The 114083-nt window shown below is 72.6% G+C and carries 96 protein-coding genes, 1 tRNA gene and 2 pseudogenes (1 of these 99 only partly in view); 46 read left to right on the top strand and 53 right to left on the bottom strand.

The window, feature by feature from the left end:
- Window positions 1-220: 220 nt before the first annotated feature.
- From ACIRPX_RS03035 to ACIRPX_RS03045, 3 genes are read right to left on the bottom strand one after another with little or no spacing between them, the layout of a single operon-like run.
- Window positions 221-682, bottom strand: coding sequence for an NUDIX hydrolase (locus ACIRPX_RS03035; RefSeq protein ID WP_404187540.1), 462 nt, complete (start codon window positions 680-682; stop codon window positions 221-223).
- A 9-nt stretch (window positions 683-691) separates the two neighbouring features.
- Window positions 692-1582, bottom strand: coding sequence for a pyridoxamine 5'-phosphate oxidase family protein (locus ACIRPX_RS03040; RefSeq protein ID WP_404187541.1), 891 nt, complete (start codon window positions 1580-1582; stop codon window positions 692-694).
- Window positions 1582-2025, bottom strand: a complete 444-nt coding sequence (locus ACIRPX_RS03045; RefSeq protein ID WP_404187542.1) for a VOC family protein — start codon at window positions 2023-2025, stop codon at window positions 1582-1584. The genes ACIRPX_RS03040 and ACIRPX_RS03045 overlap by 1 nt, the downstream gene beginning before the upstream one ends.
- Before the next feature lie 108 nt (window positions 2026-2133).
- Here ACIRPX_RS03045 and ACIRPX_RS03050 point away from each other — a divergent pair, with 108 nt between their 5' ends.
- Both ACIRPX_RS03050 and ACIRPX_RS03055 read left to right on the top strand, forming a co-directional pair.
- Complete coding sequence (locus tag ACIRPX_RS03050) at window positions 2134-2676, top strand: CGNR zinc finger domain-containing protein (RefSeq protein ID WP_404187543.1); 543 nt, start codon at window positions 2134-2136, stop codon at window positions 2674-2676.
- 164 nt (window positions 2677-2840) lie between these two features.
- Window positions 2841-6143: a S8 family serine peptidase gene (locus tag ACIRPX_RS03055; RefSeq protein WP_404187544.1), complete on the top strand. Its 3303-nt coding sequence runs from the start codon at window positions 2841-2843 to the stop codon at window positions 6141-6143.
- 50 nt (window positions 6144-6193) lie between these two features.
- Here the strand turns inward: ACIRPX_RS03055 and ACIRPX_RS03060 are convergent, their stop codons facing one another.
- Complete coding sequence (locus ACIRPX_RS03060) at window positions 6194-6907, bottom strand: hypothetical protein (RefSeq protein WP_404187545.1); 714 nt, start codon at window positions 6905-6907, stop codon at window positions 6194-6196.
- 1 nt (window position 6908) lies between these two features.
- The gene (locus ACIRPX_RS03065) at window positions 6909-7430 is read right to left on the bottom strand and encodes a sigma-70 family RNA polymerase sigma factor (protein WP_404187546.1); all 522 of its coding nucleotides are present in this window, start codon (window positions 7428-7430) and stop codon (window positions 6909-6911) included.
- A gap of 233 nt (window positions 7431-7663) precedes the next feature.
- Between ACIRPX_RS03065 and ACIRPX_RS03070 the strand changes: the two genes are divergently transcribed.
- Entirely contained in the window at window positions 7664-8680 is a 1017-nt protein-coding gene (locus ACIRPX_RS03070; RefSeq protein ID WP_404187547.1) for an aspartate-semialdehyde dehydrogenase, read from the top strand.
- Window positions 8681-8688: 8 nt separating this feature from the next.
- Here the strand turns inward: ACIRPX_RS03070 and ACIRPX_RS03075 are convergent, their stop codons facing one another.
- Window positions 8689-9162: a DUF1203 domain-containing protein gene (locus ACIRPX_RS03075; RefSeq protein WP_404187548.1), complete on the bottom strand. Its 474-nt coding sequence runs from the start codon at window positions 9160-9162 to the stop codon at window positions 8689-8691.
- A gap of 147 nt (window positions 9163-9309) precedes the next feature.
- Here ACIRPX_RS03075 and pepN point away from each other — a divergent pair, with 147 nt between their 5' ends.
- The gene (gene pepN / locus ACIRPX_RS03080) at window positions 9310-11880 is read left to right on the top strand and encodes an aminopeptidase N (protein WP_404187549.1); all 2571 of its coding nucleotides are present in this window, start codon (window positions 9310-9312) and stop codon (window positions 11878-11880) included.
- 92 nt (window positions 11881-11972) lie between these two features.
- Here the strand turns inward: pepN and ACIRPX_RS03085 are convergent, their stop codons facing one another.
- The 3 genes from ACIRPX_RS03085 to ACIRPX_RS03095 form a co-directional block, all read right to left on the bottom strand.
- Window positions 11973-12731: an SDR family NAD(P)-dependent oxidoreductase gene (locus ACIRPX_RS03085; RefSeq protein WP_404187550.1), complete on the bottom strand. Its 759-nt coding sequence runs from the start codon at window positions 12729-12731 to the stop codon at window positions 11973-11975.
- Window positions 12732-12809: 78 nt separating this feature from the next.
- Window positions 12810-14120: a sigma-70 family RNA polymerase sigma factor gene (locus ACIRPX_RS03090; protein WP_404187551.1), complete on the bottom strand. Its 1311-nt coding sequence runs from the start codon at window positions 14118-14120 to the stop codon at window positions 12810-12812.
- Window positions 14121-14369: 249 nt separating this feature from the next.
- The gene (locus ACIRPX_RS03095) at window positions 14370-15806 is read right to left on the bottom strand and encodes an FAD-dependent monooxygenase (protein ID WP_404187552.1); all 1437 of its coding nucleotides are present in this window, start codon (window positions 15804-15806) and stop codon (window positions 14370-14372) included.
- 142 nt (window positions 15807-15948) lie between these two features.
- Here ACIRPX_RS03095 and ACIRPX_RS03100 point away from each other — a divergent pair, with 142 nt between their 5' ends.
- Window positions 15949-16545 carry a TetR family transcriptional regulator gene (locus tag ACIRPX_RS03100; RefSeq protein ID WP_404187553.1) on the top strand — a complete coding sequence of 199 codons (597 nt, stop codon included), beginning with the start codon at window positions 15949-15951 and terminating at the stop codon, window positions 16543-16545.
- Between the two features lie 99 nt (window positions 16546-16644).
- On the opposite strand, the gene ACIRPX_RS03105 is transcribed toward ACIRPX_RS03100, so the two are convergent.
- From ACIRPX_RS03105 to ACIRPX_RS03120, 4 genes are all read right to left on the bottom strand, one after another.
- Window positions 16645-16896 (bottom strand): hypothetical protein, encoded by a 252-nt coding sequence (locus ACIRPX_RS03105; protein ID WP_404187554.1) that lies wholly within the window; start codon window positions 16894-16896, stop codon window positions 16645-16647.
- Window positions 16897-16982: 86 nt separating this feature from the next.
- Window positions 16983-19070 carry a 4-alpha-glucanotransferase gene (gene malQ, locus ACIRPX_RS03110; RefSeq protein ID WP_404187555.1) on the bottom strand — a complete coding sequence of 696 codons (2088 nt, stop codon included), beginning with the start codon at window positions 19068-19070 and terminating at the stop codon, window positions 16983-16985.
- The gene (locus ACIRPX_RS03115) at window positions 19071-19304 is read right to left on the bottom strand and encodes a hypothetical protein (protein WP_404187556.1); all 234 of its coding nucleotides are present in this window, start codon (window positions 19302-19304) and stop codon (window positions 19071-19073) included. It lies immediately after the preceding gene.
- A gap of 290 nt (window positions 19305-19594) precedes the next feature.
- A complete protein-coding gene (locus tag ACIRPX_RS03120) occupies window positions 19595-20131 on the bottom strand; it encodes an HNH endonuclease (protein ID WP_404187557.1) in 537 nt (178 codons plus the stop codon).
- Window positions 20132-20421: 290 nt separating this feature from the next.
- On the opposite strand from ACIRPX_RS03120, the gene ACIRPX_RS03125 reads away from it, so the two are divergent.
- The 14 genes from ACIRPX_RS03125 (at window position 20422) to ACIRPX_RS03190 (ending at window position 39287) form a co-directional block, all read left to right on the top strand.
- Window positions 20422-21537 (top strand): mechanosensitive ion channel family protein, encoded by a 1116-nt coding sequence (locus ACIRPX_RS03125; RefSeq protein WP_404188249.1) that lies wholly within the window; start codon window positions 20422-20424, stop codon window positions 21535-21537.
- A 178-nt stretch (window positions 21538-21715) separates the two neighbouring features.
- Window positions 21716-22927, top strand: a complete 1212-nt coding sequence (locus tag ACIRPX_RS03130; protein ID WP_404187558.1) for an ROK family protein — start codon at window positions 21716-21718, stop codon at window positions 22925-22927.
- 89 nt (window positions 22928-23016) lie between these two features.
- On the top strand, window positions 23017-24378 hold the full coding sequence (locus ACIRPX_RS03135; RefSeq protein WP_404187559.1) for an ABC transporter substrate-binding protein: 1362 nt from the start codon (window positions 23017-23019) through the stop codon (window positions 24376-24378).
- Window positions 24378-25319: a carbohydrate ABC transporter permease gene (locus tag ACIRPX_RS03140; RefSeq protein WP_404187560.1), complete on the top strand. Its 942-nt coding sequence runs from the start codon at window positions 24378-24380 to the stop codon at window positions 25317-25319. Before ACIRPX_RS03135 ends, ACIRPX_RS03140 begins: the two co-directional genes overlap by 1 nt.
- A 2-nt stretch (window positions 25320-25321) precedes the next feature.
- A complete protein-coding gene (locus ACIRPX_RS03145) occupies window positions 25322-26215 on the top strand; it encodes a carbohydrate ABC transporter permease (protein ID WP_404187561.1) in 894 nt (297 codons plus the stop codon).
- 6 nt (window positions 26216-26221) lie between these two features.
- On the top strand, window positions 26222-27487 hold the full coding sequence (locus ACIRPX_RS03150) for a 6-phospho-beta-glucosidase (RefSeq protein ID WP_404187562.1): 1266 nt from the start codon (window positions 26222-26224) through the stop codon (window positions 27485-27487).
- Window positions 27478-28449, top strand: coding sequence for an N-acetylglucosamine kinase (locus ACIRPX_RS03155; protein WP_404187563.1), 972 nt, complete (start codon window positions 27478-27480; stop codon window positions 28447-28449). The genes ACIRPX_RS03150 and ACIRPX_RS03155 overlap by 10 nt, the downstream gene beginning before the upstream one ends.
- A gap of 178 nt (window positions 28450-28627) precedes the next feature.
- Window positions 28628-30085: a hypothetical protein gene (locus ACIRPX_RS03160; RefSeq protein WP_404187564.1), complete on the top strand. Its 1458-nt coding sequence runs from the start codon at window positions 28628-28630 to the stop codon at window positions 30083-30085.
- A gap of 14 nt (window positions 30086-30099) precedes the next feature.
- Entirely contained in the window at window positions 30100-31140 is a 1041-nt protein-coding gene (locus tag ACIRPX_RS03165) for a glutamate ABC transporter substrate-binding protein (RefSeq protein ID WP_404187565.1), read from the top strand.
- Between the two features lie 76 nt (window positions 31141-31216).
- Complete coding sequence (locus tag ACIRPX_RS03170; protein ID WP_404187566.1) at window positions 31217-32548, top strand: hypothetical protein; 1332 nt, start codon at window positions 31217-31219, stop codon at window positions 32546-32548.
- Window positions 32549-32573: 25 nt separating this feature from the next.
- On the top strand, window positions 32574-35084 hold the full coding sequence (locus tag ACIRPX_RS03175) for a tetratricopeptide repeat protein (protein WP_404187567.1): 2511 nt from the start codon (window positions 32574-32576) through the stop codon (window positions 35082-35084).
- Between the two features lie 3 nt (window positions 35085-35087).
- Window positions 35088-36428, top strand: coding sequence for a protein phosphatase 2C domain-containing protein (locus ACIRPX_RS03180; RefSeq protein ID WP_404187568.1), 1341 nt, complete (start codon window positions 35088-35090; stop codon window positions 36426-36428).
- A 99-nt stretch (window positions 36429-36527) separates the two neighbouring features.
- Window positions 36528-37874 carry a VWA domain-containing protein gene (locus ACIRPX_RS03185; protein WP_404187569.1) on the top strand — a complete coding sequence of 449 codons (1347 nt, stop codon included), beginning with the start codon at window positions 36528-36530 and terminating at the stop codon, window positions 37872-37874.
- An 81-nt stretch (window positions 37875-37955) separates the two neighbouring features.
- A complete protein-coding gene (locus ACIRPX_RS03190) occupies window positions 37956-39287 on the top strand; it encodes an FHA domain-containing protein (RefSeq protein ID WP_404187570.1) in 1332 nt (443 codons plus the stop codon).
- Between the two features lie 9 nt (window positions 39288-39296).
- Here ACIRPX_RS03190 and ACIRPX_RS03195 read toward each other — a convergent pair whose 3' ends face one another.
- Window positions 39297-40292 (bottom strand): methyltransferase domain-containing protein, encoded by a 996-nt coding sequence (locus tag ACIRPX_RS03195; RefSeq protein ID WP_404187571.1) that lies wholly within the window; start codon window positions 40290-40292, stop codon window positions 39297-39299.
- Window positions 40293-40437: 145 nt separating this feature from the next.
- On the opposite strand from ACIRPX_RS03195, the gene ACIRPX_RS03200 reads away from it, so the two are divergent.
- Window positions 40438-40842, top strand: a complete 405-nt coding sequence (locus tag ACIRPX_RS03200; protein ID WP_404187572.1) for a globin — start codon at window positions 40438-40440, stop codon at window positions 40840-40842.
- Between the two features lie 38 nt (window positions 40843-40880).
- On the opposite strand, the gene ACIRPX_RS03205 is transcribed toward ACIRPX_RS03200, so the two are convergent.
- The 9 genes from ACIRPX_RS03205 to ACIRPX_RS03245 all read right to left on the bottom strand — a co-directional run bounded on the left by ACIRPX_RS03205 (window position 40881) and on the right by ACIRPX_RS03245 (window position 52446).
- Window positions 40881-41549 carry a hypothetical protein gene (locus tag ACIRPX_RS03205; RefSeq protein ID WP_404187573.1) on the bottom strand — a complete coding sequence of 223 codons (669 nt, stop codon included), beginning with the start codon at window positions 41547-41549 and terminating at the stop codon, window positions 40881-40883.
- Window positions 41546-41959 carry an acyl-CoA thioesterase gene (locus tag ACIRPX_RS03210; RefSeq protein WP_404187574.1) on the bottom strand — a complete coding sequence of 138 codons (414 nt, stop codon included), beginning with the start codon at window positions 41957-41959 and terminating at the stop codon, window positions 41546-41548. The genes ACIRPX_RS03205 and ACIRPX_RS03210 overlap by 4 nt, the downstream gene beginning before the upstream one ends.
- 6 nt (window positions 41960-41965) lie before the next feature.
- A complete protein-coding gene (ettA, locus tag ACIRPX_RS03215; RefSeq protein WP_404187575.1) occupies window positions 41966-43630 on the bottom strand; it encodes an energy-dependent translational throttle protein EttA in 1665 nt (554 codons plus the stop codon).
- Window positions 43631-43850: 220 nt separating this feature from the next.
- Window positions 43851-44939 (bottom strand): zinc-binding dehydrogenase, encoded by a 1089-nt coding sequence (locus ACIRPX_RS03220; RefSeq protein WP_404188252.1) that lies wholly within the window; start codon window positions 44937-44939, stop codon window positions 43851-43853.
- A 267-nt stretch (window positions 44940-45206) separates the two neighbouring features.
- Entirely contained in the window at window positions 45207-45581 is a 375-nt protein-coding gene (locus ACIRPX_RS03225; RefSeq protein ID WP_404187576.1) for a hypothetical protein, read from the bottom strand.
- 334 nt (window positions 45582-45915) lie between these two features.
- Window positions 45916-47331 carry a Cys-Gln thioester bond-forming surface protein gene (locus ACIRPX_RS03230; protein ID WP_404187577.1) on the bottom strand — a complete coding sequence of 472 codons (1416 nt, stop codon included), beginning with the start codon at window positions 47329-47331 and terminating at the stop codon, window positions 45916-45918.
- Between the two features lie 259 nt (window positions 47332-47590).
- The gene (locus ACIRPX_RS03235; RefSeq protein ID WP_404187578.1) at window positions 47591-48067 is read right to left on the bottom strand and encodes a single-stranded DNA-binding protein; all 477 of its coding nucleotides are present in this window, start codon (window positions 48065-48067) and stop codon (window positions 47591-47593) included.
- Between the two features lie 425 nt (window positions 48068-48492).
- Window positions 48493-50421, bottom strand: coding sequence for a YfjP family GTPase (locus tag ACIRPX_RS03240; RefSeq protein ID WP_404187579.1), 1929 nt, complete (start codon window positions 50419-50421; stop codon window positions 48493-48495).
- Window positions 50422-50838: 417 nt separating this feature from the next.
- Window positions 50839-52446: a dynamin family protein gene (locus ACIRPX_RS03245; RefSeq protein ID WP_404187580.1), complete on the bottom strand. Its 1608-nt coding sequence runs from the start codon at window positions 52444-52446 to the stop codon at window positions 50839-50841.
- Window positions 52447-52766: 320 nt separating this feature from the next.
- Between ACIRPX_RS03245 and ACIRPX_RS03250 the strand changes: the two genes are divergently transcribed.
- Both ACIRPX_RS03250 and ACIRPX_RS03255 read left to right on the top strand, forming a co-directional pair.
- Window positions 52767-52839: transfer RNA gene (locus ACIRPX_RS03250), tRNA-Arg, on the top strand.
- A 246-nt stretch (window positions 52840-53085) separates the two neighbouring features.
- Window positions 53086-53754 carry a hypothetical protein gene (locus ACIRPX_RS03255; RefSeq protein WP_404187581.1) on the top strand — a complete coding sequence of 223 codons (669 nt, stop codon included), beginning with the start codon at window positions 53086-53088 and terminating at the stop codon, window positions 53752-53754.
- A 242-nt stretch (window positions 53755-53996) separates the two neighbouring features.
- On the opposite strand, the gene ACIRPX_RS03260 is transcribed toward ACIRPX_RS03255, so the two are convergent.
- From ACIRPX_RS03260 to ACIRPX_RS03280, 5 genes are all read right to left on the bottom strand, one after another.
- The gene (locus ACIRPX_RS03260; protein WP_404187582.1) at window positions 53997-55751 is read right to left on the bottom strand and encodes an LCP family protein; all 1755 of its coding nucleotides are present in this window, start codon (window positions 55749-55751) and stop codon (window positions 53997-53999) included.
- Between the two features lie 190 nt (window positions 55752-55941).
- Window positions 55942-56139 carry a Sec-independent protein translocase subunit TatA gene (tatA, locus tag ACIRPX_RS03265; RefSeq protein WP_404187583.1) on the bottom strand — a complete coding sequence of 66 codons (198 nt, stop codon included), beginning with the start codon at window positions 56137-56139 and terminating at the stop codon, window positions 55942-55944.
- Window positions 56140-56220: 81 nt separating this feature from the next.
- Window positions 56221-58977: a magnesium-translocating P-type ATPase gene (gene mgtA, locus ACIRPX_RS03270; RefSeq protein ID WP_404187584.1), complete on the bottom strand. Its 2757-nt coding sequence runs from the start codon at window positions 58975-58977 to the stop codon at window positions 56221-56223.
- Window positions 58970-59332, bottom strand: a complete 363-nt coding sequence (locus ACIRPX_RS03275) for an ArsR/SmtB family transcription factor (protein ID WP_404187585.1) — start codon at window positions 59330-59332, stop codon at window positions 58970-58972. The genes mgtA and ACIRPX_RS03275 overlap by 8 nt, the downstream gene beginning before the upstream one ends.
- 88 nt (window positions 59333-59420) lie before the next feature.
- Window positions 59421-59933: a PadR family transcriptional regulator gene (locus ACIRPX_RS03280; RefSeq protein WP_404187586.1), complete on the bottom strand. Its 513-nt coding sequence runs from the start codon at window positions 59931-59933 to the stop codon at window positions 59421-59423.
- A 107-nt stretch (window positions 59934-60040) separates the two neighbouring features.
- On the opposite strand from ACIRPX_RS03280, the gene ACIRPX_RS03285 reads away from it, so the two are divergent.
- Together ACIRPX_RS03285 and ACIRPX_RS03290 are read left to right on the top strand one after the other, a co-directional pair.
- A complete protein-coding gene (locus tag ACIRPX_RS03285) occupies window positions 60041-60601 on the top strand; it encodes a hypothetical protein (protein ID WP_404187587.1) in 561 nt (186 codons plus the stop codon).
- Window positions 60602-60683: 82 nt separating this feature from the next.
- Window positions 60684-61643, top strand: a complete 960-nt coding sequence (locus tag ACIRPX_RS03290) for a D-2-hydroxyacid dehydrogenase family protein (RefSeq protein WP_404188254.1) — start codon at window positions 60684-60686, stop codon at window positions 61641-61643.
- Window positions 61644-61661: 18 nt separating this feature from the next.
- Here ACIRPX_RS03290 and ACIRPX_RS03295 read toward each other — a convergent pair whose 3' ends face one another.
- The 6 genes and pseudogenes from ACIRPX_RS03295 to ACIRPX_RS03320 form a co-directional block, all read right to left on the bottom strand.
- A complete protein-coding gene (locus tag ACIRPX_RS03295) occupies window positions 61662-62531 on the bottom strand; it encodes a tyrosinase family protein (protein WP_404187588.1) in 870 nt (289 codons plus the stop codon).
- Window positions 62515-63030 (bottom strand): tyrosinase family oxidase copper chaperone, encoded by a 516-nt coding sequence (locus tag ACIRPX_RS03300; RefSeq protein ID WP_404187589.1) that lies wholly within the window; start codon window positions 63028-63030, stop codon window positions 62515-62517. The genes ACIRPX_RS03295 and ACIRPX_RS03300 overlap by 17 nt, the downstream gene beginning before the upstream one ends.
- 108 nt (window positions 63031-63138) lie before the next feature.
- Window positions 63139-63724: pseudogene (locus ACIRPX_RS03305) on the bottom strand (vitamin K epoxide reductase family protein).
- Window positions 63721-64224 (bottom strand): DUF5949 family protein, encoded by a 504-nt coding sequence (locus ACIRPX_RS03310; protein ID WP_404187590.1) that lies wholly within the window; start codon window positions 64222-64224, stop codon window positions 63721-63723. The pseudogene ACIRPX_RS03305 and the gene ACIRPX_RS03310 overlap by 4 nt, the downstream one beginning before the upstream one ends.
- A 255-nt stretch (window positions 64225-64479) precedes the next feature.
- Window positions 64480-65139 carry a hypothetical protein gene (locus ACIRPX_RS03315; RefSeq protein ID WP_404187591.1) on the bottom strand — a complete coding sequence of 220 codons (660 nt, stop codon included), beginning with the start codon at window positions 65137-65139 and terminating at the stop codon, window positions 64480-64482.
- Window positions 65140-65245: 106 nt separating this feature from the next.
- The gene (locus tag ACIRPX_RS03320; protein ID WP_404187592.1) at window positions 65246-66001 is read right to left on the bottom strand and encodes a beta-glucanase; all 756 of its coding nucleotides are present in this window, start codon (window positions 65999-66001) and stop codon (window positions 65246-65248) included.
- 275 nt (window positions 66002-66276) lie between these two features.
- Here ACIRPX_RS03320 and ACIRPX_RS03325 point away from each other — a divergent pair, with 275 nt between their 5' ends.
- The 4 genes from ACIRPX_RS03325 to ACIRPX_RS03340 all read left to right on the top strand — a co-directional run bounded on the left by ACIRPX_RS03325 (window position 66277) and on the right by ACIRPX_RS03340 (window position 68187).
- Window positions 66277-66663: a hypothetical protein gene (locus tag ACIRPX_RS03325; RefSeq protein ID WP_404187593.1), complete on the top strand. Its 387-nt coding sequence runs from the start codon at window positions 66277-66279 to the stop codon at window positions 66661-66663.
- A 443-nt stretch (window positions 66664-67106) separates the two neighbouring features.
- Complete coding sequence (locus ACIRPX_RS03330) at window positions 67107-67427, top strand: hypothetical protein (protein WP_404187594.1); 321 nt, start codon at window positions 67107-67109, stop codon at window positions 67425-67427.
- Window positions 67428-67489: 62 nt separating this feature from the next.
- The gene (locus ACIRPX_RS03335) at window positions 67490-67807 is read left to right on the top strand and encodes a hypothetical protein (protein WP_404187595.1); all 318 of its coding nucleotides are present in this window, start codon (window positions 67490-67492) and stop codon (window positions 67805-67807) included.
- Window positions 67808-67866: 59 nt separating this feature from the next.
- Window positions 67867-68187, top strand: a complete 321-nt coding sequence (locus ACIRPX_RS03340; RefSeq protein WP_404187596.1) for a hypothetical protein — start codon at window positions 67867-67869, stop codon at window positions 68185-68187.
- 450 nt (window positions 68188-68637) lie between these two features.
- Here the strand turns inward: ACIRPX_RS03340 and ACIRPX_RS03345 are convergent, their stop codons facing one another.
- Entirely contained in the window at window positions 68638-68967 is a 330-nt protein-coding gene (locus tag ACIRPX_RS03345; protein ID WP_404187597.1) for a hypothetical protein, read from the bottom strand.
- 359 nt (window positions 68968-69326) lie between these two features.
- Between ACIRPX_RS03345 and ACIRPX_RS03350 the strand changes: the two genes are divergently transcribed.
- From ACIRPX_RS03350 to ACIRPX_RS03385, 8 genes are read left to right on the top strand one after another with little or no spacing between them, the layout of a single operon-like run.
- Window positions 69327-70451 carry a glycosyltransferase gene (locus ACIRPX_RS03350; RefSeq protein ID WP_404187598.1) on the top strand — a complete coding sequence of 375 codons (1125 nt, stop codon included), beginning with the start codon at window positions 69327-69329 and terminating at the stop codon, window positions 70449-70451.
- Window positions 70452-70471: 20 nt separating this feature from the next.
- Window positions 70472-71926: an exopolysaccharide biosynthesis polyprenyl glycosylphosphotransferase gene (locus ACIRPX_RS03355; protein ID WP_404187599.1), complete on the top strand. Its 1455-nt coding sequence runs from the start codon at window positions 70472-70474 to the stop codon at window positions 71924-71926.
- Between the two features lie 6 nt (window positions 71927-71932).
- Entirely contained in the window at window positions 71933-73261 is a 1329-nt protein-coding gene (locus ACIRPX_RS03360) for an O-antigen ligase family protein (RefSeq protein ID WP_404187600.1), read from the top strand.
- Complete coding sequence (murJ, locus tag ACIRPX_RS03365) at window positions 73258-74949, top strand: murein biosynthesis integral membrane protein MurJ (RefSeq protein WP_404187601.1); 1692 nt, start codon at window positions 73258-73260, stop codon at window positions 74947-74949. The genes ACIRPX_RS03360 and murJ overlap by 4 nt, the downstream gene beginning before the upstream one ends.
- Window positions 74939-75730 carry a polysaccharide deacetylase family protein gene (locus ACIRPX_RS03370; protein ID WP_404187602.1) on the top strand — a complete coding sequence of 264 codons (792 nt, stop codon included), beginning with the start codon at window positions 74939-74941 and terminating at the stop codon, window positions 75728-75730. The genes murJ and ACIRPX_RS03370 overlap by 11 nt, the downstream gene beginning before the upstream one ends.
- Complete coding sequence (locus ACIRPX_RS03375) at window positions 75727-76869, top strand: glycosyltransferase (protein WP_404187603.1); 1143 nt, start codon at window positions 75727-75729, stop codon at window positions 76867-76869. Before ACIRPX_RS03370 ends, ACIRPX_RS03375 begins: the two co-directional genes overlap by 4 nt.
- Window positions 76866-77534 (top strand): lipopolysaccharide biosynthesis protein, encoded by a 669-nt coding sequence (locus tag ACIRPX_RS03380; protein WP_404187604.1) that lies wholly within the window; start codon window positions 76866-76868, stop codon window positions 77532-77534. Before ACIRPX_RS03375 ends, ACIRPX_RS03380 begins: the two co-directional genes overlap by 4 nt.
- Window positions 77531-78640, top strand: a complete 1110-nt coding sequence (locus ACIRPX_RS03385; RefSeq protein WP_404187605.1) for a GNAT family N-acetyltransferase — start codon at window positions 77531-77533, stop codon at window positions 78638-78640. The genes ACIRPX_RS03380 and ACIRPX_RS03385 overlap by 4 nt, the downstream gene beginning before the upstream one ends.
- 3 nt (window positions 78641-78643) lie before the next feature.
- Here ACIRPX_RS03385 and ACIRPX_RS03390 read toward each other — a convergent pair whose 3' ends face one another.
- The 6 genes from ACIRPX_RS03390 to ACIRPX_RS03415 all read right to left on the bottom strand — a co-directional run bounded on the left by ACIRPX_RS03390 (window position 78644) and on the right by ACIRPX_RS03415 (window position 88867).
- Window positions 78644-79894: a glycoside hydrolase family 26 protein gene (locus tag ACIRPX_RS03390; protein ID WP_404187606.1), complete on the bottom strand. Its 1251-nt coding sequence runs from the start codon at window positions 79892-79894 to the stop codon at window positions 78644-78646.
- 119 nt (window positions 79895-80013) lie between these two features.
- Entirely contained in the window at window positions 80014-81933 is a 1920-nt protein-coding gene (locus tag ACIRPX_RS03395) for an AMP-dependent synthetase/ligase (protein ID WP_404187607.1), read from the bottom strand.
- Between the two features lie 82 nt (window positions 81934-82015).
- Window positions 82016-83581 carry a von Willebrand factor type A domain-containing protein gene (locus ACIRPX_RS03400; protein WP_404187608.1) on the bottom strand — a complete coding sequence of 522 codons (1566 nt, stop codon included), beginning with the start codon at window positions 83579-83581 and terminating at the stop codon, window positions 82016-82018.
- Window positions 83582-83728: 147 nt separating this feature from the next.
- The gene (locus tag ACIRPX_RS03405) at window positions 83729-84592 is read right to left on the bottom strand and encodes an ABC transporter permease (protein WP_404187609.1); all 864 of its coding nucleotides are present in this window, start codon (window positions 84590-84592) and stop codon (window positions 83729-83731) included.
- Window positions 84589-87261, bottom strand: a complete 2673-nt coding sequence (locus ACIRPX_RS03410) for a CocE/NonD family hydrolase (RefSeq protein ID WP_404187610.1) — start codon at window positions 87259-87261, stop codon at window positions 84589-84591. The genes ACIRPX_RS03405 and ACIRPX_RS03410 overlap by 4 nt, the downstream gene beginning before the upstream one ends.
- A gap of 202 nt (window positions 87262-87463) precedes the next feature.
- Window positions 87464-88867, bottom strand: coding sequence for an APC family permease (locus ACIRPX_RS03415; RefSeq protein ID WP_404187611.1), 1404 nt, complete (start codon window positions 88865-88867; stop codon window positions 87464-87466).
- A 301-nt stretch (window positions 88868-89168) separates the two neighbouring features.
- Between ACIRPX_RS03415 and ACIRPX_RS03420 the strand changes: the two genes are divergently transcribed.
- Window positions 89169-90005, top strand: coding sequence for a hypothetical protein (locus ACIRPX_RS03420; RefSeq protein WP_404187612.1), 837 nt, complete (start codon window positions 89169-89171; stop codon window positions 90003-90005).
- 52 nt (window positions 90006-90057) lie between these two features.
- Here ACIRPX_RS03420 and mmsA read toward each other — a convergent pair whose 3' ends face one another.
- The 5 genes and pseudogenes from mmsA to iolC all read right to left on the bottom strand — a co-directional run bounded on the left by mmsA (window position 90058) and on the right by iolC (window position 95776).
- Entirely contained in the window at window positions 90058-91560 is a 1503-nt protein-coding gene (gene mmsA / locus ACIRPX_RS03425) for a CoA-acylating methylmalonate-semialdehyde dehydrogenase (RefSeq protein WP_404187613.1), read from the bottom strand.
- Between the two features lie 14 nt (window positions 91561-91574).
- Window positions 91575-93467: a 3D-(3,5/4)-trihydroxycyclohexane-1,2-dione acylhydrolase (decyclizing) gene (iolD, locus tag ACIRPX_RS03430; protein WP_404187614.1), complete on the bottom strand. Its 1893-nt coding sequence runs from the start codon at window positions 93465-93467 to the stop codon at window positions 91575-91577.
- Between the two features lie 116 nt (window positions 93468-93583).
- Window positions 93584-93814, bottom strand: a pseudogene (locus ACIRPX_RS03435) (5-deoxy-glucuronate isomerase); the annotation flags it as partial.
- A 40-nt stretch (window positions 93815-93854) separates the two neighbouring features.
- Window positions 93855-94805 carry a deoxyribose-phosphate aldolase gene (locus ACIRPX_RS03440; RefSeq protein WP_404187615.1) on the bottom strand — a complete coding sequence of 317 codons (951 nt, stop codon included), beginning with the start codon at window positions 94803-94805 and terminating at the stop codon, window positions 93855-93857.
- Window positions 94802-95776 carry a 5-dehydro-2-deoxygluconokinase gene (gene iolC / locus ACIRPX_RS03445; protein WP_404187616.1) on the bottom strand — a complete coding sequence of 325 codons (975 nt, stop codon included), beginning with the start codon at window positions 95774-95776 and terminating at the stop codon, window positions 94802-94804. The genes ACIRPX_RS03440 and iolC overlap by 4 nt, the downstream gene beginning before the upstream one ends.
- A 125-nt stretch (window positions 95777-95901) precedes the next feature.
- On the opposite strand from iolC, the gene ACIRPX_RS03450 reads away from it, so the two are divergent.
- The 4 genes from ACIRPX_RS03450 (at window position 95902) to ACIRPX_RS03465 (ending at window position 99308) form a co-directional block, all read left to right on the top strand.
- Window positions 95902-96822 (top strand): sugar phosphate isomerase/epimerase family protein, encoded by a 921-nt coding sequence (locus ACIRPX_RS03450; protein ID WP_404187617.1) that lies wholly within the window; start codon window positions 95902-95904, stop codon window positions 96820-96822.
- Between the two features lie 222 nt (window positions 96823-97044).
- Window positions 97045-97893: a helix-turn-helix domain-containing protein gene (locus tag ACIRPX_RS03455; protein ID WP_404188257.1), complete on the top strand. Its 849-nt coding sequence runs from the start codon at window positions 97045-97047 to the stop codon at window positions 97891-97893.
- Window positions 97894-98459: 566 nt separating this feature from the next.
- Window positions 98460-98669 (top strand): helix-turn-helix transcriptional regulator, encoded by a 210-nt coding sequence (locus ACIRPX_RS03460; protein ID WP_404187618.1) that lies wholly within the window; start codon window positions 98460-98462, stop codon window positions 98667-98669.
- Window positions 98670-98744: 75 nt separating this feature from the next.
- A complete protein-coding gene (locus ACIRPX_RS03465; protein WP_404187619.1) occupies window positions 98745-99308 on the top strand; it encodes a GNAT family N-acetyltransferase in 564 nt (187 codons plus the stop codon).
- On the opposite strand, the gene ACIRPX_RS03470 is transcribed toward ACIRPX_RS03465, so the two are convergent.
- Both ACIRPX_RS03470 and ACIRPX_RS03475 read right to left on the bottom strand, forming a co-directional pair.
- Window positions 99289-100332: a zinc-dependent alcohol dehydrogenase family protein gene (locus ACIRPX_RS03470; protein WP_404187620.1), complete on the bottom strand. Its 1044-nt coding sequence runs from the start codon at window positions 100330-100332 to the stop codon at window positions 99289-99291. The two genes, ACIRPX_RS03465 and ACIRPX_RS03470, sit on opposite strands and share 20 nt — an antisense overlap.
- On the bottom strand, window positions 100292-102574 hold the full coding sequence (locus tag ACIRPX_RS03475; RefSeq protein WP_404187621.1) for an MMPL family transporter: 2283 nt from the start codon (window positions 102572-102574) through the stop codon (window positions 100292-100294). Before ACIRPX_RS03475 ends, ACIRPX_RS03470 begins: the two co-directional genes overlap by 41 nt.
- Before the next feature lie 124 nt (window positions 102575-102698).
- On the opposite strand from ACIRPX_RS03475, the gene ACIRPX_RS03480 reads away from it, so the two are divergent.
- The 3 genes from ACIRPX_RS03480 (at window position 102699) to ACIRPX_RS03490 (ending at window position 106148) form a co-directional block, all read left to right on the top strand.
- On the top strand, window positions 102699-103376 hold the full coding sequence (locus ACIRPX_RS03480; RefSeq protein ID WP_404187622.1) for a TetR family transcriptional regulator: 678 nt from the start codon (window positions 102699-102701) through the stop codon (window positions 103374-103376).
- 211 nt (window positions 103377-103587) lie between these two features.
- Window positions 103588-103827: a heavy-metal-associated domain-containing protein gene (locus ACIRPX_RS03485; protein ID WP_399347936.1), complete on the top strand. Its 240-nt coding sequence runs from the start codon at window positions 103588-103590 to the stop codon at window positions 103825-103827.
- Window positions 103828-103850: 23 nt separating this feature from the next.
- Window positions 103851-106148 (top strand): heavy metal translocating P-type ATPase, encoded by a 2298-nt coding sequence (locus tag ACIRPX_RS03490; protein WP_404187623.1) that lies wholly within the window; start codon window positions 103851-103853, stop codon window positions 106146-106148.
- A 589-nt stretch (window positions 106149-106737) separates the two neighbouring features.
- Here ACIRPX_RS03490 and ACIRPX_RS03495 read toward each other — a convergent pair.
- The 4 genes from ACIRPX_RS03495 to ACIRPX_RS03510 all read right to left on the bottom strand — a co-directional run bounded on the left by ACIRPX_RS03495 (window position 106738) and on the right by ACIRPX_RS03510 (window position 111570).
- Window positions 106738-108027, bottom strand: a complete 1290-nt coding sequence (locus ACIRPX_RS03495; protein WP_404187624.1) for a citrate synthase — start codon at window positions 108025-108027, stop codon at window positions 106738-106740.
- Between the two features lie 251 nt (window positions 108028-108278).
- Window positions 108279-110507, bottom strand: coding sequence for an ATP-dependent RecD-like DNA helicase (locus ACIRPX_RS03500; RefSeq protein WP_404187625.1), 2229 nt, complete (start codon window positions 110505-110507; stop codon window positions 108279-108281).
- A 29-nt stretch (window positions 110508-110536) separates the two neighbouring features.
- On the bottom strand, window positions 110537-110722 hold the full coding sequence (locus ACIRPX_RS03505) for a DUF397 domain-containing protein (RefSeq protein ID WP_404187626.1): 186 nt from the start codon (window positions 110720-110722) through the stop codon (window positions 110537-110539).
- Between the two features lie 8 nt (window positions 110723-110730).
- The gene (locus ACIRPX_RS03510; protein WP_404187627.1) at window positions 110731-111570 is read right to left on the bottom strand and encodes a helix-turn-helix domain-containing protein; all 840 of its coding nucleotides are present in this window, start codon (window positions 111568-111570) and stop codon (window positions 110731-110733) included.
- A 202-nt stretch (window positions 111571-111772) separates the two neighbouring features.
- Between ACIRPX_RS03510 and ACIRPX_RS03515 the strand changes: the two genes are divergently transcribed.
- Window positions 111773-112189 (top strand): ATP-binding protein, encoded by a 417-nt coding sequence (locus ACIRPX_RS03515; RefSeq protein WP_404187629.1) that lies wholly within the window; start codon window positions 111773-111775, stop codon window positions 112187-112189.
- Window positions 112190-112275: 86 nt separating this feature from the next.
- Here the strand turns inward: ACIRPX_RS03515 and ACIRPX_RS03520 are convergent, their stop codons facing one another.
- Window positions 112276-112842 (bottom strand): dihydrofolate reductase family protein, encoded by a 567-nt coding sequence (locus ACIRPX_RS03520; RefSeq protein ID WP_404187631.1) that lies wholly within the window; start codon window positions 112840-112842, stop codon window positions 112276-112278.
- Between the two features lie 427 nt (window positions 112843-113269).
- Between ACIRPX_RS03520 and ACIRPX_RS03525 the strand changes: the two genes are divergently transcribed.
- Window positions 113270-114083, top strand: the 5' portion of a protein-coding gene (locus tag ACIRPX_RS03525) for a LacI family DNA-binding transcriptional regulator (RefSeq protein WP_404187633.1). It continues 215 nt past the right edge of the window; 814 of the gene's 1029 nt are visible here — the first part of the coding sequence; it begins with the start codon at window positions 113270-113272; its stop codon lies off the right edge, out of view.

Here is a 114083-nt window from a genome sequence, read left to right on the forward strand (position 1 = left end):
GGCGATCGCTGTCGCGAACATCCCGCTCGCTCTGGATGCTTGGCACCGGGAATGACCTGCGCGTGAACGAGACGGCAACGCGCAACACCGATCACCGTACGTGGATCTCGGCCCACCCGGCACGCCCCCGACCGCTCGTCGCGCGGCCGGGGGACGGTCACTCCGTGTTCATCTCTCGGGGTACGCACAGCAGTTCAGGGCCGTGCGGGAGCGGTTCCCGTCACTCGTCGGCCGCGGCCGTCACCCGCCCCGTCACCGGCCGCTCCCGCCACAGTCTCAGGCCCACGTCGACCAGGCCGACGCGGTCGAGGGCCGCCACCTCCGCGAGGGGGTGCCAGGCCGCCATGTCCGTGGAGCCGCCGACCTCGGGGCGCAGGGCACCGCCGATCACGCGGGCCTCGTAGACCAGGCGTACGCCGTGGTGGTCGGTCCTGCGGCCGAAGCGCCGGGAGGCGGTGCGGCTGACCGAGTCCACACCGAGCAGCCCGGTGATCTCCACCAGATGTCCGGTCTCCTCCTCCACCTCGCGCAGCACGGTGTCGTAGGGATCCTCCCCGTGCTCCATGCCGCCGCCGGGCAGGGTCCACTCGGGGCGGCCCCGGCCGTCGGTCCAGCGGGCCAGCAGGATCTCCTCGTCACGGACGCACATGGCGTAGGCCGCCACCCTCAAGGTTCGTCGCACAGAGGGACGTTAGTGCGCCCGGGAGGGATTGGCAGGCGAGTATTCCGGCGGCGACCAGCGCAGCGGGACCGCGGACGGCGTCTCCACGGCCTGCGTCACCGTGAACCGCACGCGCGGCTGCCCCTCGCCCTCGAACTCCGTCCGCGCCTCGCCCGTCAGCTGCAGCACCGCGCCCGTCTCCCAGTCCAGGAACAGCAGGCCGGCCCGGGGGTCGGAGGCGATGTTGCCCAGGGTCAGGAACATGGAGTTGCCCGGGTAGTCCCGCCAGCTCAGCTCCTTGGGCGATCCGGCCCGTACGAAGCCGGGGTTGCCGCCCTTGTGGCTCACCTCGACCCGGCCCCCGTGCACGGTCGCGACGAAGAAGGTGTCGGCCGACTCCACGAACGCGCGCTGCCCGAGGGAGAGTTCACCGCTCCGTACGGCCGGGCCCGGGTCGACGTCCGCCAGCACCTCGTACGACTCCCTCCGCTGGATGTACCGGGGGCAGTTCGCGAACACCCGCTCCGCGGTCACGGCGAAGCCTCCCGCCGTCGGGCGGAGGCGGCCGTTGAGGCGCATGCGGCGGCGCGTGCCGGGGTCGAGGACGAGGGTGGCCACCGGGGTGCCCTCGGTGGCGAGTGCCGGGGCGAGGGGGTCCGTGGGGCGGACGCCGCCCGTCACCGACATCCGGTGCGGCCCCGTCGCGCGGACGAAGCCGGGTGCCCCGGCCAGCGGCGACGCCCAGACGGCACCCGTGGACGGGTCGGCGGCGCCCAGCACCAGCAGCGGCTGGAGCTCCAGGAAGGCGGCCGCCACCGGCTTGATCCCCGCGCCGATCGCACGGCCCACGTGGTCGGCGGCCTCCCGCACGCCGGCCCGGTCCTGAAGCGCGCGCGAACCTGCGTGGTAGACGTCCGTCATCAGAAGAACCCGCAGGTCGGAGCGGACTCGTGCGGCGCGGGCGCACCCTCCGCGCCGCTCGGCACCGAGATCTCCAGCCGGATGCCGTCCGGATCGTGGAAGAAGATGCCGCCGGAGGCGGCGCCCTCGCGGTGGGCCACCACGCCCTCGTGGGCGAAGTCGGCGCCGTACGCGCGCAGTGCCTGCTCGTACTCCCTGACCCGTTCGATCGACTCGGCCTCCAGGGCCAGGTGGTGCAGGCCCGCGCGGCCGCCGTCGTACGGCTGTTCCGCCTGCTGCCAGAGGGTGAGGACGAGCCGCTCGCCGTCGCCGAGGAACGCGTGGCGCCGGCCCTCCTCCTTGCCCTCGGCGACGAGGACGAAGCCCAGGACGTCCCGGTAGAAGGCGAGCGAGCGGTCGAGGTCGGTGACGTTCAGGCCGATGTGGCCGGTGTTCAGGGTCATGGGTCTCCCCCAGTCCGGTATAACCTTCGTAACAAAATTTAGCGGTTAGGATCGAAGAATGTCAACCGGTCACGTACTCTTCAGTGGTTAGCCCGGAAAGGAGCCCCCATGCCCGCCACCACCGACCCGCGCCCGCTCACGGGCGAGCCCCTCGCGCTCGACCTGCTCAACACGCGCTGGAACAAGGAGGGGGTCACGCAGGATCTGCTCGACGGCCTCGACGGCCTCACCGTGTGGCTCGCGGCGAACGGCCTCGACGGGCGGTTCGCGGCCGACGCGGCGACCCTGCGGCACACCCTGCAGGCCCGCGACGCGCTCAGGACGGCCGTGGACGGATCACTCGCGGAGGGGGCGGACGCCGTCGACGCCGTCCTCGCGCACGGGCGCATCCGGGCCACGCTCACCGCCGACGGCCCCGGCGAGGTGCCCGAGTTCGGCGACCCGTCCTGGGGCCCGGCCTGGCTCGCCGCCCGCGGCTACCTGGAGCTGCTCTCCGCCGCCCCCGACCGCGTCCGCGCCTGCGCCGGCCACGGATGCGTGCTGCACTTCTACGACACCTCGCGCAACGGCACCCGCCGCTGGTGCTCCATGGCCGCCTGCGGCAACCGGGCCAAGGCGTCCCGGCATTACGCCCGCTCGAAGGAATCCTGAACCACCGCACCATTTGCCGCTATTGGTGACTCACCCGACTAAAGGGCATCGGGGGTTTTCCCCATACCCACCCCTCGTTTCGGTCAACACTTCCCAAACAAGCGTCCCTTGGGTAAAGCTGTGCGCTCGTCCGGCACAGGAATCTTCACCTACGAGGGATGCCGATGACCCACCCCCAGCGCGATCCGATATCCGGCGCGAGACGCGTGGCCCGCATAGCCGTGGCGGCCGGTCTCGTCACCGCGCTCTCCGCGGCCGGCCCGATACCCATGGCCTTCTCCGCCGACGGTCCGTCCGGCACCGCTCCCGCCGGCACCACCGTCAAGTCCGCACAGGACAAGCTCGGTTCCGACGACGCGGACCTGCTCGCCGAGGCTCAGGCCGACGGCGCCAAGAACGTCACGATGATGATCGCCACCGCGCCCGGGCAGACCGAGCAGGTCGCCGGCAAGCTGGACGCGGTCAAGGGCGGCTCGGTGGGCCGGACCTACGACAAGCTCGGCTACGTCCGCGCCACCGTCCCCACCGCGAAGGCGGAGTCGGCCATCGCCGCCGCCGCGAAGCTCTCCTCCGTGCACGGCATCGACCTGCGCAGGGAGATACCGCTGGACGACCCGAGCGTGACCGGTGGATCCGCCAAGTCCGCCTCACGGAGCACGGGTTACTCCGGCCCGGACAAGAACACCCCCGCCGAGAACCCCTACAACCCGTCCTTCGAGACGGGCGCCGTCGACTTCGTGAAGAAGTACCCGAAGGCCGACGGCCGCGGGGTCACCATCGGCATCCTCGACTCCGGCGTCGACCTCGGCCACCCGGCCCTGCAGAGGACCACCACCGGCGAACGGAAGATCGTCGACTGGGTCACGGCGACCGACCCGATCGTCGACGGCGACGCCACCTGGCGGCCGATGGTGACCTCCGTCTCCGGCCCCAGCTTCACCTACGGCGGCCGGACCTGGACCGCGCCCGCCGGGTCGTACCAGGTCAGCACGTTCAGCGAGTCGGTCACCGCGGGCGGCGACGCCAAGGGCGACGCCAACCGCGACGGCGACACCACCGACAAGTGGGGCGTCCTCTACGACCCCGCCGCCGGCACCGTCCGCGTCGACCTCAACAACAACTACGACTTCGGCGACGACGAGCCGATGAAGCCGTACAAGGACGGGTACCAGGTCGGCTACTTCGGCACCGACGACCCCAAGACCGACGTCGTGGAGCGCCAGCCGTTCGTCGTGCAGATCCGCAAGGACGTGCCGATGGACCCCTACGGCGGCGACTGGGTCGGCAAGAAGGCCGACTTCGTCAACATCGGCGTCATCGAGTCCGAGCACGGCACGCACGTCGCCGGCATCACCGCCGCCCACGGCCTGTTCGGCGGGCGGATGAACGGCGCGGCCCCGGGCGCGAAGCTCGTCTCCTCCCGTGCCTGCACCTGGAGCGGCGGCTGCACCAACGTCGCGCTCACCGAGGGCATGATCGACCTCGTCGTCAACCGCGGCGTCGACATCGTCAACATGTCGATCGGCGGCCTGCCGGCCCTCAACGACGGCAACAACGCGCGCGCCGAGCTCTACACGCGCCTCATCGACACCTACGGCGTGCAGCTGGTCATCTCGGCCGGCAACTCCGGCCCCGGTGCCAACACCATCGGCGACCCCGGCCTGGCCGACAAGGTGATCTCGGTCGGCGCGACCGTGTCCCGGCAGACCTGGGCCTCCAACTACGGCTCGGTCGTGCGGAAGAAGTACGCGATGATGCCCTTCTCCTCACGCGGCCCGCGTGAGGACGGCGGCTTCACGCCGACCCTGTCCGCGCCGGGCGCCTCGATCAACTCCACGCAGACCTGGCTGCCGGGCTCCCCGGTCCCGGAGGCGGGCTACGCGCTGCCGGCCGGCTACTCCATGCTGCAGGGCACCTCGATGGCCTCCCCGCAGGCCACGGGCGCGTCCGCGCTGCTGCTGAGCGCCGCCGCGCAGAAGCACATCGACCTCGAACCGGCCGCGCTGCGCACGGCTCTCACCTCGACCGCCCATCACATCAAGGGCGTTCAGGCGTACGAGGAGGGTGCCGGACTCATCGACGTCGTCGACGCCTGGAAGGCGATCCGCCACGGCGCGAGCGCCCACGACTACACGGTCAAGGCCCCGGTCGACACCGCGATCGACTTCGCGCTGAAGACGCCGGGCTTCGGCACCGGGCTCTACGACCGCGAGGGCGGCCTCAAGGCCGGGCAGAAGAAGACGTACGACGTCACCGTCACCCGCACCTCCGGCCCGGACCGGGCGCTGTGGCACACGCTGCACTTCGCGAACAACGCCGGCGGCACCTTCCGCGTCCTCGGCTCCCACGAGGTGCGGCTGCCGCTGAACCAGCCGGTCACCGTCAAGGTGCGGGCGCACCCGCGCTCCGCCGGCCTCAAGAGCGCGATCCTCGAGGTCGACGACCCGAGGACGGAGGGGGTCGACAAGCAGATCCTCACCACCGTGGTGGTCTCGGCGCCGGTGAAGTTCACCCACTCCGTGTCGAACACGGTGCAGCGCAACAGCACGCAGTCGTACTTCCTGACCGTGCCCGAGGGCGCCAAGTCGCTGGAGGTCGCGATCGGCGGGCTGAAGGACAAGAGCCAGACCCGCTTCATCTCGATCCACCCCTACGGCGTCCCGGTCGAGAACACGAGCACCCCGTACTGCTACAGCAACTACCCCAACACCAACGGCTGCCGGCCCGACGTGCGCTCGTACGCGGACCCGCAGCCCGGCGTCTGGGAGATCGAGGTCGAGGCGCGCCGCACCTCGCCGCTGCTGGACAACCCCTACACGCTGGACGCCGCCGTGTACGGCGCGGCCTTCGACCCGGAGACCGTGACGGTCCCCGAGGCCAAGGTCGGCACCCCGGCCGCCGTCTCCTGGAAGGCGACCAACGCCTTCGCCGCCCTCGACGGCCACCTGGTCGGCGGCCCGCTCGGCTCCGCCAAGTCGGCGCGCCCGTCCATCGGGGAGGGTGAGACGCAGACGACCACGGTCGAGGTGCCCGCGGGCGCCGCGTCGCTGGACGTCGTCATCGGCAACGTCTCGGACACGGCCGCCGACCTCGACCTGACGGTCAGGAACGCGGCCGGCACGGTCGTCGGCCAGTCCGCCGACGGCGACTCGGAGGAGGCGGTGTCCATCGCCTCGCCCGCCGCCGGCACGTACACGATCGAGGTCGCGGGCTACGCGGTGCCGTCGGGCTCCACGGCCTACGACTACCGGGACGTCTTCTTCTCCTCGTCGCTCGGCACCGTCACCGTCGACGAGTCGGCGCCGGTCGAGCTGGGCACGGGCGAGTCGGCGACCGTCTCCGGCAGCGTCACCGCCGCGGCGGCCGCCCCGGAGGGCCGTGAGTTCTTCGGCCGGGTCCAGCTGGTGAACGCCCGCGGCACGGTCGCGGGCACCGGCAGCGTGCAGATCGGGAAGGTCACGCCGTAGTCCTGACCACGGCAGCAGGGGCGGGCGTCCGTACGGGCGCCCGCCCTCGGTCATCCGCCGCAGCGCAGGCCGGCGGCTTCGGGCAGCGCGCGGACCAGACCCGCGCGTTCACGGGCGATGTCCCGCGCGCCGACGACCACGCCCGCCGCGACGGCGGAGCGCTCCGGCAGCGTCACCAGAAGGTGGTCGCCCTGGTGCAGGGCCTGCTGCACGAGCCCCTCGTCGAGCACGAACACCACGTCCTCCGGAGCCTTCGCCGGCTTGTACGAGCGGGTCACGTGCAGGGTGATCCGGTCCCGGCCGGCCACCGCGGGCACCGGCTGCACCCGCGTGACGTCACCCTCCGCGACCAGCCGGGCGCAGGCCAGGTAGCCCGGACTGCTCAGGGCGGAGCCCGCGGAGGGGGCCGCCGCCTTGTCGGCGCTCGCGCCGGAGTCCTCGCCCGCGCCGCCGGTCCGCGCCACCAGCCAGCCCGTCCCCGCCAGCACGGTCGCGACGGCGGCCACGGCCAGCGAGGCGAAGGCGAACCTGCGGGCCCGGCGCCGGCCCCGCGGTGCCCGCACCGGTGCGGGCGCGCGCCGCACCGCCGGGTCGCGGGCCAGCGCGTCCCCGATCAGCGCGAGCTGCTCCCGCAGCAGGGCCACGTCGGCCTCGGCCTCGCGGTACCCGGTCATGAAGGCGGCGTCCGCGCGCGCCTCGCCGGACAGGGCCTCGCCGGTGAGCGCGGCCATGAGCGCGTCGGTGCCGTGGTGTTCCGCGGCCATGTCACACCACCTCGTCCTCGTGCAGGCGGGCGCGCAGGGCCCGTACCGCCGTGTGCAGCCGGCTCTTGACGGTGCCCTCCGGAACGCCGAGCTCGGCGGCGATCGAGCGGACCGGCAGATCGGCGTAGAAGCGCAGGACGACGACCTGGCGCTGGGCGTCGGGCAGCTCGTCCAGGCCCTGGGCGACGGCCAGCGAGAGCACGCTGGTGTCCTCGCCCGAGGGGTGCTCCAGCTGCCGCAGCGAGGCCAGCCGCTCACCGATCCGCTCCTGGCGGCGCTTGGCGCGGTGCCAGTCCATGGCCAGGTGGGAGGCGACGACGGCCGCCCACGCGGAGACGTCGCGCGGCGCCTCGTACCCCTTCGCCGCCCGCTCCAGCAGCCGCAGTCGCACCTGCTGCACCCCGTCGGGCAGGTCCGCCTGCGGTACCCCGCCCAGCGCGAGCACCGCCCGCACCCGGCGTTCCTGAGCCGTGTCCAGCGGATCGTCGTCCTCCGGCGCACGACGGGCCCTTCCGCGCAGCACAAGCCACCCCCTACCGCGTTTCCTCTACGACGCCGCGGCGCGTGGAAACGTTCGGCGGACACCGGGAAACGCCTCCGGACTCGTGTCCGGAGGCGGACGTCACACCCCGGACGTTCCACTCCTCGGGCATGGAGTGCAAAGAATTGGACAGGCGGACCCGGGTCGGCCGCATCATGGAAACGCCGCAGACACGCAGAAGCCGCACCAGGCACGAACACGCAGAGGGAGTCACCGTGAGGGTCGGAATCGTCGGAGCCACCGGACAGGTGGGCACGGTCATGCGCAGGATCCTCAAGGAGCGGAACTTCCCGGTCACCGAGCTGCGCCTGTTCGCCTCGGCCCGCTCGGCGGGCACGGAGCTGGACGGCGTGACGGTGGAGGACGCCGCGACCGCCGACTACACCGGCCTGGACATCGTGCTGTTCTCCGCCGGCGGCGCGACCTCGAAGGCGCTGGCGGAGAAGGTCGCCGCGCAGGGCCCGGTCGTGATCGACAACTCCTCCGCCTGGCGCAAGGACCCCGAGGTCCCGCTGGTCGTCTCCGAGGTGAACGCGCACGCGATCGCGCACCGCCCCAAGGGCATCATCGCCAACCCGAACTGCACGACGATGGCCGCGATGCCGGTACTGAAGGCGCTGCACGCCGAGGCGGGCCTGGAGGCGCTGGTCGTCGCCACGTACCAGGCGGTGTCCGGCTCGGGGCTCGCGGGCGTGGCGGAGCTGCACGGCCAGACCCAGAAGGTCGCCGCCGACGCGGACCGGCTGACGCACGACGGCTCGGCGGTCGACTTCCCGGAGCCCGGCGTCTACAAGCGCCCCATCGCCTTCAACGTCCTGCCCTTCGCCGGCAACCTCGTCGACGACGGCCTGAACGAGACCGACGAGGAGCAGAAGCTCCGCAACGAGTCCCGCAAGATCCTGGAGATCCCCGGGCTGAAGGTCTCCGGCACCTGTGTGCGCGTCCCGGTCTTCTCCGGCCACTCCCTCCAGGTCAACGCCCGCTTCGCCCGCCCGATCACCCCGGAGCGCGCGACGGAGCTGCTCAAGGACGCCCCGGGCGTCGAGCTCTCCGACATCCCGACCCCTCTCCAGGCCGCCGGCCAGGACCCCGCCTACGTCGGCCGCATCCGCAAGGACGAGACCGTCGACAACGGCCTCGCCCTGTTCATCAGCAACGACAACCTCCGCAAGGGCGCCGCCCTGAACGCGGTCCAGATCGCGGAACTGGTGGCGGCGGAGCTGAAGGGCTAGGGAGCGCACTACGCCCTTGTGACCTCGTAGAGGAAGCAGCCGTACTCGACGGCCCGGACGTGCACCAGTGCCACGGCCGGGTCGTCGAACGCGTCGCGGAAGGCGTCGTCGTCCGGGGCGGGGACCAGCGCGCCGCCCAGGATGCGGCCGTCGGCGCAGTAGCGGCGGAGCGTGCGGTGGGCGTTCGCGAACGGGTGGCCGGCGCCGCCGTCCGGGCCCGGGCAGTCGTCCGCATGGATGAAGACGGGGCCCTGCTCGTCGTAGGCGCCCGGCCGGGCGCCCGTCGCGGCGGCCCAGCGGCGCAGGGGTGCGTAGGACACGAGGGCGATCCGCTCCCCCGGCTCGCTGCGGCGCAGGCAGCAGCGCAAGGGGGCGCCGCCCTCGTCGTCGGTGAAGGGGGCCGCCGGACGGCCCGCGTCGTCGGCGGTGCGCAGCTCCGCGAGGACGGCCGGGGCGATGGGGCGTGGCGTGTAGGTCGTCATACGTCCCAGGCTGGCGCGGGCGCCGCCGGACGACCGGCGGGAAACGGACGTGACACTTCCCGGGGGATACGAGGGATAGCCCTCGGTTCAAGCGCCCCGCCCCATGGAAGGATGGCGCAACCGACACATTGACGAGGAGATGACCCGGTGCCTGGCACAAACCTGACCCGCGAAGAGGCGCAGCAGCGGGCGAAGCTGCTCTCCGTTGACTCGTACGAGATCGATCTCGACCTCTCCGGCGCGCAGGAGGGCGGCACCTACCGGTCCGTGACCACGGTGCGCTTCGCGGTCGCCGAATCCGGCGCCGAGTCCTTCATCGACCTGGTGGCCCCGACCGTCCACGAGGTGACGCTCAACGGCGACGCGCTCGACCCCGCCGAGGTCTTCGCCGACTCCCGCATCGCCCTTCCGGGGCTGCTCGAGGGGACCAACGTCCTGCGGGTGGTCGCCGACTGCGCGTACACCAACACCGGTGAGGGCCTGCACCGCTTCGTCGACCCGGTCGACGAACAGGCCTACCTCTACACCCAGTTCGAGGTCCCGGACGCCCGCCGCGTCTTCGCCTCCTTCGAGCAGCCGGACCTGAAGGCGACCTTCCGGTTCACCGTGAAGGCGCCGACCGGCTGGACCGTCGTCTCCAACTCCCCGACGCCCGAGCCCAAGGACGACGTCTGGGAGTTCGCGCCGACCCCGCGGATCTCCAGCTACATCACCGCGCTGATCGTCGGCCCGTACCACTCCGTCCACAGCGTGTACGAGAAGGACGGGCAGAGCGTGCCGCTGGGCATCTACTGCCGCCCCTCGCTCGCGGAGTACCTGGACTCGGACGCGATCTTCGAGGTCACCCGGCAGGGCTTCGAGTGGTTCCAGGAGAAGTTCGACTACGCGTACCCGTTCGAGAAGTACGACCAGCTCTTCGTGCCGGAGTTCAACGCCGGGGCGATGGAGAACGCGGGCGCGGTCACCATCCGCGACCAGTACGTCTTCCGCTCCAAGGTGACGGACGCCTCCTACGAGCTGCGCGCCGAGACCATCCTGCACGAGCTGGCCCACATGTGGTTCGGCGACCTGGTCACCATGGAGTGGTGGAACGACCTGTGGCTGAACGAGTCGTTCGCCACCTACACGTCCATCGCGTGCCAGGCGTACCACCCCGCCTCGCGCTGGCCGCACTCGTGGACCACCTTCGCCAACTCCATGAAGACGTGGGCCTACCGGCAGGACCAGCTGCCCTCCACCCACCCGATCATGGCCGAGATCCGCGACCTGGACGACGTGCTCGTCAACTTCGACGGCATCACCTACGCCAAGGGCGCCTCGGTCCTCAAGCAGCTCGTCGCCTACGTCGGCATGGACGAGTTCTTCGCGGGTGTGCAGGCGTACTTCAAGCGCCACGCGTTCGGCAACACGCGCCTGTCCGACCTGCTCGGCGCGCTGGAGGAGACCTCCGGCCGTGACCTGAAGACCTGGTCGAAGAAGTGGCTGCAGACGGCGGGCATCAACGTCCTGCGCCCGGAGATCGAGACGGACGCCGACGGCGTCATCACCTCCTTCGCCATTCGCCAGGAGGCGCCGGCGCTCCCGGCCGGCGCCCAGGGCGAGCCCACGCTGCGTCCGCACCGCATCGCGGTCGGCCTGTACGAGCCCGACGCCGCCGGCGGCAAGCTGGTGCGCGCCGACCGCGTCGAGCTGGACGTCGACGGCGAGCTGACGCAGGTGCCCCAGCTGGCCGGCCGGCGCCGCCCGGCCGTGGTGCTGCTCAACGACGACGACCTGTCGTACGCCAAGGTCCGCCTGGACGAGCAGTCGCTGGCCTTCGTCACCGAGCACCTCGGCGACTTCGAGGCCTCGCTGCCGCGCGCCCTGTGCTGGGCCTCGGCCTGGGACATGACCCGGGACGCGGAGCTCGCCACCCGCGACTACCTCTCCCTGGTCCTCTCGGGCGTCGGCAAGGAGTCCGACATCGGCGTGGTGCAGTCGCTGCACCGCCAGGTCAAGCTCGCGATCGACCTCTACGCCGACCCGTCCGCCCGCGAGGCCCTGCTGACCCGCTGGACCGACGCCACGCTGGCCCATCTGCGCGCGGCCGCGGCGGGCAGCGACCACCAGCTCGCCTGGGCGCGGGCGTTCGCGGCCACGGCCCGTACCCCGGAGCAGCTGGACCTGCTGGAGGCGCTGCTGGACGGTTCGCAGACGATCGAGGGACTCGCGGTCGACACCGAGCTGCGCTGGGCACTCGTGCAGCGGCTCGCGGCGGTCGGCCGCTTCGACGAGCCGGAGATCGCCGGCGAGTACGAGCGGGACCGGACGGCCGCCGGTGAGCGGCACGCCGCCAGCGCCCGCGCCGCCCGCCCGACCGCGGAGGCGAAGGCCGAGGTGTGGGCCTCGGTCGTCGAGTCCGACAAGCTGCCGAACGCCGTCCAGGAGGCCGTCATCGGCGGCTTCGTCCAGACGGACCAGCGTGAGCTGCTCGCGCCGTACGCCGAGAAGTACTTCGAGATCGTCAAGGACGTCTGGGACTCCCGTTCGCACGAGATCGCCCAGCAGATCGCGATCGGCCTCTACCCGGCGGTCCAGGTCTCCCGGGAGACGCTGGAGCGGACGGACGCCTGGCTGGCCTCCGCCGAGCCCGGCGCGGCCCTGCGCCGCCTGGTCTCCGAGTCCCGCTCGGGTGTGGAGCGCGCGCTGAGGGCGCAGGCGGCGGACGCGCGGGCGTAGCCGCCCGGACGGCGGAGGGCGCCCGGTGTCGCACCGGGCGCCCTTTCCGTTTCCCGTTCCCGCGGACGGGGCCGGGGCCGGGACCGCCCGGGTCAGCGCGCGATCATGCCGCCGGTGACGTTGACGAAGGTGCCGGTGATGCCGGCCGCGTGGTCGGAGGCGAGGAACACGGCCGTGGCCGCGACGTCGGCGAGCGTGGGGTTGCGGCGGGTCATGCGCATACCGGCGAGGCCCGCGACGATGCCCTGGACGGCGTTCTCGTCGATCGCCGGGTTGACCGCGGAGAGCTTCTCCACGGTGAACGTCTCGGGCACACCGGCCGCCCACAGGCCGACGGCCCGCACGCCTTGCGGACCGCACTCCACCGCGAGGTTGCGCACCAGCGTGTCGATCGCCCCGTCGGCCGGTCCGGTGCCGCCCATCATCGGGCTGCCGTGCGCGGAGCCGCTGTCGAGGGTGAGGATCACACCCGAGCCGCGCCCGGCCATCCGGCGGGCGGCGCCGCGGGCGGTGATGAAATTGGCGCGGACGCCGTTGATCACGGGCCGCATGAAGTCGTCCACGGACAGGTCGGTGAGCGGGGTGCCCTGCACGTCGCCACGGGTGACGAGGTTGAAGGAGACGTCGACGTCGCCGACCTGGTCCAGGTGCTTCTCCACGGCCGCCTCGTCGAGGGCGTCCACGACGGCCACCTCGGCGTTCCCGAGGCCGGCGGCCGCCGCCTCCAGCGTCTTCCGGGTGCGTCCGACGAGGTGCACCCGGGCGCCCTCGGCGGCGAAGGCGCGGGCGACCGCACCGCCGATGGAGCCGCCGGCGCCGTACACGATCGCGGTCTTTCCGGTGAGCTGCATGATGATCTCCTTCAGACGTGTTCCGTACGAGTTGCTCATACAGACGCACGCCGTCGCGATCGCTCATCGGTCGGCGGTTCACAGCCGCAGCGGCAGCCCGAACGCGGGGAAGAGGTGCGGCTCGAAGGACGTGATCTCCACGACGCGGTCCTCGGCGTCGAAGCGCAGGACGTCCAGGACCTGGGCGCGGTAGACGTTGGTGCCGGGTCTGCGGACGTAGCCTCCGGCCGCGAGCTGGCCGTTGGCGCGGGCGGGCAGGTGGCGCCAGTGGCCGAGGAACATGGGCGACGCCGGGTCGAGCGTGGGCCGCAGGAACTCCAGCAGGGCGTCCCGGCCCGCGAACCAGAACGGGTTGGGCGGCATGGTCAGCCGCACGTCCTCGCTGAGCAGCTCGGTCATGGCGGCGAAGTCGAGTCCCTCGGCGGCCGCCATGTACCGCTGCAGGGCGGCGCGCTGGGCCTCCGTCGGCTCCGCGGCGGTCCAGTCGCCGCGCTGCCGGGGCAGGTGGTCGCGCAGGGTGGGCCGGGCCCGCTGGAGGGCGCTGTTGGCCGAGGCCACGGTCAGCCCGAGGGCCTGCGCGGTCTCGGCGGCGGTCAGGCCGAGCACGTCCCGCAGCACCAGCACGGCCCGCTGGCGGGGCGGCAGGTGCTGGAGGGCGGCGAGGAAGACCAGCTCCAGCGTCTCCCGCGAGACGGCGGCCTCCTCCGGCTGCTCCTCGGCCGAGGGCAGCTGGTCGTCGGGGTAGGGCTGCAGCCAGGTGAGGCGGTCGGGTGCCTCGCCGGTGCCGTGGTTCATGCCGGGGACCGGTGCGTAGCGCTGCGGGCGGCGGGCGGTGCGGCGCTGGAAGTCCAGGCAGGCGTTGGTGGCGATGCGGTACAGCCAGGTGCGGGCGCCGGCCCGCCCCTCGAAGGCGTCCCGGGCGCGCCAGGCCCGCAGGAACGTCTCCTGCACGAGGTCCTCGGCGTCGTCGTAGGAGCCGGTCATGCGGTAGCAGTGGACCTGGATCTCACGGCGGTGGGCCTCGGTGACGGCGGCGAAGTCGGCCTCGGTGAGCGGGGAGGCGGTGCCGGGGTGTTGCGTCACGGGGACCGGCGTGACGGTTTCCTTCGCCGTGTCCCGGGCCAGCCGTGCCACCCGCCTGAGCCGTGCGACGGACGACGACAGGTCGTTCACGCCCGAGTACAGCACGGAGGGCGGCTGCGGCGTCAGGTCCTTCACCTGCCGGGCGATGTCCTCGATCAGGCCGTCCACCCCGGACTCACCGGACAGGTGCCGCCTGCGGTAGGCCTTCTGCCGGCACGCCGGCGAGCAGTACAGGGAGCTGCGTCCGGTGCGGCCGGCTCGCGCGGGCAGCGCCTTGCCGCAGCTGGCACAGAGGTCGGCGACCACGGGCACCTCCGGTATCCGGGACCTGCGTCGGGTCCGGGCGTTGCGTCACGCGGGGACGGTGTGACGCTATCGCGCGCCGGTTGGGGCGGCACCGGAAAACGACCGGGAGGCGACGAAGCCGCCGGACCGCGCGCCGGCGGCGCGTGCGGCAACGGTGATCCCGAGGGCGGCCGCCTTCGGGATCGGGGTGGTGCGGGTCGCTTCGGCCGGTGTGTTCAGCGCTCCTGAAAGGCCGCCGGGCCTGAGGCGTCAGCCGACGTGGGCGGCGACCGCCGCCTCGATCGCGGCACCGTCCGCCGTGTCCGACGCCCAGGCCACGTATCCGTCGGGGCGGACCAGGACGGCCGTACGCCGCTCGCTCGCCCAGCGCCCGACGGCCAGCCGGTCCTCGCCGGCGCCCGCCGCCGCGTACGGCTCCGGGGCGATCAGCACGAACCGTCCGCCGCGCAGGGCCTCGTAGAGCCGGCCGCCCTCCAGGGCGACGTCCGGGACGCGGGTGCCGGTGAGGCGGTGGGCGCCGCGCGGGGCGGGGTAGCGGTGGCCGATGCCGGTGATCCCGCCGACCGCCCTGCGCCGGGCCGGGCCGACGTGGTCGAGGAACGTGGTCAGCGCGGCCCGCAGCGCCAGCGTCCAGGGGCGCTTGGCCATCGCCAGGCGCACGATGCCCCCGCTGCTGCGCAGCACGGCCTTGCCGACGGGGTGCCGTTCGGCCTGGTAGCTGTCGAGCAGCGCCGGGTCCGCGTGCCCCTGGACGACGGCGGCCAGCTTCCAGCTCAGGTTGGCCGAGTCCTGGAGCCCGGTGTTCATGCCCTGGCCGCCGGCCGGGGTGTGCACGTGCGCGGCGTCCCCGGCGAGGAAGACCCGGCCCACGCGGTAGGCGGGGGCCTGGCGTTCGTCGCTGTGGAAGCGGGACATCCAGCGGGCGTCGTGCATCCCGAAGTCGCGGCCGAGGGCGAGCCGGGTGACCTCCTTGACCTCGTCGAGGCCGAGGGGCTCGCTGTCGGGCACGTCGCGGGCGCGATTCCAGGCGATGACGCGGTGGTAGCCGTCGCCGAAGGGCGCGAGGAAGGCGAAGGCGTCGCCGGCGGCGTTGACCGTCAGCAGGTTCTCCGGCTCCTCGGCCAGCCGTACGTCCGCGAGGACGACGGAGCGGATGACGGAGTGGCCGGGGAAGGGCAGCCCGATCGCCTCGCGCACGGAGCTGCGCATGCCGTCGGTCCCGACGACGTACGCGGCGCGCAGGGTCCGCGCCGCCCCGCCGGCCGTGCGGACCTCGACCGTCACGCCGTCGGCGTCCTGCGCGAGCCCGGTCAGCTCGGTCTCGTGGCAAAACTCCACCCCGGCCTCGACGGCCCGCCGCTCCAGGACCTTCTCCACCTCGTACTGCGGGATGACCAGGAGGTGGTTGTAGCGGGAGGGCAGCGTGCCGAGCTCGATGCTCAGGCGGCCGAAGAGGCGGAGGCTGCCGAGGGCGCGGCCGGCCTTCTCCAGGTCGTCGGCGAGGCCGCGGGCGTCGAGCTGCTCAAGGGTGCGGGCGTGCAGGACGAAGGCGCGGGAGAGGTTGCTGATCCGGTGCGGGCGCTTCTCGACGAGGGTGACGGGAACGCCCGCGGCGGCGAGGTCGCCGGCCAGCAGGAGACCGGCGGGGCCCGCGCCCACGACGATCACGGAGTGCTGCTTCTGCATGATGACCTCCAGTTGCCTACGCTTGTTTGCCTACGCTTGTTTGCCTACGACCGTTTGCCAACGTGCGTTGACCACCGTAGAGCGGCACCGGCGAAAGAGTCAACACTTGTAGGCCAACAGATGTTGGCCTAGGCTTGCCGAGGTGAGAGTCAGCGACAGCAGCAGCACAGAGTCCGGTTCCGGGGCCCGCCGGCGCTCCGACGTCACCCGTGACGCGATCCTCGCCGCGGCCCGCGAGCGCTTCGCCGCCGACGGCTACGAGCGCGCCACCATCCGCGCGATCGCCAGGGACGCGGGCATCGACCCGTCGATGGTGATGCGCTACTACGGCAACAAGGAGGGCCTGTTCGCGGCGGCGGTCTCCATCGACCTGTCGATGCCGGACGCGGCCGCGCTGCCCCGGCAGGACGTCGGCCGGGCGCTGGTGGAGCACTTCCTCGGCATGTGGGAGGAGAACGAGGTGCTGACGGCCCTGCTGCGGGTCGGGGCGACCAACCGGGCCGGGGCCGAGCGGATGCAGGGCGTCTTCCGGGACCAGCTGGTCCCGGTCGCCTTCGCGGTGTGCCCCGATCCCGAACAGGCGCCCGCACGGGCCGGGCTCGCCGCCGCGCAGCTGCTGGGACTGGCCCTCACGCGCTACGTGCTGCGCCTCCCGCCCGCCGTGGCGCTCGGCCGCGAGGAGATCGTGGCGTGGCTGGCGCCGACGCTCCAGCGCTATCTCACGGCGCCGAGCCCCTGAGGACGCCGGGGCCCCGGAGACACCACAGGGCCCGCAAACACACCGAGGGCGCCGTCCCCGCCGTCACGGCGCGGGGGTGGCGCCCTCCGAAGTGGGGGGTCAGGCCTTCGCCTTGGCCTTCGGCTCGCGGTCCTTCGACCTGTCCAGGGCGAAGACCAGGCCCGCGATGACCGCGAACAGGCCGAGCGGGATCAGCACGTAGAGGCCGAGCGTCTGGATGACGCTCAGGCCCGTGCCGGGGTCGTCGCCGTCGTCGCGGGTCAGCGCGAGCGCGGGGGACGACATGAGCAGCATCATCAGCGTCGTACCGGAAGCCAGGGCGCCGGCGCGCAGGGCGTTCTTCTTGTCCACGGTCACAAAAGTATCCAACGCCGATCGGCGGCGCTCGTCCGGGGTGCCGTACGGAGCCCCGCGCCCTCCCCCGGCCCCGCCCGCCGCTACTCCCGCGGCGCCGTCCGCAGCACGTCCAGCAGCGCGTGCAGCCGGGGCGAGCGCGCCAGTTCCTCCAGGGTCACCGGGCGGCCCGTCGCGTCCGCCACCGGCAGCCGCCAGTTCGGGTACTGGTCCCAGGTCCCCGGAAGGTTCTGGGGCCGGCGGTCGCCGACCGTGTCGGGCAGCCAGACGCCGACCATGCGCGAGGGGGTGCGCAGCAGGAACCGGTGCACGGCCTGGATCTGCGCCTCCTCCTCCGACGGTGCGTGGCCGCCGCCCGTGCCGTGCAGCAGGCCGAGGCGGCCGAGCAGGGCCAGCCACTCCCCCGCGTCGGCCGCCGCCTCCGCGCGTTCCTCCTCCAGCGGGCGGGTCAGCAGGTCCAGGCGGTGGCGCAGCTCGACGTGCTCGCCGGTGAGGCGCGCCGCGGTGGACGGCAGGTCGTGGGTGGTGGCGGTGGCGAGGCAGTCGGCGCGCCAGCCCTCCGGCGGCAGCGGACGGCCGTCGCCCTCCCAGTCCCGTTCGAACCACAGGACCGAGGTGCCGAGCACCCCGCGCTCGCGCAGCTTCTCGCGCACACCCGGCTCCACCGTGCCGAGGTCCTCCCCGATGACGATCGATCCGGCGCGGGAGGCCTCCAGCACGAGGATCGCGAGCATGGCCTCGGCGTCGTAGCGGACGTAGGTGCCCTCGGTGGGCGGGTGGCCCTGGGGCACCCACCACAGGCGGAACAGGCCCATGACGTGGTCGATGCGCAGGGCGCCCGCGGAGCGGAACAGGGCGCGCAGCAGGCGGCGGTAGGGGGCGTAGCCGGACTCGGCGAGGCGGTCGGGGCGCCAGGGCGGCAGGCCCCAGTCCTGGCCGCGGGCGTTGAAGGCGTCCGGCGGGGCGCCCACCGACATCCCGGCCGCGAAGTACTCCTGCTGCGCCCAGGCGTCGGCGCCCTGCGGGTGCACGCCGACCGCGAGGTCGTGCACGATCCCGATCGGCATCCCGGCCGCGCGCGCGGCCCGCTGGGCCTCGGTGAGCTGGGTGTCGGTGAGCCAGGCGAGACGGCAGTGGAAGTCGACCCGGTCCATCAACGCGCCGCGGGCCCTGGCCGTCTCGGCCGAGCGGGGGTCGCGCAGCCCCTGGGGCCAGCGGCTCCAGTCGGAGCCGTGCACCTCGGCCAGCGCGCACCAGGTGGCGTGGTCCTCCAGGGCCTCGCCCTGTTCGGCGAGGAAGTCGGCGTAGGCGGCGCGCCGCCCGGGCCCGAGCTCCACCTCGCGGATCAGCTCCAGCGCCCGGCGCTTGAGCTCCCACACCGCGTCGCGGTCGATCAGGGCGCCCTTCTCCAGGACGGAGGCGCGCAGTTCGGCCGCGCGCGCCGGCAGCGCCCGCAGCCGCTCGGAGTCCTGCACATAGGCGTACTCGGGGACGTCCTCGACGCGCAGGTGCACCGGGTCGGGGAAGCGGCGGGAGGAGGGGCGGTAGGGCGAGGGGTCGGTGGGGGCGCCGGGCACGGCCGCGTGCAGCGGGTTGACCTGGACGAACCCGGCGCCGAGCGCGCGCCCGGCCCAGGCGCCGAGTTCGGCGAGGTCACCGAGGTCGCCCATGCCCCAGGACCGCTGCGAGAGCAGGGAGTAGAGCTGGACGAGCAGGCCGTACGAGCGCGCGGCGGGCGTGGGCAAACGGGGCGGGGCGACGACCAGGTGCGCCTCGGCCACCCGCCCGTCGGGCGCGGTGGCCGTCAGCCGGTGGACGCCGGGCGGGAGTTCGTCGACCGAGGTGCGGGTCTCGCCCTGTTCGGTCCCGACCTGCACCCGGGTGCCGGCCGGCAGGGCCGCGAGGGCGGGGGACGTGCCGCCGCTCCAGATCACCACGGTCGGGGGCAGCAGCCGCTCGCCCAGCTCCCGCTCGCGGGAGGCGAGTGCGGCGCGGACGGCCTCGGGGGTGGCGGCTTCGACGCCGAGGGCGGCGAGGGCGAGGGTGACGGCGGTGGCGGAGGCCGCGACCGTGCGGTCCGGGGAGGGGCTGTAGGAGGTGGCGACGCCGTGCAGTCCGGCGAGCCGGGTCAGGTCCTCGGAGGGCGGTGCGGCCGACCCCTGTTCTGTCATCTAGGGCCTCGTGGTGTCCGGCTCGAGGCCCACCGCCTCACTGGTCAGGGGCGTGGCGTCGGCGAGCGGCGGTTCGCTGGTCAGGGGCTCGGCGTCCGGGAGAGGCGGTTCGCTGGTCAGCGGGGTGTCGACGCAGGTGCCCTCCGCGCTGAACACGCACAGGTGGGGTTCGTAGCCGGCGGCCTCCTCGCGTTTGGAAAGGGCCGAGAGCAGAAGATGTGCCGATGCGGCCACAGGGGCCTCCTTCGGTCGAGTAGGGCAACGTTCACCGCAGCCCTACCCCGTCCGCGCGAAGGCAGACGTACGGAACGGAACATCGTGCCTCTCATCACATTCTGCGCCGCACATTCTGCGCAGGTGGCGTGCCTCAGGCTCGGATCTTTGTGCGGGCGGCCCTCCGCGCACTCCGGAGGCGGACCGCGCCGGACGGCGCCCGGCCCCGGGGGAGACGGGTCCCCCGGGCGCCGGGCGCCACGTGCCACAGGCCCTGGGCCACGGGCCACGGGTGTGCGAAAGCCCGGACGTCAGGCGGAAATGCCGTCGATCCGGGCCATGGCGTCCTCCGCGCCGTACGGCTGCAAGTAGGGCAGCCAGCGCGGGTCCCTATGGCCTGTGCCGATGATGCGCCAGGCCAGGCCGGTGGGCGGAGCGGGTTTGTGGCGCAGCCGCCAGCCGATCTCGACGAGGTGCCGGTCGGCCTTCACGTGGTTGCAGCGGCGGCAGGACGCCACCACGTTGTCCCATACGTGCTTGCCCCCGCGGCTGCGCGGAATGACATGGTCGACGCTGGTTGCGACGCCACCGCAGTACATGCACCGGCCCCCGTCGCGCGCGAAGAGCGCCCGCCGGGTGAGAGGAACGGGCCCCCGATAGGGAACCCGGACGAATCGCTTGAGCCGGACCACGCTGGGTGCGGGGACTGTGACGGTTGCGCTGTGCAGGAAGGCGCCGGACTCCTCGAGGCAGACTGCCTTGTTCTCGAGGACGAGGACGAGCGCGCGGCGGAGCGGTACGACGCCGAGTGGCTCGTACGACGCGTTGAGGACCAGGACATGCGGCACGGATGCCTCCTTGTGCGTCGGCGGCGCGTGGCTCGCGCCGGGACGATCTGCAGTCAGTCTCTCCTCTGGCCTGGTGGAAGCGCCACCATGTCCCGGTAACGGGCTGGGAGTGTTTTCGACCACATCTCATTCATCCCCAGGACGGCGAACTCTCCATCCCACCTGTACATCCCCGCGTGACCACCGTCTCTCCCCGGAAGATGGCGAGGATCCACACACACGGCACCGCTAATCTGGTGCTCCCGCACCGCCGGTGACCTTTTCGTGACCTTGGCCATCCGCCGGTGGAGCTGCGCCTGGAGGTTCTCGCCGTGTCCCTGCCCGCCGTCCTGTCGGCCGCCGGTGCGTCCCCGTCACCGACCCCCTCGCAGTCGACGACACCGACGGTCCCCACGCTCCAGGACGCCCAGGAGGGCGCGACCAACGCCGCGAGCTGGGTCGAGCAGAACTGGTCCACCTGGCTGGCGATCGGGCTGAGAGTGCTCCTGATCGCGGTGATCGCGGTCGTGCTGCGGGTGATAGTGCAGCGGTCGATCACCAAGCTGATCGACCGCATGACCCGTACCGCCCAGGCCGCGGAGGGCACCGCGCTCGGCGGGCTGCTGGTCAACAACGAGCGCCGCCGCCAGCGCTCGCAGGCGATCGGCTCCGTCCTGCGCTCGGTCGCGTCCTTCCTGATCCTCGGGACCGCGGCGCTGATGATCCTCGGCACCTTCCAGATCAACCTCGCGCCGCTGCTGGCCTCGGCCGGTGTCGCGGGCGTGGCGATCGGCTTCGGTGCCCGCAATCTCGTCACGGACTTCCTCTCCGGCGTCTTCATGATCCTGGAGGACCAGTACGGCGTCGGGGACACGATCGACTCGGGTGTCGCCGTCGGCGAGGTGATCGAGGTCGGCCTGCGCGTCACCAAGCTGCGCGGCCCCAACGGCGCGATCTGGTACGTCCGCAACGGCGAGGTCAAGCGCATCGGCAACCTCTCCCAGGGCTGGGCGACGGCCGGTGTCGACGTGACGCTCAAGGCGGACGAGGACCTGGACCTGGTGAAGGCCACGCTCGACGAGGTCGCCGAGCGGATGGGCCGGGAGGAGCCCTGGAACGAGGTGCTGTGGGGGCCGGTCGAGATCCTCGGCCTGGACAGCGTCCTGCCCGACTCGATGGTCGTCCACGTCGCCGCCAGGACCATGCCCGGCAAGGACCGCACCGTCGAGCGTGAGCTGCGCTGGCGCATCAAGCGCGCCCTGGACGCGGCCGACATCCGCATCGTGGGCGGCGCGACCGCGGCGGTGGACGCGGAGGACGCCGACCCGACGGCGACGATCGCGGCCCCGTCGGTGTTCTCCGACACGGAGTCCCCGCAGGCGGTGGCCGCGACCCCGATCGTCCGGCAGCGGCCGGCGGCACCGTAGGCGCTGCCGGACGGCCCGCATCCCGCCCGCCCCCGAGGTAACGAGTCTGTTGCCTCGGGGGCGGTTTCTCTTGACGCCCCCTTCGTGCTGGGCTTACGTTCCTTTCCAGCCAATAGGAAACTTTCCTAACAGTGATCAATGAGAAGCTTCGGGCAGTCGAAAGGCAGGTGGCGCCCCCATGGCAGGAACGGCCGGTACGCCGGGCACCCCGCGCGTCCTGCGCGCCATGAACGACCGCGCCGCACTCGACCTCCTCCTGGAGCACGGACCGCTGTCCCGCACCCGGATCGGCAAGCTCACCGGCCTGTCCAAACCGACCGCCTCCCAGCTGCTCGCCCGCCTGGAGGCGGCCGGCCTCGTCCTCGCCACCGGCACCACCGAGGGACGGCCCGGCCCCAACGCCCAGCTGTACGAGGTCAACCCGGCCGCCGCGTACGCCGCCGGGCTCGACGTCACCCCCGAGCGCATCCGCGCCGCCGTCGCCGACGTCACCGGCCGCACGGTGGGCTCCTACGAACTGCACACCCCCGGCAGGCGGCCCGCCCAGCCCGTCGTCCGCCAGGTCACCGACGCCCTCGACGGCGCCGTGAAGGCCGCGGGCCTCGCCCGCGACGACGTGGACCGGATCGTCATCGGCACCCCGGGCGCCTTCGACCCGAACACCGGCCGCCTGCGCTACGCCTCCCACCTGCCGGGCTGGCACGCCCCGAGCCTGCTCGACGAGGTCGCCGCCGCCCTGCCGATGCCGGTCGAGTACGAGAACGACGTCAACCTCGCCGCCGTCGCCGAGCAGCGGCTGGGCGCGGCCCGCGGGCACGAGGACTTCGTGCTGCTGTGGAACGAGGGGGGTCTCGGTGCCGCCCTCGTCCTCGGCGGGCGGCTGCACCGCGGCTGGACCGGCGGCGCCGGCGAGGTCGGCTTCCTGCCGGTGCCGGGGGTGCCCCTGGTCCGCCAGGTGACCAAGGCCAACAGCGGCGGCTACCAGGAACTCGCGGGCTCGCAGGCCATCCCGAAGCTGGCCCGCAGCCTGGGCATCGAGGACATCCCGGCCGGGCCGTACGCCGAAGCCGCCGCCGCTCTCGTGGCCCGCGCCGCCGCGTCCGACGACGGCCCGCACCGGGAACTGCTCCAGACGTACGCCACCCGCCTGGCCACCGGTCTCGCCTCGCTCGTCTCCGTCCTCGACCCCGAACTCGTCGTCCTCAGCGGCAGCGCCCTCACCTCGGGCGGCGAGGTGCTGCGCGCCCTCGTCCAGGCCGAGCTGGAGGAGCTGGCCGCCTCCCGGCCCCGGCTCGCGGTCGGCGGCGTACCCGAACATCCCGTGCTGCGGGGCGCGCTGGAGACCGCGCTCGCGGCCACCCGCGACGAGGTCTTCGACACCTCCCGCTGACCCGCTGACCCTCTGCCCCTGCGGTCCCGTCCGCGCCTCCCTCTTCACCCATCCCGTCCCACCCCGTCCCGCCCCTGGGAGACCTTGCCATGCCCGGAAAGTCCTGGAACGTCGCACCCGGAGTGACCCGGAAGGCGGCCGGCGCCCTCGCCGCCTCCGCCGCCCTCGCCCTCCTCGCCACCGCCTGCACCGGTCAGTCCTCCTCCGGTGCCGACGACGACGCCTCGAAGGAGACGACCATCAACTTCTGGCACGCCTGGAGCGCGCCGAACGAGGTGAAGGCCGTCAACGCGCTGATCGCCGGCTTCGAGAAGGCGCACCCCAACATCCATGTGAACGTCGTCGCCAACATGACCGACGACAAGATCAACCAGGCCCTGCGCACCGGCGGCGCCAAGGCCCCGGACGTCATCTCCTCCTTCACCACCAACAACGTCGGCAAGTTCTGCTCGTCGGGCGCGCTGAGCGACCTGGGCCCCTTCTTCAAGAAGGCGGGCATCGACCCGGAGACGACGTTCCCGAAGGCGATGAACGAGTACACCCAGTTCGACGGCGACCGCTGCACCGCACCGCTGCTGGGCGACGCCTACGGGCTCTACTACAACAAGACGGCGTTCGCGAAGGCCGGCATCAAGAACCCGCCCAGGACCTGGAGCGAGTTCGAGACCGACGCCAAGAAGCTCACCATCCCGCAGGGCGGCAGCTACAAGCAGCTCGGCTTCATGCCGGACTACCACGGCTGGGAGACCACCACCGAGCACTACTTCGGGCAGTTCTCGCCGACGTACTTCGACAAGGCCGGCAAGTCCGCACTCGCCACGGACCCCGCCTTCGAGGCCGGGTTCACCCTGCAGAAGAAGCTCGTCGACGAACTCGGCGGCTACAAGAAGCTGGAGACCTACCGCGCCAAGCTCGGCGACGAGTGGGGCCCCAAGCACCCCTTCCACACCGGCCAGGTGGCGATGCAGCTGGACGGCGAGTGGCGCCTGGGCATGGCCCTGGACACCAAGCCCGCGTTCGACATCGGCGTGGCCCCGCTGCCCGTCCCGGACGACCAGGCCGACCAGTACGGCAAGGGCTACATCACCGGCACCATCACCGGCATCGCCGCCAACAGCCACAAGCAGAACGCGGCCTGGGAGCTGGTGAAGTACATGACCACGGACACGGACGCGGTGGTGAACTTCTCCAACGCCATCCACAACGTCCCCTCCACACTGGCCGCCCTGAAGTCCCCGAAGCTGAAGTACGACCCGCGCTTCAAGACGTTCCTGGACATCGCCGCGAACCCGAACTCGACCACGTCCCCCGCCTCCGTCAACGGCGGCGTGTACCTGACGACGATCCAGAACTTCGGCTACGACTACGAGAGCGGCAAGGTCACCGACCTCAAGGCCGGCCTGAAGAAGACGGCCGCGCAGATCGACACGGACATCGCGCAGGCGAAGTAATGTCCACGATCACCCTGGCGTCGAAGCGCCGCAGGTCGGCGCTGCGCACCCTCGCCTTCATGTCGCCCTGGCTGATCGGCTTCGCGGTCTTCTTCGCGTACCCGCTGATCTCCACGGTCTACTTCTCCTTCATGCACTACGACGGCTTCAGGCCGCCGACGTGGACCGGGACGAAGAACTGGACCTACGTCTTCGAGCACTACCCCTTCTTCTGGCCGGCCCTGCGCAACACCCTCTGGCTGGTGCTGGTGATGGTCACGCTGCGGGTCGTGTTCGGCCTCGGCGTCGGCATGCTGATCACCAGGATCAGGACGGGCACGGGTGTCTTCCGCACTCTGTTCTACCTGCCCTACCTGGCCCCGCCGGTGGCCGCCACGATGGCGTTCGCGTTCCTGCTCAACCCCGGTACGGGCCCGGTCAACTCGATCCTGGAGAAGGTCGGCATCCCGGCTCCGGGCTGGTTCAACGACCCCCAGTGGTCCAAGCCGGCCCTCACCCTGCTCGCCCTGTGGGGCATCGGCGACCTGATGGTCATCTTCATGGCCGCGCTGCTCGACGTGCCCACCGAGCAGTACGAGGCCGCGGAGCTGGACGGCGCGTCGGCCTGGCAGCGGTTCCGGTACGTGACGCTGCCGAACATCTCGCCGATCGTCATGTTCGCCGTCGTCACCGGCGTGATCCAGACGATGCAGTACTACACGCAGCCGCTCATCGCGGGAAAGGTCGCCTCCGGCGTGATCCAGGGCGCGGGCACCCAGTTCGAGCCCGGCTACCCGGAGAAGTCGACCCTGACCCTCCCCCAGCTCGTCTACAACCTCGGCTTCCAGCGCTTCGACTACGGCTCCGCGTGCGTCGTCGCCCTGGTCCTGTTCGCCCTGTCCATGGTGTTCACCGCGTTCCTGATGCGGCGCCGGGGCGGTCTCAACCTGGCAGGTGACTGACCATGGCCCAAGTCCTGGACAAGCCGGTGCGGCTGAAGGCACCGGTCTCGCCCGCGGAGCGCACGGCCCGCCGCCGTTCGCTGCTGCAGTGGATCGCGGTCCACTCCCTCGGCGTCGCGGCCGCGCTCTTCTTCGTCCTCCCCTTCGTGTTCGTGTTGCTGACCTCGCTGATGAGCGACACCCAGGCACTGAGCCGCGACCTCATCCCGCACACCTGGGAGTGGTCCAACTACAAGAAGGTCTTCGACACCCCGGGCTTCCTGACCTGGTGGCGGAACACGCTGATCTACGCCGGGCTGGGCACGGTCCTCACCGTCGCCTCCTCGATCCCGGTGGCCTACGCCCTGGCCAAGTTCCGCTTCCCCGGCCGCAATCTGGCGCTCATGCTGGTGATCTCGATGATGATGCTGCCGCCGCAGGTGGTCATCATCCCGATGTACCTGTTCTGGGCGAAGCAGCTGGACCTGGCCGGCACGCTGTGGCCGCTGATCATCCCGATGGCGTTCGGCGACGCGTTCTCCATCTTCCTGCTGCGCCAGTTCCTGATGACCATCCCGAACGAGTACCTGGACGCGGCGAAGGTGGACGGCTGCAGCGAGCTGCGCACCCTGCTGAGGGTCGTCCTGCCGATGGCGAAGCCGGGCATCGCGGCCGTGGCCCTGTTCCAGTTCTTCTACGCCTGGAACGACTACTTCGGCCCGCAGATCTACGCCTCCGAGAACCCCGGCGCCTGGACGCTGTCCTACGGCCTGGAGTCGTTCAAGGGCGCGCACCACACCGACTGGAACCTCACCATGGCCGCGACCGTGCTGGTCATGGCCCCCGTGATCCTCGTGTTCTTCTTCGCCCAGAAGGCGTTCGTCGAAGGTGTCACGCTCACCGGAGTGAAGGGTTAACCACGTATGAAACTCACCGTGGTCGGCGGAGGCTCGACCTACACCCCCGAACTCATCGACGGTTTCGCGCGGCTCAGCGACACCCTGCCCATCGAGGAGCTGGTGCTGGTCGACCCGGCCGCCGAGCGCCTGGAGCTGGTCGGCGGCCTCGCCCGCCGCATCTTCGCCAAGCAGGGCCACCGCGGACGTATCGTCACCACCTCCGACCTGGAGGCGGGCGCCGACGGCGCCGACGCCGTGCTGCTGCAGCTGCGCGTCGGCGGGCAGGCGGCCCGCGAGCAGGACGAGACCTGGCCGCTGGAGTGCGGCTGCGTCGGCCAGGAGACGACCGGCGCGGGCGGCCTGGCCAAGGCGCTGCGCACGGTCCCGGTGGTCCTGGACATCGCCGAACGCGTCCACCGCGCCAACCCGGACGCCTGGATCATCGACTTCACCAACCCGGTCGGCATCGTCACCCGGGCCCTGCTGCAGGCCGGCCACAAGGCGGTCGGCCTGTGCAACGTGGCGATCGGCTTCCAGCGCAAGTTCGCCGGGATGCTGGGCGTCTCCCCCTCCGACGTGCACCTCGACCACGTCGGCCTCAACCACCTCACCTGGGAGACCGGCGTACGCCTGGAGGGCCCCGAGGGCGAGAACGTGCTGCCCAAGCTGCTCGCCGAGCACGGCGAGGCGATCGCCGGCGACCTGCGGCTGCCGCGCACCCTGCTGGACCGCCTCGGCGTGGTCCCCTCGTACTACCTGCGCTACTTCTACGCCCACGACGAGGTCGTGCGGGAGCTGCGCACCAAGCCCTCCCGGGCCGCCGAAGTCGCCGAGATGGAACGGCAGTTGCTGAAGATGTACGGCGACCCGGCCCTGGACGGGAAGCCGGAGCTGCTCGCCAGGCGCGGCGGCGCCTACTACTCGGAGGCGGCGGTGGACCTCGCGGCCGCGCTGCTGGGCGGCGGCGGCAGCCCGTACCAGGTGGTCAACACCTACAACCGGGGCACGCTGCCCTTCCTGCCCGACGACGCGGTCATCGAGGTCCAGGCCGCGGTGGGCGCGAAGGGAGCGCTCCCGCTGGCGGTACCGGCCGTCGACCCGCTGTACGCGGGCCTGATGGCGAACGTGACGGCGTACGAGGACCTGGCCCTGGAGGCGGCGCTGCGCGGCGGCCGCGACCGGGTCTTCCGCGCCCTGCTCGCCCACCCCCTCATCGGGCAGTACGCGTACGCGGACGCCCTGACCGACCAGCTGATCGCACACAACCGGGAGCACCTCGCGTGGGCATGACCGCACGTGTCCTCGCCGTCGACGCGGGCAACAGCAAGACCGACGTCGCGGTCGTGGCGGCCGACGGAACCGTCCTCGCCACCGCCCGCGGCGGCGGGTTCCGGCCGCCGGTGGTGGGCGTGGAGGCGGCCGTGGACGCCCTCGCCGCCGCGGTGGACACCGCGTTCGCCGCGGCGGGTGTCACCGGCGTGGACCAGGTCTCCGCATGCCTGGCCAACGCCGACTTCCCCGTCGAGGAGGAGCAGTTGGCGGCCGCCCTGGAGGCGCGCGCGTGGGGCGGGGCCGTTCAGGTCCGCAACGACACCTTCGCCATCCTGCGCGCGGGCATCACCGAGCCGCGCGGCGTGGCCGTGGTCTGCGGCGCAGGCATCAACTGCGTCGGCATGCGCCCCGACGGCCGCACCGCCCGCTTCCCCGCGATCGGGCGCATCTCCGGCGACTGGGGCGGCGGGTGGGGCCTGGCGGAGGAGGCGCTGTGGTTCGCCGCGCGCGCGGAGGACGGCCGCGGTGACCCCACGGACCTGGCCCGCACGCTCCCGGCCCACTTCGGCCTCCCCACCATGCTCACGCTGATCGAGGCGCTGCACCTGGAACACGTGCCGCACGAGCGCCGTCACGAACTGACGCCGGTGCTCTTCGCGACGGCGGCCAACGGCGACCCGATCGCCCGCGCGATCGTCGACCGGCTCGCCGGCGAGGTGGTGACGATGGCGACGGTGGCCCTGACCCGCCTCGACCTGCTGGAGGAGGAGACCCCGGTGCTGCTCGGCGGCGGGGTCCTGGCCGCCCGGCATCCCCGACTGAACGACGGAATACGCGAGTTGCTGGCGGTGCGGGCTCCGAAGGCGGTGCCCCGGGTGGTGACGGCGAGTCCGGTGCTGGGCGCGGCGCTGCTGGGCCTGGACCGGGTGGACGCGCCGCCGGAGGTGCAGGAAAGGGTGCGCGCCCACTTCGAATCCTGAGCCTCGGCGAGCCATAATCGACCGGGCCGCAGCACGGGTCCGGGGCGGCTGCCCCGGACCGGAACCGAACTGATTCCCCAGGCGTATTCATGGGCAGGGTGATGCGGAACCCTGCCCTGCCGCCGGCAGGACCCGCCAGGGATACTTGCGGCGACGGATGACCATGGGGGAGGTCGAAGTGACACATCCGCCGAAGAGCAGCGCGGCGCCACCGGGGTCCGGCGTGCCCACGATGCCGGCCGTGCCGCCCCAGCAGGGGCAGCCGCCCGCTCCCCCGCCGCCCCCGGGCCCCGCCGCCCCGCCCGCACCCGCCGCGACCCGCCGCACGGCGTTCGCCGAGGGCGTCGACCGGCTGCGTGAGGCGGCGACGACGGAGCCGGGCCGGCTGCGCATCATCGGCGCGCTCGTGGCCCTGCTGGTCGTCGCGTTCGGCGCGGTCACCGCCTGGCAGATGACCGACCGCGCGACGGCCGCCGGCGACGTGCTCACCCGCAGCCAGCCGCTCAGCTCGGACGCGGCCGACATCTACCGCTCGCTGGCCGACGCCAACACGGCGGCGGCCAGCGGCTATCTCGCGGGCCCGCAGGAGAAGCCGGCCATCCGCAAGCGGTACGAGGACGACGTCCGCACGGCCGCGCAGAAGCTGGTCACCGCCGCCTCCAACTCCAAGGCGGGGTCCGGCTCGGCGCAGACCATCGAGGACCTCAACACGCTGCTCCCGCGGTACGAGGGCCTGATCGAGACCGCCCGCGCCAACAACCGCCAGGGCTACCCGGTGGGCAGCGCCTACCTGCGGGCGGCCAACGAGCAGATGCAGCAGCAGATGCTGCCCAAGGCCGAGGACCTGTACCAGAAGGAGAACCAGCGGCTCCAGTCCGACTACGCCGACGCGAAGTCGCTCCCGTGGCCCGCGATCGGCCTCGGCCTCGTCGCGCTGGGCGGTCTGGCCTGGGTCCAGCGCCGCACCTACCTGCGCACCAACCGGGTGCTGAACCACGGCCTGGTCACCGCCTCGGCCGCCTCCGCGGTGGTGCTGCTGTGGCTGGTCGTCGGCCACACCGTCGCCCGCGCCGGGCTGAACGACTCCTACGACCACGGTGTCCGCTCGCTCAACGTCCTGCACGACGCCCGCATCGCGTCCCTGACCGCCCGCAGCGACGAGAACCTCAGCCTGATCCGCCGCGGCGCGGACACCAAGGACGTGAACGGCAGGACCGTGGACGCCTACGCGTTCGGCTACGACGACCAGATCGGCCGGCTGGCCACGTCGCTGACCAAGGCGGGCGGCCTCGCGGACGACTCGGCGGGCAAGAAGCCCGTGCAGGACGCCAACAGCTTCATGAAGGCGTGGAAGGACCGGCACGGCGTCGCCCAGGGCCTGAACGACAAGGGCGAGTACCAGCAGGCCCGTGACAAGGTCATCGGCGTCGGCAAGGATCCGACGAGCGTGTGCTTCGACAACGTGGACAAGGCCCTGCAGACGGCGCTCCTGCACGAGCAGCAGGAGTTCAAGCAGGCCGCGGGCGACGGCAGGGACGCGTTGACCGGACTGCCGTACGGCGCCGCGGTCCTGGCCGTGCTGGGCGCGGCCGGAGCGGTGCTGGGCATCGGGCGCAGGCTGTCGGAGTACCGGTGAGAGGGGGCGTGAAGATGGATGCACACCGTCTGGCCCGACGTCTGCGAGCCGGGCTCCGGGGCTGGGGCGGGGTCGGCGCGATGGCGGCCGTCTGCGTACTGGCCCTCGCCTTCGTACTGCTGCTGCCCCACACCCAGTCGAGCGGTGCCCAGGGCGGCGGCGGGCGGCTCGCCCACGGCACCCAGGCCAGGGCGGACACGAAGTGCGACAACGGCCTGGCCCCGCAGGACCAGAGCCTGTCGCCGTCCGGCGGCGGTGGCGGCGGCGCCGTCGACAGGATCAAGGCCCGCAAGGACCGGCGGCTGATCGTCGGCGTCGACACCAACAGCTACCGCTGGGGCTACCTCAACCCGAACAACACCTCCGGCGCGCTGGAGGGCTTCGACATCGACCTCGTCCATCAGATCGCCAAGGACCTCCTCGGCGACCCGGACGCGGTCTCCTTCAAGGCCATCCCCACCAACCAGCGCATTCCGGCCATCCAGAGCGGCCAGGTCGACATGGTGGTGCGCACCATGACGATCAACTGCGCCCGCCTCAAGGACGTCGCCTTCTCCGCCCCCTACTTCAGGACCGGCCAGCAGGTCCTGGCGCCCAGGACCTCGACGATCAAGGGCTACGACAGCACGCTCGCCCGGAGGAAGGTCTGCTCGGCCGAGGGCTCCACCGCGCTCGACAGCCTGCGGGCGGACAAGGGCGGCAAGATCCCCGCCTCCACCGACATCGGCACCGTCGTCCCCAACCAGCTCGACTGCCTGGTGAAGCTGCAGCTCGGCGAGGTCGACGCGGTGGTCACCGACGGCGCGCTCGCCGCGAGCCAGGCCGCGCAGGACCCGACGGTCGAACTGAAGGGCGGCCTGTTCACCGACGAGTACTACGGCGTGGCGATGAAACGGGGTTCGGACGATCTGGTACGCCAGGTCAACCGGACCCTGCAGAACTACATCAAGAACGGTGGATGGGCCGCCTCGTACGCGAAGTGGCTGCACCCCACCATGGACCAGGGCGACACGAAGTCGACGTCGGCGACCCCTCCCGCCGCCCACTACAGGTGACCGATCATCGGACGGACGGCAGCGGCCGGACGTCGGAGACCACACGACGGCACACGACAGCAGCGAGAGGTGATCGATGGGCGCCACGGACCCCGCCGGGCCGGTGATGGACCGGGACGAGGTGGACCGTGCGCTGGCGCGGCTCGGCGCGGAGCACGAGGCGATCGAGACCTCGCTCCTCGCCCTGCAGGACCACGCGGGCCGCAGACTCCTGGAGGGCGCGGAGCTCACCGGCGTCACCCGGGAGCGCTGGGCCGCCGCGGAGGCGTCGATCACGCTGCTGTGGACCTACTTCGACGCCTACACCGACGCGTTGCGCTCCGCCCGGGACATCCGCTCCCGCCGCCGCTGGTCCAGCCACGAGGACCTGGTGGAGCTGACCGAGCTGCTGCGCGGCGAGGCCGTCGCCGTCGCGGACTCCACCGCGGCCACGGCGAACGCGCCCACGCTGCACGGCGGCTCCGGCAAGCTCAGCCGGCGGTTCTCGCTGGCCGCCCTGGTCGACGTGATGAACGAGCTGTACGCGACGAGCCTGGACATGGTCGTCGCCGCCGACGCGGTCTGGTCGGCGCTGCCCGCGCGGATCGACTTGCTGGCCGCGGAGCTCCAGCGCACCCGCAAGCTCGCCCACTCCGTCGGCGTGCGTCCCGGGGAGCACCCGGCCGGCGACGACCTCGAGCGCATCACGCGCACCCTGACCTCGCTGCGCGAGCAGGTGGTCTCCGACCCGCTCGCGTACTGGCTGCCCGCCCCGGGCAGTTCGGCGCCCGGCGGCGGCCGTCCCGACACCGCCGTCTACGACCGTGAGGCGCGCGCCCTGGAGGACGTGCGCCGGGAGATCGACGCCGTGCTCACCGTCAGGCAGGACGCCGAGCAGCGGCTGGTGCGGCTGCGGGACGTGCTCAGCCGCGCGGACCGCACGCTCGCCGAGGCGCGCACCGCGCGCGGGGAGGTCCTCGCGAAGATCGCCGCCACGGAGGTGCCGGTCGTCAGCGGTCCGCCGACCCAGCTCCAGGAGCAGCTGTCGGCGGCCGCCGAGTACCGCAGGCATGCGCAGTGGCACCGGCTCTCCCCGCTCCTGGAGTCGCTGGAGGAGAAGGCGGAGGACGAACTGCTGCGGGCCCGTGAGTCGCTGACCGCGGTGACCGCGCCGCTGGCGGTCCGCGCGGAGCTGCGCGGCCGCCTCGACGCGTACAAGGCCAAGGTGGCCCGGCACGGGCTCGCCGAGGACCCGTTCCTGATCGAGCGGTACGACGCGGCGCGCCGCATGCTGTGGAGCGCGCCCTGCGACCTGCGCGTCGCCGAACAGGCCGTGCTGCGCTACCAGCACGCGGCCGCCGAAGCGCTGAGCACCCCGCGGGTGCCGGGTCAGAGCGGACCCGCGGACCGCAGGGGGCCGGGAGCGTGAGTGACGAAGGGGGTGCTGTGACGTCATGAGTCAGGCACAGCAGCAGTGCCAGCGGCCGGGATGCGAGGGCGCGTACGAGGACATGGGCGGCGGTGAGCTGTACTGCGACACCTGCGGCCTCGCACCGGTCGTGTCCGCTGGGGGTCCCCCCTCCGGGGGAGGCATGGTGGGCTCGTCGGCCACCGGCATCACGGGCAACGCCAAGGGCTCGCGCGGCAGCGGCAGTTCGCGGTCCAGCGGCCGCGGCAGCGCCCGTACGTCCTCGCAGTCGTCGAAGTCCCGGCGCTCGGTCTCCGGGCGGCTCTCCCGGTCCCTGTCGGGCCGTGTCTCCGGCCGTTCCGTGTCGGTGCGCAGCTCCGGTTCCAGCACCAACACCAGCAGCCGCGGCCGGCTGGGCGTGGGCCTGGTGCAGGTGCCGGACGTGCCGCGGCCCGACCCGCGCGCGATGGTCCTGGAGAACCCGGAGGTGCCCGAGCGCAAGCGGTTCTGCTCGCGCTCCGACTGCGGGGCGCCGGTCGGCCGGGCGCGCGGTGAGCGGCCGGGCCGTACGGAGGGCTTCTGCACCAAGTGCGGCCACCCGTACTCCTTCGTGCCGAAGCTGAAGACCGGTGACGTGGTGCACGGCCAGTACGAGGTCGTGGGCTGTCTGGCGCACGGCGGGCTCGGCTGGGTCTACCTCGCCGTCGACAAGGCGGTCTCCGACCGCTGGGTGGTCCTCAAGGGCCTGCTCGACACCGGCGACCAGGACGCGATGGAGGCGGCGATCTCCGAGCGGCGCTTCCTGGCCGAGATCGAGCACTCCAACATCGTGCGGATCTACAACTTCGTCGAGCACCTCGACCAGCGCACCGGCTCCCTGGACGGCTACATCGTCATGGAGTACGTCGGCGGCAAGTCCCTGAAGGAGATCGCCAACTCACGCCGCACCTCCGCGGGCAAGCGTGATCCGCTGCCGGTCGAGCAGGCGTGCGCGTACGGCATCGAGGCGCTGGAGGCGCTCGGCCATCTGCACAGCCGCAACCTGCTGTACTGCGACTTCAAGGTCGACAACGCCATCCAGACCGAGGACCAGCTCAAGCTGATCGACATGGGCGCGGTGCGCCGGATGGACGACGACGAGTCGGCGATCTACGGCACGGTGGGCTACCAGGCGCCCGAGGTCGCCGAGGCCGGCCCGTCGGTGGCGTCCGACCTCTACACGGTCGCCCGTACGCTCGCGGTGCTGGCCTTCGACTTCCAGGGCTACACGAACGTCTTCGTGGACTCCCTGCCCGACCCGGACAACATCGAGGTCTTCCGCCGGTACGAGTCCTTCTACCGCCTGCTGGTCCGCGCCACCGACCCGGACGCGGCCCGCCGGTTCGCCTCCGCGCAGGAGATGGCGGAGCAGCTGACGGGTGTGCTGCGCGAGGTGGTGTCCCTGCAGTCGGGGCGCGCGCGGCCCGCGCTGTCGACCCTGTTCGGGCCCGAGCTGAGAGTCACCGACACGGAGTTGTTCCCCAGACTGGAGGGGGACGTGTCGGTGCTGGGGACGCGGGCGTTGCAGCGGGCGAAGCGGCAGCCCCGGCTGCCTGCCCCGCCCGACGGCCTGCCGGCGCTCGTCAAGGCCGTCAACTCCCCCGTCGCGGCCCTCGCCCTGCCGGTGCCCCGCGTCGACCCCTCCGACCCGAACGCCGGTTTCCTCGCGGGCCTGATGACGACCGCGCCGGCCGAGCTGCTCGGGGCACTGGCCGCCGCGCCGTCGCCGTCCACCGAGACACGGCTGAGGCAGATCCGCGCCTGGCTGGAGAACGGCGACTCGTACACCGCGCTGGAGGCCCTGCTCCACCTGGAGGAGGAGCGGCCCGACGACTGGCGGGTCGTCTGGTACCGGGGCGTCGCCGCCCTGGTGACGGGCGACCACGAGGGCGCCGCGCTGGCCTTCGACGCGATCTACGACGCCTTCCCGGGCGAGCCCGCGCCCAAGCTGGCGCTCGGCCTGTGCGCCGAGGTGCTGGGCCAGCTGGACAACGCGGCGGAGTACTACCGCCTGGTGTGGGCGACCGACCCGAGCTACGTCAGCGCCGCCTTCGGCCTGGCCCGCGTCCAGCTCGCCACCGGGGACCGGCCGAGCGCCGTGGGGACGCTGGAGTCGGTGCCCGAGTCGTCGATCCACTACACGGCCGCGCGGGTGGCCGCCGTCCGGGCGCGGCTGCGCGGGCGCACGGCGACCGCCGGTGACACGGCGTTCCTGGACGACCTGACCGCCGCCGCGCGGCAGGTCGAGGCGCTGGACGCCTACGGTCTGGACCCGGCGCGCCGGGAGCAGTTGTCGGCCGAGGTCCTCGGCTGCGCGCTGGACTGGATACTCTCCGGAGGCCAGGGTTCCGCGCCCGTCGCCGGGCGGGTGCTGCTCGGCAGCGATCTGGACGAGCGGGGCCTCCGCTTCGGCCTGGAGCGTTCGTACCGCACGCTGGCCCGGCTGGCGCCCGGCGGCGAGGAGAGGATCGACCTGGTGGAACGTGCCAACCGTTACCGCCCCCGGACGTGGGTGTAGTTGATGTCGCAGATGCCCCAGCAGGCCGCCCTGTCGAACTGCCCGAGCTGCGAGTGGCCGCTCGAGTCGGACGACCGTTTCTGCGGCGCGTGCGGATACGACCTGTCCGCCGTCCCCGCGCCGCCGGACGACCACCCGACGATCGCCCTGAACGGCTCGGTGCCGCCCCCGGCCGACGGCGGCGAGGGCGGTGCGGCCTGGCCGCTCGCCGCCGAGCCGGACAGCGCCGGCACCCCGGCGGCGACGCACCACTCGGCGGATCTGCCCGGCACGGACTCGGGCGACTCCCCGCTGCCCCCGGCGCCGCCCACGGGCTCGCCGGTCTCCCCGGCGTCCGGGGTCCGCTTCGACCGGCCTCCGGAGCCCGACGACTACCCGCTCCAGGCACCGGACCCGCGCATCGCCGACCTCTCCGCTCCCGCGGGGCCGGCCAAGCTCTGCGTGGCCTGCCGCGCGGGCCGCGTCGACAGCGACGGCTACTGCGAGAACTGCGGGCACGCCCAGCCCCGCGAACGCGACCACATGGAGCAGGAGTCCGGCCCGGTCGCCGCGGTCAGCGACCGCGGCCTGCGCCACCACCGCAACGAGGACGCGTTCGGCATCGGCCAGGCCACCCTCCCGGACGGCTCCCCCGCGTCCGTGGCCGTGGTCTGCGACGGCGTCTCGTCGGCGACCCGCCCCGACGACGCCTCGCTCGCCGCCGGCCGGGCGGCGACCGAGGCGCTGCTGACCGCCCTGCCGCGCGGCACCCACCCGCAGCAGGCCATGCACGACGCGATCGTGGCCGCCTCGCACGCGGTCAACGCCCTGGCCGAGGAGCCGGCCACCGCCCGTGAGCACGGCCCGCACCAGAACGCGCCCGCGTGCACGATCGTCGGCGCGATCGTGACGCCCGGGCTGCTGGTCGTCGGCTGGGTCGGCGACAGCCGCGTCTACTGGGTTCCGGCGGACCGCTCCTCGTCCCCGGCCCGGCTCACCGAGGACGACTCGTGGGCCGCGCAGATGGTCTCCGCGGGCCTGATGACCGAGGCCGAGGCGTACGCCGACGAGCGGGCCCACGCGATCACCGGCTGGCTCGGCGCGGACGCCTATGAACTGGAGCCGCACACCGCCTCCTTCAAGCCGGACCGGCCGGGTGTGGTGGTGGTGTGCACGGACGGTCTGTGGAACTACGCCGAGGCGGCGGAGGAGATGGCCGAGATCGTCCCGCCGGACGCGGCGGCCCGGCCGCTGCACAGCGCCCGCGTGCTGGTGGGCCATGCCCTGGACGGCGGGGGCCACGACAACGTAACAGTGGCCGTCGTCCCGTTCCCGGCCGTGTCTCAGGGGGCAGGATCGGCCTGAGGCCGCGTACGGGGGCGGTCCCGGCGGGCCGGAGGGGACCGGTCCACTTCCAGGAATCACCTCGCACCCGCGAGGTTCTCGAGGGGGATTTGAGTAGGCATGGCCAATTTCTCGAAGTCCAACGTGCCGCAGTTCTCGATGGACGTGTACCAGAACGAGTACCTGCCGGAGGGCGGTCGCGAGGTCAACGCCATCGTCACGGTGACCGCCACCGGCGGCGGCACGGTCGGCAGCGCCGTGGCCGCACCCCACCTCTACGCGCCGGGACACGGCCCGTCGGCCGCCGTGGCGATCATGGTCGACTGCTCCGGCTCGATGGACTACCCGCCGACGAAGATGCGCAACGCCCGGGACGCGACGGCCGCCGCGGTCGACACCCTGCGCGACGGGGTGCACTTCGCGGTGATCGGCGGCACCCATGTCGCCAAGGAGGTCTACCCGGGCGGCGGCCGCCTCGCCGTCGCCGACGCCAGCACCCGCGCGCAGGCCAAGCAGGCGCTGCGGGCGCTCAGCGCGGGCGGCGGCACGGCCATCGGCACCTGGCTGCGCCTGGCCGACCGGCTGCTCTCCTCCGCCGACGTCGCCATCCGCCACGGCATCCTGCTCACCGACGGCCGCAACGAGCACGAGTCGCCCGAGGACCTCAAGGCCGCCCTGGACTCCAGTGCCGGACGGTTCACCTGTGACGCACGGGGCGTGGGCACCGACTGGGAAGTGAAAGAAGTCACAGGGATCGCCTCCGCGCTGCTCGGCACGGCCGACATCGTCGCCGACCCGGCCGGCCTCGCCGCCGACTTCACGCACATGATGGAGACGGCCATGGGCAAGGAGGTCGCCGACGTGACCCTGCGGCTGTGGACCCCGGTCGGCACCGCCATCAAGTTCGTCAAGCAGGTCGCGCCCACCGTCGAGGAGTTGACCGACCGCCGCACGGAGGCCGGCCCGCGCGCCGGGGACTACCCCACCGGCTCCTGGGGCGACGAGTCCCGCGACTACCACGTGTGCGTCGAGGTGCCGTCGGCGGGCATCGGCCAGGAGATGCTGGCCGCCCGCGTCTCGCTGGTCATCCCGCAGCCCGACGGCAGCGCGCAGAACCTCGGCGCCCAGGGCCTCGTCCGGGCCGTGTGGACCGACGACATGGCCGCCTCCACGTCGATCAACCCGCAGGTCGCCCACTACACCGGGCAGGCCGAACTGGCACAGGCCATCCAGCAGGGGCTCGACCTGCGCAAAGCGGGAGATTTCGACGGAGCAACGGCCAAACTGGGCCGGGCCGTTCAACTCGCCAGCACCTCCGGAAACGCGGATACTGCGAAACTGCTTGCGAAGGTGGTGGACGTGGTCGACGCCGCGACCGGTACTGTGCGACTGAAGGCAAAGGTCGAGGAGGCCGACGAGATGACGCTCGAAACTCGGTCGACAAAGACTGTTCGTGTAAAGAAGTGACGTAGCAACGAGCGAGCCCGACCCCCCGGGGTTGGAGAACCCGGCCCCCACGGCCGGAAATGGAGAGGGGGAAGCGCCGACATGCCGACCTGCCCGAACGGACACCAGTCGGGTTCCGACGACTGGTGCGAGGTCTGCGGTCACCGCATGGCCGGTGCCGTGCCTCCGCCCCCTCCGCCGCCCCCGCCCGGTGGCGGCTACGGCTTCCCGCCGCCCGGCCAGGGCCCGCAGCCCGGCGGCCGCGGACACCTGTCCGCCGTGCCGGACCCCGAGCCGGAGCTCTGCCCGCAGTGCCGTACGCCCCGTGAGGGCGGTGCGCCGTTCTGCGAGGAGTGCCGGTGGAACTTCCTGACCAACACGGCGACCTCCTACACCCCCGCCGCCCCGCGCCCGCCGGCGCCCGGCCCCGCGGTGCGCTTCCAGCAGCCGCCCGGCCCCGGAGGACCCGGTGGCCCCGGAGGACCCGGTCCGTCGTACGGCGGTGCCGGTGACTCGTACGAGTACCAGGGCTCGCGCCCGTCGCAGATGAACCGTCCCGCCGAGCCGCTCCCGCCGAGCCCGCCCTACGGCTCGGACCCCGCGGGTCCCGCGCGCCCGGGCGGCCCCTTCGGCGACCCGTCCGGCTTCGGCCAGGACCCCGCCCGCCCGGTCCCGCCGCCGCCCGGCCCGACACCGCCCGCCGGTCCCGGCGGACAGGGCGGTCCCGGCGGCCCGGGGGCTCCCGGCGGCCCCGGTGGGGCCCCGCAGGCGTTCCACCAGCCCGGTCCGCCGGCCCCGCCCGGCTTCCCGCAGGAGACGGGGCGGCCGCCGCAGCCCGGCGGCCCGTCCTTCGGCGGCGGTGACGACGACTGGGTGATCTCCCCGCCGACCGGCGGCCCGGGAGGCCCCGGCGGGCAGGGCGGCCCCGGCGGCCCCGGCCAGGGCGGCGGCTACGGCTACCCGCAGCCGCCGGGCCCGGCCCAGACCCCGCCGCCCGGCCAGGGCTACGGGCAGCCGTCCGCCGGTCCGGCCACCTGGATGGCGACGATCGGTCCGGACCGCGAGTACTTCATGGCGATGATGCAGCGCTCCGGCCCCGAGGCCGCGGGCCTGAACCTGCCCGCGTACTCGCCCGAGCAACAGCGCACGCTCAGCGGCAACCAGATCACCATCGGGCGCCGGCGCCACTCCACCGGCGACACCCCGGACATCGACCTGGCGGTGCCGCCGGAGGACCCGGGCGTCTCGCACCAGCACGCGGTGCTGGTCCAGCAGCCGGACGGCAGCTGGGCGGTCGTCGACCAGAACTCGACGAACGGCACGACGGTGAACAACTCCGAGGAGCCCATCCAGCCGTTCGTGCCGGTGCCGCTCCAGGACGGCGACCGGGTGCACGTGGGCGCCTGGACGACGATCACCATCCGCCGGGGCTGAGCCGGGCACTCAGGCCGGGAGGGGCCAGACGTACGGCCCCTCCGGATCGTCCAGCCAGGCCCGCTGCCGACCGTCGCCGACCGTGATGCCGTAGCGCTCGCGCGGCGGCTGCCGCTCGCGTTCCCACAGGGCCAGGGCCTCCTGCGGGCCGAGACTGCCCCGGGTCAGGGAGAGCAGGAACCGGAACCCCTCGTGCTGTGTGGCCCGGCGCGGAACGCCGGCGAGATCGGCCGGTTCCCGCTCGGGGCGGCCCGCGCCGCGCAGGGGCACGAAGTAGGCGGGCGTGGCCAGGAAGCGCCCCTCCGCACGGCCGGCGTCCCGGACCGTCAGGGCGAGCAGTCCGGTGCCGAACGGCGCCAGGATGCGGGCGCCGGGACGGCACTGGGCGAGCCAGGCGCACGGCACCGAGCTCAGCGCGCACGTCACGATGATCCGGTCGTAGGGGGCGCGTTCGGGGACTCCCCGTGCGCCGTCGCCGGTGACGACGGCCGGGTGGTACCCGGCGGCCTCCAGGTGCCGCCTGGCGGACTCGGTGATCTCCGGCTCCAGGTCGACGGTGGTGACCAGGTCGTCGTCACCGAGCCGGTGCGCCAGCAGGGCCGCGTTGTAGCCGGTGCCGGCGCCGATCTCCAGGACCCGGTCGCCGTCCCCGACCCGCAGCTCCGCCAGCATCATCGCCATCAGCGACGGCTGGCTGCTGGAGGAGAGCAGCTCGCCGTCGCGCAGCCGGGTGGCCAGCGGGGCGTCCGCGTAGGCGCCGCGCACCCACGTCTCCCTACTCCGCGGATCGGGGCTCTCGCCCCAGCGCCGCTCGTAGCCGCCGCCGACGGCGACGTAGTAGTACGGCACGAAGAGATGGCGCGGGACCGCCTCGAACGCCTCCCGCCACACCGGGTCCCGCGCCCAGGCCCCGCACGCCTCGATCACCCGCACGAGCCCGGCCCGTGCCGAGGCCGCGAGGCCGGCGAGGTCCTTGTCGCTCTCGTCGGGAGCATGCGCGCCCATACGTCCACTGTCCTGCGGCCCGGGCCACGAGGCGAGCACCGGACCGGCCGGACCCGGAATCCGGCCTCTCCACCGGGGACCTGGATCCTTCACAACTGGTCCTAGGCCTCAGGTCCTGGGTCCCGCCGTCTGAGAGCATGGACGGGTGAATGAGATTCGGCGCGGCACGGTGCAGGAGCAGACCTTCTACGAGCAGGTCGGCGGGGAGGAGACCTTCCGCCGCCTGGTCCACCGCTTCTACGAGGGCGTGGCGGAGGACCCGGTCCTGCGGCCCATGTATCCCGAGGAGGACCTCGGCCCGGCCGAGGAGCGCCTGACCCTGTTCCTGATCCAGTACTGGGGCGGCCCGACGACGTACAGCGACCACCGCGGCCACCCCCGGCTGCGCATGCGGCACGTCCCCTTCACCGTGAACCGCGAGGCGCACGACGCCTGGCTGCGGCACATGCGCGACGCGGTCGACGAGCTGGGCCTGTCCGAGGAGCACGAGCGGCAGCTGTGGAACTACCTGACGTACGCCGCCGCGTCGATGGTCAACACCCCCGACTGACGTTCACGGCGGCCGAGCAGGGTCCGGCCGCCGGCCGCTCAGCGGACGCTGACGTCCAGCGCCCCGAGCCCCGCCCGCCGCACGGCGACCGACCCGAAGGGCGTACGCAGCCGCAGCCACGCGCCGGACGAGAACAGGTCGGCGGGCACACCGGCCCGCAGGAACCCCAGCGACTGCGCCGCGTGCGCGGCCCGTACCGGAAGACGGGTGTCGCCGACCGTCCGGGACCAGATCTCCCGTCCGATCCGGTCGAGTTCGGCGCGTGTGCGCCGCTCGTCCGCCAACTCCTGCGTACGGGAACGGAATTCGGCGACCGCCGCCCCGACCGCCGCGCGCAGCGCATCCGGCGCCGGCAGCCCGGACTCGGCACGCCAGCCGCCCCGCGGCGGCAGCACCCCGGCCCACGGCGGCCCCGTCACCGCACCCGGCACCGACGCCGTGGCCGCCGACTCGTCGACGGACTCCAGGAGCTCACCGGCGGAGACGGTCACGTCCAGCGTGACGTCGAGGCCGTTCTCGTACGGCTTCGCGAGCCGCACCGCGCGGACCGCCAGCACCTCGAAGGAGGGCGGCCGCCCGAAGACCGCGAGCGCGGTCCCGGCGGCCTGCAGCCGTACCGCCGCCGAACGGTCGTAGTGGATCAGCCGGGAGAGGAAGGCCGCGAGGTCCGCCGCCTCCCCCTCGTCGGCGAGATGGAGCACCGTCATGCGGCGACGGCCTCCTCCTTGTCGTCGTCCCGGTACTCCTCGAGGAAGTCCCGTTCCTCCGCGGTGATCCGGCGCGGTCGCTGGGCCTCGAAGTCGAACGGCACGATCACCGTCGACGCCCGGACGTAGACCTCGTCGCCGTCCTTCACCTCGTAGGCGATGGTGAAGGACGCCGCCCTGATCTGCGTGACCCACAGCTCGATGTCCACGGGCGCGTGCCGGTGGACGAGCTGCCGCTTGTAGTCGATCTCATGGCGCGCCACCACGGACCCCTGCTGGAAATCCTTGTCCGGGCGGAACAGGAAGTCGATACGGGCTTCCTCCAGGTAGCGGAGGAAGACCACGTTGTTGACGTGGCCGTACGCGTCCATGTCCGCCCAGCGCAGCGGGCAGCGGTAGATGTGCCGCAAGATCGATCAGCCCCGGGTCAGCTTCTTGTAGGTGGCACGGTGCGGACGCGCCGCGTCCGGGCCGAGCCGCTCGATCTTGTTCTTCTCGTAGGACTCGAAGTTGCCCTCGAACCAGAACCACTTGGAGTCACCCTCGTAGGCGAGGATGTGCGTCGCGACCCGGTCCAGGAACCACCGGTCGTGGGAGACGACCACGGCGCAGCCGGGGAACTCCAGCAGCGCGTTCTCCAGGCTGCTGAGGGTCTCGACGTCCAGGTCGTTGGTCGGCTCGTCGAGGAGCAGCAGGTTGCCGCCCTGCTTGAGGGTGAGCGCGAGGTTGAGGCGGTTGCGCTCACCGCCGGAGAGCACGCCGGCCGGCTTCTGCTGGTCGGGGCCCTTGAAGCCGAAGGCGGAGACGTACGCGCGCGAGGGCATCTCGACCTGGCCGACGTTGATGTAGTCGAGCTCGTCGGAGACGACCGCCCACAGCGTCTTCTTCGGGTCGATGTTCTCGCGGCTCTGGTCGACGTACGAGATCTTGACGGTCTCGCCGACCTTGATGTTGCCGGAGTCGGGGGTCTCCAGACCCTGGATCATCTTGAAGAGGGTGGTCTTTCCGGCGCCGTTCGGGCCGATGACGCCGACGATGCCGTTGCGCGGCAGCGTGAAGCTGAGGTCCTCGATGAGGACCTTGTCGCCGAAGGCCTTATTGAGGTTGTCGACCTCGACGACGATGCTGCCGAGCCGCGGGCCCGGCGGGATCTGGATCTCCTCGAAGTCCAGCTTCCGCATCTTCTCGGCCTCGGCGGCCATCTCCTCGTACCGGGCCAGCCGCGCCTTGGACTTGGCCTGCCGGCCCTTGGCGTTGGAGCGCACCCAGTCGAGCTCCTCCTTGAGCCGCTTGGCGCGCTTGGCGTCCTTCTGGCCCTCGACCTTGAGACGGGTCTGCTTGGTCTCCAGGTACGTGGAGTAGTTGCCCTCGTACGGGTACGCGCGACCGCGGTCGAGCTCGAGAATCCACTCGGCCACGTTGTCGAGGAAGTACCGGTCGTGGGTGATGGCCACGACGGTGCCCTCGTACTTGGCGAGGTGCTGCTCCAGCCAGTTCACCGACTCGGCGTCGAGGTGGTTGGTGGGCTCGTCGAGGAGCAGCAGGTCAGGGGCTTCGAGGAGCAGCTTGCAGAGCGCGACGCGACGCTTCTCACCACCGGAGAGGGTGGTGACGGGCCAGTCGCCGGGCGGGCAGCCGAGCGCGTCCATGGCCTGTTCGAGCTGGGCGTCGAGGTCCCAGGCGTTGGCGTGGTCGAGGTCCTCCTGGAGCTTGCCCATCTCCTCGAGCAGCGCGTCGGAGTAGTCGGTGGCCATCAGCTCGGCGATCTCGTTGAACCGGTCGAGCTTGCCCTTGACCTCGGCGACACCCTCCTGGACGTTCTCCAGGACGGTCTTCTCCTCGGTCAGCGTGGGTTCCTGCATCAGGATGCCGACGCTGTAACCGGGCGAGATGAAGGCGTCGCCGTTGGACGGCTGCTCCAGCCCCGCCATGATCTTCAGCACGGTCGACTTACCGGCACCGTTCGGACCGACGACGCCGATCTTGGCACCCGGGAGGAAGTTCAGGGTGACGTCGTCGAGAATCACCTTGTCGCCGTGCGCCTTGCGCGCCTTGCGCATGGTGTAAATGAACTCAGCCAAGAGAAACCGTCCGGCAGCTTGAAATCTGGCAGTGGGCAGATACACCCCATCTTGCCTGACGGCCACCCTGCGGGGGAAACCCGTATGGCGGTAGGCCGATGAGCTGGGGCTTCGCGAGCGGCGGCCGTAGCTCTTCGGCTCGCCTCTCGCTTGCGGTAGGCGTCGGGCGGCTTCGGGGATGTCGGACGGCCTTGCGGACGGCCTCGGGACCGCCCGGGAGTCAGGTGGTGGTCCGGCCGGCACTCGTTTCCGCGGCGGCGTCGCTGGGTTCGGTCATGCGGATGACGATCTTCCCGGCACCGCGGGTCCTGGCGAAGGCCTCCTGCGCATCGTGCAGCCTGGTCAGCGGGTAGCGCGCGGCGATGCGAGGTGCCAGAACTCCTGCCCGGGCGGCGTCGGCCAGAGCGGCGAAGTGCGCCCGCGTGTGCATGGAGGACCCGATGAGCGTGATGTTGTGCAGGTAGAGCCGGCGAAGGTCGAACTCCACGACTCGGCCGGCCACAGCCCCCGCGATCACCCAGCGGCCGTCGTCCCGTACGGCGGGCATCAGTGCGCCGATGAGTGGCCCGCCGACGACATCGGCCACCGCGTCCAGGCCGTCCGGGGCGAGGACTCGCACCTGCGCGGGCAGATCCTCCGCGTCCCGCAGGAGGACGTGCGCGGCTCCTGATTCCCGTACCGCCTCAGCGTTGGCCGCACTCGTGACGGCCACCACCTCGGCGCCTCGTGCGGACGCCAGCTGGACGAGAGCCAGTCCCACGCCTCCGGAGGCGCCGGTGACCAGCAGCCGTTCCCCGGAGCGCACTCCGGCGCGGTCCAGCATCCCGATGGCGGTGCCGTAGGCGACGGGCAGGCACGCCAACTCCTCGTCCGTCAGGGGACTGCCGGTCATGTCGTGCGCGTGATCGGCGTCGACGACGGCGAACTCGGCGAAGCCGCCGTCCGCCTCGCTGCCCAGGAATCCCACGGGCGGCTTGTCGGCACCGCTGTCGCGGTAGAGCCCGGGATCGACCAGGACCCGCCGTCCCAGCATGTCCGGCGGGACCCCCGGGCCGAGGGCGCTGACCACACCCGCGATGTCGCCGCCCTGGATCCGGGGGCAGTCGATCGGCCCCAGCCACCCGGACACGGCGTTCGGATCATCGGGGCTGCCGTAGGCCCCTTCCCGCGTCCAGATGTCCGTGTTGTTCACCGCCGCGGCCGTGACCCTCACCTGCACCTGATGCGGCCCGGGAACGGGCACCGGCCAGTCGCGGCGGATCTCCAGCTTGTCGGGGCCTCCGTGGCCGGTGAGCACAGCGGCCGTCATCAGATCGTTCACGCGAGGAATCCTAAGCCGGGCGGTACGGTTCCCTGCCGTCCCGACGGTCCCGCGTGCCCGCAGTCGGATTCGGCAGGCGGCCGGAATGCCGCCGGCGCCTTGCCGCACCGGCGGTGACCCGAGCGGCCGCTCTGCGGTCGTGTCACGAGGACTTCGCCCTCGCACTCTCCGCGCGGCCACTTCGTGCGCGGCAGCGTCCCGTGACCCTGAGCTCGGCCTCGGTGGACGTCGGCACCGGTGACGGTGGCCCGTCCGTCACGGACGGTCGCCGGTGGCGCCCTTCGAGACGCGCTGGGCCAGCAGCAGAGCGGTCACGGCCGCCGCCCCGACCAGCCCGACCGACCGGAAGGCGCGCGAGGAACGCCAGGACAGTACCGACCACTCCGACTGCGCCGACAGCACCGATCCCTTGCTCAGCCAGGAGCCGGCCGAGATCAGCGAGAGCGCCGAGCCGACCGAGCCGGCGGAGAGGACGCTGCCGACCGAGCCGACCGACAGGGTCGAGCCGACCGACCCGACCGAGAGCACCGACCCCACCGACCCGATCGACAGGACCGAGTCCTTCGACCACAGGGATAGCATGGAGCCCGAGGCGTCGTGGGGCGTCGGCGGCACGGGGCGATTCGTCATGGGGCCATCCTGCCCGCCGGACGGCCCGGGCGCCGCCCCGACGGCCGGAACCACCGGAATCGCCGGAACGGTTGGAACGGCCGGAACGGCCGGAACGGTTGGAACGGTTGGAACGGCCAAGGACCGGTGCCGCCGGAAAGGGTCGGGAACCCGTACCGGCGGGGACGGCCAGAAACCTGTGCCGCCGGGGAGGGCCAGGCATCCGCGCCGCCGGGAACGGCCGGGAACCGTACCGCCCGGGACGGCAGGGAACCGTGCCGCCGGGGACGGCCCGGAACCCGTAGCGTCGTATACGAGCGATGACCCGCGCCGGAGACGGGGGCCCGGTGCTCGTTCAGTCCTGGGTCGGGGCGTTCTTCCTGCCCAGGAGCACCAGGGCCGCGCCGCCGATCAGCACGAAGGCGATGGCGACACCCGCGATCAGCGGGGTGGTGCTGGAGCCGCCGGTCGCGGCGAGGTTGGTGTCGTCCGTGGTGCCGCCCACGGTCGCGGGGCTCGGTGCGCTGAGGATCTGGGTCGTGTCGCCGCTCTCGGTGCCCTGCGTCTGGCAGTCGAGGACGCCGACGAACCGCTGCCCGAGGTCGCCGGGCCCCTTGATCGTGAAGTCGTACGCCTGGTCCTCACGCAGCGGGATCGTCACCGTGCGGGACTGCCCGGCCGGGGTGGTGTACGTGGCCCCCATCAGCTCGAAGGTGAACGCCGCGTCGCCCGTGTTGGCGGCGGTGACGTCCAGGCCGCCCTTGGTGCAGTCCTTCACCGCGGACAGTGCCGGTATCGCCCCCTTCTGCGCCCAGGTCGCGCTCGCGGGCGCCGAGACCGTCGACTCGCTGGAGCCGGCCAGGATCTGCGTCTGGCTATGGGTCTCGGAGGTGAAGGCACGGCCCACCGGCACGGTGGTGGAGGCCTGCAGGGTGATGTCGGCCGATCCCGCGGGGGCGTCCTCGGGCACGTCGAAGAAGAGCTGGCTGCCGTTCACCGCGGAGGTGATCGGCTTGCCGTCCTTGCCGACGATCCGCACCCCGCTGGTCGCCGCGCCCGCCGGCGGCGTCACGGTCACGCCGTCCGCGTTGGTGTGCACGGTCACCGGGCCGAGGCGCTCGCCAGGGTGACCGGAGACCGCGGGCGGGCTGAGCGTCAGCGAGGCCTTGGGCTCCGGCAGGGAGACGGCGCTCTTCCGGAGGTAGTCCGCGAGCCGCTCGGCCTGCGGGTCGACGGCGTCGACGTCGGCCCCGTCCGAGTAGCGCCAGATCGCCACCTGGGTGCCCGCCGCCGCGTCCTGCTCGGTGAGGCCCCCCTTGACGCCGGCCTTCGCCGCCAGCGCCGCCAGGTCGTTGACCTGCGGGTAGGAGTTCTGCAGGATCCAACGGATCTTGGCGGCCTGGTTGTTGGTCCCCAGCGAGGTGCCGCTCCAGGCGGTCTCGTGGTACTTGGCGTCCCGCTGGGTGGGGTTGTGGATGTCGACGCAGTACGTCTGCAGGGTGCCGCCGCCGTCGACGGACATCTCGAACAGGCCCGCCGAGACCTGCTGGTCCCCGCCGGCGTCGTGGATCACGGCGGCGCCGTACGTCTTGAGCGCGCCTATGGTGGCGGTCGCCCCGCCCTGGCTCCGTGTCGTCGGCTGCGTGTCCGCCGCGGCCGCACCGGCACCGGCGAACACACCGACGGCCACGAGACCGGACGCCAGAGCCGCGGCGCCGAGACGCGCAGCCCCTCGCCTGCGCACGAACCGCGCGGAGAAAGAAGAAAGCACCACATTCCCCTTCGAGCAGGACCGTTGACGTGGGGGATGTGGTCCCGCCAGCAGAGTCAGAAGCCCAGAGAGCTATGCCCGGCATCCTAAGGACGCGGCGCACCACGCCTGCCGGTCATACGGTCGGACAAGAGATCCGAATCGGAATCGTTATCGCCAACACGGCCCCCGAGCAGGGCTTATCGATAAATCCACCGGATCGTTCGGAACGCATTCGCCGATAAGCCGCAGTACGGTCAGCTCGGGACGGGACCTGACATCACGTCACTGCCGCCGGTTCCGCCATCTGTTGGGCCGGCACCGCCTCCGGGTCCCCCGGCGGGGTTGCCCAGTCGGGCTCCGGCTGCTGCCGGGCCGTGGTGGCCGCGCCCGCCTCCGGCCTGCCCGTGCGCCGGAACGCGGAGGTCCCGCGGGTGAGATCGTGGCCGATGGCCACCGCCTCCAGGTCCGCCGAGGTCCAGTTCTGCCCGTCGCGCACCTCCGAGCGCACCTTGAGCCGGCCCTGCACGATGACGGGGTCGCCGACGGTGAGCGACCCCGACACGTTGGCGGCCAGCTGCCGCTTCGCCCACACCGTGAAGAAGTTGGTGTGACCGTCGGTCCACTCGTTCTTCTCCCGGTCCAGATAGCGCGAGGTCACCGCCAGCCGGAACCGCGCGGAGGACCCCGTCGCCAGCTCCCGGAACACCGGCTGCGTCGCCACGTTCCCCACCGCGCAGATGATCGTCTCGTTCATCACGACCCCTCCCTCGCCCGGCCGCCGGGGCCGGGCGGACATGCCTACGGGCCCGTCCCGTACGGCTGCGTCTGCCGTGGCGACCCTGTGTGCCGTGATCGCCGCAGAGCCAGACTGCCTCCGCCGGGCCGAGCCCGCTGAGCCCTGTGGACCGTCCACCGCCTGTGGACAACTTCGTCACCCGGACGAGCGTCCGAACGTCACGACCGCCCGCATCGTCACGACCGCCCGCATCGTCACGACCGCGCGCAGAGACACCCATCCGGACACACCCCGCCCAGCACCGTCCACCCATCCGGACGCACCCCGCCCGACACCGCCACGCCCATCCGGACACACCCCACCGACCTCGCGGCGGGCACCCGCGCATCGCCGAGGGCCGCAGGATGACCCTGACGAGTGATCACGCGGTGAGCGGCCGGCCGTCACACTCCTGCCGCTCCGGCCCCCGTCACCCGCCCGTACTGCTCCCGCACCTCCCGGTAGCGCAGCAGTTCGGCCGCCACCGGATCCAGCACCCGGGCTCTCCCGCACCCGGCGGCGGCCTCCCTCAACCGCCTCTCCGCCTCGGTGCCGTAACGGCGCGCGGGGCCGCGTGCCGCCATGCGGCAGCTCCACTCCACGATCGGCCCCCCGACGATCCCGGCCAGCATCAGCAGCACCGGCACCCCGAGGTTCGGTGCCATGAATCCGATGATCTGGCCCAACAGCCACAGTCCGCCGACGACTTGAAGCAGTGTCATCGACGCCTGGACCACTACGGCCGCCGGCCACCAGCCGGGCCGCGGCGGCCGGCCCGGCGGCAGACCCGTCCGTGTCGCCAGCGAGTCCAGCGCCTCGGACAACCCCTGGGAGCCGCGCACGGCCGCCTCGCGCACGGCCTGCGCCCAGGGTGCGGGCAGTCCGGTCGAGGCACGGTCGGACAGCGTCCGTACCGCCTGCTCGACCCGCTGCCGTGCCGTGGCCTCCTCGTCCGTCCGGGAGCGCAGCGGCAGCCGTCCCGTGGCCGGTTCGGACCGGTCCTGGTACCACCGCCACAGACGCAGCCACGGTGTTCCGCAGGCACGGTTGGCGTTGCGCAGCCAGGCGCGTTCGGCCGCCTCGCCCGCGGCGGAGGCCCCCACGGCGTCGGCGAGCCGGGCGGCGAACTCGTCCCGTGCCTCCTCGCTCAGGCCGGTCCGCCGCCGCGTGGCGTAGAGCGGCCTCAGCCCGGCCGCGGCGGTGTCGAGGTCGGCCGAGATCCGGCGTGCGGGCGCTCCGCGCTCCGCCACGAACTGGCCGAGCGCCTCCCGCAGTTCGCCTACGCCCTCACCGGTGAGCGCGGACAGCCCGAGCACCGTCGCTCCGGGTTCGCCGTACTCGCCCAGCGCGATCCCGTCCTCGTCGAGCAGCCGCCGCAGGTCGTCCAGGACCTGTTCGGTGGCCTCCCCGGGCAGCCGGTCGGTCTGGTTGAGGACGACGAACATGACCTCGGCGTGGCCCGCCATGGGCCGCAGATAGCGCTCGTGGAGCATCGCGTCCGCGTACTTCTCGGGGTCGACGACCCAGATGACCGCGTCGACGAGGGCCAGGACGCGGTCCACCTGCTCGCGGTGCTGCAGGGCCGCCGAGTCGTGGTCCGGCAGGTCGACCAGCACCAGACCGCGCAACTGCGCCTCGTTCTCGGGGTTCTGCAGCGGGCGCCGGCGCAGCCGGGGCGGGATGCCGAGCCGCTCGATGAGGCTCGCCCCGCCGTCGCTCCAGCTGCAGGCGATCGGCGTCGCCGTGGTGGGCCGCCGTACGCCGGTCTCCGAAATGGGCACCCCGGCCAGCGCGTTGAAGAGCTGCGACTTGCCGCTGCCCGTCGCGCCCGCGATGGCGACGACGGTGTGCTGTCCGGACAGCCGGCGTCGCGCCGCCGCCTCGTCCAGCACCCGGCCGGCCTCGGCGAGGGTCCGGCTGTCGAGCCGGGTGCGGGAGAGCCCCACGAGTTCCCGCATCGCCTCGAGCCGCGACCGCAGGGGGGCGTCGTACGCGAGCGGTCCCGCGACCTGGGCGCCGTATCCCCGGGTCTCCACGGGGAGGACCTGCTGGGCCCCGGCGGCGTCCTCGCTCACGCGGCGCGCGATCAGCCCGTCGTCCCAGGCCCCGCCGGAATCCGCGGTGTCCGTACGGGCGGAGTCGGTGCGCGGGGGATCCGCAGCACGGGCGGAGTCCCCGCGACCGGCGGTGTCTCCGCCCTCCACGCGTGCGTGGCCGTCGTTCTCGCGCACGCCGCCCCTCTCCTGGCCCCTGCGGTCGGACCGGCGGCCGCCTGAGTCGCCCACCGAGGCTTGCGTCTCCCCGGCGCGCCCTCTTCCGACCTTCCCGAACATGCGCCTACCGGTGCTGCTCCTTCCGGACGGGCTCGCCTCGGAGGGATCCCGTCCGAGGGAACTGCCTCCGGTGGGGCCGCCTCCGGAAGTGCCCTTCCTGGAGCCGCCCTTGCCGGAATCACCCGCATCCCCGGAGGCTTCGGGATTCCCGGAGACACCGGAATTCCTGGAGACACCGGCATTCCCGGAGACACCGGCATTCCCGGAGGCCCTGGAATCGCCGTCTGCGGAGGGGTGCTGCCGGGACGTGCCCTGACCGGAGTCGCCGGTGTCGGAAGTGTCCTGCTCCGGGGGCCGCTTCCCGGCCGTGGTCTCCTCGGAGACGCGCTCATCGGGCCGTTCGTCCCCGCCGGCGGCCTTGTCGCCTGCCTGATCGGCGTGATCCGTGTGGTCCTGGTCAGTGACGGCAGTCACCGGTCACCTCTCCTTCTGCAGTACGGACAGCGCGGCGATGAGTTCGGCCTGGGGCTCGGGGTGGACGTCGAGGGCGTCGAGCGGCGCGAGGCGGCGCTCGCGTTCGGTGTGCATGACCCGGTCGAGGTACTCGGTGAGCAGCCGCCCGCCCCGGTCGCGCAGCCGCAGCGCGCCGTGCGCGCCGATCCGCTCGGCGAGCCCCTCACCGGCCGAGCGCGCCCGCCGGCCGCCCAGCAGCACGGTGGCGACGAGTACGGCGATGAGCTCGGGGTCCGGCGCGACGGTGCGGTCGAGCTCGCGCACCTCCTCCTCGGCGTACTCCTCCAGTTCGCGCCGCCACCGCCGTACGGCGAGCCCGATGCGGTGCTCGGCGCTCTCCAGGGACGGGTCACGGTCGGTCAGCTCCGGGGCGCGCGCGGCGGGTTCACGCCGCCAGGCGTCCTCGACGCGCTCGTCGGCGGCGGCGACGGAGCACAGCAGCAGGGCCGCCAGGCTCTCCACGAGCGCGTCGAGGAGCTCACTGGCGGAGCAGTCCAGCGGGAACGCGCGCCACCGCTTCAGCGCGTCGCCCGCGAGCACCGCGCCCGCCTGCAACCGCCCCCGCACGCGCGCGTGCTCGCTGTCGTACGCCGTGTCGACGGCGGAGGTGAGCCGCAGCGCGGCCGCGTACTGGGCGGCCGCGGCACTGGCGAGTTCGGGCATCCGCGCCTTCAGCGAGTTGAGCACGCCTTGCGCGGTACGGGCCATGACGTGCTGACGGGCGGCCGGGTCCTGCGCCAGGTGCACCAGCCAGGTCCGCAGCGAGGCCACGGCCGTGGCCGGCAGCAGCCCGCTCCCCCAGGCGGACTCGGGCAGTTCGGGCACCGTGAAGCGCGGCACGTCGCCGAGGCCGGCCTTGGTGAGCAGCGCGCCGTACTGCCGGGACACCTCGGAGACGACCTGGTGCGGGACGCGGTCGAGCACGGTCACCAAGGTGGCGTCGTACTCCTTGGCGGTACGCAGCAGATGCCAGGGGACGGCGTCGGCGTACCGGGCCGCCGTGGTGACCATGATCCAGATGTCGGCCGCGCAGACCAGTTCGGCGGCCAGGACGCGGTTGTCGGCGACGAGCGAGTCGATGTCGGGGGCGTCGAGGAGCGCGATACCGCGCGGCATCGAGTCGGCGGTCTCGACGCGCAGTACGCGCGCGGGGTCCTCCCCCGGGAGCAACAGCTCGTCCCCGGCGTCCTGATGGGGCACCCATACGCGCGTGAGGTCGGGCAGCACTCTCATCCCGCTGAACCAGTGATGGTCCTCCGGATGGCACACGAGCACCGGTGTCCGCGTGGTCGGCCGCAGCACGCCCGCCTCGCTGACGCGCCGTCCCACGAGCGAGTTGACGAGGGTCGACTTGCCGGCCCCGGTGGAACCGCCCACCACGGCCAGCAAAGGCGCTTCGGGCTCCTTCAACCGGGGCACCAAGTAGTCGTCGAGCTGTGCGAGCAGTTCGTCGCGGTTGGCACGCGCGCGTGGAGCCCCCGCCAGGGGCAGCGGGAAGCGAGCGGCGGCGACACGGTCGCGCAGGGCGGAGAGTGCGTCGAGCAGCTGAGGCCGTACGTCCAAGGTCACCACATGCGAAGAATGCCCAATTTTAGGGGAATTCTGAAGCATATGAGCATGTCTGCGCGCCGACAGGACACAAGGGACGGAAGGGATGACTGGGACGCGGGCACAGTCCAGGCATAACGAGTGCACAACACCCGGTGCGCGAGGGCCCAAAAGCGATGCACGATTCGTACCTGCCTGCGATTATCAGGACCGCTTCACTGAACCTCCACATTGAGCCACGGAGGCGAAGCGACAGGGACACGGATGCGGGAGCCCTATCCTTGTCCCCGGCAACGTCACGGATCAGCCCACACCCGGGCACCACGACAGAGGCCACACACCCGGCCCCCGTAGCTCAGTGGATAGAGCAGGCGCCTTCTAAGCGCTTGGCCGCAGGTTCGAGTCCTGCCGGGGGCGCACCGTCTCCGCCCTCCTTCGGGAGGGCGTTTTTGCTGTGCGGAGCGGGTTCCACCCGGCGTGATTCTGGCCGAAGATCGAGTGTCCGGTGCGCGCGGAGGGGCAGACCTGCGCGCAGCACGGGTGCCGCGCTGCCTCCTCCACCCGGGTGTGCGTACGACGCACCGTCGCTTCGCTGAGCATCATTGGCCTGATGGCCGCTGCATTGTGAGGCGACGGCGGGCCTGTGTGGGCATACTTCCATACATGGAGACGGATCGGCCGGATGCGGAACACGCTTCGGCCGACGCTGGCACCGACACTCGGGACCGGCTGGCCGAGGAACGCGAGCGGCTGGCCGACGAACGCGAGCAGACCGCCGACCAACGCGAACGGCTGGCCGACCAGCGCGAGCAGACCGCCGACCAACGCGAACGGCTGGCCGACCAGCGCGAACGGCAGCTCGCTGGGTGGGAGGCCCGGCTGGACAGGCGGGCGCGGGCGGGCGGGCAGCAGGTCCCCACCCTGCGGCAGCGGTCGCACGAGGAGATCGAGCGGGCCCGGGGTCTGCTGGACGCCAGCCAGGAGCGGCTGGACCGCAGCCAGGCGGCACTGAACCGTGCGGACGCGCGCGACGACAGGGAGCAGCGCAGCGTCGAGAGGGAGACGGCCGCCTCCCGGAAGCGGCAGGCCGGCGGTGGTGCCCCGACGCGGGATGTCCTGGAAGCCAGGGTGCGCCGCCTGCACAAACAGTTCTCGGAGATCGAGCTCGCGCTGGGCGCCGCCTATCGGGAGCTCGCCGACGAGTACGAACGGCTCGCCGTGGGGCAGTCCGAGCAGGCCGGCGCCGAGTACCGGCGTCGCGCCGAGCGAGCTCGCCGGGCGGCGGCAGGCCTCCGGGCCGCCGAGCCGGCCGGGGACGACGACCGCAGCTGACCCTCGCGGCGAGCACGGCCGCAGGGGGGAGCGGTCCGCTCCACGGCGCCGCCGCGGCCGCCCCGCGAGATGGCACCGCGGCACGTGCGCGTGCGCCGCGGCTGACGCGGCGGCCCGGTACGGCTTCGGGGATGCCTCCGCGCGGCGGACGCGGCGGCTGCCGTCCTCATCAAGCGGGTCGCCGCCGGCGCGGCCGAGCGGCGCCCGCCCTCCGGGCGGACGACGGGAACTGTCAGACACCCCTAGGGCGCCGAGTCCTTCTTCGTGGTGGCAGCCGCGTACGCCTGTGCCGGTGTCATCGGGACGCCGTTGATCTGCACCGTCTTGTAAGTGCTGACCTTGGCGCAGCTCTTGGCCTTGTCGGCGGTCTGGGCGTGGGCGTCGGCGATCGCCGCGTGGGTGTCCGCGGGGCCGGAGGACGAGTCGCCCGAGGAGGTGTAGGCCGTGCCGCTCGTCCAGTCGCTGCCGATGACGAGGACCACGCCCGCGGTGCCGCCCTGGGTGAGGTGCGAGGCGGGCACACCGAGCGCCGCGGCGGCCGTCTGGGCCTGGGCCTTCTGGCCGGGGCCGTAGGTGATCGTCGTCTTCGAGGACTGCTCGGGGGCGTTGCCGGTGGTCGTGTTCCGGCTGAAGCCCTTGGCCGTCAGTGCCTGGGCGATCGCCGAGGCGCGTCCGGGGGTGGTGGTGCCGTTCTCGACCTCCACGGCGACCTCGGAGGCCGGCACGGTGGCCACGGGCGACGGGGACGCGGACGTGGCGGCCTTCTTCTTGCCGCTGCTCGACGTCAGGGACTGGTCGTTGGCGATGGTCGCGAACAGCGTCTTCGCGGCGGCCGCGGGCACGACGCGGTCGGGGTTGGTCGGGTCGGCCCCCGTCTGCATCGTGGTGAACGTCATCCGCTTCGACGGCACCTTGTTCAGGTCGGTCGCCAGGCCGACGAGCTTGCTCACGCTGCCGAGGCCGGTGTCCACGGTCAGCGCCTTGGTGGCGGCGTCGGCCAGCGAGTAGACCTTGGCCGGGTTGGCCAGCGTGCCCGCGCTCTTGAACTTGCGGATCATGGCGCCCAGGAAGAGGTGCTGGGAGACCGTACGGCCCAGGTCGCTGCCGTCGCCGAAGCCGTGCCGGGAACGGACGAACTCCAGGGCCGCCTTGCCCTTGAGGGTGTGCGAGCCCTTGGAGAGCTTCAGGTGCGAGTAGGTGTCGTAGACGTTGTCGCTGACGCACACCGACACTCCGCCCACGGCGTCGGACATCTTCACCACGCCGGCGAAGTCGAGCATCACGAAGTGGTCGATGGTGATGCCGGTGAGCTGGTGGACGGTGTCGACCTGGCAGGCCGCGCCGTACTGCAGCGCGCTGTTGATCTGCCCGTGGAAGCCGGACGTCGACTGACCGGTGTCCGGGTCCTTGCAGGCGGGGACCTCGGTCATGGTGTCGCGCGGGATGCTCATCACCGTGGCGTTGGAGCGGTCGGCGGAGACGTGCACCACCATCTCCACGTCCGCGTTGTGCCCGGCGGTCGAACTCGCCGAACCGCAGCCGCCGCCCAGCTTGCAGTCGGCGGCGTTGTTCCGGCCGTCGGAGCCGATCACCAGGAGGTTGATCGGGGTCCGGCCGAAGGCGTCCGCCTTCTCCTGGCCGCCCTTGCCGTCCAGCGAGACGCTGTTGATGTTGCCGTTCAGGTGCTCGTACAGCCACGCGCCCGCACCGGCGGTGACCAGGATCAGCGCCGACACCGTGAACAGGGCTATGCGGGCGATCCTTCGCCTGCGCCGGGCGGCGGGCCTGGCCCGCCGGTTCGCGCGGCGTCCCCGGGAGTGCGCCGCCTGCCGGGTGGCCGCCCGGCCGCCGTGCGAGGCACGACGCGGTCCGCCGTCGTCCGCGTGACGCTGGTGCGGCACGGACGACGAGCGGTCGCGTACGCCCGACCGATCGCGTGCGGCCGAGCGGGCACGTGTGGCGGCACGGCCGCGGGCTTCACCCCAGGGGTCGCTCACGTCCCACTCCCTCTGCTCTGGCCGACGCCAACCGCCGGCGCGACGGCCGGGAACAGGACACCGCCCCGCACGTCAGGGCGCACCCCACGGATTGGATGATTGCGCAATATAGCAACTGTGCCCGCGCGCGAAAGTGGTTTACACCACACGCACACGCTGCAACGACGCGGTTACGGAAGGCTCCTGCCGGTCAGTGGGTCGTGCCGTCCCCGGAGACGGGGTGGACCGCACCCTCGTCGTCCTTCATCGCCTTCGCCTCGCTCTTGAGGATGCGCATCGACTTGCCGAGACCGCGAGCGGCCTCGGGCAGCTTCTTCGATCCGAACAGCAGGATGATGACGATGGCCAGGACCAGCAGGTGCCACGGTTCCAGTCCGTTGCGGAGCATCCCGCCCACCCCTCTCCACGTTGATGGTTGCTATCTTGCGCAACTGTACAACCAACAGCTCCGCGTCCCGCCCGGCCGGTCCTACGAACTCCGACCCCGCGAACTCCGGCCCTGCGAACTCCGCCCCAGCGCACTCCGGCCCTGCGCCGTCCGCTCCGCCGTCCCCCGCTCCCGCGTCTCCCCTTGCGCCGTCTCCCGCCCCTGCCACGACCGGACCGCCACCAACCCCACGGCATACAGCGTGAGTACGGCCGCCAGCAGGAGGTAGTACAGAAGCGGCAGCGGCGCCAGCCCGAGCAGCGCGCCCAGCGGGGACACCGGCACCAGCAGCCCCACGGCGGCCAGCGCGCCCGCCGCCCAGCCGACCGGCCCCGGGCCTCCGCGGGTCGCACGGTGCCGCCCGGCGCGCAGCAGCACCATCACCAGCGCCTGGGTCAGCAGGTTCTCGGTGAACCAGCCGGAGTGGAACGCCGAGGCGTCCCCCAGCCCCTCGAACCCGCTCAGGGCGAACGCCAGCACCCCGAAGGTGGCGAGGTCGGCGACCGCGTTGAGGAGGCCGAAGCCGGTGATGAAGCGCAGCAGTTGGCGTGGGCGCAGCACGGTCGGGCGGCGCAGCACCGAGGGATGCGGCCGGTCGTGGGCGAAGGCGAGCTGGGCCGCGTCGAAGCAGAGGTTCTGCGCCAGCACCTGTGCCGGCAGCATCGGCAGGAAGGGCAGCAGGAGACCGGCCGCGAGCATCGCGATGACGTTGCCGAGGTTCGAGGACAGGGTGATCCGCAGATAGGTGGCGATGTTGCCGCCCGCGTACCGTCCGGCCGCGATGCCGTGACCGACGGCCGTGAGGTCCTTCTCGGCGAGGACCAGGTCCGCGCCCTCCCGTGCGACGTCCACGGCGTCGCGCGGTGCGATGCCGACGTCGGCGGCGCGCAGCGCGGGCAGGTCGTTGACCCCGTCGCCGAGATGGCCGACGGTGTGCCCGCTCGCGCGCAGCGCGGTGGCGACCCGGGCCTTGTGCTCGGGGCCGCAGCGGGCGAAGACGACGGTCCGGGCGGCGGCCTCGGCCAGTTCGGCATCGGTCAGGCCGTCGACGCGCCCACCGGTCAGGACCCCGCCCGGCGGCACGTCGAGGCCCAGGTCCCGGCAGACACGCACCGCGGTGCCGGGGTGGTCGCCGGTGACGACCGTGACGCGCACGCCCCGTCCCGCGAGGACCCGCAGCGCCGCGGCGGCGGTCGGGGCGAGCGCGTCCTCGAAGGTGACGAAACCCCGGAATCGCAGGCCCCGTTCGTCGGCCGGCGTGCAGTCACGCAGGCGTGCGGAGCGGTCCGCGGTGGCGACCGCGAGGACCCTCAGCCCCTCGTCCGCGTGCCGCGCGGCGAGCGCGAGCAGTTCCGCGCGCTCCTCGTCCGCCAGGACGCAGCGCTCCAGCACGGTTTCCGCGGCCCCCTTGACGACCAGGGTGTGCACGCCCGGCCGGCCCGGCGTGCGCACCACGGCGGTGGCAAGGCGCCGCAGCGGGTCGAAGGGAAGGGCCGCCACACCGTCGTAGGCCGCCACGCCGTCGTACGCCATGACGTTGTCGGAGGCCAGGACGCCGTCCTCGCCGGCGGCGTCGAGCACCGCGTCGTCGAGGGCGTCCGGTGCGGGCAGGTCGGCGAGCTGGAGGGTCCACCAGGCGTTCACCGCGGCCCAGCGCAGCACCTCCGGGTCGTCCCGTCCGCCGGGGCCGAGGGCACGGTGGAGGACCGGCCGGTCCTGGGTGAGCGTGCCGGTCTTGTCGAGGCACAGCACGTCGACGGCGCCCAGGTCGTGCAGCGCGGGCAGCCGCTTGACGATCACGCCGTGCCGTCGTGCGAGCAGCGAGGCCCCGCGCGCCAGGCACAGGGTGACGATGACCGGCAGCATCTCCGGCGTCAGCCCGACGGCGACCGCGACGGCGAACGGCAGCGTCTCCGGGCCGCGGTCGCGCAGGGCGGCGCCCGCCATCAGGACCAGCGGCGGGGTCAGCAGCATGAACCGGATGAGGATCCAGGAGATCCCGTGCACCGACCGGTCGAAGGCGCTGGCCTCCCGCCGCTCGCCGGCGCCGCCGTGCGCGGCGGCGAACCGGGTGCGCGCGCCGGTCGCCACGACCACCGCGGTGGCGTTCCCGGAGGCCACGCTGCTGCCCTGGAAGCACAGCTGCGGCCGGTCGAATCCGCCGCCGGCCGCGGCCGCCGCGTCGTCGGCGTCCTTGGCCACGGGTGCCGACTCGCCCGTGAGCGGCGCCTGGTGCACGGTCAGTCCCTGCGCGCGCACCAGCCGTACGTCGGCCGGGACCAGGTCGCCCGGGCCGAGCCGGATCACGTCCCCGGGCACCAGCTCGTCCACGGGGATCTCCCGCGCCTGCGGCGCCAGATCCTCGCCGTCCCGGCGCAGGACGGTGGCGGTGGTGGCGACCAGGCGGCGCAGTCCGGCCATGGACCGGTCGGCCCGGTGCTCCCCGGAGGCCCGCAGCGCGCAGCTCACCGCGACGAGCAGGAGGATCACGCAGGCGGTGCCCCAGGAGGCGACGGCCGCCGAGACCAGGCCGAGGCAGAGCAGTACGGCGGTGAACGGGTCGCGCACACTCCGCCCCAGCGCCGTCGGCCAGGAGGACTCCCGGCGCCCCGGGAGCGTGTTCGGGCCGACGCGGGCCTGCCGCCGCGCCGCCTCGGCCTCGGTCAGGCCGCGCGGGCCGCTGTCCAGGTGCCGCAGCGTCTGCAGGAGGGTCGCCGCGCCCGGCTCCCGCACCGACGCGAAGACCCGCCCGGCGGATGCGCCGTCGGCGGGCTCCGGGGGCGCCGCGCTGTCAGCCACCGGTCCCGCGCAGCCTGTGCACGGACGCGGACGCCCCCTCGGACCGCGCCGACAGCTGGCCCAGCATCACCCGGACCACGGTCACGACGTCGGGGTCGTCCACGAAGTAGATCTGGCGCCGGCCCTCGCGGCGGGAGCGCACCAGCCCGGCGAGTTTCAGCTTCGCCAGATGCTGGCTGACCGCGGGCAGCGCGCCGCCGACCCGGTCCGCTAGATGGGTGACGTCGCTCTCGCCCTGCGCCAGCGCCCACACGATGTGCAGCCGGGCCGAGGACGCCAGCAGCCCGAAGGCCGCGGCCGCCTCCGTGAGCACCTCGGCGGAGGGATCCTCGAAGCCACCGGTGTCTGCCGCCACTGCCCTGCTCCCGTCCCGCCTGTTCCGCACCGCGCCGGTTCAGTCTAGAGGCCGCCACGAGCACGTCCGGGCCCCTGTGGACGCAGGCTCACCCGATCTGCGAGGCCGCCCACCGGGCCCACTCCCGGCGCATGGCGTTGAACCGCAGCCCGTACTCCAGCGCGATCCTGCCGTGGACCGAGAGCTGGTCGTCTCCCCAGTCCACCGACTCCGACAGCTGCCGCAGTTCCTCGCCCTCCGCCGCGGACATCTCCTCCAGCTCGATGAGGTACCCCCGGGCCTGTTCGGGCGTCAGTACGCCGAGGAAGAAGACGCGCAGCAGGACGTCGCTGCGGATGGTCCGCTGGGGCCGGGTCCCGGTCAGCCAGTGCCGGAGTTCGGCCATGCCCGCGTCGGTGATGGCGTACTCCTTGCGGCCGCGGGGGCCCTCCGCCGCGACCGTGATCAGACCGGAGCCGGCGAGCTTGGTCAGCTCCGTGTAGATCTGGCTCTGCGTGGCCGGCCAGACGTTGGCCAGCGACGTGTCGAACAGTTTCAGCAGGTCGTACCCGCTGGCGGTGCGCTCGGCCAGCAGTCCGAGCAGGGCGTGTCGAAGGCTCATGCGGCCACCCTACCTCCGACATTCCAGTATTGACATGTCGTGAGCACACCTTCTAGTTTTGACATGTCAGAACTGAAACCTTTGAACGGAACCCGGACGGAGCCCCCATGTCCTACCTGCGCACGTTCCTCCCCTGGATCGTCTTCGCCGCGGTGCCCTCGGGCAGCTGGCAGTGGGGCGCCCTCGCCGCCCTCGTGGCCGCGATCGGGGTGGTCGGCCGGCAGGTGCGGGCGGGCACCGGGCTCGACGCCCTGATCATCGAACTGGGCTCGGCCGCCTTCTTCGCCGTCCTGGCCGTGGTCGCCTTCGCCGACCCGCGCTCGGGCGTGCACGACTACTCCGCGGCCCTCTCCTCCGGCACCCTGGCCGTCATCGCCGGGGGCTCGCTGGCCGTCGGCAGGCCGTTCACGCTGGGCATCGCCAAGCGCGGCACCCCGCCGGAGGTCTGGGGACTCAAGCCGTTCGTCCGCGTCAACGTCGTCATCACCGCCGTGTGGACCGCGGCCTTCGCCGTGACCGCCGCACTGCTCGCCCTGGAGGCGCACACCGGCAACGGCCACTCGACGCCCGCCACCCTCATCCAGGTCGCCGGCTTCGCCGTCCCGATGGTCTTCACCCTCCGCTACGCCGCCCACGTCCAGGCCAGGGCCCGGCAGCAGGCCGGCTGACCGGGCCCCCTGACCGCCCGGCCCGCCCTCCTCCTGCGGGACCATGACCCCCTGCACCGAGACACCGACGAAGGGACCCGCCGTGCGGCTGCGCTGCGCTGTACTCGACGACTACCAGCAGGTCGCGACCGGGATCGCCGACTGGTCACCCGTGGCGGACCGGGTGGAGATCGTCAGCTTCCCCGAACATGTCGCCGACGAGGACGAACTGGCCGCCGTCCTCGCCGACTTCGACATCGTGGTGACCCTGCGCGAGCGGGTCGCCTTCCCGGCCTCGCTGTTCGCCCGCCTGCCCCGGCTCAGGCTCCTGGTCGCCTCCGGCATGCGCAACAGCGTCATCGACCTCGCCGCCGCCGAGGCCCACGGCGTCACCGTGTGCGGCACGGCCAGCACCCCGACCCCGCCCGTCGAACTGACCTGGGCCCTGCTGCTGGGCCTGGCCCGCGGGATCGTCGAGGAGGCCAACTCCCTGCGCTCCGGCGGCCCCTGGCAGCAGACGGTCGGCGCCGACCTGCACGGCCGCCGGCTCGGCCTGCTCGGCCTCGGCAAGATCGGCAGCCGGGTCGCACACGTGGGCCTCGCCTTCGGCATGCACGTCAGCGCCTGGAGCCGGCACCTCACCAAGGAGTACGCCGACGAGGTGGGCGTCCACCTCGCCGCCTCCAAGGAGGAGTTGCTGGCCGACAGCGACTACGTCTCCGTCCACCTGGCCCTGAGCGACCGCACCCGCGGCCTGCTCGGCCCAGCCGAACTCGCCCTGCTCAAGCCCACGGCCTACCTGGTCAACACCTCCCGTGCCGCGATCGTCGACCAGGACGCCCTGCTCGCCGCCCTGCACGAGGGCCGTATCGCCGGTGCGGGCGTCGACGTGTTCGACGTCGAGCCCCTGCCCGCCGGCCACCCCATGCGCACGGCCCCCCGCCTGCTCGCCACTCCGCACCTCGGCTACGTCTCGCGGTCGAACTACGAGACGTACTACCGCGAGGCGGTGGACGACATCCGCGCGTTCCTCGACGGCGAACCGGTACGGCGCCTGGGCTGAACGACCCGGCCCGGCCCATCAGGCGTAGCGGTAGATCCCGCTCACGTCCTCCACCTCGCGCGGCGTCACGTCCCACGGCGGCATGCGCTCGTCCCGGGCCACGATCCGGCCGCGCTGGTCGTCGCCGGGTCCGGGCGGGGCGGCCGGGAGATAGCGCGCGCTCTTGCGGTGCCGCTGCTGCCAGCGGGTCCACTGCAGGTCGACGAAGGCGTGGTGCAGCCAGAACACGGGGTCGTTGACGGAGGCCCCGCCGAGCATGGCGCCGCCGACCCAGCGGTGGACGAGGTTGTGGTTGCGCCAGGCGACGTGGTCCCTGCCGGTGCCCCAGCCCTCCAGCTTGTTGCGGAAGCCCTCCGTGCAGGTGGAGTCCCAGGGCGGGGTGTCGTAGACGTCGTCGGCGAGCGCCGCGTCCAGGTCCTTCTTCGTGGGCAGCTCGATGGGGTGCCGGGGACGCCCGAAGTCCCTGGTGAGGAAGACGCCGTCGGTGACTCCCTCCCGGATCGGCCAGTAGCCCTGCGTGTAGGCGAAGGGCCCGCTGACGACCTGGCGGTCGGGGCTGCGCCCGTTCCCGCCGAGCAGGTCGTCGGTCCAGGGCGTGGCCGTCGTCGACCGGTCCCGCGTCCAGTCCCAGTACGGCACCGTCACCGACGGGTCGACCCGCTGCAGCGCCCTCTCCAGGTCCAGCAGGAAGCGCCGGTGCCAGGGCAGGAAGGAGGGGGCCATGTGTGCCGCGCGCAGGCCGCGGTCGCCGTCGGCCGTGTAGAACGCGATGTGCAGCCGTACGAACTCGTCGTACTCGCCGCGCCATTTGATCTCGAGCAGCGCGTTGACGAACCGTCGCCGCTCGTCGGGCGTCAGCTTGCCGGCGTTCTTACGCACGTACGCCATGGTGTCCTCCCCTGCGCGCCTCCCGTGCGCCGAACGGACCCGGCGCCAGATCGCGCAGCCGCCGCCCGGGCCCGAGTTCGTCCACGGCCGCCCGGGCCGCCTCCAGCGAGGTCCCGTACGAGCTGTAGTGGTCGACCATGGTCAGCCAGGTGCCGTCGGCACGGCGCATCAGATGCAGCGGGTGGCCGTCCACGGTGACCTCCCACGCGCACCCCTGCGTCCCGCCCGCCCCGGCGGGCAGCGGCGTGCCCCTGATGCGACGGCCGCGGTACACCTCGTCGAAGGCCCGCTCCTCCGTGTCCCGGTGACCCGCGTGACCGGCGCCGGTCCGCGCGGCGCGCGAGGCGCCGACGAGCGGGGCGAGCGCGAGGGCCGCGGCACAGGCGAACAGCCCACGTCTCAGCACCCCCCGTGTCCGCCGCCCGGGCCCGCCGCGCGCCTCCTCGCCGGTCTCGGGCTCCGCGCCCTTCGGCACCCCGTCGTCGGCACTGACCGTCATGGCTCACTCCTCCGGACAGATCCTCATGTCCGCAGCGGTTAACCACAGGACGGGCCGTACCGTCACCACCGATACGGCCAAACGGCCCTGCCCCGGCACTCCGGAGAGTCAGCTCGTCCGGAAGTCCGCCCCGCGCGTCAGGATCGGCATGCCGTCGACACCGATGTGCCGGACGGGCAGGACCCAGGTGAGCTCCGCGAGGAAACGCCGCACCGGGCCCGGTGCGGGCAGGAAGCCGGCCCGCACCACGAAGGCCGTGACGTACCGGAACAGCGGGATCGTCGCGGCCCAGGCCAGACAGCACCACAGGCACAGCGCGTTGATCCGGTACAGCGACGCGAACTGCAGCCAGGCCACGAACCCGATCCCGGACAGACAGCCCGCCCCGAAGGTCGGCCAGTACCAGCCGGGGAACTCCGCGCCGGCCGGCTGACTCATGCCCAGGCAGATCACGGCGGCGTAGCCCACCAGGCCCGGCATCGGGTTGGGGAACCCGAAGGCCGAGGCCTGGGCGCTCTTCATCACGCTGCCCCTGGACACCACCGGGTTCAGGCTGCACCCCGGGGACGAAGGCCGGGTTCTTCCGCAGCCTGAACTCGTCGACGGTGATGACCCAGGAGGCCGGCAGCCCCGCCGCGCCCGTGAGCACCGGCAGCACGGCGAGCGCGGGGCCGCTCCCGGCCCGTCGCGTCAGGCGCGCGGGCCCTGCGCCGGCAGAACGACGTGCGCGGCGGCCCGCAGGGTCTGCTCGGCGGTGACGAAGGAGGTCAGCACCTCCGCCTCGATCGGCTGACCCGGTCGGCCCTCGGGCCAGGGGCGGGTGGTGAACACGAGGTAGGCGTAACCGCGTTCGGCGACGGCCGTCAGCCAGGCGGGCGGAGCGGCGCACCGGGCCCCCAGCTGCGGCATGTCGACGACGGCCTCGCCGCCCTCGACGCGCAGCGTGATGGTGAGACCGGTGCCGGCCGCCGTGCCGTCGAAGAGGGCGCCGCCGGCCGTCAGCCCGTTGCTCGCCAGCAGCCCTTCGACCGCGGGGGCCGTCGTCTCCGGACCGCCCTCCGCGTCCCCCAGGGAGTAGGCCAGCAGATAGGGCATGTCGGCGCCGTCGGCGGCCCCGCTGCTCCAGGGCAGCAGGACGAGCGTGCCCAGCTGGGCGAGGTCGAAGGGCCGCGTCTCGCTCGGGGTGGAGGTCATCGCGCGTCTTCCTTCAGGAGCGTCATCGTGTTCCTTTCGCGGCGTCCGACGCCACCTCGGCAGAAGCTGACGCCCCGCTCAACGAGCCCCGTCCGGGCCGGAAACCCCGCACCCGGAAGACATATGAGATCCCCGCGGGAACACACCCCCTGAAACCCCACCGCCGGACCGTCACGAACGACGGCCCGGCGGCGGAGTGCACGAACTCACTTCACTTCATTTGATCACTGGATCGTCGAACCCGCACCCGGAGCGTCACCCCAGCGGCAGCGGCAGGGACGGCAGCGCGGGCAGACCCGGCAGGTTCGGGGCGGGCAGGCCGCCGTTGAGCAGCGTCGCGGCGAGGAAGTTGACCACGGCGGTCAGCACGCCGGTCACCGCCGGGACGACCTTGCTCGCGTCGCCGGAGGTCACCGCCGCGAGCAGGGTGTCGAGCGCCTTCTGCAGACCGGCGAGGGCATCGGCCTTGAGGTCCTTGGGCGCCGGGGTCTTCCCGGGGGCGCCCTGCTGCGGCAGAGACGTCAGGCCGACCGGCGAGGCCACCGAGGAGTCCGCGGGCGCCACCGGCGCGGTCGCGGCACCGGGGACGGCCGCGGCCGGTGCGGTGATCTTGGTGATGGCGTCCTTCACCGCGGTGACGAGCTTCTGCGCCTCGTCGGCGGAGAGTTGGCCGTTGTCGGCCTTCAGGACGGCGTTGAGCAGGGCGGAGACCGGGCTGAGCACGCTGCCCAGATCGCCGAGGCTCTTGACCTGGGCGAGCAGCGCGTCCGCGCCGGGGACGGGCGCCCCCCGGGAGGCGGCATGGGTGCTTTCCCGGGCCGAGCCGGCCGCGACGGCGGCCGGACCGGTGATGCCGACCAGAAGGGTGGCGCTGAGGGCGGTGGCCGCGATACGCCGTGCGGACAGACCACGCATGGGAGTTCCTTTCGAATACGTCGGATCCTGAGCCCACCGTGAAATCGCCCGTCGCTGCCTGCAACCGCTGACACCCCGTTGGAGGGACGGCCCGCGCGCCGGTCCCTCAGCGGTACACGCGCAGATGGTCCACGGCGAAGGTGACCGCCCTCCTGCCGGAGGGAGCCGGGTGGTACTCGCCCGCGCACAGCGAGAGGTTCAGGATCAGGTACGCCGACCAGCCGTGGCCGACGCCCGTGCCGTCCCGGAAGACCCGCTCGCCGTCCACGTACCAGTCGACGCAACGCTCGCCGTAGTGGCTGCCGAGGGTCACCCACCCGTCGGGGACGATGGTGTCGGCGTCGGTGTAGTACGTGCAGGCGTCGTGGACGTGGTTGGACAGTTCGAGCAGATGCGGGTTGTCCGGGTGGTACTCGAAGGTGTCGACCTCGTTCCCGCCGTCCTTCCAGGTCCACAGCGCGGGCCAGGCGCCCTCCCGGTGCGGCAGCCTGACGCGGACCTCCGCGTAGTCGCCGGTCCGCACCCGGAAGCCCTCGTCGGAGTACTCGGTGGTGAGCAGTCCGGTGCGCCAGGCGCGGCGGCCGTTCTCGAGGGTGTGGTGCGCCGGGGTGGCGGTGAAGGTGGCCACGCTGCCCGACACGGTCACACAGCCCGGGTCGAGCCAGTCGAGCTTGTTGTCGTCCGGGTTGTGGTTCACGTAGCGGTAGGCACTGGTCCGGTCGCCGACCCACCGCTGCCCCCAGGCGATCGGGACGTCGAACTCCTCCGACCAGACGAGCGACTTCCCGAGGGCCGATCCGGTGAGCCCGGCGGCCCCGGCGGAGGGTGTGGCCGGCGTGTGTTTGCTGCTGTCGGCGGTCATGGCCGCGAGGGTAGGGCCGTTGCCCGGCCGGCTCCGCCGAAGTACGGAAGACCCCCGGGAATTCTCCCCCGCACTACCCGAGCGGCCGACATCCGGCGCACCATACGATCAATTGATTCACCGACGATCCGAATCCCTCGGCAACGCGTCGGCGGAGAATATTCTTCACCCCTCCGAATTTCATGCGTATGGAGTAACGCGTCGAAGTGCACAGTGCATCGACTGCTATGTTCTCCAGCCGTCGGATCAGAGGTAACTTTCAACAGAGGTGAATCATGAAGAAGGCAGTTTTCACCACTGCTGCATTGGCCATCGGCGCGGGACTCGTGGGCGGCTCGGCGGCCGCGGCCTCCGCCGCGTCCGCGCCCGCCCCCTCGGCCGGTCTGCTCGGTGTCATGTCGCCGACCAAGGTCACGCCGGCGGTCGTTCCGGCCGCGGACGTCGTCACGCGCGTCGCCCGTGACGGCAAGATCACCAACGGCAGCGCGTTCGACGAGAAGCCCTCGGGCGGCGCCTCCGGCGTCTACCTGGACGGCATGGACCCGAACGCCGCCAAGCAGCCCACCCTCCCGGTGCACAACCCGGCCGGCCGCGGCGCCGTCCAGGTCCACCCGCTGCAGGCACCGACGGCCGCCGGCCTCGGCAGCCTGCTCGGCAAGTGACACCCCGCAGACCCTAGGGCGCATCTCGAAAGTGCCGCCCACCCGGCGCTCCCGCGGCCGTGAACCAAGACCGACACCGCGCCCAGGACCCGGCGGACCGAAACCGCCCGGACCCGCACAGCATCCCTCCGGCCCACCGGCCCTCTCCCTTCCGGTGGGCCGGAGACGCGTCGGCCCCCGGTCCGTACGGCCCCCGCGGCCGCTCACGACCCGGAGCGCTCCCGCTTTTCTCCCCCGGAGGCCTGCGCTTGCCTTTCGGATTGTCGTTCGTATGGGCCGCAGGGATTCCCCCTGTATTCCCCGTTGACTCCGCAGGGGCACCTGGCATTGCGCCATCCGATGGAATCAGACCTGTTTAGCCGCTCTTCCCGTGACTTATGCGCGCATATCAAGGTTTCCTGGTATGCAAGCGTGCGCAACCGTGAATTGAGGAAGGAACTGAGTTGCCCAGGAAGTTCGCGGTCATCACTGCCCTCACCCTCGGCGCTGTGGTCAGCAGCGTCGGCGTTGCTTCGGCTCACGACAACAACACCGAAATCAAGGGTGGTGGCGGTTTCTCGTCGTCCCCGGTCGTCGTGAACGCCCCGCAGCAGGGTGTCCTCGTCGTCAACGGCACGGTCGTCGACGGCCGTTGCATCGCGCCGTGGTCCAACGGAGCGGTTCTCGCGGGCGTTCTCGCCCCGAACTCGCACTACGCCGCGTGCAACACGGACCAGATCGACCAGTCGCAGAACGCCCCGTACGTGGGTGGCCTGCTCCTCTGACCCCTGCCCGAGCACATCGGCTCAGGTGCAACACCCACATTCAGCCCTGAAAGGCGCAACTCATGCGTAACAAGGTTACGGCCATTTCCGCCCTCGCCGCGGGCGTCGTCCTCGCGGCGGCAGGCACCGCTGCGGCCGACAACTGCACCACCGTCAAGGGTGGTGACGGCTACTCGTCGTCCCCGGTCGTCGTGAACGCCCCCCAGCAGGGCGTCGCCGTCGTCAACGGCACGGTTGCCGACCTGCGTTGCGTAGCGCCGTGGTCCAACGGAGCCGTCCTCGCCGGCGTCCTCGCCACGAACTCGCACTACGCCGCCTGCAACACGGCGGACATCGACCAGTCGCAGAACGCCGTCTACAAGGGCGGCCTGCTCCTCTGACCTGTTCCGAGCTCTTCGGAACACGGAAATCCCCAACTGCCCACCGAAAGGCGCATCTTATGCGTAACAAGGTTACGGCCATTTCGGCCCTCGCCGCCGGCATCGTCCTCGCGACCGGTGGGGCTGCCGCTGCCAGCGACAACAACACCGACGTCACCGGTGGCAACGGCTTCTCGTCGTCGCCCGTCGTCGTGAACGCCCCCCAGCAGGGCGTCGCCGTCGTCAACGGCACGGTCGTCGACGGTCGCTGCATCGCTCCGTGGTCCAACGGTGCCGTTCTGGGTGTCATCCTGGCCCCGAACTCGCACTACGCCGCGTGCAACACCGACAAGGTCGACCAGTCGCAGAACGCCCCGTACGTGGGTGGCCTGCTTCTCTGATCTGTCTATCGCCCGATGGCGGTCCGCCGGAACCTTCCGGCGGGCCGCCATCGGCTTTTCCATGCCGGGCCGGATGCTCCGTGCCGAGGTCCCACGCATGGAAAAAGGCCGTGGGGCCCGTCCGCGTCTGCTGCTGACGACGCTGACGGGCCCCACGGTCAGGAGGCGGGCGTGAAAGTCCGGCAGGTGCGCCGCTCGGAGGGGGCGGCCAACAAGGAGGAAAGGCGCCCGTCCGCCACGACATTCCCGCCGGCGCTCCGCAATACGGTCCACGCCGGGCTGTTCCAACGGGAACAACGGCACCGCGCGGCCGGCGGTCACTCCTTGTCCTTCGTTCGGCCCAGCGCACGGCGATTGCGCTCCCCGGCACATACCGAAAGGGCCGGCTCCTGGAAATGGAGCCGGCCCTGATCGTCGAATCCGCGGCCGGCAAGTGCCGTCCGCGGTCGGCTACTTGCCGAGCGGAAGTCCGCCGAGCAGCTGCCCGTCGACGGAACCCGGCAACGCGGGCTGCGGCAGGGCGCCGCCGACGACGGGGGTCTTCACACCGGCGCCCTTCACGCTGCCCTTGACGCCTTCCTTCACGTTCTGCGCCACCTGCTCGACGTCCTTGCCCACGTAGTTCGTCGACACCTTGGCTGCCGTGGGGACGCCGCTCGCGACGCTCTTGCCGCTGTCCACCAGGCCCTGCGCCGGCATGTCCAGCGCGACAGCCGGCACGGCGACGCCGGCGACGGCCAGGGAGCCTGCGACGACGGCGGCAGCCTTCAGAGTCTTCATCGTGTGCCTTTCTTTTGTACGCCTCACTTCCCCCCGCCTAACGAGGGGCGGACGCCCTGGAAACCCCGTCGCCTGCAGTTCGAGGAACTCATACGAACGGACCCACGACGGCCACTGCTCCAAACGGGTGGCCGAGGATGACAAATAGCCCATGGAAACGCCACCATTCCGACACAGTTGGCGGGTTCGCGGATAAATAGGGATGAGCGGCTAGAGTGGCTCACCTCGTGATTTCAGCGATGCCGGTTGAACAACGGAACGCACGCTCTCGAACGGGTGCGGGATTTTATATCGAGAACACGAGCCGCACGTCTTGGCCCCCGGCTCGGACTCTTTTGTTCGGAAGGGCAGCGTCGCTCATGAGTAATTCCCCACGCGTCCCTCACGTCCTGCATGTCGCCCAGCCCGTCGAGGGCGGAGTCGCGCGGGTCGTCACGGACCTGGTGACGGCTCAGCTCGCCGCGGGGCTGCGGGTGACCGTCGCCTGCCCGGCGGGCGGCACGCTGCCCGACGCGCTGCGCGCACCGGGCTGCACGGTGCTGCGCTGGGACGCGACCCGCTCGCCGGGGCACCGGCTGCCCGGTGAGGTACGGCGGTTGGCGGGGATCCTGCGCGCCGTGCGGCCGCACCTGGTGCACGCGCACAGCGCCAAGGCGGGGCTCGCGGCCCGGCTCGCCGTACGCGGCCGTATCCCCACCGTCTTCCAGCCGCACGCCTGGTCGTTCGAGGCCACCGACGGTGTCGTCGCGCGGCTGGCGCTGGGCTGGGAGCGGTGGGGCGCGCGCTGGGCGACGCGTGTGCTGTGTGTGAGCGAGGCGGAGCGGCGCACCGGGGAGCGGAACGGAATCGGGGCCGCCTGGGAGGTGGTCCCCAACGGGGTCGACACCCTCAGGTTCCGTCCGGAGGGGGACCGCGCCGGGGCCGGGGCGGGGCCGCTCGTCGCGTGCGTGGGCCGGCTGTGCCGCCAGAAGGGGCAGGACGTCCTGCTCCGGGCCTGGCCCGAGGTGGTGCGGCGGCTGCCCGGCGCACGGTTGGTGCTGGTCGGCGACGGTCCCGACGCGGACCGGCTGCGCGCCGCCGCGCCCGGTTCGGTGACGTTCGCCGGTCCGGCGGCCGACGCCGCCCCCTGGTACCGCGCCGCCGACGTCGTGGTGCTGCCGTCCCGCTGGGAGGGCATGGCCCTCGCGCCGCTGGAGGCCATGGCCTGCGCCCGGCCGGTCCTCGTCACGGACGTCGGCGGAGCCCGCGAGAGCCTTCCGCGGGAGTTCCTGCCGCACTGCCTGGTGCCGCCGGAGGACCCCGGCGCGCTGGCGCGGGCGACGACGGCGCTGCTGCGGGACGAACCGCTGCGCGCGGCGCTGGGCGCCCAGGGACGCCGGCACGTGCTCGCCGCCCACGATCTACGACACGCGACGGACGCAGTGATCGACGTGTACCGCGCCTTGCCCGGCGTCGTCGTCACGCCGGCCGTCGTATCCAACTAGAGCAGGAAGTGCATCACCTGATGACTGCGGAAAGTACCGTTCCCCCTCCTGCGGGGCAGCAGCCGCGGACGGCGGAGCGCGCTGTCTCCGTCCTCCCGCCGCGCGGCCCCGTGGCCGGACGCCGACCGCCCGCCGGACGCAGCAGCCGTACGCGGCGCGCCTCCCGGATGTCCTTGCCCCTCGTCGACTGCGCCGCCGCACTGCTGGGGGCGCTCGTCGTACCCGGCGCCCTCGCGTACCCCTTGGTCATCGCCCTGCTGGCGCTCGGCGTGATGTCGCTGAACCGGCGCGCCCGTCTCTACGACACCGCCCTCGTGCGCGGTGTGCTCGACGAACTGCCCGCCGTCTGCGGGCGGATCGCCGTCGGCTGGACGGCGGTGGCGGCGCTGTCCCCGCTGCGGCCGCTGCCGCTGACCGTGCTGGCCGGCGCGTTCGCCGTGCACTGCGCGGCGGCCTGCGCGGGCCGCGCGGCGCACGGGCGCCGGGCCGCGCGGCGCCCGCCCGAGCCCGCCCTGGTCGTCGGACCGGTCGCGGCGGCCCGGCCGGTGGCGGCGGCGCTCCTGCGCCAGCCGGGCTGCGGTGTTCGGCCGGTGGGCCTGGTCACCGACCCGCTGGACGTCCTCGGCTCGGCCGAGGGTCCCAAGCTGCCGGTGCTCACCACGGACCAGGAGACGCACCGCGCGGTCATCCAGAACGGTGTGGAGACGGTGCTGGTCGTGGGGGCCGCCACCCGGGTGGAACGGACCGCCCTGCTGCGGGATCTGGCCGCGTACGGCTGCGGGCTGTGGGAGCTGGACGCCGGTTCGCCGTCGTACGGCTTCGGCGGGCGGCGGGAGAGCGCCGGGCAGCTGGCGGGCTTCTCGCGGCGGCTGCTGTGGCCGGCCGGCGGTCCCCAGCGCGGCGGTCTGGGCAAGCGGGTGCTGGACCTGGTGCTGTCGGGCACGCTGCTGCTGCTCGTCTGCCCGGTGCTGCTGGTGTGCGCGGTCGTGCTGCGGGTGATGGACGGGCCCGGCGTGGTGTTCCGGCAGGAACGGATCGGCAGGGACGGGCGGCCCTTCACCCTGCTGAAGTTCCGCACCCACCGGCCCGCCAGCGCGCACGAGGCGGCGACCCGCTGGAGTGTCGCGAACGAGCAGGAGATGAGCCGCTTCTGCCAGTTCCTGCGCCGTACCTCGCTGGACGAGCTGCCGCAGCTGTGGAACGTGTGCCGCGGCGACATGAGCCTGGTCGGGCCGAGACCCGAACGCCCCTACTTCGTCGCCGTGTTCAGCCAGAACCACCCGGGTTACCGGGAACGGCACCGGATGCGGACCGGGATCACTGGGCTCGCCCAGATCCACGGGCTGCGCGGGGACACCTCCATCGAGGACCGGTGCCGCTTCGACAACGCCTACATCGACAACTGGTCGCTGTGGCAGGACATCTGCATCCTCGTGCGCACGGCGACGCTCTTCGTGCGGCCGACGGGGAGCTGAGCGCGGGTGAGCTCTCCCTCGGCGGCCTTTCTGCCGTTCGTGCCGTCGCCCGCGGCGCTCGGCCGGGCCGCTCCCGTGCTGCCCGTGGTGGCGGTGATCGCCCTGATGGGGCTGCCGTCCGCGTCGGACAGCGGCGCCTCGCCCGCGGACGCGGCCTGCGGACTGGCCGTGCTCTGGGCCGTGGTGCGCACCGTACGGGAGGCTCGGCGCCCGCTGACGCGGACCGCCGCGGTGGTGCTCGGGCTGCCCGTGGTGGGCGTCGCGGCCGCCGCGACCGGGGCGATGACGCCCGGCGACGGGATCACGGGGCTGGCCCGCTATCTCCAGGTGTTCGTGCTCGTCCCGCTCGCGGTCGTGCTGCTGGTGCGCGACCGGCGTGACGCGCGGCTGGTGCTGTGGTCGCTGGCCGGGCTCGCGCTGTGGCAGGGGGCGGTCGGGGTGCATCAGTTCCTCACCGGGACCGGCGCCTCGTACCAGGGCGCCGACATCCGGGCGGTGGGCACCTTCGGGCCGTCCGACGTGATGGGGATGGCGAGTGTCGTGGCCTGCGGGGTGGTGGCGCTGACCGCTCTCGCGCTCGGCACGCCGGCGCGGCGGCAGCGGATCGTGGCGGCGGGCTGCGCGCTGGCGCTGCTCGTCCCGCTCGCGCTGTCCTTCAGCCGGGGCGCCTGGATCGCCACGGCCGTGGCCTGCGGGACCCAGCTGCTGCTGGCCGGGGTGCGGCGGGCGCTGGCCCTGCTCGCGGCGGCGGCCGCGGCCGCGGTGGTGCTCGTGGGCGGGTTCGGCCTGGGCGCCGCGGCGCTCCAGGAGCGGCTGACCAGCATCACCCAGGTCACCGACGCGCCGGACCAGTCGGTCGTCGACCGGTACACGATGTGGGCGGCGGCCACCGACATGTGGCGCGAGCACCCGGTGACCGGCGTGGGCCTGAAGGCCTTCCCCGCCTACCGGGACGCCCACGCCTCGCTCGCGCTGTCCTCGGGCAGCGACACCGAGGGCGCGGGCCAGGCCTACAAGCGCCAGCCCCTGCTCTCCCCGCACAACATGTACATGCTGCTGCTGAGCGAGCAGGGGCTGCTGGGCCTGCTCACCGTGGCCGGCAGCTGGCTGGCCCTCCTGGTCCGCTCGCTGCTGCGGCTGCGGGGCGCGGGACGTGCCCGTGACTGCGGCCTCGCGGCCTCGGGCCTGCTGCTGTGGCAGCTCGTCAACTTCCTCTACGCCGACATCGGCGGACCCTCCACCACGATGACGGCCGTCTGCTTCGGCTTCGTCGCCTGGTGGGCGCTGGCCGGCCCGCCGGCGGCGGATCCGGCCGCGGAATCGGGCGCCCCGTGAGGCCCGCGGCCGCGAGGACGGCGGATGCGCCCGGCCCGACCACCCGTGCGGACGGCCCGCTCACGGCGGGCGGCGGCCCCGGCCCGGCCGCCGCCCGTCCGGCGCACGGCGCGCCCTCGCGCCGCTTCCTGGCCCGGGCGACGCTGCTGAGCGCGGCACTCTCCATCGCCGGGGCGGTCCTCGGGCTCGGCCGGGACCAGGCGCTCGCGCATCTCTTCGGCGCCGGCGCGGAGACCGACGCGTTCCTGGTCGCCTGGACGGTGCCCGAACTCGCGGCGACCCTGCTGATCGAGGACGGCCTGGCGTTCGTGCTGGTGCCCGCGTTCAGTGCGGCGCTGGCGCTGCGGGCGAGCGGGAAGGGCACGCCCGACCCGGTGCGCGCCCTGGTCGCCGCCTCGCTGCCGAAGCTGTGCCTGGCCTTCGCCGCCACGGCCGCCGCGCTCGTGGCCGGGGCGCCGCTGGTGGTGTCCGTCCTCGCGCCGGGCCTGCGCGACGTCTCGCTCGCGGTCGCCTGCACGCGGCTGACCGCGACCTGCGTGCTGAGCTTCGGTCTGGCCGGGTACTGCAGCGCGGCGCTGCGCGCCCACCGCGCGTATCTCGCGCCGGGCGCGATCTACATCGCCTACAACCTCGCGATCATCACCTCGATGTTCGTCCTCGGCGCGCACTGGGGCGTGCGGGCCGCCGCGCTCGGTGTCGCCCTCGGCGGGTGCCTCATGGTCGCCGTGCAGGCGCCGTCCCTGGCCCGGCGGCTCGCCGGCCGGCCCGGCCGCCGGGCCGTCGCCTACGACGGGGACGGCGGCGTGCCGCTCGCGCCCGGCCTGGTCTGCGCGGTGCTGCTGTTCGCGCTGTGCCGCCAGTCGCAGGTGCTGATCGAGCGCTACCTCGCCTCCGGACTGCCCGCGGGCGCCATCTCGCACCTCAACTACGCCCAGAAGGTCGCCCAGTTGCCGATGTCGCTGGCGTCGATGGTGTGCGTCGTCACCTTCCCGGTGGTGGCGCAGGCGATCGCCGAGGGCGACACCCGGCGGGCCCGGGACCGTGTCGAGCGGGACCTGGTGCTGATGGGCTGTCTGGTGCTGCTCGGCGCCGCGGTGGTGGTGGCCTGCGCGCCGCAGATCGTCCAGCTGCTGTTCCAGCGGGGTGCGTTCACAGCGCAGGACACCGCCGCGACCGCCTCGGTGATGCGGGTCTACGCGACCGGACTGCTCGGTCAGACGCTGGTGGGGGCGCTCGTGCGCTCCTACTTCGCGGCCGGCCGCACCACCTGGTTCCCGCTGGGCGCGATGGGCGTGGGCGCCCTGACCACCGTCGCCGTCGGCACCTGGGCCGTGGGGCCCTGGGGCGCGCGCGGCATCGCCGCGGCCAACGCGGCCGGCATCACCGTCACCGCGCTGCTCCTGCTGCACGGCCTGGGTCCGGGCAGCGTGCCCGTGCGCGTGCGCCGGCTGCTCGCCGAGCTGGCCCGGCCGCTGTGCGCGGCGGTGTGCGCCACCGCGGCGGGCCTGTTCTGCGCCGGGCTGTTCGCCTCCCCCGCGGCCGCCGTCGCCGCCTGCTGCCTCTGCGTGACCACCGTCTTCCTGGCGCTGGCCTGGCTACTCGACGCCGCCTGCGCCCGGTCCCTCCTGCTTCCTGCCGCGCAGTACCTCCGTAACTCCGTCACACGAAAGGCGGGCCATGGTCGCTGACGTCTCCACTGCATCGCCCACGGCTGGACCGAACCCACGACCGCCGGCGCGCACCACCGCCCGGCGGGGACCGGCCGCCTGGGTGGCCATGTACCACTCCGTCTCGGACTGCCCGGACGACCCGTACAACGTCACCGTCACCCCCGAGCGCCTCGGCCGCCAGCTCGCCTGGCTGACCGGCCGCGGGCTGCGCGGCGTGAGCATGCGGGAGCTGCTCACGGCACGCGCCCGCGGCGCGGAGCGCGGCCTGGTCGGGCTCACCTTCGACGACGGGTTCGCCGACTTCGCGAGCACCGCGCTGCCGGTGCTGCACCGCTGGGGCTGTACGGCGACCGTGTTCGTGCTGCCCGGACGGCTCGGCGGCGACAACGGCTGGGAGCCGCACGGGCCGCGCAAGCCGCTGCTCGACACGGCCGGCATCCGCCGGGTCGCGGCGGCGGGGATGGAGGTGGCCTCGCACGGCCTCACCCACCTCGACCTGACCGAGGCCACCGACGAGACGCTGCGCTCGGAGGTGGGCGACAGCCGCCGGCTGCTCGCCGGGATCACCGGCCGGGACGTGGAGGGCTTCTGCTACCCCTACGGCTACATGGACGAGCGCGTCGCCGCGGCCGTGCGCCGGGCCGGTTACCGCTACGCCTGCGCGATCTCCCCCGGCCCCGCGGGCTGCGGCGACTTCGCCCTGCCCCGTATCCACCTCGGCCGGGCCGACACCGCGCCCCGGCTGGAGCTGAAGCGGCGTCTGGCGCGGCGCTTCGGCCGCGCCGTGGGGTCCGTGTGAGGGCGCTGCACGTCATCACCGGTCTCGGTGTGGGGGGCGCGGAGCAGCAACTGCGGCTGCTGCTGCGGCATCTTCCCGCACGGTGCGACGTGGTGACCCTGACCAACCCCGGCCCGGTCGCCGCGGGCCTGGCGGCCGACGGGGTCCGCGTCACCCATCTCGGGATGGGCGGCAACCGCGACCTCGGCGCACTGCCCCGCCTCACCCGGCTGATCCGCGGCGGCGGCTACGACGTCGTCCACACCCACCTGTACCGGGCCTGTCTCTACGGCCGGATCGCCGCCCGCCTCGCGGGGGTCCGGGCCGTCGTCGCCACCGAGCACTCCATCGGCGACACCCGGCTGGAGGGCCGTCCGCTGACCGCGGGCGTACGGGCGCTGTACCTGGCCGGTGAGCGGCTCGGCCGGGCCACGGTCGCGGTCTCCCCGGCGGTGGCCGGGCGGCTGCGGCAGTGGGGTGTGCCGGCCTCGCGCATCCACGTCATCCCGAACGGCATCGAGGCGTCCCGGTTCGCCTTCGACGAGGTCCGGCGCAAGGAGGCGCGGGCGTTCCACGGGCTGCCCGAGGACGCGTACGTCGTCGGCGGGGTGGGGCGGCTCGCCCCGGGCAAACGCTTCGACCTGCTCGTGCGCGCGCTGGCCCGGCTGCCGTCGGACGTACGGCTGCTGCTGGTCGGCGGCGGTCCCGAGGAGGCGGCGCTGCGGCGCCTGGCCCGGGGGCTCGGGGTCGCGGACCGGCTGGTGCTGGCCGGTGAGCGGCCGTATCTGCCGGGCTCCGGCGACGAGGCGCCCGGCGTCATGGCGCTGCTGTCCGCGGTGGACGTGCTCGTCTCCCCGTCGGCCGAGGAGGCCTTCGGGCTCGCCGTGGTGGAGGCGCTGGCGGCCGGGCTGCCGGTGCTGTACGCGAGCTGCCCCGCCGTGGAGGACCTGCCGCCGGACGCGGCGCCCGGCGCCCGGCAAATCACCGGCGGCGCCGGCGCGTACGCGCGGGAACTGCTGCGGCTGCGCGCGGCGGGCCCCGGCGGGCGCACCACGCCGGATGCCGTGCGCCGCTTCGACATCGCGTGCAGCGCCCGGCAGTTGATGGATGTGTACACGGCCGCTCTGTCCGGCTCGACCCTGGAAGCGAGTTCCTCATGACCGACAAACCCGTTCAGCCCGCCCGGCTCTCGCGCCGTGCGCGCGCCCGCGCGAGGCGGCTGCCCCCGTGGTGGCTGCTGCCGGCCGGCGTGCTGCTCGGCGCCGCGGCCGGTGGCGCGTACGGGCTGGCGCAGCCGCCGCAGTACACGGCGACGAGTTCCGTGGTCGCGGTCGCGGCGGGCCGGTCGGACGTCGACTGCGCCGACGCGCTCGGCTTCGCGCAGGCGTACGGCAGGGTGGCACCGCAGTTGGCGGTGCTCGGGGACGCCCAGCGGGCGGCGGGCGTGCCGGCCGCGGCGCTGCGCGAGAACGTGCAGGTCGCGACGTCACCGGACGCGCCGATGGTCTCGGTGTCGGCGACCGGGGCGAGCCCCGCCCAGGCCGCCGGCCTCGCCAACGCGGTCTCCGGCACGCTCGTCACGGAGGCGAACCGCACCAAGAAGGCCACGGGCATCCGCCTGGAGCGGATCTCCCCCGCCCTGAAGCCCACCGAGCCCTCGTCGCCCTCCTGGACGCTGACCGGGCTGGTGGGCGCGAGCGCCGGAGGTCTGCTCGGCGGCCTCGCGCTGCTGGTGAGGCCGCGGCGGGCGGCGCGGGAGGGCCCGGGGCAGGCGACGGTGCCCGCCCCGACGCACGCCGTGGACGCCCACGGGAAGCTCGGGTGACCGCGGCCGGCCGCGCGCTGTCGGTCGAACTGTGCACGGACGGGGCGGCGTTCGCCGCGCTGGCCGGGGAGTGGGAAGGGCTGCACGCCGCCTGTCCGTCGGCGACGCCGTTCCAGACGCACGCCTGGCTGCACTCCTGGTGGCTGTCGTACGGCGCACCCGGCGGGCTGCGGCTCTTCCTGGTGCGGCGGGGCGGGCGGCTCGTGGGCGCCGCGCCGCTGATGAGGGTGCGGCGTCCGGTGCCCCGGCTGGTGCCGGTGGGCGGCGCCATCTCCGACTTCCGCGACGTGCTGCTCGACGGGGCGGCCGCCGAGGAGGGCGGCCGGGCGCTGGCGGACGCCCTGTCCCGCGCGGCGCGCACCGCGCTGGTCGACTTCCGCGACGTCCGGCCGGGCAGCGCGGTGGAGCAGGTCTACCGGCACTGGCGCGGTCCGCGCTGCCGCCTGCGCGACTCGACGTGCCTGGAGCTGCCCGCGCTGCCCATGGGCGAGCTGATCAAGCGGCTGCCGACGACGCGCGCCCAGCGCATCCGCAACAAGGTGAACCGGCTCGGCCGGCTCGGTGTCGAGTGGCGTGTGGTGGGTCACGACGAGACGGAGAGCGCGGTGCGGCGGCTGGTCGAACTGCACCGGCTGCAGTGGGAGGGCAAGAAGGTCACGCCGGAGCACACCCGGCCGCGGTTCGTGGAGCACCTGACCCGCTCGGTGGTGCCGATGGCCCGGTCCGGTCAGGCCGCGGTGACCGAGTTCCTGCTGGAGGGGGCGGTGGTGGCCGTCAACCTCCATCTCATGTCGGGGGGCCTGACCGGCGAGTACCTGTACGGCTTCCATCCGCGGCTGCGGGACAGCAAGCTGGACGTGGCGACGATGCTGCTGCGCGCGTCGAGCGAGCTCGCCTGCGGCGGCGAGGGCCAGGTGCTGAGCATGCTGCGCGGTGACGAGCCGTACAAGTACCGCTGGTGTCCCGAGACGGTCCACAACGAGCGCCTGCTGATGGCCGGTCCGCTCACCGCGCCGCTGCTGGCGGCCTCCGTGGCGCACGCCACGGCCCGGCGTGCGGCCAAGAAGGTCCTGCGCCGCGGGCCCGGCCCGCAGGCGCACGCGTAGCGCTCACCCGGGGGGCCGCCCGGCGGGCGGACGCGGTGGCGTCGGAGAGGGCGTCGGCACGGGGGCCGGTCTCGGCACCGGTGCCGGCGCCTGCGGCGTCACGGCGGGGGGCGGGGGCCGCGTGGGGGCCGGGGGGACGGGCCGCGCGGGCCGGGCGGGGACCGACGGCCCCGGTGTCGGCCGCGGCACGGGAGCGCTGGACAGGACCGCGCGGTACAGGGCGGAGGCCCGGGGGTTGCCGCCGCACTGCCACACTCCGTGCGGGCAGTAGTCGGTGAGGGTGTTGTACAGCGGCCTGTGCTCGTCCATCCAGGCCAGCATCCGCAGCATGTACACGCGGTCGTCGCCGTTGCGGAACAGGCCCCACTCCGGGTACGAGAACGGCTTGTGGTGCTCCCGGGCGAAGTCCACGTGGAACTGGAGGCCGTAGGGCTCGGACACCTGCTCGTCGAAGGACATCCCGTGGGGCTGGTCGTAGGAGTCCATGCCGACGATGTCGACGACGTCGTCACCGGGGTAGCACTCGGGCCAGGGGATCGCGTCCCTGCCGCGGCTGGGGGCGAAGTCGAACCTGAACTTCTGGCCCGGCACCGAGCGCATGACGGTGACGATGCGCCGCCAGTACTCCTTCCAGTGCTCCGGGTCGGGGCCGCAGCGGTGCGTGTACGTCGTGCCGTTCATCTCCCAGCCGAGGACCAGGATCGTGTCCGTCGCGCCCAGGTCGACCAGCCGCTGTGCCAGGATCCGGAAGTGGTCGTCGTAGGCACCGGCCGCGGCGCGCCGCAGCAGCCGTCTGACGGCCGTGTCGGAGACCTGGGCCTCGTTGTGCTCCATCAGGGGGACGTTGAGCACGAGCATCCGGTCGGCCTCGGCCCGCCGCCACCGGGCCCAGCTGTCGAGGAAGTCGTTGCCGCCCTCGATGTTGCTCCACACGTCACCCGGCAGATACGTGTGCCCGACGCGCAGTTCGGTGCCGCCCAGCCAGCGGCTGAACTTCCGCATCCGCGCGAGCCCCACGGCCTCGGAGTCGAGAAAGGCTCCGAAGGCGGGCCGTTCGCTGTCCGCGCCCGCGGGGAAGGGCGCCTGGGGCGGCGCCGGGGTGGGGCCCGGCACGGTGGGCACCACCGGCGGCGGGTCGGGGTTGCGGCCGTCGTCGGGCGAGGACACCGGCCCCCACAGGAGTGAGGCCAGCGTGAGCACTCCGGCGGTGACGAGTGCCAGCCGTACGAGGGCGGACCGGCGGCGAGGGATCATTCGTCCTCCTTCGCCGCAGATCCTACGTTCAGTGACACTTAGTCATATATCACTTAATTGCACCACTTGGGGTGGTCGGCTCGGCAGGGATCACCCGCCCGAGTGACCCCGACGGAACGTCAGCCGGCGTACAAGGCCGCTATTTCCTCGGCGTACGCCTGCGTGACCGCGTGGCGCCTGATCTTCAGGGACGGCGTGAGCAGACCGTTGTCCTCCGTGAATTCACCCTCCACCAGAGTGAACGCGCGGATCGACTCGGCCCGGGAGACGGCCTCGTTGGCGTAGTCCACGGCCCTCTGGACCTCGGCGCGCATCCGCGGATCCCGCACCACCTCGGACATCGGGGTGTTCGCCGGCAGCTTACGCACCGTCAGCCAGTGCTCCACCGCCTCCGGTTCGAGGGTGATGACGGCGGCCACGAAGGGACGGTTGTCGCCCACGACGATGCACTGGCCGACCGGCGTGCGGCTGCGCAGCCGGTCCTCCAGGACGGCCGGGGAGACGTTCTTGCCGCCGGAGGTGACGAGGATGTCCTTCTTGCGGCCGGTGATGGTGAGATAGCCGTCCTCGTCGAGGGCGCCCAGGTCGCCGGTGGCGAACCAGTCGTCCTGGAGCACGGCGTCGGTGGCGGCCGGGTCGTTCCAGTACGCACCGAAGACGACGCCGCCCTTGACGAGCACCTCCCCGTCCTCGGCGATCCGCACCGCGGTGCCGGGGACCGGGACGCCGACCGTGCCGGGACGGGGCTTCAGGGGCGGCACGATGGTGGCGGCGGCGCTGGTCTCGGTCAGGCCGTAGCCCTCGTAGACGATGATTCCGGCGGCACAGAAGAACAGGTTGAGGTTGCGGTCGAGGGGGGAGCCGCCGCTGATGGCGTAGCGCATGCGGCCGCCCAGCTCCTTGCGGACGCGGCGGTAGACCAGCAGGTCGTACAGGGCCCAGGCGGCGTACAGGCCGGGGCCGGGGCCCTTGCCCGTCTGAAGGAACTTGTTCAGGTACGCCTGCCCGAAGCGGACGCCGACGCGGTCCGCGCGGTCGAAGGAGGCGCCGCGGCCGATCTTCTCGGCGGTCGCGCGGCCGGTGTCGTGGATCTTTTCGAAGAGGTACGGGACGCCCACGAGGAAGGTCGGGCGGAACTCCTTGAGCGCGGGCCGGAGTTCGTCGGGTTTGATGCTCGGGCAGTGGCCGATCTCGATACGCGCCATCAGGCAGGCGATCTGAAGGGTGCGGCCGAGGATGTGGGCGAGCGGGAGGAAGAGCAGGGTCGAGGCGACCTGGCCCGTGACCTCCTTGAAGAGGGGGTGCAGCATCTCGACCGTGTTGGCGGCCTCGGCGTGCAGGTTGGCGTGGGTGAGGACGCAGCCCTTGGGCTGCCCGGTGGTGCCGGAGGTGTAGCAGATCGTCGCGGTCGTGTCGGGGGTGAGGGCCGTACGGCGCTTGGTGACCTCCTCGTCGGGCAGGTCGCGGCCGAGCGCCGCCAGGGCCGTGAGGGCGTCCTCGTCCAACCGCCAGACGCGGGGCGGGGGTGCGTGGCGCGCCGTGGCCGCCGCCACCGTGGCCGCGTTCTCGGCGGTCTCCGCCACGACGAGGCGGGCCCCGGAGTCGCGGACGATCCACTCCACCTGGTCGGCCGAGGACGTGGCGTAGACGGGGACGGTCCGGCCGCCCGCCGCCCAGATCGCGAAGTCCAGGACCGTCCACTCGTAGCGGGTGCGGGACATCACCGCGACCCGGCCGCCCGGTTCGAGGCCCGCCGCGATCAGCCCCTTGGCCACGGCGGTGACCTCGCGGGCGAAGGCCGCCGCGGTCACCGGCCGCCAGCCGTCGTCGTCCCTGCGGCGCAGGACCACCGCGTCGGGGTCCTCGGCCGCGTTGGTGTAGGGGAGGTCGGCGGTGCTGCCGGAGGTGAGGCGCGCGGCGAGGGCGGGGGTGCGGGCCTCGCGCACCACGCCGTCCTCGTCCCTGGTGACCTCGACCCTGGTGCGGGCCGCGAGGTCGGTGCGCCGTCTGGCCCTTCTCAGATCCCTGCGTACACCCATGGCGGCTCCCGGTCGGCTCTGACTGGAGGGTCAACTTACTCGCAAGTAAGAAACAGTCAATGGGGCCTTGCGGGGAACCGGTTCACCGGAGCCCGGCCCGGTCGGCCTCCCCGATCGCGTCCGCGAGGCGGCGTACGTCGCGGTCCTCGGTCCGCTTCGCCAACTCCTCGGCACGATCCTTCAGTTCGCCGAGTCCGGGGTCGCCGGGAAGGGCGGACCAGCGGTCGTCGCCCAGGCGCAGGGCGTCGGCGAAGTAGGCGGCCACGGCGGTCACCTGGAAACGGGGGCTCGCCTCCCAGACGGAGTCGCGCAGCGCGGTGGTCTCCATCTCCCCGGACCGCTCGTGCGGCGCGCGCGTGTCGGGGTCGAGCCAGCGGACGGTCGCCGTGGCGAGGTGGCCTTCGGCGCCCGGCCGGGTGCGGACGGCGTAGAGGGCGGTGACGGTGTGGCCGGGGCCGACCTCGCCGCCGTCGACGCGGTCGTCGCGGAAGTCGTCGTCGGCGACCCGGCGGTCGTCGTAGCCGACCAGGCGGAAGTCGGTGACCGTCTCGGGGTCGAAGGCGACCTGGGCCTTGGCGTCGCGGGCGGTCAGGTCGATGTTCTGCGGGAGCTGGTCGCAGAAGACCTTGCGGGCGTCGTCCTCCGCCGACACGTACGCGGTGTGGCCGTCGCCCTTGTCGGCGAGGCGCTCCATGAGGGCGTCGCCGTAGTCGCTGCCGACGCCCACGCCGAAGAGGGTGATGCCGTATGCGCGGCGGGCCGTGGAGATGCGCTCCAGGATGGAGTCCGGGTCGGTGTCGCCGTCGTTGGCGAGGGCGTCGGAGATCAGCACGACGCGGTTGGTGGCGTGCGGGCGGCGGCCCTCGACGGCCGTGGCGTAGCCGGTCTCGACGCCGGCGCCGAGGTTGGTGGAGTACGCCGGCTCCAGGCTGTCGACGGCGGCGTGGATCTCGCCGCGGTGGCCGCCGAGCCGGGTCATCGGCAGCACGGTCTCGGCCCGCTCGCTGAAGGTGACCAGGGCGACCGAGTCGTCGTCGCGCAGCCGGTTCGTCATCGTGTCGAGGGACTTCTGGGCGAGGTCGAGCCGGCCGGGCTCGGCCATGGAACCCGAGATGTCGACGACGAAGGTGAGGGCGGCGGGCGGGCGTTCGCCGGCCGCGGCGGCGGGGCGGGTGGCGAGGCCGACGCGGACGAGGGACCAGTTCTTCCGGTCGGTGCGGGCGCCGTCGACGGTGACCGTGAAGCCGTTGCCGTCGGGGCGTTCGTAGTCCTGGCGGAAGCTGTTGACGAACTCCTCGGGGCGGATGGTGGCGGGGTCCGGGCGCCCTCCCCCGGCGAGCGTGCGGCGGGCGTACTCGTAGGAGGCGGTGTCGACGTCGAGGGCGAAGGTGGAGAGGTGGTCGCGGGACGGGGAGGCACTGGCGTACCCGTCCTCGCCGCTCCGGTCACCGGAGGTCGGGGCGGCGGGCGGCGGTGCCGGGAAGCCGTTGTGGTGCGAGCCGCCCGTGGCCCTGCCGCCGTCGGAGCCGCCCGCGGAGCAGGCCGTGAGCAGCAGGCCGCCCGCCGCCGCGAGCGCGAGGACGGCGGTGCGCAGCCGGCGGGCGCGGCGGCGCGGCAGGTCCGGGCGGGGTGTTCGGTACCACTGCATCGTCCTTGCCCCCTTGGTGAGTTGACGCCGATGTCTGCGACTGTGACGGCTCAGGGGTGCGGAACGTGCGGCACGGGGCGTTGCGGAAGGATCTCAAGACGGCCACGATCATGGCCCGCCGAGACCGGTGGGTGATCCTCCGTTGACCTACGACACGATGTCCTTGCGGGCGAAACCCCGGAAGGCCAGGGCGAACAGGACGAGCGCGTACGTTACCGAAATCGCCGTGCCCTGGATCATGCCGGACCACTCGGGATGCGGCTGGACGGCGTCCGCCCAGGCGAACTGCCAGTGCGCGGGCAGGAAGTCGCGCCAGTGGCCGAGGGCCGTGACGGCGTCCAGGACGTTGCCCACGATCGTCAGGCCGACCGCGCCGCCGACCGCGCCGAGCGGCGCGTCCGTCTTCGTCGAGAGCCAGAACGCGAGTGCAGCGGTGACCAGTTGGGAGACGAAGATGTACGCGACCACCACCAGCAGGCGCTGCGCCGCCGTGCCCGTGTCCAGGGCGCCGCCGGTGGGGATCTGCAGCGGTCCCCAGCCGTACGCGGCCGTGCCGACGGCGAGCGCCACCACCGGCAGCAGGATCATCGCGGCCAGGCTGAGGCCCAGGGCGACGAGGAGTTTGGACCACAGCAGGCGGGCCCGCGGCACGGGTGCGGCCAGCAGATAGCGCAGCGAGGACCAGCCGGCCTCCGAGGCGACCGTGTCCCCGCAGAACAGGGCGACGGGGATGACGAGCAGGAAGCCGGCGGAGACGAAGAGGTTGACGGCGGCGAAGTTGGCGCCCGACGCGGTGGCCGTGTCCATCAGCGTCACCCGGTCGTTGCGGCCGCCCGGGTCGCCGCCGATGGTGAACGCGATCAGCAGCACGAACGGCAGCAGCGCGAGGATCGCGCCCATGATCAGCGTCCGGCGCCGCTTGAGCTGGCGGACCAGCTCGACCCGCAGGGGCAGCGTGCGGCCCGCCCGGTACCCGGAGGCGGTCTCGGTGCGTTCGACGAGCGTGCTCATGCGGAGCCTCCGATCAGGGTGAGGAAGGCGTCCTCGAGCCGGCGGTGGGGGCCGAGCGAGGAGACGGGGACCTCCAGGCGTACGAGCTCCACGAGGAGTTGGGGGGCGCCGGCGCCGGGGGGCCCGCCGGTGCCGGGTGCCAGCCGGACCAGCAGGCCGCCGTCCGTCCGTACCGCCGACTCCACACCCGGCAGCGCCGCCACCTTCTCGACCAGCGGATCGGGGATGCCGGCCGCCAGTCCCACGAGCAGGGTGTCGCCGGAGCCGATGATCTCGGAGACCGGACCCGCCTGGACGAGACGGCCGCGGTCCATGACGACCAGATGGGTGCAGGACTGCTCGACCTCGGCCAGCAGGTGGCTGGAGACGATCACCGTGCGGCCGGCCGCCGCGTACCGGATGAGCACCTCGCGCATCTCGCGGATCTGCGGCGGGTCGAGGCCGTTGGTCGGTTCGTCGAGGATGAGCAGGTCCGGGAGTCCGAGCATGGCCTGGGCGATGGCCAGGCGCTGGCGCATGCCCTGGGAGTAGGTGCGCACCGCGCGGGCGAGCGCGTCGCCGAGGCCGGCGATCTCCAGGGCCTCGTCCAGATGGGCGTCCTCGGGCGGGCGGCCCGTCGCCCGCCAGTACAGCTCCAGGTTCTCGCGGCCGGACAGGTGCGGCAGGAAGCCCGAGCCCTCCACGAACGCGCCGACCCGGGACAGGACCGGGGCGCCGGGACGGATCGCGTGGCCGAAGACCCGGATCTCCCCGGCGTCCGGCGTGATCAGGCCCATCAGCATGCGCAGGGTGGTGGTCTTGCCCGCGCCGTTCGGCCCGAGGAGGCCGAGGACCTGGCCCTTGTCCACGCGGAAGGACAGGTCCTGCACCGCGTAGCGGTCCGCCGACCTGGCGTACCGCTTGCTCAGGTCGGTGATCCGGAGCGGGACGTCGGCCGACGCCGGGTCCGCGGGCGGCGTCGTCGTCGTACGGCGGCGGCCCGTCACCAGCAGGGCCAGGGCGATCGCCGCCGCGGCCACCGGGAGCCACCACACCCAGGACGGCAGCGGGGCGGCCGCGGTGCTCACGCCGGGTGCCGTGGGCACCTTCAGCTCGCTCCTCAGGGAGACGGTGTACGTCGCCGGGCGCACCGGGGAGGCGTAGCCCAGGTCGGTGGAGGCGAGGACCAGGCGCAGCCGGTGGCCCTGCTCGACCTGGTGGTCGACGGCCGGGAGCGTGATCGTGACGTCCTTGCCCGCCCTGGCGCCCTCGACGCGGACGGGCGTCACCAGCTGCGCGGGCAACTGGGGCGTGCCGCCGCCGGGCGGGACGTCGTACACCTTCGCGAAGAGCACGGCGTCGTCGCTCGTCGACCTCACGTGGACGGTGACCGTGGGCGATCCGGTGATCCGCAGGCCGCCGGCGAGCGGCGCCGACTCGAACTGCGCGTACTGGCCGGGGAAGTCCAGCGACACCCCGACGCCGAGCGAGGAGAGCTGGGCGAGTCCGCCGGAGCCGCCGAGGCCGGGCAGGGCGGAGACGGCGGGCGGGCCGGCGCCGGCCGGGTTGGCGAAGCTCTGTTCGGTGCCGCGCAGCCGCAGCGGGCGCTGCCCGCTCTCCAGGCCGGGGTAGGCGTCGGCGCTCGCGCCCCGCAGCACCGCAGCGCCGCTCGTGGAGTCGACGCCGCCGCCGCGGCTGACGCGGAAGGCCGGGCCGGTGCCGGTGCCCTTGTCGTGCTTGAGGTAGCGGTCGAACCACGTACGCACGCGTGCCTGGACGCGGCTCGTCTCCAGGTCGCCGCCATCGTGCCCGCCGGCGATCCAGTCGACGTCGACCGGGGCGCCGTTCGCGCGGATGGCCTTCGCGGCCGCGTCGGCCTGGCCCAGCGGGAAGAGGGAGTCCGTCTGGCCCTGCACCAGGAGCGTCGGCACCCGGATGCGGCCGGCGACGGCGGACGGGGAGCGGGCTTCCAGCAGTTCGCGCGCCTGCGCGTCGGGCCGGCCCGACTCCGCGACCCGCTCGTACATGCGGCACAGCCGGGGCTCGAACTTGGCACATCCGCCGCCGGAGTTGACGAAGATCCCGGCCCACAGCTTCTTGAACACGCCGTCCGGGAACAGGGCGTCAGCCAGGTTCCAGTACGTGATCGCCGGGGCGATGGCGTCCACGCGGGGGTCGTATCCCGCGGCCAGCAGCGAGATCGCGCCGCCGTACGAGGCGCCGGCGACGCCCACGCGGGGGTCGCCGGGCTTGTCGAGCTGGACCTGGGGCTGCCGGGCGAGCCAGTCGATGAGCCGGGAGACGTCGGCGACCTCGCCCTTCGGGTCGTTCAGCCCGATCCTGCCGGTGGACCTGCCGAAGCCGCGCGCGGACCAGGTCAGGACCGCGTAGCCGTCCCTGGCGAGGTCCTCCGCCTGCCCGCGCACGTCCTGTTTGCTGCCGCCGAAGCCGTGGGCGAGCAGGACCGCGGGGTGGCGTCCACCGGTTTCACCGGGGGTGAAGTACGAGGTGTCGATCCTCACCCCGTCCATCGACATGACGCGGTCGGTGCGGTGCACGGGCGGCTTCCCGTCCGAGGCGACGGCCGTCCAGGTGCCCGCGCCCGCGAGCACCACGACGGCGGCACCGGCGGCGAGCGCCCTCCGGGGTGTGCGCAGCAGCCCTCGCAGGCGGGACGGTCGAAGATCCATGCTCCAACGGTACGGGGGGCCTCCGGCGGTGGGAGCAGCCCGGAGGGTGAGCATGGGCACCTCCTCCGGGCGTACGGAGCCGTTTCGGCGTACCGCCGTTGCGGTACGTCCACGAACTCGGGCGCTCCTGCCGTCGGACGGCTGCGGGTTCGCCGTGGTCGGTCGCGCCGTTCGCCGCGCCCCTGCACGGCCCGCGGCCTCTTCAGGCCCGGGCGTCCTCCGGGACGGAGACGAGCCAGCGGGTCTCCTTGCGGGGCCGGAGGTACAGCGCCCAGTAGAGGGTGGCCACGGCCGTGATGCCGCCCGTCCACAGGAGGTAGCTCGTCTCCTGCCGGCTGAGGATGTAGGCGAGGACCGCGATCAGCAGGACCGGCATCGCGGGCCACAGGGGCATGCGCCAGGCGGGCGTGTGCCGGTGGGAGCCGCGGCGGGCCAGGAGGGCGGCGACGGCGACGAGGAGGTACATGCCGGTCACCGAGACGCCCGTGACGCCGTAGAGGGTGTCCAGGTTCACGAAGCACAGGAGGGCGCCGGGGACGCCGACGGCGAGGGTCGCGACCCAGGGGGAGCCGAAGCGGCCGAGCCTGGCGAAGACCGTGTTGACCGGACCGGGCCAGGCCTTGTCGCGGGCCGAGGCGAACAGGACGCGGGAGTTCTGGATGACCATGACGATGCCCGCGTTGATGATCGCGAGGGCCACGCAGAGGCTGACGAAGGTGCCGACCGCGGAGTCGGACCAGGCGGTGACCATGCCGCTGATGTCGCCGCCGGTCAGCTGGGAGATGTCGGAGGCGCCCATGGTGATCGCCGCCACCGGCACCAGGATGATCACCGTCGAGATGGCGAGGGTGGCCAGGACCGTGCGGGCGACGTTGCGGCGCGGGTGCTCCAGTTCCTCGGAGAGGTAGACCGCGGTCGAGAAGCCCTGGGTGACGAAGAGGGCGATCGCGAGGCCGGAGACCACCAGCATCGCCGTCACCGTGTCCGTGTGGCCGTGGGGGCCGGCCACCTTCATCGACACCAGGCTGCCGGCGCCCCGCTCGCTGTGCGCGAAGCCGAGGAGGGCGACCACGGCCGCCGCGATGACCTCCAGGACCAGGAAGACGCCGGTGATCCAGGCGTTGGCGCGCAGGTCGAGCAGGCCGGCCAGGGTGGCGAGGAGCATCACGCCGGCACCGGCGACCGCCGGGTCGAGGTGCACGATCGGCGTCAGGTAGTCCGCCGTGCCCATCGCGATCACCGGCGGCACGATCATGACCACCAGCAGGGAGAGGACGAACACCAGCCAGCCCGCGAGCCGTCCGGCCGTCGTCGAGACCATCGCGTACTCGCCGCCCGCGCTGGGGACGAGGGTGCCCAGCTCCGAGTAGCAGAACGCCACGGCCACGCACAGCACGGAGCCGATGGCGATCGTCAGGGCGGTGGCGGTGCCGAGCGAGCCGAACAGGTCCGGCACGACCACGAACAGTGTGGAGGCGGGCGTCACGCACGAGAGCGTGAGCAGGGTGCCGCCGACGACTCCGATGGAGCGTTTGAGCGTGGCGGGGGCGGCGGTGGCCGCCGCCCCGGGGACGGCGGTGTCGACGGGGCGGAGCGTGTCGGTCATGCAGCGGTTCCGATCGACTGGTGCGGATGCCTCCGGCGGCCGGGGCGGGATGCATGGAATCCCGACGAAAACCGAGGCGTCAATAGGCATCTGGCTACGAAATCAGTAGCAAGAAGGCCCTTTGGGGCACGCAAACAGCATTTCCCTGCAGACTGTTCCGGGCCCTTGAGCCGTACGGGAACCGCAGGGCGGGCGGCGAAAAAAGGCGTACGGACGTCCGGTATCCGGACCTGTCGGTCTGTCCCGCTAGAGTCGGCGGCCACAGAAGACACAACCGAATCACAGCAATGGGTGGGGACTCATGAAGGTGAAGCACACCGCTGCCTGGGTGGGGATCACGGCGGCGGCGACCCTCACGGTGTCCGCGTGCGGCGCGGACGGCGCGAAGACCGCGGCCAAGGCCGTGGACAACGCGGACAAGATCATGGCCGTCCTGTCACGGGCGACCGACCGCACCGAGCAGCTCGGCTCGGCCGAGGTCAAGGTGAGCACCGACCTGGGCACGGGCACCCCGATCGCCATGGACGGCACCTACTCCTGGGGCGACGGGCTGGCGTTCGACGCCGAGATGGACACGGCGGCCGCCCGCCTGCAGCAGCTGCAGGACAGCCCGAAGACCCGGGTGCTGTTCGTGGACGGCGCCTACTACTACGACATCGACCCGCAGCCCGCCGGCCCGCTCAAGGGCAAGGAGTGGATGAGGATCGACTCCTCGGCGATCTTCGGCGACAAGGGTTCGCAGGCCTTCAGCGGCGGCGGGGGCGGCAACCCGGCGGCCGCGATGCGCGGGCTGAAGTACGCCGACAACGTCAAGGACCTCGGCAGGGAGACCGTCGACGGGCAGGGCACGACCCACTACCGGGCCGTGGTCGACAAGGCGCACATGGGCAAGTTCAAGGACGCCTACGGCGGTGACAACCTGATGAGCTCGGTGACGGGCGGCGCCGACTCGATGACCATGGACATCTGGGTCGGGTCCAAGGACCTCCCGGTCCGCCTGAAGCAGGTGATCGGCACGGTCAAGGTCACCATGGACTTCCGGAAGTTCGGCGCCACGTCCCCGGTGAAGGCACCCCCCGCCGCGCAGACCGGCGACCTCACCGAACAGGTCAAGAAGGCCCAGGAGCAGCAGGGCTGAGCCCGGACACGGCGGTGCCCCCGCTCCCCGGGAGCGGGGGCACCGCAGGACCTCAGTGGTTGCGGGGGAAGCCGAGGTCGACGCCCGCCGGGGCGTCGGCGGGGTCCGGCCAGCGGGTGGTGACGACCTTGCCGCGGGTGTAGAAGTGCGTGCCGTCGTTGCCGTAGATGTGGTGGTCGCCGAAGAGCGAGTCCTTCCAGCCGCCGAAGCTGTGGTAGCCGACCGGGACCGGGATCGGGACGTTCACGCCGACCATGCCGGCCTCGATCTCCAGCTGGAAGCGGCGGGCCGCGCCGCCGTCCCGGGTGAAGATCGCGGTGCCGTTGCCGAAGGGCGAGGCGTTGATCAGCGCGACCCCCTCCTCGTAGGTGTCCACGCGCAGCACGCACAGCACCGGGCCGAAGATCTCGTCCCGGTACGCCGCCGCCGACGTGGGCACCTTGTCGAGCAGGGACAGGCCGATCCAGTGGCCGTCCTCGTAGCCCTCCACGGTGTGGCCGGTGCCGTCCAGGACGACCTCGCAGCCCTCGGCCGCCGCCCCGGTGACGTAGGAGGCGACCTTGTCGCGGTGCGCCCTGGTGATCAGCGGGCCCATCTCGGAGGCCGGGTCGTCGCCCGGACCGATCTTGATCTTCTCGGCGCGCTCGCGGATCTTCTCCACCAGCGTGTCACCGACCGCGCCGACGGCGACGACGGCGGAGATGGCCATGCAGCGCTCGCCCGCGGAGCCGTAGGCGGCGGACACCGCCGCGTCGGCGGCCGCGTCCAGATCGGCGTCCGGCAGGACCAGCATGTGGTTCTTGGCGCCGCCCAGCGCCTGCACGCGCTTGCCGTGGGCGGCGGCGGTGGTGTGGATGTAGCGGGCGATAGGGGTGGAGCCGACGAAGGAGACGGCCTTGACGTCGGGGTGCTCCAGGAGGCGGTCGACGGCCACCTTGTCGCCGTGCACGACGTTGAAGACACCGTCCGGCAGGCCCGCCTCGGCCAGCAGCTCCGCGATCTTGAGGGCGGCGGAGGGGTCCTTCTCGGACGGCTTGAGGACGAAGGTGTTGCCGGTCGCGATGGCGATCGGGAACATCCACATCGGCACCATGGCCGGGAAGTTGAACGGCGTGATGCCGGCGACCACGCCCAGCGGCTGGCGGATCGAGGCCACGTCGACGCGGCTGGCGACCTGTGTGGACAGCTCGCCCTTGAGCTGGACGTTGATGCCGCAGGCGAGGTCCACGATCTCCAGGCCGCGGGCCACCTCGCCGAGCGCGTCGGAGTGGACCTTGCCGTGCTCGGCGGTGATCAGCTCGGCGATCGCGTCCCGGTTGGCGTCCAGCAGCGCGCGGAACCTGAAGAGGATCTCGGTGCGCCGGGCCAGGGAGGACTGGCCCCAGGTGACGAAGGCGTCCTTCGCCGCGGCCACCGCGGCGTCCACCTCGTCGACCGTCGCGAACGCGACCTTGGTGGTGACCGCGCCGGTCGCCGGGTCGGTGACCGGCCCGTACGTACCCGACGCGCCGTCGACGGTCTTGCCGCCGATCCAGTGGTTGACGATCTTCGTCATGACCGGTTTCTCCTTCACAGATGGCGGCGTCGGGTGGAGACGTGCCGTTCGTACAGCTCTCGTGCCTTGACCGCCGACGGTCGGGTCGCGGTCTCGGCCACGGGTACATCCCACCAGGCCTGGGCGGGCGGCGGGCCCGACACAGTGTCGGCCGTTTCGGTCTCGACGTAGACACATGTGGGAGTGTCGGCGGCGCGGGCCTCGGCGAGCGCCTCGTGCAGTTCGCCGACGGTCTTGGCACGCAGCACGCGCAGGCCCAGGCTGGCCGCGTTGGCGGCGAGATCCACGGGCAGCGGCGCCCCCGTGTACGTGCCGTCGCCCGACGGGAACCGGTACGCGGTGCCGAACCGCTCGCCGCCCACCGACTCCGACAGACCGCCGATGGAGGCGTACCCGTGGTTCTGGACCAGCAGCACCTTGATCGCGACGCCCTCCTGCACGGCGGTCACGATCTCCGTCGGCATCATCAGATACGTGCCGTCGCCGACCAGCGCCCACACCGGCCGGCCGGGCGCGGCCAGCTTCACGCCGATCGCGGCCGGGATCTCGTAGCCCATGCAGGAGTAGCCGTACTCCAGGTGGTACTGGTCCCGTGAGCGCGCCCGCCACAGCTTGTGCAGGTCGCCCGGGAGGGAGCCGGCCGCGTTGACGATCACGTCCGTCCCGTCGACCACCGCGTCGAGCGCGCCCAGGACCTGCGGCTGCGTCGGCCGTACGTCCGGCTCGTCGGCCTCGTAGCAGGCGTCGACGCGCTGCTCCCAGCGCTCCTTGTCCTCGGTGTACTCGGTGACGTAGGAGTCCGCGGCCCGGTACGCGTGCGTGTCCAGGCCCGCGGTCAGCTCCTGGAGGCCGCTGCGGGCGTCCGCGACCAGGGGCAGCCCGGCGAGCTTGTGGCCGTCGTAGGGGGCGATGTTGAGGTTGAGGAAGCGGACGCCCACCCCGGCGAAGAGGGTCCCGGAGGCGGTGGTGAAGTCGGTCCAGCGGGTGCCGACGCCGATCACCAGGTCGGCGGTGCGGGCGAGTTCGTCGGCCGTCGCGGTGCCGGTGTGGCCGATGCCGCCGACGTCCTGGGGGTGGTCCCAGCACAGCGAGCCCTTGCCGGCCTGGGTGGAGGCGACCGGTATGCCGGTGGCCGCCGCGAACTCGGCGAGGGCCTCCTCGGCGCGGCTGTGGTGGACGCCGCCGCCCGCGACGACCAGCGGCCGGCGCGCGGCCCTGACCGCCCGCACGGCCTCGGCCAGTTCGGTCGGGTCGGCGCCCGGACGGCGGATCACCCAGGTCCGCTCGGCGAAGAACTCCTCGGGCCAGTCGTACGCCTCCGCCTGGACGTCCTGCGGGAGGGCGAGGGTCACGGCACCGGTCTCCACGGGGTCGGTGAGCACCCGCATGGCCTGCAGGGCCGCCGGGACGAGCTGTTCGGGGCGGGTGACGCGGTCGAAGTAGCGGGAGACCGGGCGCAGGCTGTCGTTGACCGACACGTCGCCCGCGTAGGGAACCTCGAGCTGCTGCAGGACCGGGTCGGCGGGGCGGGCGGCGAAGACGTCGCCCGGCAGGAGCAGGACCGGGAGGTGGTTGACGGTGGCGAGGGCCGCGCCGGTCACGAGGTTGGTCGCGCCCGGTCCGATCGACGTCGTCACGGCGTGCGTGGACAGGCGGCCCGACTGCCGGGCGTAGCCGACCGCCGCGTGCACCATGGCCTGTTCGTTGCGGCCCTGGTGGTACGGCATGTCGTCGGCGTACTCGAGCAGCGCCTGGCCGATCCCCGCCACGTTGCCGTGACCGAAGATGCCCCAGGTCGCGCCGATCAGCCGCTGCCGTACGCCGTCCCGCTCGGTGTACTGGACGGACAGGAAGCGCACCAGCGCCTGTGCGACCGTCAGCCGCGCCGTCGAGGTGGTCGGAGTCATCGCAAACCCCCAGTGCCAGTTGCGTGGGCCGGTTGGAGGCGGATCCGCCGCACCCGTCCCCGGACGCCGGATCCGCCCTCACGGGAGGGAGATACGCGCGTGCGGCCGAAACCGTTCGGGACCTCCGGCGCGGGGCCGTAGCGGGCGGGGAGTCGTCGCTCGCACTTCGCTCCTGCCAGGGCGAAGCGGCCTCCCGCGCCGGAGGCGATCTGGGTCCGGGCGTCAGGGGGAACGTACGCGAGGCCGAAGACCGTCGCGAAAATGCTTACCCCGCCCGGGAGTTGAAACTCTTCGTCCGTCATGTCACCGGCCGGCCGTACCGTACATCCGCCCGGTGGCGGAAGCACGGTGCTCCCGGTGTACAGCTCGGCCGCGGCCATCAGCTCCTCACAGCAGTCCTACGGCGGTGTCGACGGCGGCGGCCACGTCGCCGTCCGGTGGATACAGCAGCGAGCGGCCGACCACCAGGCCGCGCACGGTGGGCAGCTGGAGGGCGCCGCGCCACTTCTCGTACGCCCCGTCCTGGTCGTCGCCGACCTCGCCGCCCAGCAGCACGGCGGGCAGCGTCGAGGTCCCCATGACCGCGGCCATGTCGTCCGGGTTCTCGGTGACGGGGAGCTTGAGCCAGGTGTACGCCGAGGTGCCGCCGAGGCCCGAGGCGATGGCGATGGACTTGGTGACGGCCTCGGCGGACAGGTCGTTCCTCAGCTTCCCCTCGCCCGTGCGGTGGCTGAGGAAGGGCTCGACGAAGACGGGGAGGCGGCGTGCGGCCATGTCGTCGATGGCGCGGGCCGTGGACTCCAGCGTGGTCAGGGATCCCGGGTCGGCGTAGTCGATGCGCAGCAGCAGCTTGCCCGCGTCGAAGCCGAGCCGCTCGATGTCCTCGGCGCGGTGGCCGGTGAAGCGGTCGTCGAGCTCGAAGCCGGCGCCCTGGAGGCCCCCGCGGTTCATCGAGCCCATGACGACCTTGTTCTCCAGCGCGCCGAGCAGGAGCAGGTCGTCGAGGATGTCGGCGGTCGCGAGGACGCCGTCGACCCCGGGGCGGGAGAGCGCGAGGCAGAGGCGTTCGAGCAGGTCGGCGCGGTTGGCCATGGCGAATCTGCGGTCGCCGACGCCGAGCGCGCCGCGGGCCGGGTGGTCGGCGGCCACGATCATCAGCCGGCCGGAGTCGCCCATGAGCGGTCTGCGGGCGCGGCGGGCGGCGGCCTCCGCCACGGCTTCGGGGTGGTGCGCGCGCAGGCGGACGAGTTCGGAGACGTCCACGCGTGCGTGCGCCACGCCGGCGCCGCCGCCGTGGGTGGCCTCGTGGTGGGTGCCCGCGACCCGGCCCGCCCTCACAGCACCGCTCCGGCTTCGAGGGCGGCCGCGATCTCACCGGCGGTCGGCATGGCGGAGGAGCACTCCAGGCGGGAGGCGACGATCGCGCCGGCCGCGTTGGCCCGCCGCATGATCGTCTCCAGGTCCAGGCCCGCCAGCAGGCCGTCGCACAGGGCGCCGCCGAAGGCGTCGCCGGCACCGAGGCCGTTGAGGACGCTGACCGGCAGCGGCGGCACCTCGGCCGACTCGCCCTTGCTGCTGACCGCGAGCACGCCCTTGGGGCCCTGTTTGACGACGGCGAGTTCGCAGCCCGCGTCCAGCAGCGCCTGGGCGGCGGCCCGTGGTTCGCGCTCCCCGGTGGCGACCTCCACCTCGTCGAGGTTGCCGACGGCGACGGTGGTGTGGCGCAGGGCCTCCGCGTAGAAGGGCCGGGCCGAGGCGGGCCCGGGGCGGGAGCCGCCGATGTCGCTGTTCCAGAACATCGGGCGCCAGTCGAGGTCGAAGACCGTGATGCCGTCCCTGGCGCGGTGGGCGAGGGCCGCCAGCGTCGCCGTACGGCTGGGCTCCTCGCTCAGCCCGGTGCCGGTGACCCAGAAGATGCGGGCGTCGCGGACGGCGTCGAGGTCGAGTTCGTGGGCGTCGATCTCCAGGTCGGGTGCCTTGGGCTGCCGGTAGAAGTACAGCGGGAAGTCGTCCGGCGGGAAGATCTCGCAGAAGGTGACCGGGGTGGGCAGACCCGGGACCGGGGTGACCCAGCGGTCGTCGACGCCGAAGCCGCGCAGGGCCTCGTGCAGATAGGTGCCGAAGGGGTCGTCGCCGGTGCGGGTGATCACCGCGGTGCGGTGCCCGAGACGGGCCGCGGCCACCGCGACGTTGCTCGCCGAGCCGCCGAGGAACTTGCCGAAGCTCGTCACCTGCGGCAGCGGAACGCCGGTCTGGAGCGGATAGAGGTCCACCCCGATCCGCCCCATGGTGATCAGGTCGTACGCCATCGGCTTCCCTTCGTTGCGACTCCTCCCCCGGTTTCTAGCCGGGCGCACGGAGCCCTGTCAATGTTTTGTCCAGACATTCGGACCAGACCTTGACACCCCCTGCCGGGACCCGCACGCTGGCGGCCATGACGTCGCTGTCACCTCAATCTTCCGGTCTTTCCCGTATCCGCGTCGGTTCGGCGCCCGACTCCTGGGGCGTCTGGTTCCCGGACGATCCCCGCCAAGTGCCCTGGCGGCGCTTCCTCGACGAGGTCGCGGACTCGGGCTACGAGTGGATCGAGCTGGGGCCGTACGGGTACCTGCCGACCGATCCGGCCGTCCTCACCGAGGAGACGGCCCGCCGTGGCCTGAAGGTGTCGGCCGGCACGGTGTTCACGGGCCTGCACCACGGCGAGGCCGTGTGGGAGAAGACCTGGGCGCACGTCGCGGACAACGCGGCCCTCGCGCAGGCGATGGGAGCGTCCCATCTGGTGGTCATCCCGTCCTTCTGGCGGGACGACAAGACCGGCGAGGTGCTGGAGCCGGACACCCTGACACCGGGGCAGTGGCGCAACCTGAACTCGCTGACGGAACGGCTGGGGCGCCGGGTGCGGGAGGAGTACGGGTTGCGGATCGTGGTGCACCCGCACGCCGACACGCACATCGACAGCGAGGAGAACGTCGTACGGTTCCTCGACGGCACCGACTCCGGCGTGGTCTCGCTCTGCCTGGACACGGGGCACTACGCCTACTGCGGCGGCGACAGCGTCAAGCTGATCGAGACCTACGGCGAGCGGATCGGGTACCTGCACCTCAAGCAGGTGGACCCGGAGATCCTGGCGGACGTGCGGGCGAAGGGGACGCCGTTCGGGCCGGCCGTCGCGCAGGGGGTCATGTGCGAGCCGCCCGCCGGTGTGCCCGAGCTGGGGCCGGTGCTCGATGCCGCGCAGGCCCTGGGGGTGGAGTTGTTCGCGATCGTCGAGCAGGACATGTATCCGTGTGAGCCGGACGCTCCGTTGCCGATCGCCCGGCGGACCCGGGCGTTCTTGCGGTCCTGCGGGGCGTAGCCCTCCGGGGCGGCGGGCGTGCGGGCCAGGCGCGCCGGGCAGGCGGGCCTTTCGCGACACTCCCTAGGCAGGGTGCGGTGGGCGTAGGACCATGTGCGGGTGGCTGCTGGGGGGCTGGTGCGGGCCGGGCATGGACCCTGGGGGTCCTGGGAGACCGTGCTGGCCCGGCCGCATCCGCGGCTGCGGCCCGGGGTGATCAGTTATCGCGGGGTGCGGCTGGCGCTGGACCGGCCGCGGCGGCGGCTGGAGGCGCCCATCGGGGCGGCGACGCTGCTGCTCGGCTTCGAGGAACCGGTGCGCATCACGCGCGCGGGGCGGCCCGCGGCGACGCTCGTCTCGGTGTTCTCCGGCCCGACGACCACACCGGCCGTCGGCGAGCACGGCGGGCGGCTGTCCGGGGTCGAGGTGCTGCTCATGCCGTGGGCGGCGTTCACTCTCTTCGGCACCCCGCAGTACGAGCTCACCGACCGCACGGTCGACCCGGACGACCTGCCGCACGTCCTCGGCGCCCGCAAGGACGCCGGTCACCTGCGCAGCATCGGTGAACTGTCCGCCGCGCTGGCCGCGCTGCCCAGCTGGGAGGACCGTTTCGGGCTGCTGGACGACGCGTTGACGCGCTGGTCGCAGGCCGGGACGCCGAGCAACGCGCGGGTCGTACGGGCCTGGTCCCAGCTGGTGCGGACCTGGGGCGCGGTGCCGGTACGGCGGCTGGCGGACGAGGTCGGCTGGAGCGTACGGCATCTGGAGAACCGTTTCCGGGAGCAGATCGGGCTCGCACCGAAGGTCGCCGCCCGGGTGCTGCGGCTGCAACGCGCACGGCGGCTGCTCGCGCGGGGACACGGCCAGGCGGAGACCGCGGCGATCTGCGGTTTCTACGACCAGGCCCATCTCAGCGGGGAGTTCAGGGCGATGACGGGGTGCACGCCCCGCGAGTTCACCATGGCGCGGGTGATCCCGCCCGTGGCGCGGCCCGTGGTCCCGGCCGCCGACCGGATGGCCGGCGAGGCGACGAGCCTGTTGCTCACATCCGCGCGGAGTGCGGATTTCTCCAAGACCGGCAGGCTCCGCTGAATGCACGCTGATCTTCCGGCCGGTGATCCCGGGGGGAGGTCACCGACCGCACGTCCCCGGGGACGACGGCACGTCCCCGGGAACGGAAACCGGGGGAGCCGGTGGGCCGGGCCGGGCGCAGCGGGTCCGGCCCACCTCCCCACCGTCGCGCGGCCCGGCGCACGCCACGTCCCGGAGCCGACGGTCCGTCCCTGATCCCTGATCCCCGGTCTGCGGTCTGCGGTCTGCGGTCTGCGGTCGCGGTCGCGGTCGCGGTCGCGGTCGCGGTCGCGGTCGCGGTCGCGGTCGCGGTCGCGTCAACGGACCATTGCCAGGCCCCCGTCGTCAATGCGCCGCGCCTGCGAGCCCGCGTACGCCTTTGCAGCACTCGTGTCACAAACACCCCTCCCGTGTCACACATGTCCCGTGTACGCGGGTCCTGTGTCACACCCACCGCACAGGCCCTGCCCTCCCTCCGGGCCTCTCGTTGACGGGGGCACAGGCTGTGTGATCGCCAGCGCAGCGCCCGGCTCCCCCGACGGCCGCCCCCCGGCCGACCCCGCGGCGCGCGCAGGGAGGTGCTGCCCATGACCGACCGAAGGCTCTGGTCGTACAAGGAGATCGCTGCGCACATCAAGGTGCAGCCGGACACCGTGCGGTCCTACCGCAAGCACGGGCTGCTGCCCCCGCCCGACCATGTCGAGAGCGGCAAGCCCTTCTGGTTCGCCGACACGGTCCGTGCCTGGGTCGCCTCCAGGCCCGGCAACCGCGGCCGCAGAGAGCACGGCAGCTCCTGACCGGCCGCTCCCGGCCCCTCCGGCCCGCTGGAAAAGCACCTGTGCCCCACCCTGCGCGTGGGGCACGGTTGTTCCATGAGCTTCTCCGTCAAACCCGTCCTGACCGGCGCCAGGACCGTGCTGCGCCCCTTCACCGAGGCCGACGCCGACACCATGTGGGAGATCATCGAGGACCCCGAGGTGGTCCGCTTCACCGGCGAACCCGCCCGCGAGCTCACCCGGGAGCACGTACGGTCCTGGTACGGCTCCCGGGCCACTCGGCCCGACCGCCTCGACCTCGCCGTCACCGACCGCGCCACCGGCGAACTCGTCGGCGAGGTCGTCCTGTACGAGTGGGACCCGCAGGCGCGCAGCTGCACCTTCCGCACGCTGCTCGGCCCGCGGGGCCGGGACCGCGGACTCGGCACGGAGGCCACCCGGCTCGTCCTCGGCCACGCCTTCGGGCCACTCGGCCTGCACCGCATCCAGCTGGAGGCGTACGGCCACAACCACCGGGCCCTGCGGGTGTACGAGAAGGCCGGATTCACGGTCGAAGGGGTGCGGCGGGAGGCCGCGTTGCGGGACGGCGCGTGGGTGGACGAGGTGATCATGGGCATCCTCGACCGTGAGTGGGCCGCCCTCAGCTCCACGGTTCGATGACCGTCACCCCCGCTCCCGGTGCCGTCCCCATCGCCGCCAGCGCGGCGGGCGTCGCGTCCAGGGTGATGGCCGAGGTCACCAGCAGATCGGGACGCAGCACACCCGACCTCACCAGCTCCAGCATCGGCGGGTAGGCGTGCGCCGCCATCCCGTGGCTGCCGAGCAGTTCCAGCTCCAGGGCGATCGCGCGGGCCATCGGGACCGGGGTCGTGCCGGCCGGGGACGGGAGCAGGCCCACCTGGACGTGGCGGCCCCGCCGGCGCAGGCCGTTCACGGACGCGGCACAGGTCACCGGCGAGCCCAGGGCGTCGAGTGACAACTGGGCTCCGCCGCCGGTCAGTTCACGGACCGCCGCGGCCGTGTCCGGCGTCACCGACCCGTCCACGCACTGGGCCGCGCCGCACGCGCGCGCCAGCTCCAGGGCCTGCGGCGACACGTCCACCGCGACCACCCGCGCCCCCGACGCCGCCGCGATCATCACCGCGGACAGGCCCACTCCGCCGCACCCGTGCACCGCGACCCACTCCCCCGCCGCCACCCTGCCCTGCTGCACCACCGCCCGGAACGCCGTGGCGAACCGGCAGCCCAGCGCCGCCGCCGTGGCGAAGGACAGTCCCTCCGGGACCGCCACCAGGTTGACGTCGGCACGGTCCAGGGCCACGTACTGCGCGAACGAGCCCCAGTGGGTGAACCCCGGCTGGGTCTGCCGCTCGCACACCTGCTGCTCCCCGGCCGCGCACGCCGCGCAGGTCCCGCAGGCGCACACGAAGGGAACGGTGACGCGGTCGCCGGGGCGCCAGCCGCTGACCCGGGCGCCGACCGCCTCCACCACACCGGCGAGTTCGTGGCCGGGTACGTGCGGGAGCGTGATGTCGGGGTCGTGGCCCTGCCAGCCGTGCCAGTCGCTCCGGCACAGGCCGGTGGCTTCCACGCGTACGACCACTCCGTGTTCGGCGGGGTGAGGGCCGTCGACCTCACGTACCTCAGCGGGTTCGCCGTATTGTTCGAAGACCACTGCTCGCATCTGCCGTCCCCTCGTCGTTCGTGTCCGAGGGAACGCCCTCGCTGGTCGCGCGGTTCCCCGCGCCCCCGGAGGGGCGGTCGCCGGCGCCCTCGCTCAGACCGAACCGTCCGTGCAGTCTCCGCAAGGGGGCCGGGGCCCACCAGGTCGCCCGGCCGGTCAGCCGCATCACCGCCGGGACCAGCAGGCTCCGGACGATCATCGCGTCCATCAGGACCGCCAGGGCGATGCCCAGCCCCAGCATCTTGGTGTTGGTCACCCGCGAGGTGCCGATCGCGACCATCACCACGGCCAGGATGACCGCCGCCGCCGTGATCAGCCCGCCCGTGCGCTGGAGGCCGTAGCGGACCGAGGTGGTGTGGTCGCCCGTTCTGTCGTACTCCTCCTTGATGCGGGAGAGCAGGAAGACGCCGTAGTCCATGGAGAGGCCGAAGGCCACGCAGAACATCAGGACCGGCAGCGTGGTCTCGATGGAGCCGGGGCTGGTGAAGCCGAGCAGGCCGGAGAGATGGCCGTCCTGGAAGACCCAGACCACCGCGCCGAACATGGCGCTCAGACTGAGCGCGTTGAGCACCACGGCCTGGATCGGTATCAGCACGCTGCCCGTCAGCAGGAACACCAGGAGCAGGGTGACGACGGCGATGAAGACGGCCGCCCAGGGCAGGCGCTCGGCTATCGCGTGCTTGGAGTCGACCAGGACGGCGGCCGTGCCGGTCACCTTGGTGTCGAAGGGGGCGTCGGCGGTGCGCAGTTCACCCACCAGGCGCTGCGCCGTGCCGTCGACGGCCTCGCCCTTCGGCTGCACGGTGAAGTACGCCGACCGGCCCTTCACCAGCGGGCCGTCGACCCGCAGCGCACCGGGCAGGGCCGCGACGCGCTCCTTGTACGCCGCGTACTGCGCGGGGGTCGCCCGGCCCTCCGCCAGCACCTCCAGACCGCCGCCGGGGCTGCCCGGGAAGCCGTCGCGAAGGTGCTGCTGCACGACGTGCGACTCGGCGCCCGAGGGCAGCTGGCGGTCGTCCGCGGTGCCGAACTTCACTCCCAGGAAGGGCAGTCCGAGCACGATCAGGACGGTGGTGGTCGCCACGGCGAAGAACGGGGCCCGGCGCATGACCAGCGTCGCCGCCCGCGCCCAGGCCGTGCCCTCCTCGCCCGAGGTCCGCGCCGGGCGCCCGCGCCGCAGCAGGCGCCGCAGGTCCAGCGAGTCGACCCGGTGTCCCAGCAGGACCAGGGCCGCCGGGAGCAGGATCAGGGCGGCGGCGGCCGCCAGCAGCACCACGGCGATGCCGGCGTAGGCGAACGACCGCAGGAAGTACTGCGGGAACAGGAGCATGGCGGCCAGGGAGACGGCCACCGTGAGCGCCGAGAACAGGACGGTGCGCCCCGCGGTGCGCAGGGTGGTCGCGACGGCGGGCAGCGGTGCGGCGCCGGCGGACAGCTCCTCGCGGAAGCGCCGGACGATGAACAGGGCGTAGTCGATGGCGAGTCCGAGGCCGAGAGCCGTGGTGAGGTTCAGCGCGAAGACGGAGACGTCGGTGAACTCCGTGAGGGCGCGCAGCACCGCGTTCGTCCCCAGGATGGCGACGATGCCGATGCCCAGCGGCAGCAGCGCGGCGACGGCGCTGCCGAAGACCATCACCAGCAGCACGAGCGTCACCGGCAGGGCGATCAGCTCGGCGCGGGTCAGGTCCTCCTTGATGGTGGTCTGCATCTCGTGGCGCACCGCGACGATGCCGCCGACCTTGACCTCCACCGGGCCATGGGCGCCGCGGAAGGAGGGCGCGATGCGGTCCAGGGTCCTCGCCATCGCGTTCTCGTCGCCCGTGATGCGGGCGGCGATCAGCGCCTCGTGGCCGTCCTCGGCGCGCAGGGACGGTGCCGCCGAGGCCCCGGCCTGCCAGTAGGAGCCGACGCCTGTGACGCCCTTCTCCCGCGCCAGGCGCTCGGTGAGGCGCCGGGCCTCGGCGGCCACGGCCGGATCGTCCACCGAGGCGCGGCCGGAGTCGACGAGCAGCAGGAAGTTGGGCTGGGAGGCGGGGAACTCCCGCTCCAGCGCCTTGGTGGCGTACGTCGACTGGGCGTCCGGGTCCTCCCAGCCGCCGCTGCCCAGGCGGTCGGCGACGCCGCTTCCGGCCAGCACGGCGAGGGCGGTGATCACCAGGGCGAGGAGCAGCGACAACCGCGGGCGGGCGGTGACGAAACGGGTCCAGCCGCCCAGGCGTGGTGGCTTGTTGACTTCGGTCATCGTGCGGTGTCCCCTTCACCGAGGAAAACCATAGACTGGAAACACGAGAGATCGCTCGTGTTTCTCCAGAATGCGAGCGACCGCTCGCGTTTGTCAACGGCGTACGGAGATCTGGGGATAACGCGTGTCCGACAACCCGCAGAAGGACAGCCCGCAGAAGGAACAGCCGCGCCGTCGCCAGGCCCGGGGCGAGCGCCGGATCGCCCAGCTGCTCGAAGCCGCGGCCTCGGTCTTCTGCACCACGGGCTACACGGCCGCGAGCACCAACGCGATCGCCCGCGAGGCCGGCGTCTCACCCGGCACGCTCTACCAGTTCTTCCCGAACAAGGAAGCGATCGCGATCGAGCTGGGCGACCGGCTGATGCACGAGATGCGGGAGACGTACGGCGAGGCGCTCGCCCCGGTCGACCCGGCGACCCCGCTGGAGCAGGCGGTCGGCGCAGCCGTCGACCGGTTCATCGCCTTCAACTGCGACCACCCGGTGTTCTTCGCGCTGATGCACGGCCCCGACATCCCGGGCCGGATCGCCGAGGAGCACGACGCCCTGCACGCGACGCTGATCTCCCGGGTGGAGGGGCTGCTCCTCTCCCTGCTGCCGGACGCCCGGCCGGCCGAGGTCACGCGGACCGCGCACGTCTGCCTGGGGATGTACAAGGCGGGCCTGGAGCTGATCCTCGCCCACGAGGGTGCCGAGCGCGACGCGTACATCGAGGAGATCAAGAAGGTTCTGATCGGCTACCTCGGCCCGCTGGTCGGCGACCGGCTCGGCCCCGCCCAGGCGACGACGACCCGGTCCGCCTGAGCCGCCCCGGCACGCCACCCGACCCGCCATGCCACCCGACCCGCCACGCCACGCCACCGGGCCCGGCGCACCGCCGACCCACCGCACCGGTCGCCCCGACGCACGGGCGGGACGATGGAAAAGTACCCCCTAGGGGTATAGTCTGGGAGTGGTGGACCCCCCGTGGGCCCCATACGTTCCGCACGCCACACGCCTCGACGAGGAGAACGACATGACCGCGCAGACCGACACCCCGGGTACCGTCACCGCCGTCTACAAGGTGAGCGGGATGAGCTGCGGCCACTGCGAGGGCGCCGTCTCCGGCGAGATCTCCGAACTCCCCGGTGTCGCCTCCGTGACCGCCGTCGCCGCGTCCGGCGAGGTCACCGTGGTCTCCGCGGCCCCGCTCGACGAGGCCGCCGTCCGCGCGGCGGTCGACGAGGCCGGCTTCGAGCTCGTCGGCCAGGTCTGACCACAGGAGGTCGGGTACCCCGGATGACCAGCGCCCGCACAGAGACACCGGTACCGATACGCACGGCCGCGGACGCCTCCGAGGTCGAGCTGCTCATCGGCGGGATGACCTGCGCCTCCTGCGCGGCTCGCGTCGAGAAGAAGCTCAACCGCATGGACGGCGTCACGGCCACGGTGAACTACGCCACGGAGAAGGCACGGATCACCTGCCCCGCGGGCACCCAGGTCACGGATCTGATCGCCACGGTGGTGAAGACGGGGTACACGGCCGAGGAGCCGCCCCCGCCGCGGCCCGAGCCCGTCGCGCAGGAGACCCAGCAGGACCCGGAAACCGCCTCCTGGCGCAGGCGGTTCACGGTCTCCGCCCTGCTCGCGCTCCCGGTGGTGCTGCTGTCGATGGTTCCCGCCCTCCAGTTCGACGACTGGCAGTGGCTGGCGCTCACCCTCGCCGCGCCCGTCGTCGTCTGGGGCGGGCTGCCCTTCCACCGGGCGGCCTGGACGAACGCCCGGCACGGCGCGGCCACCATGGACACGCTGGTCTCCGTCGGCACGCTGGCGGCGTTCGGCTGGTCGCTGTGGGCGCTGTTCCTCGGCGACGCGGGCGCGCCCGGCATGCGCGAGGAGTTCCGCCTCACCGTCTCCCGCACGGACGGGGCCTCCACGATCTATCTCGAGGTCGCCGCCGGGGTCGTCGCCTTCATCCTGCTCGGCCGCTACCTGGAGGCCCGCTCCAAGCGGCGGGCCGGAGCGGCGCTGCGCGCGCTGATGGAGCTGGGCGCCAAGGACGTGTCCGTGCTGCGCGACGGCCGCGAGATCCGTGTCCCCGTGTCCCGGCTGGCGGTCGGGGACCGTTTCGTCGTGCGGCCCGGGGAGAAGATCGCGACCGACGGCACCGTCGTCGAGGGCGCGTCCGCCGTGGACGCCTCGATGCTGACGGGCGAGTCGGTTCCCGTGGACGTGACCACGGGCGACCCCGTCACCGGGGCCACGGTGAACGCCGGGGGCCGGCTCGTCGTCGAAGCCACGCGCGTGGGTTCCGGCACGCAGCTCGCGCGGATGGCGAAGCTGGTGGAGGACGCGCAGAGCGGCAAGGCCGAGGTGCAGCGGCTCGCCGACCGGATCTCGGCGGTCTTCGTGCCGGTGGTCATACTGGCCGCCGTCGCGACGTTCGGCGTCCGGCTCGCCGTGACCGGCGACGCGGTCGCCTCCTTCACCTCCGCCGTGGCGGTCCTGATCATCGCCTGCCCGTGCGCGCTGGGCCTGGCCACGCCCACCGCGCTGATGGTGGGCACCGGGCGCGGCGCCCAGCTCGGCATCCTCATCAAGGGCCCCGAGGTCCTGGAGTCCACGCGCCGGGTCGACACCGTCGTCCTCGACAAGACCGGCACGGTCACCACCGGCCGGATGACCCTCCACGAGGTGTACGCGGCCGCCGGCACCGACGAGACGGAGGTGCTGCGGCTGGCGGGCGCCGTCGAGCACGCCTCCGAGCATCCCGTCGCCCGGGCGATCGCCGTGGGCGCCGCCGAGCGGAGCGGGCCGGGGGTCCCCCCGGCCGAGGGCCGGGAGAAGGCCGGACGGCTCCCCGAGGTCGAGGAGTTCGAGAACGTGCCCGGCCGGGGCGTACGCGGCCGCGTGGAGGGCCGTGAGGTGTCCGTGGGGCGGCTCGCCGAGTACGCCACGGAACTGCCGGAGGAGCTGGCCCGCGCGAAGGACGAGGCCGAGCGCGGCGGACGTACGGCCGTGGTGGTCGGCTGGGACGGGGTGGCACGCGGTGTCGTCACCGTCGCCGACGCGGTCAAGGAGACCAGTGCCGAGGCGGTGCGCGAACTGCGCGCACTGGGGCTCACGCCGGTGCTGCTGACCGGGGACAACCGGGCGGTGGCCGAGGCGGTGGCGCAGGCGGTCGGCATCGGGCAGGTGATCGCGGAGGTGCTGCCCGAGGAGAAGGTCGAGGCCGTACGGCGGCTGCAGGCCGAGGGACGGTGCGTCGCGATGGTCGGCGACGGCGTCAACGACGCGGCCGCGCTGGCCACCGCCGACCTCGGGCTGGCGATGGGCACCGGCACGGACGCGGCGATCGAGGCCGGCGATCTGACGCTGGTGCGCGGGGACCTGCGGGTGGCCGCGGACGCGATCCGGCTCTCCCGCAGGACACTGTCCACGATCCGGGGCAATCTCGCGTGGGCCTTCGGCTACAACGTCGCGGCGCTGCCGCTGGCCGCCGCCGGGCTGCTCAACCCGATGATCGCGGGGGCGGCCATGGCGTTCTCGTCGGTGTTCGTGGTGACGAACAGCCTGCGGCTGCGGACGTTCAACTGAACCGCCGCAAAGTTACCGGCGGTTAGGCCAACTCGGGTAAGAGCACCCCTGGAGTCCGGCGCCAGGCTCACATAAGCTCTTCACAAGGCTCGCGCATCATCCTTACGCTTGGGTCCCGGTCGGCGATCGGGGCTCTTGCGCTCTAACGGACATATGCAAGAGACGCAGATCACAGTGATGTGAACGTAACCATTGAAGGGGTACGAAGGTCTAAGTTGACGATGTCAGGCGGCGTCTTGGGGGGCGTTTCCTGGCATCTGGGGATGTCTTGGGGGACTTCCCCAGAGGTGTGTTGCCGGGGCACGTACACCGGGGAGCTTTGAGCGGCCCTCCCGAGCGTGCGTTGTCCCGGCAGACCGCACAACAGCGATTCAGGCGCTGTCCTCACAGACGCCCGGCCGGATCCCGTGGGGGGAATCCGTACCGGGACATGGGAAGGCGCCCTGGACGTCGGCCCGTGGGGGGACCGGCGCCAGGGCGCCTTCTGTTTGCCTCTTCTTGCCTCGTCGCCACCACCGGGCGGCACTGCGGAGGGATCGCTGCGGCGGCGACGGGGCACCGGCGGACCGGCGCCCCACGACGGCAGGTGTCAGCGCTCCTCGACCGGGATGAAGTCGCGCTCGACGACGCCGGTGTAGATCTGGCGCGGGCGGCCGATGCGGGAGCCGGGCTCCTTGATCATCTCGTGCCACTGGGCGATCCAGCCGGGCAGCCGGCCGAGGGCGAACAGGACCGTGAACATCTCGGTCGGGAAGCCCATCGCGCGGTAGATCAGGCCGGTGTAGAAGTCGACGTTCGGGTAGAGGCTGCGCGAGACGAAGTAGTCGTCGGAGAGCGCGTGCTCCTCCAGCTTCAGCGCGATGTCCAGCAGTTCGTCGGACTTGCCGAGCGCGGACAGGACGTCGTGCGCCGCCGCCTTGATGATCTTCGCGCGGGGGTCGAAGTTCTTGTAGACCCGGTGGCCGAAGCCCATCAGCCGGACGCCGTCCTCCTTGTTCTTCACCTTGCGGATGAAGGAGTCGACGTCGCCGCCGCTGGTCTGGATACCCTCGAGCATCTCCAGCACGGACTGGTTGGCACCGCCGTGCAACGGGCCCCACAGAGCGTTGATGCCGGCGGAGATGGAGGCGAACATGTTCGCCTGCGACGAGCCGACCAGACGGACCGTGGACGTCGAACAGTTCTGCTCGTGGTCCGCGTGCAGGATCAGCAGCTTGTCGAGCGCGGAGACGACGACCGGGTCGGGCACGTACTCCTGCGCCGGGACCGAGAAGGTCATGCGCAGGAAGTTCTCGACGTAGCCGAGGTCGTTGCGCGGGTAGACGAACGGGTGGCCGATCGACTTCTTGTACGCGTACGCCGCGATCGTCGGGAGCTTGGCGAGCAGGCGGATCGTGGAGAGGTTGCGCTGCCGCTCGTCGAAGGGGTTGTGGCTGTCCTGGTAGAACGTCGACAGCGCCGAGACCACCGAGGACAGCATGGCCATCGGGTGGGCGTCGCGCGGGAAGCCCCTGTAGAAGTTCTTGACGTCCTCGTGCAGCAGGGTGTGCTGCGTGATCTCGTTCTGGAACGAGGTGAGCTCGTCCACGGTCGGGAGCTCACCGTTGATCAGCAGGTAGGCGACCTCCAGGAAGGTGGAGCGCTCCGCCAGCTGCTCGATCGGGTAGCCGCGGTACCGGAGAATGCCCGCCTCGCCGTCGAGGTAGGTGATCGCGGATTTATAGGCGGCGGTGTTGCCGTAACCGCTGTCCAGCGTCACCAGACCGGTCTGGGCGCGGAGCTTCCCGATGTCGAAGCCCATGTCGCCGACGGTGCTGTCGATCACCGGGTAGGTGTACTCGCCGTCGCCGTACCGCAGTACTACAGAGTTGTCGCTCACGTCTTCCCTCACCGACGTAGTGCCTCATCTTCGAGGTTGCCCTGACTGTCTCTACCATCCCCCAATTGGCTCAGGAGAGTGCACTCGGGGTCGACCATCGGGCCTATTGACGGCACTGAGTGCCGCCAACTTGCCCATCCTGCCCCCTTGCTTCCCCATCCGGAAGTGCTCTGTGACCTTCGCGACTCATTTGATCGATCATTTTTTGTGATGCCTGCCCCGTGGAGGCGCCGCGGCGGCCGCAAGCGCTCTCACCGGGGTCTGGGCGAAAGCCGGAAGTCGAGCGCCGTGCAGCGCCGTCCCGCGGACACCGTACGCACCGCCTGACCGATCGCCTTGCGTGAGCCGACGAGGACGACCAGCTTCTTGGCCCGGGTGACCGCCGTGTAGAGCAGGTTGCGCTGAAGCATCATCCAGGCACCCGTGGTGACCGGGATCACCACCGCCGGATATTCACTCCCCTGCGAGCGGTGAATGGTCACCGCGTACGCGTGAGCCAGCTCGTCCAGTTCGTCGAAATCGTACGGAACCTCCTCGTCCTCGTCGGTCAGCACCGTCAGGCGCTGGTCGACCGGATCGAGCGAAGTGACAACGCCGACGGTGCCGTTGAAGACACCGTTCTTGCCCTTCTCGTAATTGTTGCGAATCTGGGTGACCTTGTCGCCGACGCGGAAGACCCGGCCGCCGAACCGCTTCTCCTGGAGGTCGGGCCGCCCCGGGGTGATCGCCTGCTGGAGCAGGCCGTTGAGCGTGCCGGCGCCGGCGGGGCCACGGTGCATGGGCGCGAGGACCTGGACGTCCCGGCGCGGGTCCAGGCCGAACCTCGCCGGAATCCGGCGGGCGGCCACGTCCACGGTGAGCCGCCCGGCCTCCTCGGTGTCGTCCTCGACGAAGAGGAAGAAGTCCTTCATACCGTCGGTGACCGGGTGGTGGCCGGAGTTGATCCGGTGCGCGTTGGTCACCACGCCGGACTGCTGGGCCTGGCGGAACACGCGCGTGAGGCGCACGGCGGGGATCGGGCTGCCGTCGGCGAGCAGGTCGCGCAGGACCTCGCCGGCACCCACGCTGGGCAGCTGGTCCACGTCCCCCACGAAGAGCAGGTGGGCACCCGGCGGGACCGCCTTGACCAGCTTGTTCGCGAGCAGCAGGTCCAGCATGGAGGCCTCGTCGACGACCACCAGGTCGGCCTGGAGCGGATGGTCCCTGTCGTACGCCGCGTCGCCGCCGGGCTTCAGCTCCAGCAGGCGGTGGACGGTGGACGCCTCGGCCCCGGTGAGCTCGGACAGGCGCTTTGCGGCGCGGCCGGTGGGGGCGGCGAGGACGACCCTGGCCTTCTTGGCCCGGGCCAGCTCCACGACCGAGCGGACGGTGAAGGACTTGCCGCAGCCGGGACCGCCGGTCAGCACGGCGACCTTCGTGGTCAGCGCCAGCCTGACGGCGGCCTCCTGCTCCGGGGCGAGGTCGGCGCCCGTACGGTCCTTCAGCCAGCCCAGCGCCTTGTCCCAGGCCACGTCCTGGAAGCCGGGCATCCGGTCCTCCTCCGTGCGCAGGAGACGCAACAGCTGGGCGGAGAGGGAGAGTTCGGCACGGTGGAAGGGCACGAGATAGACGGCCGTCACCGGGTCGCCGCCGTCCGGGCCGGGCACCTTCTCCCGTACGACGCCGGGGTCCTCGCCCTCCTCGGGCTCCCGGGCGAGTTCGGCGAGGCACTCGATGACCAGGCCGGTGTCGACCTGGAGCAGCTTCACCGCGTCGGCGATCAACCGCTCCTCGGGGAGATAGCAGTTGCCCTGGTCGGTGGCCTGCGACAGCGCGTACTGCAGGCCCGCCTTCACGCGCTCGGGGCTGTCGTGCGGGATGCCGACGGACTGGGCGATCTTGTCGGCGGTCAGGAAGCCGATGCCCCAGACGTCGGCCGCGAGGCGGTAGGGCTGGTTCTTGACCACGGAGATCGAGGCGTCGCCGTACTTCTTGTAGATGCGCACGGCGATCGAGGTGGAGACCTCGACGGTCTGCAGGAAGAGCATGACCTCCTTGATCGCCTTCTGTTCCTCCCAGGCGTCGGCGATCTTCCTGGTCCGCTTGGGGCCGAGCCCGGGGACCTCGATCAGGCGCTTCGGCTCCTCCTCGATGATCCGCAGGGTCTCCAGGCCGAAGTGCTGGGTGATGCGGTCGGCGAAGACCGGGCCGATGCCCTTGACCAGGCCGGAGCCGAGATAGCGCCGGATGCCCTGCACGGTGGCCGGGAGCAGGGTCGTGTAGTTCTCGACGGTGAACTGCTTGCCGTACTGGGGGTGCGAGCCCCAGCGGCCCTCCATGCGCAGCGACTCCCCCACCTGGGCGCCGAGCAGCGCGCCGACGACCGTGAGCAGGTCACCGGCGCCGCGGCCGGTGTCGACGCGGGCGACCGTGTAGCCGTTCTCCTCGTTGGCGTACGTGATGCGCTCGAGAACGCCTTCGACCACCGCCTGGTTGGACATGATCCGACGGTACCGGTGCGGGCTGACAGTCAGCGCAGCCGAGCGGTTTTCACGGCTTCGAGGAAGGCGGTGAAGGTGGGGGCGGGGAAGGTGAGGGTGGCTCGGGTGGGGGTCTTCGAGTCGCGTATGCCGACGCGGGTGGGGGTGGCGGCGAGTTCCACGCAGTTGTCGCCGTCGCCTTCGCCGGAGTAGGACGACTTCCGCCAGGTGCCCATCGGATGCCTCACAGCTCTTTCGTCAACCTGTGGATGAAGTCACGCGACCGCCCGGGATCGAGTGACAGAGCCTCAATCCTACGGAAGCGTGTTCGATAGACGTCGAGCTGAGCCTCGGAGTCGATGAAGAGCGAGCCATGGGGCGCGTCGCGCACCACCGTGTCCAGCTTGGCCACCGGGCCGCCCGCGTATGCCATGGTGCTGGAAGCCGTGGCGAAGCCGTCCAGGTCGAAGGGCACCACGCGCAAGGTGATGCGCTCCGCCTCCGAGAGCTGGAGCAGCCAGGCGAGTTGAGCCCGGGCGCCGGCACGGTCGCCGACCCTGATGCGCAGAGCCGCCTCGTGGATCACGACCTGGTGGGGGAAGGCGGCCTTGCCCTGGCGCGCCATCCGGTGCCGGACACGCCACTCGAGCTCGTCAGCGGTGAGCTCGGGAATCCTGGAGGAGAAGACCTCACGGGCGTATCCCTCCGTCTGCAGCAGGCCCGGCACGTACACAATCGCCACCTCGCGCAGGAACGTGGCGTTGTGGTCCAGTTCGGCCAGGTCCAGGAACGCATGGGGCAGCACTCCGCGGAACTCCTCCCACCAGCCCCGTGTCCGATCAGTGGCCATGGTGACCAGCGCGTCGACGAACGGTCCGTCGGCACAGGCGTAGTGGGAGGCGAGCCGACGCAGGCGCTCCTCGCTCACACCGGAGATGCCGGACTCGATCTGGCTGATCTGCACGGAGTTCACGCCCAGCAGCGCCGCCGCCTGCCGAGCGCTGAGCCCTGCCGCATCCCGCAGCCTGCGCAGTTCGGTCGCCAGCCGCAGTTGCCGCGCCGTTGGTTCGCGCCTGGTCCCCATCGACTGCTCCTTGTTTCAACGCGCCGGTCGGAGCGCCTCGTTCGGGGCCAGATTACGGGATGGACTTGCCGCGCCTTAAATAAAAGGTTTACCGTCGGTGACGCTTTCATCGCTCCGCGGAAGCGCACCGCTCCGTCCTGCCTGACCTGACGGCCGCGGCGAAGCCACCGCCGACCCCCCTCCACCGAACCGGAGTTGCCGCATGCCCGGAAACGCCTCCGAGCCCTGGGAGTACTGCCTCTCCCTCCCCAACGACCTCCGTGCCGTCACCGTCAGTCGCCGAACCCTCCGGCTGATCCTCACCGCCCACGGACTGGTCGGCCTCGTCGACGTCGCCGAACTGCTCGCCACCGAACTGGTCACCAACGCCGTCCGCCACACCAAGGGCCCCGCCGCCCTGCGGGTCCGCTGGGCGCCGCCCGGCACCCTGCGCATCGGGGCGTGGGACGCGGACCCCGAACCTCCCGAACCGCCGGTGCCGTTGGCGCGGCCGGGCGAGGCGGAGGAAGGGCGGGGACTGCTGCTGGTGCGCGCCTGCTCGCAGGTGTGGGGCTGGCACCCCCTGTCGAGACACGGCAACCGCGGCAAGTACGTGTGGTGCGAACTTGCGGCGGCGTAGGCCGTCGATCAGCGCCAACGGGAGGCGGACGGGCGCAGGCGGGGCAGCCGGTCGTACCACCTCTCCCGGCGCGTGGGTGCTGCCGCTCAGCGCCTCGTCTCGTACCGGGTCAGGACCACGCCGCCGGGGAACGTCCGCGTCTCCACCAGGTTCAGTCTCACCCAGCCGTCCAGCGCGGTGAAGAACGGCGTGCCGCTGCCCACCAGGACCGGATGGGCGGCGATCGCGTACTCGTCGATCAGCCCGGCGCGCATGGCCGCCGCCGCGAGCGTCGCGCCGCCGATGGTCATCGGGCCGCCCTCCTCGGCCTTGAGCCGGGTGATCTCGGCGATCGCGTCGCCGGTGACCAGGCGGGTGTTCCAGTCGACCTTGTCGATCGTCGAGGAGAACACCACCTTCGGCGTGTCCCGCCAGACGCGCGCGAACTCGATCTCCGCCGGGGTGGCGCCCGGCTGCTGGTCGCCGGTCGGCCAGTAGGAGCTCATCGTCTCCCACAGCTTGCGCCCGTACAGCGACAGGCCACTCGCCTGCTCGAGGTCGAGCCACCACTGGAACAGCTCGTCGCTCGGCGGTCCGCTCCAGCCGATGTCGTCACCGGGCGCGGCGATATAGCCGTCCAGGGTCAGGTTCATGCCGTAGATCAGTTTCCGCATGGCGCAGCCTTCCCTCGGTGGGTGTCCGGCGTATGGACCGGTGCGGCGCGGGAAACTCATCGGTGCGCGATCCGGGCTCGCCGGTGGCCCTCGTTCTCGGTGCTCAGCGTGGTGCACTCGGCCGACTCGGACAAGCCGCCTGATCTCGCCCCGCCGCCGCGTCGACCGTGTCGCAGGCCGGTGGCCTCGTAGGCAGGTGGCCTCGGGGACCGGTGACATCGAGGACCGGTGACATCGAGGTGGCCGACGGCGTCACCCCGTACTCGTTGGCCGAACCGGCCGCCCCCTGTGACGAGATGCCCCCGCCGGCTGCCCGCCGCCGCTTCATCACGATCCGGTATCGGGGTCTTGCGTTGCGGCCGTGTAATCGATTCCAATCGCCGGTACGCAGTCGATGTAATCGATTCCACGAGGAGGTGGAACGGCGATGGCGAGCATCAAGGACGTCGCCGCCGCGGCGGGTGTCTCCGTCGCGACGGTCTCGCGCGTCCTCAACGAGCATCCGTCCGTCAGTGCCGACGCACGCACGCGCGTGCTGGCCGCCGTCGAGGCACTGGGCTACCGCCCGAACGCCGTCGCCCGTTCGCTGCGCACCGACCAGACCCACACCCTGGGCCTGGTCATCAGCGACGTGCTGAACCCCTACTTCACCGAACTGGCCCGCTCCGTCGAGGAGGAGGCCCGCGCGCTCGGCTACAGCGTCATCATCGGCAACGCCGACGAGCGGCCCGACCTGCAGGACCACCACGTACGGAACCTGCTGGACCGCCGTATCGACGGTCTGCTCGTCTCCCCCACCGACGGCGGCTCGCCGCTCATGCTGGACGCCGTGCGCGCGGGGACGCCGATGGTCTTCGTCGACCGGTGGATCCCGGGCGTCGACGTGCCGGTGGTGCGGTCGGACGGACGGGCCGCCGTACGGGACCTCGTCGCGCATCTGCACCGGCTGGGGCACCGGCGGCTCGCGATCATCGCGGGCCCGGCCGCCACCACGACCGGCCGGGAGCGGGTGGACGCCTTCCGTGAGGCGCTCGGCGCGTACGGCCTCGCCCTGCCCGAGGCCTACATCGGGCAGGGCGACTTTCAGGCCGAGAGCGGACGGCGGGTCACCGAGGGCTTCCTCGACCTGCCGGAGCCGCCCGAGGTCGTCTTCGCCGCCGACAACCTGATGGCGCTCGGCGCGCTGGACGCGATCCGCGCGCGCGGGCTGCGGGTGCCGCACGACCTGGCGCTCGCCGCCT

Origin of the sequence: Streptomyces sp. NPDC101225 (assembly GCF_044767585.1) — a bacterium.
Classification (GTDB): Bacteria; Actinomycetota; Actinomycetes; order Streptomycetales; family Streptomycetaceae; genus Streptomyces.

Excerpts from the sequence above, each read along its gene's own strand:
- ACIRPX_RS03040 (WP_404187541.1), bottom strand. The coding sequence starts at position 1,582 with ATGACGGACGTCTACCACGCAGGTTCGCGCGCGCTTCAGGACCGGGCC.
- ACIRPX_RS03045 (WP_404187542.1), bottom strand. The coding sequence starts at position 2,025 with ATGACCCTGAACACCGGCCACATCGGCCTGAACGTCACCGACCTCGAC.
- ACIRPX_RS03050 (WP_404187543.1), top strand. The coding sequence starts at position 2,134 with ATGCCCGCCACCACCGACCCGCGCCCGCTCACGGGCGAGCCCCTCGCG.
- ACIRPX_RS03055 (WP_404187544.1), top strand. The coding sequence starts at position 2,841 with ATGACCCACCCCCAGCGCGATCCGATATCCGGCGCGAGACGCGTGGCC.
- ACIRPX_RS03060 (WP_404187545.1), bottom strand. The coding sequence starts at position 6,907 with ATGGCCGCGGAACACCACGGCACCGACGCGCTCATGGCCGCGCTCACC.
- ACIRPX_RS03075 (WP_404187548.1), bottom strand. The coding sequence starts at position 9,162 with ATGACGACCTACACGCCACGCCCCATCGCCCCGGCCGTCCTCGCGGAG.
- ACIRPX_RS03085 (WP_404187550.1), bottom strand. The coding sequence starts at position 12,731 with ATGCAGCTCACCGGAAAGACCGCGATCGTGTACGGCGCCGGCGGCTCC.
- ACIRPX_RS03095 (WP_404187552.1), bottom strand. The coding sequence starts at position 15,806 with ATGCAGAAGCAGCACTCCGTGATCGTCGTGGGCGCGGGCCCCGCCGGT.
- malQ (WP_404187555.1), bottom strand. The coding sequence starts at position 19,070 with ATGACAGAACAGGGGTCGGCCGCACCGCCCTCCGAGGACCTGACCCGG.
- ACIRPX_RS03130 (WP_404187558.1), top strand. The coding sequence starts at position 21,716 with ATGGCAGGAACGGCCGGTACGCCGGGCACCCCGCGCGTCCTGCGCGCC.
- ACIRPX_RS03135 (WP_404187559.1), top strand. The coding sequence starts at position 23,017 with ATGCCCGGAAAGTCCTGGAACGTCGCACCCGGAGTGACCCGGAAGGCG.
- ACIRPX_RS03140 (WP_404187560.1), top strand. The coding sequence starts at position 24,378 with ATGTCCACGATCACCCTGGCGTCGAAGCGCCGCAGGTCGGCGCTGCGC.
- ACIRPX_RS03145 (WP_404187561.1), top strand. The coding sequence starts at position 25,322 with ATGGCCCAAGTCCTGGACAAGCCGGTGCGGCTGAAGGCACCGGTCTCG.
- ACIRPX_RS03150 (WP_404187562.1), top strand. The coding sequence starts at position 26,222 with ATGAAACTCACCGTGGTCGGCGGAGGCTCGACCTACACCCCCGAACTC.
- ACIRPX_RS03165 (WP_404187565.1), top strand. The coding sequence starts at position 30,100 with ATGGATGCACACCGTCTGGCCCGACGTCTGCGAGCCGGGCTCCGGGGC.
- ACIRPX_RS03170 (WP_404187566.1), top strand. The coding sequence starts at position 31,217 with ATGGGCGCCACGGACCCCGCCGGGCCGGTGATGGACCGGGACGAGGTG.
- ACIRPX_RS03175 (WP_404187567.1), top strand. The coding sequence starts at position 32,574 with ATGAGTCAGGCACAGCAGCAGTGCCAGCGGCCGGGATGCGAGGGCGCG.
- ACIRPX_RS03180 (WP_404187568.1), top strand. The coding sequence starts at position 35,088 with ATGTCGCAGATGCCCCAGCAGGCCGCCCTGTCGAACTGCCCGAGCTGC.
- ACIRPX_RS03185 (WP_404187569.1), top strand. The coding sequence starts at position 36,528 with ATGGCCAATTTCTCGAAGTCCAACGTGCCGCAGTTCTCGATGGACGTG.
- ACIRPX_RS03190 (WP_404187570.1), top strand. The coding sequence starts at position 37,956 with ATGCCGACCTGCCCGAACGGACACCAGTCGGGTTCCGACGACTGGTGC.
- ACIRPX_RS03195 (WP_404187571.1), bottom strand. The coding sequence starts at position 40,292 with ATGGGCGCGCATGCTCCCGACGAGAGCGACAAGGACCTCGCCGGCCTC.
- ACIRPX_RS03205 (WP_404187573.1), bottom strand. The coding sequence starts at position 41,549 with ATGACGGTGCTCCATCTCGCCGACGAGGGGGAGGCGGCGGACCTCGCG.
- ACIRPX_RS03220 (WP_404188252.1), bottom strand. The coding sequence starts at position 44,939 with ATGACGGCCGCTGTGCTCACCGGCCACGGAGGCCCCGACAAGCTGGAG.
- ACIRPX_RS03225 (WP_404187576.1), bottom strand. The coding sequence starts at position 45,581 with ATGACGAATCGCCCCGTGCCGCCGACGCCCCACGACGCCTCGGGCTCC.
- ACIRPX_RS03235 (WP_404187578.1), bottom strand. The coding sequence starts at position 48,067 with ATGAACGAGACGATCATCTGCGCGGTGGGGAACGTGGCGACGCAGCCG.
- ACIRPX_RS03240 (WP_404187579.1), bottom strand. The coding sequence starts at position 50,421 with ATGTTCGGGAAGGTCGGAAGAGGGCGCGCCGGGGAGACGCAAGCCTCG.
- ACIRPX_RS03255 (WP_404187581.1), top strand. The coding sequence starts at position 53,086 with ATGGAGACGGATCGGCCGGATGCGGAACACGCTTCGGCCGACGCTGGC.
- tatA (WP_404187583.1), bottom strand. The coding sequence starts at position 56,139 with ATGCTCCGCAACGGACTGGAACCGTGGCACCTGCTGGTCCTGGCCATC.
- ACIRPX_RS03280 (WP_404187586.1), bottom strand. The coding sequence starts at position 59,933 with ATGAGCCTTCGACACGCCCTGCTCGGACTGCTGGCCGAGCGCACCGCC.
- ACIRPX_RS03285 (WP_404187587.1), top strand. The coding sequence starts at position 60,041 with ATGTCCTACCTGCGCACGTTCCTCCCCTGGATCGTCTTCGCCGCGGTG.
- ACIRPX_RS03295 (WP_404187588.1), bottom strand. The coding sequence starts at position 62,531 with ATGGCGTACGTGCGTAAGAACGCCGGCAAGCTGACGCCCGACGAGCGG.
- ACIRPX_RS03300 (WP_404187589.1), bottom strand. The coding sequence starts at position 63,030 with ATGACGGTCAGTGCCGACGACGGGGTGCCGAAGGGCGCGGAGCCCGAG.
- ACIRPX_RS03310 (WP_404187590.1), bottom strand. The coding sequence starts at position 64,224 with ATGACCTCCACCCCGAGCGAGACGCGGCCCTTCGACCTCGCCCAGCTG.
- ACIRPX_RS03315 (WP_404187591.1), bottom strand. The coding sequence starts at position 65,139 with ATGCGTGGTCTGTCCGCACGGCGTATCGCGGCCACCGCCCTCAGCGCC.
- ACIRPX_RS03320 (WP_404187592.1), bottom strand. The coding sequence starts at position 66,001 with ATGACCGCCGACAGCAGCAAACACACGCCGGCCACACCCTCCGCCGGG.
- ACIRPX_RS03325 (WP_404187593.1), top strand. The coding sequence starts at position 66,277 with ATGAAGAAGGCAGTTTTCACCACTGCTGCATTGGCCATCGGCGCGGGA.
- ACIRPX_RS03335 (WP_404187595.1), top strand. The coding sequence starts at position 67,490 with ATGCGTAACAAGGTTACGGCCATTTCCGCCCTCGCCGCGGGCGTCGTC.
- ACIRPX_RS03340 (WP_404187596.1), top strand. The coding sequence starts at position 67,867 with ATGCGTAACAAGGTTACGGCCATTTCGGCCCTCGCCGCCGGCATCGTC.
- ACIRPX_RS03345 (WP_404187597.1), bottom strand. The coding sequence starts at position 68,967 with ATGAAGACTCTGAAGGCTGCCGCCGTCGTCGCAGGCTCCCTGGCCGTC.
- ACIRPX_RS03350 (WP_404187598.1), top strand. The coding sequence starts at position 69,327 with ATGAGTAATTCCCCACGCGTCCCTCACGTCCTGCATGTCGCCCAGCCC.
- ACIRPX_RS03355 (WP_404187599.1), top strand. The coding sequence starts at position 70,472 with ATGACTGCGGAAAGTACCGTTCCCCCTCCTGCGGGGCAGCAGCCGCGG.
- ACIRPX_RS03370 (WP_404187602.1), top strand. The coding sequence starts at position 74,939 with ATGGTCGCTGACGTCTCCACTGCATCGCCCACGGCTGGACCGAACCCA.
- ACIRPX_RS03380 (WP_404187604.1), top strand. The coding sequence starts at position 76,866 with ATGACCGACAAACCCGTTCAGCCCGCCCGGCTCTCGCGCCGTGCGCGC.
- ACIRPX_RS03390 (WP_404187606.1), bottom strand. The coding sequence starts at position 79,894 with ATGATCCCTCGCCGCCGGTCCGCCCTCGTACGGCTGGCACTCGTCACC.
- ACIRPX_RS03395 (WP_404187607.1), bottom strand. The coding sequence starts at position 81,933 with ATGGGTGTACGCAGGGATCTGAGAAGGGCCAGACGGCGCACCGACCTC.
- ACIRPX_RS03400 (WP_404187608.1), bottom strand. The coding sequence starts at position 83,581 with ATGCAGTGGTACCGAACACCCCGCCCGGACCTGCCGCGCCGCCGCGCC.
- ACIRPX_RS03405 (WP_404187609.1), bottom strand. The coding sequence starts at position 84,592 with ATGAGCACGCTCGTCGAACGCACCGAGACCGCCTCCGGGTACCGGGCG.
- ACIRPX_RS03410 (WP_404187610.1), bottom strand. The coding sequence starts at position 87,261 with ATGGATCTTCGACCGTCCCGCCTGCGAGGGCTGCTGCGCACACCCCGG.
- ACIRPX_RS03415 (WP_404187611.1), bottom strand. The coding sequence starts at position 88,867 with ATGACCGACACGCTCCGCCCCGTCGACACCGCCGTCCCCGGGGCGGCG.
- ACIRPX_RS03420 (WP_404187612.1), top strand. The coding sequence starts at position 89,169 with ATGAAGGTGAAGCACACCGCTGCCTGGGTGGGGATCACGGCGGCGGCG.
- mmsA (WP_404187613.1), bottom strand. The coding sequence starts at position 91,560 with ATGACGAAGATCGTCAACCACTGGATCGGCGGCAAGACCGTCGACGGC.
- iolD (WP_404187614.1), bottom strand. The coding sequence starts at position 93,467 with ATGACTCCGACCACCTCGACGGCGCGGCTGACGGTCGCACAGGCGCTG.
- iolC (WP_404187616.1), bottom strand. The coding sequence starts at position 95,776 with ATGGCGTACGACCTGATCACCATGGGGCGGATCGGGGTGGACCTCTAT.
- ACIRPX_RS03450 (WP_404187617.1), top strand. The coding sequence starts at position 95,902 with ATGACGTCGCTGTCACCTCAATCTTCCGGTCTTTCCCGTATCCGCGTC.
- ACIRPX_RS03460 (WP_404187618.1), top strand. The coding sequence starts at position 98,460 with ATGACCGACCGAAGGCTCTGGTCGTACAAGGAGATCGCTGCGCACATC.
- ACIRPX_RS03465 (WP_404187619.1), top strand. The coding sequence starts at position 98,745 with ATGAGCTTCTCCGTCAAACCCGTCCTGACCGGCGCCAGGACCGTGCTG.
- ACIRPX_RS03470 (WP_404187620.1), bottom strand. The coding sequence starts at position 100,332 with ATGCGAGCAGTGGTCTTCGAACAATACGGCGAACCCGCTGAGGTACGT.
- ACIRPX_RS03475 (WP_404187621.1), bottom strand. The coding sequence starts at position 102,574 with ATGACCGAAGTCAACAAGCCACCACGCCTGGGCGGCTGGACCCGTTTC.
- ACIRPX_RS03485 (WP_399347936.1), top strand. The coding sequence starts at position 103,588 with ATGACCGCGCAGACCGACACCCCGGGTACCGTCACCGCCGTCTACAAG.
- ACIRPX_RS03490 (WP_404187623.1), top strand. The coding sequence starts at position 103,851 with ATGACCAGCGCCCGCACAGAGACACCGGTACCGATACGCACGGCCGCG.
- ACIRPX_RS03500 (WP_404187625.1), bottom strand. The coding sequence starts at position 110,507 with ATGTCCAACCAGGCGGTGGTCGAAGGCGTTCTCGAGCGCATCACGTAC.
- ACIRPX_RS03505 (WP_404187626.1), bottom strand. The coding sequence starts at position 110,722 with ATGGGCACCTGGCGGAAGTCGTCCTACTCCGGCGAAGGCGACGGCGAC.
- ACIRPX_RS03510 (WP_404187627.1), bottom strand. The coding sequence starts at position 111,570 with ATGGGGACCAGGCGCGAACCAACGGCGCGGCAACTGCGGCTGGCGACC.
- ACIRPX_RS03515 (WP_404187629.1), top strand. The coding sequence starts at position 111,773 with ATGCCCGGAAACGCCTCCGAGCCCTGGGAGTACTGCCTCTCCCTCCCC.
- ACIRPX_RS03520 (WP_404187631.1), bottom strand. The coding sequence starts at position 112,842 with ATGCGGAAACTGATCTACGGCATGAACCTGACCCTGGACGGCTATATC.